The organism is uncultured Endozoicomonas sp., from assembly GCF_947495845.1.
Taxonomy (GTDB): Bacteria; Pseudomonadota; Gammaproteobacteria; order Pseudomonadales; family Endozoicomonadaceae; genus Endozoicomonas.
The window spans coordinates 1-113,765 of sequence record NZ_CANMAO010000014.1 but is presented as its reverse complement, the minus strand read 5'-3'; the positions used below and the strand labels follow the sequence as shown (position 1 = coordinate 113,765).

Annotated in this window: 106 protein-coding genes and 1 tRNA gene; 48 read left to right on the top strand and 59 right to left on the bottom strand. The window is 47.1% G+C overall.

The features are described 5' to 3' along the window. Window positions 1-231 (top strand): hypothetical protein (locus Q1B11_RS11295; RefSeq protein WP_299732359.1); only part of this gene is annotated, 231 nt, incomplete at its 5' end. A 260-nt stretch (window positions 232-491) separates the two neighbouring features. Here the strand turns inward: Q1B11_RS11295 and Q1B11_RS11290 are convergent. The 5 genes from Q1B11_RS11290 to Q1B11_RS11270 form a co-directional block, all read right to left on the bottom strand. Further along, entirely contained in the window at window positions 492-794 is a 303-nt protein-coding gene (locus tag Q1B11_RS11290; protein WP_299732372.1) for a type II toxin-antitoxin system VapC family toxin, read from the bottom strand. Window positions 795-896: 102 nt separating this feature from the next. Next, a complete protein-coding gene (locus Q1B11_RS11285; RefSeq protein WP_299732356.1) occupies window positions 897-1,133 on the bottom strand; it encodes a DNA-binding protein in 237 nt (78 codons plus the stop codon). Window positions 1,134-1,313: 180 nt separating this feature from the next. Continuing rightward, window positions 1,314-1,637, bottom strand: a complete 324-nt coding sequence (locus Q1B11_RS11280; protein ID WP_299732353.1) for a nucleotidyltransferase domain-containing protein — start codon at window positions 1,635-1,637, stop codon at window positions 1,314-1,316. Beyond that, window positions 1,630-2,064: a nucleotidyltransferase substrate binding protein gene (locus tag Q1B11_RS11275; protein WP_299732350.1), complete on the bottom strand. Its 435-nt coding sequence runs from the start codon at window positions 2,062-2,064 to the stop codon at window positions 1,630-1,632. The genes Q1B11_RS11280 and Q1B11_RS11275 overlap by 8 nt, the downstream gene beginning before the upstream one ends. Before the next feature lie 212 nt (window positions 2,065-2,276). Then, window positions 2,277-3,326 (bottom strand): zinc-ribbon domain-containing protein, encoded by a 1,050-nt coding sequence (locus Q1B11_RS11270; RefSeq protein ID WP_299732347.1) that lies wholly within the window; start codon window positions 3,324-3,326, stop codon window positions 2,277-2,279. A gap of 177 nt (window positions 3,327-3,503) precedes the next feature. Here Q1B11_RS11270 and Q1B11_RS11265 point away from each other — a divergent pair, with 177 nt between their 5' ends. The 3 genes from Q1B11_RS11265 (at window position 3,504) to Q1B11_RS11255 (ending at window position 5,752) form a co-directional block, all read left to right on the top strand. Then, window positions 3,504-3,725: a helix-turn-helix transcriptional regulator gene (locus Q1B11_RS11265; RefSeq protein WP_299732344.1), complete on the top strand. Its 222-nt coding sequence runs from the start codon at window positions 3,504-3,506 to the stop codon at window positions 3,723-3,725. 415 nt (window positions 3,726-4,140) lie between these two features. Further along, a complete protein-coding gene (locus Q1B11_RS11260) occupies window positions 4,141-4,455 on the top strand; it encodes a hypothetical protein (RefSeq protein ID WP_299732341.1) in 315 nt (104 codons plus the stop codon). Next, on the top strand, window positions 4,445-5,752 hold the full coding sequence (locus tag Q1B11_RS11255; RefSeq protein ID WP_299732338.1) for a relaxase/mobilization nuclease domain-containing protein: 1,308 nt from the start codon (window positions 4,445-4,447) through the stop codon (window positions 5,750-5,752). Before Q1B11_RS11260 ends, Q1B11_RS11255 begins: the two co-directional genes overlap by 11 nt. Window positions 5,753-5,790: 38 nt before the next feature. Here the strand turns inward: Q1B11_RS11255 and Q1B11_RS11250 are convergent, their stop codons facing one another. Next, a complete protein-coding gene (locus Q1B11_RS11250; RefSeq protein WP_299732335.1) occupies window positions 5,791-6,741 on the bottom strand; it encodes a hypothetical protein in 951 nt (316 codons plus the stop codon). A 178-nt stretch (window positions 6,742-6,919) separates the two neighbouring features. Between Q1B11_RS11250 and Q1B11_RS11245 the strand changes: the two genes are divergently transcribed. Then, a complete protein-coding gene (locus Q1B11_RS11245; protein WP_299732332.1) occupies window positions 6,920-7,282 on the top strand; it encodes a MerR family DNA-binding transcriptional regulator in 363 nt (120 codons plus the stop codon). A 768-nt stretch (window positions 7,283-8,050) separates the two neighbouring features. On the opposite strand, the gene Q1B11_RS11240 is transcribed toward Q1B11_RS11245, so the two are convergent. Continuing rightward, window positions 8,051-8,126 (bottom strand) — tRNA-Phe (locus Q1B11_RS11240). A 361-nt stretch (window positions 8,127-8,487) separates the two neighbouring features. Between Q1B11_RS11240 and Q1B11_RS11235 the strand changes: the two genes are divergently transcribed. Then, on the top strand, window positions 8,488-9,273 hold the full coding sequence (locus Q1B11_RS11235; RefSeq protein WP_299732329.1) for an ABC transporter substrate-binding protein: 786 nt from the start codon (window positions 8,488-8,490) through the stop codon (window positions 9,271-9,273). A 54-nt stretch (window positions 9,274-9,327) separates the two neighbouring features. Here Q1B11_RS11235 and Q1B11_RS11230 read toward each other — a convergent pair whose 3' ends face one another. From Q1B11_RS11230 to Q1B11_RS11220, 3 genes are read right to left on the bottom strand one after another with little or no spacing between them, the layout of a single operon-like run. Beyond that, window positions 9,328-9,900, bottom strand: coding sequence for a DUF4136 domain-containing protein (locus Q1B11_RS11230; RefSeq protein ID WP_299732326.1), 573 nt, complete (start codon window positions 9,898-9,900; stop codon window positions 9,328-9,330). Window positions 9,901-9,914: 14 nt separating this feature from the next. Next, window positions 9,915-10,130, bottom strand: coding sequence for a hypothetical protein (locus tag Q1B11_RS11225; protein WP_299732323.1), 216 nt, complete (start codon window positions 10,128-10,130; stop codon window positions 9,915-9,917). Between the two features lie 11 nt (window positions 10,131-10,141). Then, on the bottom strand, window positions 10,142-10,576 hold the full coding sequence (locus tag Q1B11_RS11220; RefSeq protein WP_299732320.1) for a host attachment protein: 435 nt from the start codon (window positions 10,574-10,576) through the stop codon (window positions 10,142-10,144). 198 nt (window positions 10,577-10,774) lie between these two features. Here Q1B11_RS11220 and Q1B11_RS11215 point away from each other — a divergent pair, with 198 nt between their 5' ends. Further along, entirely contained in the window at window positions 10,775-11,176 is a 402-nt protein-coding gene (locus Q1B11_RS11215; protein ID WP_067517536.1) for a hotdog domain-containing protein, read from the top strand. On the opposite strand, the gene Q1B11_RS11210 is transcribed toward Q1B11_RS11215, so the two are convergent. Both Q1B11_RS11210 and Q1B11_RS11205 read right to left on the bottom strand, forming a co-directional pair. Continuing rightward, entirely contained in the window at window positions 11,160-11,567 is a 408-nt protein-coding gene (locus Q1B11_RS11210) for a response regulator (RefSeq protein ID WP_299732315.1), read from the bottom strand. The genes Q1B11_RS11215 and Q1B11_RS11210 overlap by 17 nt on opposite strands. Window positions 11,568-11,641: 74 nt before the next feature. Then, window positions 11,642-12,304, bottom strand: coding sequence for a fumarylacetoacetate hydrolase family protein (locus Q1B11_RS11205; protein WP_299732312.1), 663 nt, complete (start codon window positions 12,302-12,304; stop codon window positions 11,642-11,644). Window positions 12,305-12,736: 432 nt separating this feature from the next. On the opposite strand from Q1B11_RS11205, the gene Q1B11_RS11200 reads away from it, so the two are divergent. The 5 genes from Q1B11_RS11200 (at window position 12,737) to Q1B11_RS11180 (ending at window position 20,383) form a co-directional block, all read left to right on the top strand. Then, window positions 12,737-12,997: a DUF4404 family protein gene (locus Q1B11_RS11200; protein WP_067517530.1), complete on the top strand. Its 261-nt coding sequence runs from the start codon at window positions 12,737-12,739 to the stop codon at window positions 12,995-12,997. A 313-nt stretch (window positions 12,998-13,310) separates the two neighbouring features. Further along, a complete protein-coding gene (gene serA / locus Q1B11_RS11195; RefSeq protein ID WP_067517529.1) occupies window positions 13,311-14,540 on the top strand; it encodes a phosphoglycerate dehydrogenase in 1,230 nt (409 codons plus the stop codon). Window positions 14,541-14,602: 62 nt separating this feature from the next. Next, entirely contained in the window at window positions 14,603-14,974 is a 372-nt protein-coding gene (locus Q1B11_RS11190; RefSeq protein WP_299732297.1) for a RidA family protein, read from the top strand. A 499-nt stretch (window positions 14,975-15,473) separates the two neighbouring features. After that, window positions 15,474-16,709, top strand: a complete 1,236-nt coding sequence (gene sbcD, locus Q1B11_RS11185) for an exonuclease subunit SbcD (protein WP_299732295.1) — start codon at window positions 15,474-15,476, stop codon at window positions 16,707-16,709. Next, window positions 16,709-20,383 (top strand): AAA family ATPase, encoded by a 3,675-nt coding sequence (locus Q1B11_RS11180; RefSeq protein WP_299732291.1) that lies wholly within the window; start codon window positions 16,709-16,711, stop codon window positions 20,381-20,383. The genes sbcD and Q1B11_RS11180 overlap by 1 nt, the downstream gene beginning before the upstream one ends. A gap of 163 nt (window positions 20,384-20,546) precedes the next feature. Here the strand turns inward: Q1B11_RS11180 and Q1B11_RS11175 are convergent, their stop codons facing one another. Then, a complete protein-coding gene (locus Q1B11_RS11175) occupies window positions 20,547-20,882 on the bottom strand; it encodes a hypothetical protein (RefSeq protein WP_299732288.1) in 336 nt (111 codons plus the stop codon). A 166-nt stretch (window positions 20,883-21,048) separates the two neighbouring features. Between Q1B11_RS11175 and Q1B11_RS11170 the strand changes: the two genes are divergently transcribed. The 3 genes from Q1B11_RS11170 to gltS all read left to right on the top strand — a co-directional run bounded on the left by Q1B11_RS11170 (window position 21,049) and on the right by gltS (window position 23,404). Further along, window positions 21,049-21,309, top strand: a complete 261-nt coding sequence (locus Q1B11_RS11170; protein WP_067517523.1) for a type B 50S ribosomal protein L31 — start codon at window positions 21,049-21,051, stop codon at window positions 21,307-21,309. Next, window positions 21,309-21,455 (top strand): type B 50S ribosomal protein L36, encoded by a 147-nt coding sequence (gene ykgO / locus Q1B11_RS11165; RefSeq protein WP_095210336.1) that lies wholly within the window; start codon window positions 21,309-21,311, stop codon window positions 21,453-21,455. Before Q1B11_RS11170 ends, ykgO begins: the two co-directional genes overlap by 1 nt. A gap of 722 nt (window positions 21,456-22,177) precedes the next feature. Further along, the gene (gltS, locus tag Q1B11_RS11160) at window positions 22,178-23,404 is read left to right on the top strand and encodes a sodium/glutamate symporter (RefSeq protein WP_299732278.1); all 1,227 of its coding nucleotides are present in this window, start codon (window positions 22,178-22,180) and stop codon (window positions 23,402-23,404) included. On the opposite strand, the gene urtE is transcribed toward gltS, so the two are convergent. The 5 genes from urtE to urtA all read right to left on the bottom strand — a co-directional run bounded on the left by urtE (window position 23,405) and on the right by urtA (window position 29,143). After that, window positions 23,405-24,109 carry an urea ABC transporter ATP-binding subunit UrtE gene (gene urtE / locus Q1B11_RS11155; RefSeq protein WP_299732275.1) on the bottom strand — a complete coding sequence of 235 codons (705 nt, stop codon included), beginning with the start codon at window positions 24,107-24,109 and terminating at the stop codon, window positions 23,405-23,407. A gap of 2 nt (window positions 24,110-24,111) precedes the next feature. Further along, window positions 24,112-24,867, bottom strand: a complete 756-nt coding sequence (gene urtD / locus Q1B11_RS11150; RefSeq protein WP_299732272.1) for an urea ABC transporter ATP-binding protein UrtD — start codon at window positions 24,865-24,867, stop codon at window positions 24,112-24,114. Beyond that, window positions 24,860-26,017 (bottom strand): urea ABC transporter permease subunit UrtC, encoded by a 1,158-nt coding sequence (gene urtC, locus Q1B11_RS11145; RefSeq protein WP_299732269.1) that lies wholly within the window; start codon window positions 26,015-26,017, stop codon window positions 24,860-24,862. The genes urtD and urtC overlap by 8 nt, the downstream gene beginning before the upstream one ends. 3 nt (window positions 26,018-26,020) lie before the next feature. After that, window positions 26,021-27,643 (bottom strand): urea ABC transporter permease subunit UrtB, encoded by a 1,623-nt coding sequence (gene urtB / locus Q1B11_RS11140; protein ID WP_299732266.1) that lies wholly within the window; start codon window positions 27,641-27,643, stop codon window positions 26,021-26,023. A gap of 192 nt (window positions 27,644-27,835) precedes the next feature. Beyond that, on the bottom strand, window positions 27,836-29,143 hold the full coding sequence (urtA, locus tag Q1B11_RS11135; protein ID WP_299732263.1) for an urea ABC transporter substrate-binding protein: 1,308 nt from the start codon (window positions 29,141-29,143) through the stop codon (window positions 27,836-27,838). A 491-nt stretch (window positions 29,144-29,634) separates the two neighbouring features. Here urtA and Q1B11_RS11130 point away from each other — a divergent pair, with 491 nt between their 5' ends. From Q1B11_RS11130 to Q1B11_RS11095, 8 genes are read left to right on the top strand one after another with little or no spacing between them, the layout of a single operon-like run. Beyond that, window positions 29,635-30,525 carry an urease accessory protein UreD gene (locus Q1B11_RS11130; RefSeq protein ID WP_299732260.1) on the top strand — a complete coding sequence of 297 codons (891 nt, stop codon included), beginning with the start codon at window positions 29,635-29,637 and terminating at the stop codon, window positions 30,523-30,525. A gap of 28 nt (window positions 30,526-30,553) precedes the next feature. Beyond that, window positions 30,554-30,856, top strand: a complete 303-nt coding sequence (locus tag Q1B11_RS11125; RefSeq protein ID WP_067515394.1) for an urease subunit gamma — start codon at window positions 30,554-30,556, stop codon at window positions 30,854-30,856. Window positions 30,857-30,865: 9 nt separating this feature from the next. Continuing rightward, window positions 30,866-31,186, top strand: a complete 321-nt coding sequence (locus tag Q1B11_RS11120; protein ID WP_299732253.1) for an urease subunit beta — start codon at window positions 30,866-30,868, stop codon at window positions 31,184-31,186. Next, the gene (ureC, locus tag Q1B11_RS11115) at window positions 31,183-32,916 is read left to right on the top strand and encodes an urease subunit alpha (RefSeq protein ID WP_299732250.1); all 1,734 of its coding nucleotides are present in this window, start codon (window positions 31,183-31,185) and stop codon (window positions 32,914-32,916) included. Before Q1B11_RS11120 ends, ureC begins: the two co-directional genes overlap by 4 nt. 24 nt (window positions 32,917-32,940) lie before the next feature. Next, window positions 32,941-33,423 (top strand): urease accessory protein UreE, encoded by a 483-nt coding sequence (ureE, locus tag Q1B11_RS11110; protein ID WP_299732247.1) that lies wholly within the window; start codon window positions 32,941-32,943, stop codon window positions 33,421-33,423. Next, window positions 33,407-34,081 carry an urease accessory UreF family protein gene (locus Q1B11_RS11105; RefSeq protein WP_299732244.1) on the top strand — a complete coding sequence of 225 codons (675 nt, stop codon included), beginning with the start codon at window positions 33,407-33,409 and terminating at the stop codon, window positions 34,079-34,081. The genes ureE and Q1B11_RS11105 overlap by 17 nt, the downstream gene beginning before the upstream one ends. 24 nt (window positions 34,082-34,105) lie before the next feature. Next, window positions 34,106-34,765, top strand: coding sequence for an urease accessory protein UreG (ureG, locus tag Q1B11_RS11100; RefSeq protein ID WP_299732241.1), 660 nt, complete (start codon window positions 34,106-34,108; stop codon window positions 34,763-34,765). Between the two features lie 35 nt (window positions 34,766-34,800). Next, window positions 34,801-35,004 carry a hypothetical protein gene (locus Q1B11_RS11095; RefSeq protein ID WP_299732238.1) on the top strand — a complete coding sequence of 68 codons (204 nt, stop codon included), beginning with the start codon at window positions 34,801-34,803 and terminating at the stop codon, window positions 35,002-35,004. Between the two features lie 58 nt (window positions 35,005-35,062). Here Q1B11_RS11095 and Q1B11_RS11090 read toward each other — a convergent pair whose 3' ends face one another. The 5 genes from Q1B11_RS11090 to Q1B11_RS11070 all read right to left on the bottom strand — a co-directional run bounded on the left by Q1B11_RS11090 (window position 35,063) and on the right by Q1B11_RS11070 (window position 39,734). Then, window positions 35,063-36,292 (bottom strand): hypothetical protein, encoded by a 1,230-nt coding sequence (locus tag Q1B11_RS11090; protein WP_299732235.1) that lies wholly within the window; start codon window positions 36,290-36,292, stop codon window positions 35,063-35,065. 218 nt (window positions 36,293-36,510) lie between these two features. Then, window positions 36,511-36,813: a metalloregulator ArsR/SmtB family transcription factor gene (locus Q1B11_RS11085; protein ID WP_299732232.1), complete on the bottom strand. Its 303-nt coding sequence runs from the start codon at window positions 36,811-36,813 to the stop codon at window positions 36,511-36,513. 66 nt (window positions 36,814-36,879) lie between these two features. Further along, window positions 36,880-37,974, bottom strand: a complete 1,095-nt coding sequence (locus Q1B11_RS11080) for a permease (protein ID WP_299732229.1) — start codon at window positions 37,972-37,974, stop codon at window positions 36,880-36,882. A gap of 275 nt (window positions 37,975-38,249) precedes the next feature. Continuing rightward, entirely contained in the window at window positions 38,250-39,281 is a 1,032-nt protein-coding gene (gene arsB, locus Q1B11_RS11075; RefSeq protein WP_299732226.1) for an ACR3 family arsenite efflux transporter, read from the bottom strand. Window positions 39,282-39,416: 135 nt separating this feature from the next. Then, a complete protein-coding gene (locus Q1B11_RS11070; RefSeq protein ID WP_299732223.1) occupies window positions 39,417-39,734 on the bottom strand; it encodes a winged helix-turn-helix domain-containing protein in 318 nt (105 codons plus the stop codon). Between the two features lie 343 nt (window positions 39,735-40,077). Here Q1B11_RS11070 and Q1B11_RS11065 point away from each other — a divergent pair, with 343 nt between their 5' ends. Both Q1B11_RS11065 and Q1B11_RS11060 read left to right on the top strand, forming a co-directional pair. Further along, complete coding sequence (locus Q1B11_RS11065) at window positions 40,078-40,575, top strand: tyrosine-protein phosphatase (RefSeq protein ID WP_299732220.1); 498 nt, start codon at window positions 40,078-40,080, stop codon at window positions 40,573-40,575. Window positions 40,576-40,714: 139 nt separating this feature from the next. Then, entirely contained in the window at window positions 40,715-41,200 is a 486-nt protein-coding gene (locus Q1B11_RS11060; RefSeq protein ID WP_299732217.1) for a DUF4442 domain-containing protein, read from the top strand. A 276-nt stretch (window positions 41,201-41,476) separates the two neighbouring features. On the opposite strand, the gene Q1B11_RS11055 is transcribed toward Q1B11_RS11060, so the two are convergent. Continuing rightward, a complete protein-coding gene (locus Q1B11_RS11055) occupies window positions 41,477-41,773 on the bottom strand; it encodes a helix-turn-helix domain-containing protein (protein ID WP_299732214.1) in 297 nt (98 codons plus the stop codon). A gap of 175 nt (window positions 41,774-41,948) precedes the next feature. Between Q1B11_RS11055 and Q1B11_RS11050 the strand changes: the two genes are divergently transcribed. From Q1B11_RS11050 to Q1B11_RS11030, 5 genes are all read left to right on the top strand, one after another. Then, a complete protein-coding gene (locus tag Q1B11_RS11050) occupies window positions 41,949-42,377 on the top strand; it encodes a DNA starvation/stationary phase protection protein (protein ID WP_299732211.1) in 429 nt (142 codons plus the stop codon). Window positions 42,378-42,698: 321 nt separating this feature from the next. Continuing rightward, entirely contained in the window at window positions 42,699-44,051 is a 1,353-nt protein-coding gene (locus tag Q1B11_RS11045; RefSeq protein WP_299732208.1) for a hypothetical protein, read from the top strand. After that, window positions 44,044-44,802, top strand: a complete 759-nt coding sequence (locus Q1B11_RS11040) for a chromosome partition protein MukE (protein WP_299732205.1) — start codon at window positions 44,044-44,046, stop codon at window positions 44,800-44,802. Before Q1B11_RS11045 ends, Q1B11_RS11040 begins: the two co-directional genes overlap by 8 nt. After that, window positions 44,799-49,211: a chromosome partition protein MukB gene (mukB, locus tag Q1B11_RS11035; RefSeq protein WP_299732202.1), complete on the top strand. Its 4,413-nt coding sequence runs from the start codon at window positions 44,799-44,801 to the stop codon at window positions 49,209-49,211. Before Q1B11_RS11040 ends, mukB begins: the two co-directional genes overlap by 4 nt. Continuing rightward, a complete protein-coding gene (locus Q1B11_RS11030; RefSeq protein WP_299732199.1) occupies window positions 49,208-50,179 on the top strand; it encodes a Wadjet anti-phage system protein JetD domain-containing protein in 972 nt (323 codons plus the stop codon). Before mukB ends, Q1B11_RS11030 begins: the two co-directional genes overlap by 4 nt. A gap of 15 nt (window positions 50,180-50,194) precedes the next feature. On the opposite strand, the gene Q1B11_RS11025 is transcribed toward Q1B11_RS11030, so the two are convergent. The 3 genes from Q1B11_RS11025 to Q1B11_RS11015 all read right to left on the bottom strand — a co-directional run bounded on the left by Q1B11_RS11025 (window position 50,195) and on the right by Q1B11_RS11015 (window position 52,352). Next, window positions 50,195-50,491: a SemiSWEET transporter gene (locus Q1B11_RS11025; RefSeq protein ID WP_299732196.1), complete on the bottom strand. Its 297-nt coding sequence runs from the start codon at window positions 50,489-50,491 to the stop codon at window positions 50,195-50,197. A 149-nt stretch (window positions 50,492-50,640) separates the two neighbouring features. Next, window positions 50,641-51,825, bottom strand: coding sequence for an iron-containing alcohol dehydrogenase (locus Q1B11_RS11020; protein ID WP_299732192.1), 1,185 nt, complete (start codon window positions 51,823-51,825; stop codon window positions 50,641-50,643). Then, entirely contained in the window at window positions 51,822-52,352 is a 531-nt protein-coding gene (locus Q1B11_RS11015; RefSeq protein WP_299732189.1) for a hypothetical protein, read from the bottom strand. Before Q1B11_RS11015 ends, Q1B11_RS11020 begins: the two co-directional genes overlap by 4 nt. 315 nt (window positions 52,353-52,667) lie before the next feature. Between Q1B11_RS11015 and Q1B11_RS11010 the strand changes: the two genes are divergently transcribed. Then, the gene (locus Q1B11_RS11010) at window positions 52,668-53,273 is read left to right on the top strand and encodes a glutathione S-transferase family protein (RefSeq protein ID WP_299732186.1); all 606 of its coding nucleotides are present in this window, start codon (window positions 52,668-52,670) and stop codon (window positions 53,271-53,273) included. A gap of 52 nt (window positions 53,274-53,325) precedes the next feature. Here the strand turns inward: Q1B11_RS11010 and Q1B11_RS11005 are convergent, their stop codons facing one another. The 3 genes from Q1B11_RS11005 to glmU form a co-directional block, all read right to left on the bottom strand. Beyond that, complete coding sequence (locus Q1B11_RS11005) at window positions 53,326-53,595, bottom strand: SemiSWEET transporter (protein WP_299732183.1); 270 nt, start codon at window positions 53,593-53,595, stop codon at window positions 53,326-53,328. 149 nt (window positions 53,596-53,744) lie between these two features. Continuing rightward, the gene (glmS, locus tag Q1B11_RS11000) at window positions 53,745-55,577 is read right to left on the bottom strand and encodes a glutamine--fructose-6-phosphate transaminase (isomerizing) (RefSeq protein WP_299732180.1); all 1,833 of its coding nucleotides are present in this window, start codon (window positions 55,575-55,577) and stop codon (window positions 53,745-53,747) included. Between the two features lie 31 nt (window positions 55,578-55,608). Continuing rightward, complete coding sequence (gene glmU, locus Q1B11_RS10995; protein ID WP_299732369.1) at window positions 55,609-56,985, bottom strand: bifunctional UDP-N-acetylglucosamine diphosphorylase/glucosamine-1-phosphate N-acetyltransferase GlmU; 1,377 nt, start codon at window positions 56,983-56,985, stop codon at window positions 55,609-55,611. 371 nt (window positions 56,986-57,356) lie between these two features. Between glmU and Q1B11_RS10990 the strand changes: the two genes are divergently transcribed. The 3 genes from Q1B11_RS10990 (at window position 57,357) to Q1B11_RS10980 (ending at window position 60,689) form a co-directional block, all read left to right on the top strand. After that, window positions 57,357-58,097 (top strand): helix-turn-helix domain-containing protein, encoded by a 741-nt coding sequence (locus tag Q1B11_RS10990; protein WP_067518429.1) that lies wholly within the window; start codon window positions 57,357-57,359, stop codon window positions 58,095-58,097. A gap of 65 nt (window positions 58,098-58,162) precedes the next feature. Next, window positions 58,163-59,092, top strand: a complete 930-nt coding sequence (locus tag Q1B11_RS10985; protein WP_299732171.1) for an outer membrane protein OmpK — start codon at window positions 58,163-58,165, stop codon at window positions 59,090-59,092. Window positions 59,093-59,345: 253 nt separating this feature from the next. After that, complete coding sequence (locus tag Q1B11_RS10980; protein WP_299732169.1) at window positions 59,346-60,689, top strand: OprD family outer membrane porin; 1,344 nt, start codon at window positions 59,346-59,348, stop codon at window positions 60,687-60,689. Window positions 60,690-60,734: 45 nt separating this feature from the next. Here the strand turns inward: Q1B11_RS10980 and Q1B11_RS10975 are convergent, their stop codons facing one another. Continuing rightward, a complete protein-coding gene (locus Q1B11_RS10975; protein ID WP_299732165.1) occupies window positions 60,735-61,055 on the bottom strand; it encodes a high-potential iron-sulfur protein in 321 nt (106 codons plus the stop codon). A 292-nt stretch (window positions 61,056-61,347) separates the two neighbouring features. Here Q1B11_RS10975 and Q1B11_RS10970 point away from each other — a divergent pair, with 292 nt between their 5' ends. Beyond that, window positions 61,348-61,986, top strand: coding sequence for an META and DUF4377 domain-containing protein (locus tag Q1B11_RS10970; protein ID WP_299732162.1), 639 nt, complete (start codon window positions 61,348-61,350; stop codon window positions 61,984-61,986). 48 nt (window positions 61,987-62,034) lie between these two features. Here the strand turns inward: Q1B11_RS10970 and deoD are convergent, their stop codons facing one another. From deoD to Q1B11_RS10940, 6 genes are all read right to left on the bottom strand, one after another. Beyond that, window positions 62,035-62,739 (bottom strand): purine-nucleoside phosphorylase, encoded by a 705-nt coding sequence (gene deoD, locus Q1B11_RS10965; RefSeq protein ID WP_067517476.1) that lies wholly within the window; start codon window positions 62,737-62,739, stop codon window positions 62,035-62,037. Between the two features lie 74 nt (window positions 62,740-62,813). Then, window positions 62,814-64,046, bottom strand: coding sequence for a phosphopentomutase (locus Q1B11_RS10960; protein WP_299732159.1), 1,233 nt, complete (start codon window positions 64,044-64,046; stop codon window positions 62,814-62,816). Between the two features lie 30 nt (window positions 64,047-64,076). Further along, window positions 64,077-64,730, bottom strand: a complete 654-nt coding sequence (locus Q1B11_RS10955) for a lipopolysaccharide kinase InaA family protein (protein WP_299732156.1) — start codon at window positions 64,728-64,730, stop codon at window positions 64,077-64,079. A 124-nt stretch (window positions 64,731-64,854) separates the two neighbouring features. Further along, the gene (locus Q1B11_RS10950) at window positions 64,855-65,151 is read right to left on the bottom strand and encodes a hypothetical protein (RefSeq protein ID WP_299732152.1); all 297 of its coding nucleotides are present in this window, start codon (window positions 65,149-65,151) and stop codon (window positions 64,855-64,857) included. Between the two features lie 3 nt (window positions 65,152-65,154). Continuing rightward, window positions 65,155-65,943 carry a deoxyribose-phosphate aldolase gene (gene deoC, locus Q1B11_RS10945; protein WP_299732149.1) on the bottom strand — a complete coding sequence of 263 codons (789 nt, stop codon included), beginning with the start codon at window positions 65,941-65,943 and terminating at the stop codon, window positions 65,155-65,157. 131 nt (window positions 65,944-66,074) lie between these two features. Beyond that, window positions 66,075-66,221, bottom strand: coding sequence for a hypothetical protein (locus Q1B11_RS10940; RefSeq protein WP_157674121.1), 147 nt, complete (start codon window positions 66,219-66,221; stop codon window positions 66,075-66,077). Between the two features lie 229 nt (window positions 66,222-66,450). Between Q1B11_RS10940 and Q1B11_RS10935 the strand changes: the two genes are divergently transcribed. Both Q1B11_RS10935 and Q1B11_RS10930 read left to right on the top strand, forming a co-directional pair. Next, window positions 66,451-67,854, top strand: a complete 1,404-nt coding sequence (locus tag Q1B11_RS10935) for a glutamate decarboxylase (protein ID WP_299732132.1) — start codon at window positions 66,451-66,453, stop codon at window positions 67,852-67,854. Between the two features lie 101 nt (window positions 67,855-67,955). After that, window positions 67,956-68,906 (top strand): LysR substrate-binding domain-containing protein, encoded by a 951-nt coding sequence (locus tag Q1B11_RS10930; protein WP_299732129.1) that lies wholly within the window; start codon window positions 67,956-67,958, stop codon window positions 68,904-68,906. Between the two features lie 447 nt (window positions 68,907-69,353). Here Q1B11_RS10930 and Q1B11_RS10925 read toward each other — a convergent pair whose 3' ends face one another. The 5 genes from Q1B11_RS10925 to Q1B11_RS10905 form a co-directional block, all read right to left on the bottom strand. Then, window positions 69,354-70,310: an oligopeptide/dipeptide ABC transporter ATP-binding protein gene (locus Q1B11_RS10925; RefSeq protein ID WP_299732126.1), complete on the bottom strand. Its 957-nt coding sequence runs from the start codon at window positions 70,308-70,310 to the stop codon at window positions 69,354-69,356. A gap of 4 nt (window positions 70,311-70,314) precedes the next feature. After that, on the bottom strand, window positions 70,315-71,352 hold the full coding sequence (locus Q1B11_RS10920; RefSeq protein WP_299732123.1) for an ABC transporter ATP-binding protein: 1,038 nt from the start codon (window positions 71,350-71,352) through the stop codon (window positions 70,315-70,317). A 27-nt stretch (window positions 71,353-71,379) separates the two neighbouring features. Continuing rightward, window positions 71,380-72,315 carry a nickel transporter permease gene (gene nikC / locus Q1B11_RS10915; RefSeq protein WP_299732120.1) on the bottom strand — a complete coding sequence of 312 codons (936 nt, stop codon included), beginning with the start codon at window positions 72,313-72,315 and terminating at the stop codon, window positions 71,380-71,382. Window positions 72,316-72,327: 12 nt separating this feature from the next. Continuing rightward, window positions 72,328-73,254 carry a nickel ABC transporter permease gene (nikB, locus tag Q1B11_RS10910; protein ID WP_299732117.1) on the bottom strand — a complete coding sequence of 309 codons (927 nt, stop codon included), beginning with the start codon at window positions 73,252-73,254 and terminating at the stop codon, window positions 72,328-72,330. A 133-nt stretch (window positions 73,255-73,387) separates the two neighbouring features. Next, window positions 73,388-74,905, bottom strand: coding sequence for a glutathione ABC transporter substrate-binding protein (locus Q1B11_RS10905; protein WP_299732114.1), 1,518 nt, complete (start codon window positions 74,903-74,905; stop codon window positions 73,388-73,390). Between the two features lie 768 nt (window positions 74,906-75,673). On the opposite strand from Q1B11_RS10905, the gene Q1B11_RS10900 reads away from it, so the two are divergent. Then, window positions 75,674-75,898, top strand: coding sequence for a thioredoxin family protein (locus Q1B11_RS10900; protein ID WP_299732362.1), 225 nt, complete (start codon window positions 75,674-75,676; stop codon window positions 75,896-75,898). A 133-nt stretch (window positions 75,899-76,031) separates the two neighbouring features. Here Q1B11_RS10900 and Q1B11_RS10895 read toward each other — a convergent pair whose 3' ends face one another. From Q1B11_RS10895 to betB, 3 genes are all read right to left on the bottom strand, one after another. Continuing rightward, on the bottom strand, window positions 76,032-77,243 hold the full coding sequence (locus Q1B11_RS10895; RefSeq protein ID WP_299732111.1) for a BCCT family transporter: 1,212 nt from the start codon (window positions 77,241-77,243) through the stop codon (window positions 76,032-76,034). Between the two features lie 133 nt (window positions 77,244-77,376). Continuing rightward, a complete protein-coding gene (gene betA, locus Q1B11_RS10890) occupies window positions 77,377-79,080 on the bottom strand; it encodes a choline dehydrogenase (protein WP_299732108.1) in 1,704 nt (567 codons plus the stop codon). 18 nt (window positions 79,081-79,098) lie between these two features. Further along, entirely contained in the window at window positions 79,099-80,553 is a 1,455-nt protein-coding gene (gene betB / locus Q1B11_RS10885; protein WP_299732105.1) for a betaine-aldehyde dehydrogenase, read from the bottom strand. A 511-nt stretch (window positions 80,554-81,064) separates the two neighbouring features. On the opposite strand from betB, the gene Q1B11_RS10880 reads away from it, so the two are divergent. Continuing rightward, window positions 81,065-81,529, top strand: coding sequence for a hypothetical protein (locus Q1B11_RS10880; protein WP_299732102.1), 465 nt, complete (start codon window positions 81,065-81,067; stop codon window positions 81,527-81,529). 180 nt (window positions 81,530-81,709) lie between these two features. Here the strand turns inward: Q1B11_RS10880 and Q1B11_RS10875 are convergent, their stop codons facing one another. The 4 genes from Q1B11_RS10875 to Q1B11_RS10860 form a co-directional block, all read right to left on the bottom strand. Then, entirely contained in the window at window positions 81,710-83,053 is a 1,344-nt protein-coding gene (locus Q1B11_RS10875; RefSeq protein ID WP_299732099.1) for a TolC family outer membrane protein, read from the bottom strand. 52 nt (window positions 83,054-83,105) lie between these two features. After that, window positions 83,106-89,801 (bottom strand): VCBS domain-containing protein, encoded by a 6,696-nt coding sequence (locus tag Q1B11_RS10870; RefSeq protein WP_299732096.1) that lies wholly within the window; start codon window positions 89,799-89,801, stop codon window positions 83,106-83,108. 71 nt (window positions 89,802-89,872) lie between these two features. Beyond that, window positions 89,873-91,195, bottom strand: coding sequence for an HlyD family type I secretion periplasmic adaptor subunit (locus Q1B11_RS10865; protein WP_299732093.1), 1,323 nt, complete (start codon window positions 91,193-91,195; stop codon window positions 89,873-89,875). Beyond that, window positions 91,195-92,949, bottom strand: a complete 1,755-nt coding sequence (locus tag Q1B11_RS10860; protein ID WP_299732090.1) for a type I secretion system permease/ATPase — start codon at window positions 92,947-92,949, stop codon at window positions 91,195-91,197. The genes Q1B11_RS10865 and Q1B11_RS10860 overlap by 1 nt, the downstream gene beginning before the upstream one ends. 412 nt (window positions 92,950-93,361) lie before the next feature. Between Q1B11_RS10860 and Q1B11_RS10855 the strand changes: the two genes are divergently transcribed. Then, entirely contained in the window at window positions 93,362-94,186 is an 825-nt protein-coding gene (locus tag Q1B11_RS10855) for a hypothetical protein (protein WP_299732087.1), read from the top strand. A gap of 35 nt (window positions 94,187-94,221) precedes the next feature. On the opposite strand, the gene Q1B11_RS10850 is transcribed toward Q1B11_RS10855, so the two are convergent. From Q1B11_RS10850 to mrcB, 3 genes are read right to left on the bottom strand one after another with little or no spacing between them, the layout of a single operon-like run. Then, on the bottom strand, window positions 94,222-94,533 hold the full coding sequence (locus Q1B11_RS10850; RefSeq protein ID WP_299732084.1) for a YqcC family protein: 312 nt from the start codon (window positions 94,531-94,533) through the stop codon (window positions 94,222-94,224). 10 nt (window positions 94,534-94,543) lie between these two features. After that, complete coding sequence (locus Q1B11_RS10845) at window positions 94,544-94,951, bottom strand: tetratricopeptide repeat protein (RefSeq protein WP_299732081.1); 408 nt, start codon at window positions 94,949-94,951, stop codon at window positions 94,544-94,546. Between the two features lie 3 nt (window positions 94,952-94,954). Next, window positions 94,955-97,279 carry a penicillin-binding protein 1B gene (gene mrcB / locus Q1B11_RS10840; RefSeq protein ID WP_299732078.1) on the bottom strand — a complete coding sequence of 775 codons (2,325 nt, stop codon included), beginning with the start codon at window positions 97,277-97,279 and terminating at the stop codon, window positions 94,955-94,957. Window positions 97,280-97,701: 422 nt separating this feature from the next. Here mrcB and Q1B11_RS10835 point away from each other — a divergent pair, with 422 nt between their 5' ends. Continuing rightward, window positions 97,702-97,962 (top strand): TfoX/Sxy family protein, encoded by a 261-nt coding sequence (locus tag Q1B11_RS10835; RefSeq protein ID WP_299732076.1) that lies wholly within the window; start codon window positions 97,702-97,704, stop codon window positions 97,960-97,962. Window positions 97,963-98,068: 106 nt separating this feature from the next. On the opposite strand, the gene moeB is transcribed toward Q1B11_RS10835, so the two are convergent. Then, on the bottom strand, window positions 98,069-98,827 hold the full coding sequence (moeB, locus tag Q1B11_RS10830) for a molybdopterin-synthase adenylyltransferase MoeB (RefSeq protein ID WP_299732073.1): 759 nt from the start codon (window positions 98,825-98,827) through the stop codon (window positions 98,069-98,071). A 118-nt stretch (window positions 98,828-98,945) separates the two neighbouring features. Further along, window positions 98,946-99,338 carry a glycine cleavage system protein GcvH gene (gcvH, locus tag Q1B11_RS10825; RefSeq protein ID WP_299732070.1) on the bottom strand — a complete coding sequence of 131 codons (393 nt, stop codon included), beginning with the start codon at window positions 99,336-99,338 and terminating at the stop codon, window positions 98,946-98,948. A gap of 354 nt (window positions 99,339-99,692) precedes the next feature. On the opposite strand from gcvH, the gene Q1B11_RS10820 reads away from it, so the two are divergent. Further along, entirely contained in the window at window positions 99,693-100,220 is a 528-nt protein-coding gene (locus Q1B11_RS10820; protein ID WP_299732067.1) for a DinB family protein, read from the top strand. Here Q1B11_RS10820 and Q1B11_RS10815 read toward each other — a convergent pair. Further along, on the bottom strand, window positions 100,217-101,983 hold the full coding sequence (locus Q1B11_RS10815; protein WP_299732064.1) for a GNAT family N-acyltransferase: 1,767 nt from the start codon (window positions 101,981-101,983) through the stop codon (window positions 100,217-100,219). The genes Q1B11_RS10820 and Q1B11_RS10815 overlap by 4 nt on opposite strands. Before the next feature lie 294 nt (window positions 101,984-102,277). On the opposite strand from Q1B11_RS10815, the gene rlmJ reads away from it, so the two are divergent. Then, on the top strand, window positions 102,278-103,102 hold the full coding sequence (rlmJ, locus tag Q1B11_RS10810; RefSeq protein WP_299732061.1) for a 23S rRNA (adenine(2030)-N(6))-methyltransferase RlmJ: 825 nt from the start codon (window positions 102,278-102,280) through the stop codon (window positions 103,100-103,102). Between the two features lie 61 nt (window positions 103,103-103,163). Here rlmJ and Q1B11_RS10805 read toward each other — a convergent pair whose 3' ends face one another. The 4 genes from Q1B11_RS10805 to Q1B11_RS10790 form a co-directional block, all read right to left on the bottom strand. Continuing rightward, window positions 103,164-103,628 (bottom strand): hypothetical protein, encoded by a 465-nt coding sequence (locus tag Q1B11_RS10805; RefSeq protein WP_299732058.1) that lies wholly within the window; start codon window positions 103,626-103,628, stop codon window positions 103,164-103,166. Window positions 103,629-103,830: 202 nt separating this feature from the next. After that, on the bottom strand, window positions 103,831-104,274 hold the full coding sequence (locus Q1B11_RS10800) for a YHS domain-containing (seleno)protein (RefSeq protein ID WP_299732055.1): 444 nt from the start codon (window positions 104,272-104,274) through the stop codon (window positions 103,831-103,833). A gap of 20 nt (window positions 104,275-104,294) precedes the next feature. Then, complete coding sequence (locus Q1B11_RS10795) at window positions 104,295-105,455, bottom strand: ATP-grasp domain-containing protein (RefSeq protein WP_299732052.1); 1,161 nt, start codon at window positions 105,453-105,455, stop codon at window positions 104,295-104,297. A gap of 78 nt (window positions 105,456-105,533) precedes the next feature. After that, window positions 105,534-106,097, bottom strand: coding sequence for a VTT domain-containing protein (locus Q1B11_RS10790; protein ID WP_299732049.1), 564 nt, complete (start codon window positions 106,095-106,097; stop codon window positions 105,534-105,536). Between the two features lie 156 nt (window positions 106,098-106,253). On the opposite strand from Q1B11_RS10790, the gene Q1B11_RS10785 reads away from it, so the two are divergent. The 5 genes from Q1B11_RS10785 to Q1B11_RS10765 all read left to right on the top strand — a co-directional run bounded on the left by Q1B11_RS10785 (window position 106,254) and on the right by Q1B11_RS10765 (window position 113,658). Further along, the gene (locus tag Q1B11_RS10785) at window positions 106,254-107,624 is read left to right on the top strand and encodes a S8 family peptidase (protein ID WP_299732046.1); all 1,371 of its coding nucleotides are present in this window, start codon (window positions 106,254-106,256) and stop codon (window positions 107,622-107,624) included. An 86-nt stretch (window positions 107,625-107,710) separates the two neighbouring features. Then, the gene (locus Q1B11_RS10780; protein ID WP_299732043.1) at window positions 107,711-109,852 is read left to right on the top strand and encodes a TonB-dependent receptor; all 2,142 of its coding nucleotides are present in this window, start codon (window positions 107,711-107,713) and stop codon (window positions 109,850-109,852) included. 22 nt (window positions 109,853-109,874) lie between these two features. Then, window positions 109,875-110,414 (top strand): YfiR family protein, encoded by a 540-nt coding sequence (locus tag Q1B11_RS10775; RefSeq protein ID WP_299732040.1) that lies wholly within the window; start codon window positions 109,875-109,877, stop codon window positions 110,412-110,414. 5 nt (window positions 110,415-110,419) lie between these two features. Then, window positions 110,420-113,233: a response regulator gene (locus tag Q1B11_RS10770; RefSeq protein ID WP_299732037.1), complete on the top strand. Its 2,814-nt coding sequence runs from the start codon at window positions 110,420-110,422 to the stop codon at window positions 113,231-113,233. Between the two features lie 65 nt (window positions 113,234-113,298). Further along, on the top strand, window positions 113,299-113,658 hold the full coding sequence (locus tag Q1B11_RS10765; RefSeq protein WP_299732034.1) for a phage holin family protein: 360 nt from the start codon (window positions 113,299-113,301) through the stop codon (window positions 113,656-113,658). Window positions 113,659-113,765 lie beyond the last annotated feature (107 nt).

Genomic DNA, 113,765 nt, shown 5'->3' with positions numbered 1-113,765 from the left:
TTGCCGTTTGCCGTTTGCCGTTTGCCGTTTGCCGTTTGCCGTTTGCCGTTTGCCGTTTGCCGTTTGCCGTTTGCCGTTTGCCGTGATTTTGTTGTGTTTTATCTAGAATGCGAGCATTTTTTCAAAAAAAAGCACGCTACCGCCCATCAATTTAAGCTTTTTATTGAAACAGCTTTGTGGATAACTTTACCGGTTTTGCACTCCTGCCCTTGCAGCGCGGCTTGCCGGTAAATTCAAATTTTCTGGGCGCGTAGTTTACACGACACTATAAAAGTAGTCACTTGTGTAAATTTTTCATCTTCTTGCGGTAAATACTTTTTGTGGTGGCATTTGCCAGCGGTTTTCACAGATGTGGCGGGTTATGCAGCACTCCATTTCTTTCACGCTATCTCCTTATATCGGTTTCATGTGCCAGTTCCAACTGCTGTATTGTCGAATCGATCTCTTTACCGGCCGTTGTTTTCTTCTGTCTTGAAGGATCAGGCATTTCATCATGCACTGAATGGGTTATAGAGCTTTACTCCGGCTCCCTTAAAATCGTCGATATTTCTGGTGACAACGGTTAAATCGTATACTAATGCTGTCGCTGCAATCTGTTTGTCAATGGCATTTTCGTAATTTGGCACTCGTAATCTGCCCCAAACCTGCGCTTCCGTCGAGCCAAATGGGAGAATTCGATGTTCGTATTCACCGACTAACTTCATCAGCCATACTTCCAGCTGTTCTGCCTGCTGATGATCACTTCGATGCCTGATTTTTTCGACGCCGCGCCGAAGTTCTCCGAGGGTAATCACGCTCAAAAATAGTTGAGCTGCCTGCCGCTCTGCATTCTCAAAAAAAGAGGTTATACCAGGGTTTGCGTTGTTTTTTTTCTCGGTTCACTAATGACATTGGTATCAATTAAATACATCACGATCGCCCCGGTCATCATTGATACGCTGAAAGTCGCTATCTTCTCCTACTTCCGGAATGCTTTTTAAAATGTCGATCAAGGATCTTTTCGTCGGTTTCGACAGGGCCGCCTCGAGAATTCGACGGTGCTCAGCTTCAGCACTGCGACCATGCTTTCCGGCACGGGCTTTCAAGGCATCGACAATGCTTTCATCTATATTGCGGACAATGAGGTTTGCCATAGCTCTTCCTGAATTCTTAAGTATTTTGATTAGATGGTAGTGTTGATATTAAAAAGAAGAAAACCGGGTTTGGCGGCTTGTTCTTTTAGTGATCGTTTTCCGTTTTCCGTTTTCCGTTTTCCGTTTTCCGTAAAGCGTTTATGTTTGGGCTTTTACGGTCAACGGATTACGGATTACTGATTACTGATTACGGTATTTCCAAAGCACCTGATAATTCGACAATATATTGGTTCGGAATTGCTCTGGGATACTGTGCCAGGCCTGAGCCTGAACAATGATTGGGATATTGGAATCCCGCAGCGCTTCTAGAAATAAAGACAGTTGCTCGTAATCATCGCCTTTATCCTGTGCCGGTGGGAAGTGCACCACTAAATCCAGATCACTGGTGTCGTGATTGGCTCCTTTCACCCGGCTGCCGTATGCCCAAATTTCGGCACCTTCTGTAAATACCTTTTCTGCAATCTCACAAATGGCTTCACGGTCTTTTTCTCTCAGGTCAATCATCTGCCAACCTCCGGGTATGTTGACTGATTGACTGCTCTAAAGCGGTTGCGTCTTTTATAAAGTCGGGCATTAACTGCAAGGTGTATTCAGCAAATTTTTTGCCGTAGTCGTTAGCGGTGTTGTCACGATTGTCGCGATACTGAAGCCAGCGTTCTGCCTGCTCCAGAGTTAATAGATCGTGTTGTGCGGCCTGGCGGAATGCTTCTTTAAATACCATGCGGTCAACGGCTTTAGGGCTGTGCGCAAAGTCTTTCAGGCATTTGCGCAATAGTTTGCCGGCCTGTTCCAGTATGATTTCAAACTCTTTAATACAGGCTGAACGGTACATTTCATACTCAATACTGTTCTCTTCAACCTGAGTGACCATGGAAGAGGCTCTAGCCAGTATCTCGATACAGCGCTTGAAAAAACTGGTGTCTATTATCATGCCTGCTTGCCTACCAATGTTCTTTGTATTCGCTGCTTTATGGTATCAGAAAATCTGAGGCTGTCTGCATGTCGCTGTTAGGGAAGTGGAAGGGAGGATCATGCCATCGTCATCTCCGCGAAGGCGGAGATCCACTGCTGTTGTGGATTCCCGCCTTCGAGGCTGTTGCGAAACCACATAGGTCGGTAATTCTGCGTGTTACCGACCTGCGATCATTTCATCCTATTTCTCAACGCCTTGGGTAACGTAGCCCCACCTCTGGGCTTGAGAATCCACGCCCGGATTTCATCAGCATTGGCTGCGTAGCGGATTTTTTGACAGCATTCACGATGGGTTAACCGTGGTAGCCCAGTTCGATTATCAACCTTTACTCTCTGGGCGATTTGCTGAGGATAGTCATCACCGCACAGCGGGCACAACCAGTTTGCCATCATATTGCTCGCGGGGTAAAAATGCTCTGGCCCTAGTGAATTGAAAGGTGACCAGTACCGTGCAAGGTTTGGGTGTTTGTCAGCAAGGCTATTTCCTGCTGGCGGAGAAGGCTGAGTGTAATAAAACTGAGCCAGTTCACCTTCAGCAAAGCCCTTCTTGGTGATGCTTTCTAAGAGCTCGTTAAGTCGCTGGTCGTTTATCTCCAGCCCTTTTTGCATAGCTCTTATGACACTCAGGCAACATGATTCAAGGTTGTTGATTTCTACTCGATCGACACAAACGATGTCGTGGGGCGATGCGTCAGACTGCAGCCTGTCATCCCGGAGCCTGATGACGCGATACTGATCATACCAGGCGTTACTTTTTGTTAAGTCTTTTTCAATTTTGTCGGCTCGATCATGAAATGGGTGGCCATCCACTTCAATGATGCAGCATAAATCAGGTATGTAGATATCAGCCTCGTGACCCATGACTTTTTCTCGAGAAAGCACTGTATATCGATGCACTCTCAGCAAATATCTCAAGCATTCTGTGATAGATGCCTGAATAGGAGAATACGAAATAGCGGCGCACAATGGGCAGCGCGAACCGGCGCAATCACCTTTAGACCTTCGGTCTTTCGTCGGGGCAGGAAATGGCTCATGTTGAGGAATAGGGCACTTCCAGTAAATTTTGTCTTTCATTCTTACCCTGAGATCATTAAGCTGCCCGTTTAACTTATCGCAATATTCTTTTGAGAGAATAGGGTCAGATTTGATGACTGAGCGAGCATGCTCAAGCGATGCAGGGGCTTTTATAACGCTCTTATGAGTACTTCTTTCCTGGGCCATATTACATTCCTTGTATGATGCTTTTAACGTCGAAACCCATTAAATTGTATTAATTAAATAATTGGTTTATAAATATTGATCATATATTTTCAATTTAGCGCTCCATTCACAGTTGTCAAATCAACTCACATCTCTTTATGATAAATAATGACAAATGGTTAAGGATAACGATGATTAATGATCAGAATACGATTTCGTCAGTTTCTGGATGACAAGGCGTTTAAAGAGAAAAGAAAGATCAATTTGGATCTTGTTGCCCAGGAAACCGGTATTGGCCGGGCAACGGTGAATCGCTTGGCAAATTCGCCAGGCGCAAACTTTTCGTTAAATGTGGTTGACGCTCTCTGTAAGTATTTTGGCTGCGATCCCGGCGAATTGTTGCAACACATCGACGATTAATTGAACTTGATTCTGCTGACATGTTTAAAATCGGGGGTGCAAGCAAGGGCAAAGTAATGTCATGACATTACTTTGCGGCTAACTGAGAGTGCACTCGCACTCTGGGAGAGCGGCGTCGTTTCACTCCGCCGCAGGTAAAAGCGCTTTTATTCTTTCTTTATCGCAACCATTATCCAAAGAAATCTCCATAAGTGCTTACTTACAGTTAAAAGCAGATCACCACTATGGCTCGTCGTATAGAGCGAGGCACTTGTCGCAAAGTACAACGCCACTGCCCCATTCGACGAATTCTCTGTGCTAAGCACCCAACCATATAAAATCATATTGCCGTTAGACGAATTTCAGAAAAAAATTTCTTTTAACGTTTTCCCCATTTCTATTCCTGTACCCTTTTTTTATTAACCGGAATATTGATATGGAAAGCATCAAACAGACTCAAATTCAAATAAGAGTCAGTCTAGAAAAGAAAGCCGAAATAAAGGCAACAGCAGAAGCACTCAACTCATCGATGTCGGAGTTTATTTTAGCGAAAGTCGATCATACAGAACTACCTCCCCCCGTTTCCGAATTTGAGCGGGAGCAGTTGAAGCTTATTTCAGAAATTGGCAATCGGCTCAATTTACTCGTGAAAAAGGTGAATAATAACTCCAGACCTGATGACGTATATTTGCAAATCGTCATAGAAGCAGTAGACGAATTTATACGGTACGTTATAAACCGTGATCAGTGATGCGAAGCTAACCGGAAGCTTATCAAAAGGCGTGGCTGTAGTCCGTTACATGCTAGACCCTGATGCGAAAGTGACTGACATTGACGTGAAGAAACTGAAAAAGTCGTCTGATCACGAGCGAATTCTGCACATCGAGACGGATCATGCGTTGCCAGTTCGCTTTAGCGACGCGCCAAAATCGGCTGCAAAACATTTTCTTAACCAAGTAAAAGCGTGGAACCTCAGGAACCGCCCGGGGCAAGCGCCTCCGCAATTTAACTGGGAGCACCGTGTCGTGAGTTTTCACCCACGGGATAAACAGAAGGTGAATGCGCACACAGCATGCAAAATTGCGAGAGAAGCACTCAGAGCTGTTGCCACCGGTGACAGGCCAACATTGTTTGTAGTCCATGGCGATAAAGAGCACCTGCATGTGCATCTTTTATACGCAACCGTGAATGAGAGAGGCCGAATTTTTAATCTACACCAGGACTTTAGAGCCTGGGAACACGCAATGGAGGCATTGGAGCTAAAGTATGATTTAGTCAGGGTAGAAAAGAGAAAAGCCTGTGCAGACAGTGACCCTGACCGATTACCTGACGGCACCAACCCAACAAAACCTGAGTCTCGTATGTGTGAACGTACAGGAGAACCGTCGTGTAAAGAGCGACTAAGAAAACTGATCAACGAAGCGATCGCTGAGTGTCAGTCTTCTCCAAATGGCAAGAAATTCTCACAGTTTCTTACCTCTTTAAGAAAGAAGAAAATTGGCTTCAGCGCCAACATTCAGTCCGGCGGTCGCGTTCTTGGCTTACGGTTCCATTATGGGATTTTTGTAAAAGGCGGGATTAAAGCGTCCGCTTTGGGGCGCCAATATTCTTGGGCTCAGCTGGCAGCAAAAACCGGGTATAGTCACGATACCAAACTGCACCGGGGCCTGTTAAAAATTGCTGATTTCAGAGTCAACGAATGGGCTGCATCCAAAGGCGCCCAGTTTGTGGAGCAGCTGGCTAAGCCTGCATCTAAGGTGCACTTATCAGAATTCACTTCTGCAGCGCCTATGGCATCCCCAGAATTTCCCGTTGAATATCCAGAGTGGCTGAAAAAGTATTTAACCGCTCTGGCTCAGTCGGTAAACGCGGAAATAGCCGATCAACAAAGGCTGCATCAGGGTCTTAGCATGACAATTAATGAAATTTCGCAGCGTTTCCTCAATACTCAAACAAATCACTTCAATGCCTTCCGCCAATTCAAAGGCAAGTCAGCGACTAAGAAGGAGCCGGAGGCTAATCCTAAGCCGCCGGTTCAGGAGAAGTGACTGCTCCGCCTGCGCTCTCAAGCCCGGCTGTCTTATAGTCAGAGCAAGACCTCAAGGAAGTTCGAGATAGTGCTATCATCAATTTCATTGGGAGCGACTCCTTTTCGAGCACAATAGTCGTATATATGTTTATACACACGCCACCGCTCTTCAAACTGCATCAGATCGCCACTCATGTTCCTGTGCAGCTCAAGACGTTTAGCAACATCCGTCATCAAATCTATAGAGCCGCCTTGGTTGTAAACCATTTCTTTGACAACTACCCGCTGGTGCAACGTTTCCCTCAATGGCTGCAGCTCTACTTCTATATCCGTGACAGGTACAATACTGGCTTTTGGGGGCTGTTTTTTCCCGTCTCCGAATTGCACAACTGGTCCATATTCACCGGAGATCATTGAACCCATTGCATCTTGAGGCATCGCCGATACAAACCACTCGACACTTTTCATAGACTTCGTCAGTGAGAACTGATCAGCAATAAGACGAAAAAGCGCTTCGCTGAAAGGGCCATGAATTAACGCCCATTTTGTATACTTGACCTCTGTCTCATTTTTTCTGGTTCTATGGATGTAGGTCGCATTGGGTTTAGCGATTGCGATAAGCAATCTTTTTTTATCATGACAGAGGTAAATTTTTCGTGCCCAGGTGTCAGCTTTGGGGTCATACCCATCTGGTCTAGCCATTGCCTTGGAAAACAGGTCGAGAAAGGCTTGTTCCGTATCAACTCGGTCGATAATAAAAGGCTTTCCTTCCCCTGACAGCAGCCAGCTGATATTAACGCGCTCCTGCCGATGAATTCCCAATAGAATGCCAGGACCGGGTATCACATCGGCCCTTATTGAGTCGGCAGCGCCTTTGGACAAACCCAGCGTCGCACACCAAGGGTGCAGTTTTCTATTGCCAAGAACATAGAAAACTCGCTTTGAGAAGGTGCTAAAGTCAGGCTCTCCACTATAGAAGTCACCGTAATAATAATAATAGTAATACATGGCTCGTCACCCTCACTTAAAAATAAATTGTATATTTATGCGAAAATACCCTTTTAATCTGTAAAGCACAGTGTTAAGTTAGCATTTACGGCTTGAGATGTACTTTAATACTACGATAATTAACCATCCGAATACTAAAGACAAGCTACATCCATCCAACAAACTCAAGGACATGAGCATGAAGAACAAGAACGACAAGCTGGTAAAAAACAACCTGCTAACAGAAGCCGTAAAGACAAACGACACAGTTCAGGCAGTGAAGCCTCCTTCCAATTTTCTATACAGCCCTCCTTTACAGATGTGCAATAAGAAGGAAGAAATGCCCAGGGAGGAAATAATGAATCAAGCTTTACTGGGCGTTGGCTACATCAAGATCAAGGAGTTTGCGACTCTGGCCGGCATTTCTGAATCGACTCTGCGACGTTACGAAAGGAAGGGTTTTATCCCTGAACGGGAAAACTACTCAGTTAAAATGAGAGGGTGGCCAGCTAACAGTGTGCTCCCCATGATTGAAGGCCTGGGTAGCCAGTTTAATGGATAGGGGAGAACCGAATGCAGTTCTAATATAATCATGCTCGGGTACTTCTGTATCACCCGAGCACTGATTCTAGAACACACTCACTCTTTCCGGCTCAGTGCCACAATTGGTTTGGCAGGTCTTGCTGATGCAAATTACGTTTTCAAAAAGCCGTCCATAATTTTGCTTCAGCAACCCCCTACTGCTAGATGTTTTGCTCTCGAAGAGTGGCCCATCCACGCCTGATCATCACCGTCGCCACTCCCGTTGGGATTAACGACCTAATACCAATTCTGTTTTTAAATTATGGGCTGCGCAGCTATTTCGACCGACTGGATCTGCGTTGAAGTTCCTCGGCATAGCTACCACCCACTGGGCGTAAAGGCTATGACTCGTCGCTTCGCCTTTATGCCCTGTGGGTATTGCCCAGTCGTCCAAAATATCTTGCTCGCTCTAAAATTTAAAAACGCCATTGGTATAATTGGCTGAAAAAAATAGCTAAGTAGACGACACTAAACACTTTCCAACCAAGACCGATTTTCACGCTGATTGTGATTTCTTATATTTGCTGGTTTTTTGATGGCGGAGTTCTGGAGGGAGGTTGTTTCGATAATTATTTTGCACACTAGGCTGAGAAATTCGAGCAAATTGACACAAAAGTACCCTGAAAAATAAAATTATTTTTTCCCCGCTCTACTGAAAAAAATCGTTGTCCCGAAAATGAAACTGACCCCAGAACTGACCCCAGAGCAAAAAAAAGGGTTACGATTTCTCGTAACCCTTTGATTTTATTGGTGCCTAGGGGCGGAATCGAACCACCGACACGCGGATTTTCAATCCGCTGCTCTACCAACTGAGCTACCCAGGCAATGCACAACTTGTTGTGCGAGGCGTATTAAACGGATTTCCCTCTGATGAGTCAAGCCCTATATTATTTTTTTCAACACGGCGTGGATAAACCGACTGTCGACCCAAGTAACAAGCGCAGTGATTTAGCACGCATTGACCAGTAAATCGGGCATTGTCGATTTGATTAGCATCATTACCCTTCAAAGCCGTTAATCCGTTCAACGCTACTAACATCAAAGAAATGTTGAATTATTACCCAAGAAACTGAATAAACTGCTTATTCGTATTGCACGACAGTTTTTATTTAAGTATATATCGTTGCTGACAATGACGATCACCTCACTCGCCATAACAATAAAGCCCCACGGAGCTTCAGTAGTATGTTTAAGCGACTCACCGGCCTTGCCCGGCCTCTATGCCTTTCTGCTCTGGCTTTTATGGCCAGCTTTTCTTCAACCGCTATGGCTGCATCTGCGACCTCGCTCGATAATTTCAAGCTGACCATTCTCACCGAGAACTATCCACCATTTAACATGAGTGTGGCGGACAAGAACTTTGCGCGCGACAACCAGATTGATGGCATCTCCACCGACATCGTGCGGGAAATGATGAGCCGGGCAAAGATTGACTACACCATGACGCTGCGCTTCCCATGGAGCAAAGTGTACGACCTGGCAGTGAATAGCAAAGATTTTGCCGTATTCTCAACCGCCCGTTTGCCAGAGCGTGAAAGCAAATTCAAATGGGTTGGTCCACTGATCGTCAACAAATACAAAGTATTTGCCATGTCCGATAAGAAAGTGAATATCAAGACGTTGAAGGATCTGAACAAGTACAAAGTGGTCAGTGTTAAAGGCCACGCTGTCACTAACCTGCTGAAGAAAAGCAATATTCAGTTTGAAGAAAACCTGAAAGAAGATGCCAATGCTCATAAACTGAGCCGTGGTCAGGCAGATCTTTGGGTGACTGGCGAATTCAGCGGCTATTACTATGCTCAGAAGGAAGGCATTCCCACCATCAAGCCTGTATTTGAAGTGGGCTCTACCAACGACTATCTGGCACTGAATCCCTCTGTTCCCGATGACGTCGTTAATCGTCTGCAAGCTGCCCTGAATAGCATGAACAGCGATGGTACTGTTGAGAGGATTTTCAGCAATTATCGTTAAGTATCGATTCGGTAGTCTTGGAAGTGCTTTCGATAAAGCACCTCCAAGATACGATTACTGCTGGGAAGGTATGTAGTTTTCTGGTGGCGGGAATTTAGCCAGCAAACTATCCACTGACTTACTGATGTATTCTTTCTGCTCTTCTGGTGACATATCTGACGTCAGCCTCTGACTGGCAATCCCCTGCCATATCACCCTTCGATTTGTGGGATCAATGACGTTTAAAGTCAGCCTGCCCACTTCGTAACTGTTCACCACCACTTCCGACGGCCAGTTGCTCATGTACCAAGGGTAGGGCGCATAGTAAAACCCTCCGCCATAGGATTGGCTCTGAAGTTTCGATTTTTCGGTGAAGCCCCAGCTAAGCCACAACTGAGCTTTGTCTGCTGGCACCTGCTTTAACCCTTTTCCTGCAAGATCCTGCGACACCTGATCGTGAACTCTCTGCGCCATCAGACTCAAAATACGATTGTTCTTTTCGTCTCCAGAAGCGCTAAACCATGCCCAGCTATTCAGCGCAGACCAATCAACCTGATGGTTGTAATCCCAACTGACATCCGGCTTAACAGCGCATCCACTGACAAACAGGATCAAGGCAGCGATAGCGACAGTGTGAAGGTACTTCATGTCTTAACTCCTGATCAGTCGACTATTAAACGCCCATTGTCGTAATATGCCGGATCATGCCAATGCTTTGTGATATGCGCCTTTCTCTTTTCAAGGCAAGTATGTAATTTACTCAAAAATGACTGTCTATCCTGTTCAGACAATTCATCATCATCTTTAGCTTCCAGCCAGGCACTCTCGGCCTCCTGAAACTCGATATCCAGCTCTTCAAGTTCTCTGTAACGATTCATGACAGCACCTCTTAATGTAATTCAGTTAATCGCTTGAGTAGCTCATCAGGGCTCTCATGAATCAGATCTTTATTAATGTGCTCTCCCAACGGGACGTGGCTGCTGATCAGAGGTAATAACTCACCAAGCAATCCTGGTGGTGCACAGACCCTCAATGTCTCAAACTGATGCAAATCGTGGGCATGGTTGACCGATTTAGCCAGCAAGTGGGCAAAGTTAATAGATTCATGTTCTTTGGGTGAGTGATCGGTACCCACTTGGCGAACATTGCCACCCACAGAAGAGCCTACGGACATACCGGGGCTTGCGGTAACAAACTCGCTGTTCTTCCAACGGCCTTCTTCGTGGTCGATATGATCCACCAATATGAGTTCATGCTTGTGACGATCAAAACGATAGACGCTGGCTTGACTGTTATCAGCCACCAGTACCCAGGAAAATGACATGAGAATTCACCTCTATATACGTCTGATGAAGTACGATATCTGTCCAAAGATAGTTCAATGATCATTGCCTTTCCTGTTTCTATCTAAAATTTGAAAACATCGTTTATATTTTTTAATCGGAGATCAGCTGAAATTTGCCGCTGATACCGTTAAAATCTCGCTGTCGTTTATAGAAAAATAATAACGCTGGAGTACCTAATGAGCGCAGGCAGCAATCATCTGGACAATGCGCCCACTCCTCAGGGCGAAATGACACTGAAATTACTGGCGGATCATCGTTCACTGAACAGCAGTGGCGATGTATTTGCAGGCTGGGTTGCCATGCAGCTGGATCAGGCCGGAGAGGTCTGCGCCAGAAAGGCCTCCAATGGTTCCCGGGTGGTCACGGTCAGTATCGGCAGTATGAGTTTTATGCGCCCGGTTCAGGCTGGGGATTTAGTGGGCTTTTTCACCCGGGTTACCGAGATTGGTAAAACATCCATTAAGGTCGTGGTCGAAGGCTGGATCGAAAATCACGAAGGCTGGGAAAAACTGACTGAAGCCACTATGGTGTTTGTGGCAATTGATCGCGGAGGCCGGACGATCAGGATTCGGGGTTAATTCTTTGAGCCCATTCAGTTAACAGTGTTTTCATTCTGCCCATATCGATCGGTTTATCCGCATAATCATCCATGCCTGCATTCATGCAGGTTTGACGATCAGATTCCATGGCACTGGCGGTCAGGGCAATAATGGGAATATTGGCACAATGACTGCTGGAAGCCCGAATACGGCGGGTGGCTTCCAGACCATCCATCTCTGGCATCACACAATCCATGAGAATCAGATCAAACTGATCGTCTTTCAACCGTTCCAAACATTCAAGACCGTTATTGGCTACCACATGATGACAGCCCAGTTTTTCCAATAGCTTGCCGGTGACCATCTGATTCACCGGATTATCTTCCGCCAACAGAATAGTGAGCCCTAAATTTGTGTCTGGTGTTGCCACGTTATCGAATCCTGAGAAAATTTCGTACCTTATTGATATCTGAATTATTTCTCAGGACTTGAGCATGACGCACGTTAGATACAGCGAGCCTGTGCAGTGAATGTACCGTGTAAGCTCAACTCAAGTTCATCACCGGCAACTAATGGCCCAACACCCGCCGGTGTGCCCGTCAAGATAATATCGCCTGGCATCAAGGTAAAATGCCGGCTGATATAACTCAACAACCCAGGAATGGAAGTCATCATATGCTCAGTCGTGCCCTGCTGGCGAAGCTCATCATTCACTTTCAGGGAGAACTCAAGATTGGCTGGATCTTTCACATGCTCAACAGCAACGAACCCTGATAATGGGCAGCTGTTATCAAACGCTTTAGCGACTTCCCAAGGCAGCCCTTTGGATTTTTGCTGCTTTTGAAGATCACGAAGTGTTAAATCCAAAGCCAGACCAATGGCCATGATGGCGTCTGTTGCTTCTTTCTCACTGGCATCTTTCAGTGTTTCTTTGATCAGCAAGCTGATTTCTAATTCATGGTGAACCTCGCCACGATTTTTAGGCAGAAGAAGTGGCTGATCCATATTGATCATAGACGTCCCGGGTTTAATAAAAAGCACCGGATCATCTGGAAGAGGATTATTTAATTCCTGAATATGCGCCGCATAATTACGACCTACACAAACCACCTTGCCTGATGGAAGATCAATACGATCACCACTGATCCAGCGATGCCTGTACTTCATAGTAAATCCTTTGTTAGGTCCAATAATGAGCACTTAAACGTTTATGAGTACCCAACTATACGAAACCATATTTTCTGGCTTAGTGGTCGGATACTTAACGCTTGATATAGTCACTTGGACGATCATTATTTGCCTTGCTGTATTTACTTTATTATCAAACCAAAGGCACTATTTTAGCCTCTGCTAGCTTAAACAAAAGCGCACTGAATCCCTGTTCTGAAAAAGATTTTCCCATGCATTCCAAAGTAATTAAAGCGTCGAATAGTTTCTCTGCATAACATACGACTGCGAAAGCATTACCGGAATAAACGTCAGGACAGGTTTTGGCGACCAACCCTTGCCAACACAGCCCAGTACACTGTAGTAATATATGTATGCCTGATGCAGAATTTTTTATTCCTCGCAGCCACTGCTCAGGTGAAGGAGCATCTTATGTCAGATGAACTGCGTATTAATATCCAGAGCCTGCACGATGCGCTGGCAGACGCCCCGGTAGATGAGTGTACTGCCGGCACCCTGAAACAAATTACTGAAGACATTCATATTGCTGTTGCTCAGGCCGAGGGTAAAATTCCGGTGCAGAGCTTTAATGATCAGCTGGAGCAGGAAGCCATCCGGTTCAGCGAAGACCATCCCTCCTTAACTCAGGCCATCCGGCAAGTCATGGTTACTTTATCCAGCATGGGTATTTAGGAACTGTCACAAAATAACTTCCATATTTAGCCGGAACCGTTATCCGTTATCCGCAAAAGCCTTGCTGCTTGTGCTTTTAAGGATAACAGGCAACGGACTACGGATAACGGATAACGGACAACGGGAAGTTATTACGATTCCCCCATCCGAGCCATTCCAACCCATACTGCCTATGCTATGATGTGCCGCCGGTAAGCGCCAAACAGCACTTATCGGCATAGGTTGGAGACTTGGTCGATAATAGCGGTTCTTCCTGGCTCAGCCTGGCATACATAAAAAGTAAAACTGGTTTCACTGCAATACAGAGACTGATATGCCCGAAATATCACTGGATAAGAGCAAGATTCGTTTTCTCCTTCTTGAGGGAGTCCATCCGTCCGCTGTCGATCTTCTCAAAGCGTCGGGCTATTCCAATATCGACTACGTAACCACCTCTCTCCCACCGGAAGAGTTGAAAGAGCGTATTGCTGATGCCCGTTTTGTAGGTGTCCGTTCCCGTACACAACTCACCGATGAAATTTTTGACGCCGCGAAAAAGCTTTGTGCGGTCGGTTGCTTCTGCATCGGCACGAATCAGGTTGAACTGCCTGCGGCTACTCGTCGGGGTATTCCGGTCTTTAATGCCCCCTATTCCAATACCCGTTCTGTGGCAGAGCTGGTGCTGGCAGAAGCGATCATGCTGTTCCGGGGTATTCCAGAAAAAAGCACTCTGGCTCATCAGGGTGGTTGGAAGAAAACGGCAACCAATTCCCACGAAGTGCGCGGCAAAAAGCTGGGCATCATCGGTTACGGCAACATCGGTAGCCAGCTCAGCATTATGGCTGAAGCTTTGGGTATGGAAGTCTACTTCTACGATGTCGTCACCAAACTTTCCATGGGTAATGCCACTCAGATAAGTGATTTGAATACGCTGCTGGGAATGTGCGACATTGTGAGCCTACATGTACCTGAAACTCAGGCCACTCAATGGATGTTTGGCGAAGAGCAATTTGAAGCCATGAAGGATAATAGCATCCTGATCAATGCTTCCCGGGGCACGGTGGTGGTAATTGATGCGCTGGCAGAATACGTTAAAAACGGTAAATTGCTGGGTGCTGCCATTGATGTATTCCCGGAAGAACCAAGAGGCAATGATGATGAGTTCCTGAGCCCTCTTCGAGGTTTGAACAATGTCATCCTGACGCCTCATATTGGCGGAAGTACCCAGGAAGCCCAGGAAAACATTGGCCGGGAAGTGGCTGAGAAATTTATCATGTACAGCGATATTGGTACCACGTTATCTTCAGTGAATTTCCCGGAAGTTGCGTTACCGGCTCACCCGGGTAAACACCGTTTGCTGCACATTCACCGAAATATTCCCGGTGTGCTGGGTAAAATTAACCAGATTTTATCGGACAACAACATCAATATCAGCGCTCAGTATCTGCAAACTAATGATGCGGTTGGTTATGTAGTCATTGATGTGGATGCAGATCACAGTGAGTTGGCCATGCAGGAAATACGACAGATTGAAGGGACTATTCGCTGTCGCGTTCTGTATTAATCAAGAAAAATTCCCCGACCTGAAAACAGCTCGGGGATTACCGCTCTACTCGAGTATTTCAAATGAAAATCCATCGCATTAACCCTTGCAAACGCTGGTCTGACATTACGATTTTTAATGGCATTGCCCATTTCGTTGAAGTAGCGGATTCGGATACCAGTGCAGATATCACCGGGCAGACCCATCAGATTCTGGCCCAGGCGGAAGAGGCATTGCACAAAATAGGTAGCGATCGTACCAAAGTATTATCCGTCACCATTTATGTTACCGATTTTGCTAATCTGCCGGCACTGAATGCTGTTTGGGATGAGTGGTTCCCGGAGGGCTCAGCCCCCAGCAGAGCCTGTGTTAAGGCGGAGCTGGCTGATCCGGATTATCTGGTTGAAATGGCTTTTGTGGCAGCGGCTGAAGAAGTATTTCTCGAACAATACTAACTCTAACGTCTAATATACGATTCAAGCCTCTTTTTGAATAATATTCTGGATAACATTTTTTAACCATTGAGAGGTTTTTAATATGAATGTAACGTCAATCAATCAAGCGCTTAATGGCCAACTACCGCAAGACGTTAAAGCACCGAAATTGGCCGCGGTTAAAGTAACATTTGACGGTAAATACTATTCAGTAACCACCAATAGCAAGCCAACTCCTGCACTGCGCAAGTCAAAAGCTACCAAGCCAGCCTTACCTCCGAAACCTCTCCCACGCTACTTTGCAACCATAAAGTCTGCGTGTGAAAGGATGTATATCAAGCACGCTCCATTAGGCCTAACTCAGAAGACTTCTGGCAGCGATGGAAAGCAGCACTCCTTCACTCGCGTATAAATCAAAGGCCTGAGTATTCGGGCCGTTTCCTTTCCCTTTCTTAGTCATTGGACATCTTTAGAATCTGGTGTAGCTTTGCAGTTCCTGATTATTTTATAAAAGCTGACCATGCGCATCTTACACACCTCTGACTGGCACCTTGGCCAACACTTTATGGGTAAAAGCCGGGAGGCGGAACACCAGGCTTTTCTGGACTGGCTAACTACGCTGGCAAACGAAAAGCAGGTGGATGCGCTGATCATTGCCGGTGATATCTTTGATACCGGCACTCCACCGAGCTATGCCAGAGGTTTATACAGCCGCTTTATTGTGAATCTGCAGAACACCTGCTGCCGGCAGCTGGTTGTTATTGGTGGCAACCACGATTCCGTTGCCACACTGAATGAATCGAAAGAGCTTCTGGCCTGTCTGAATACCTTTGTTGTGGGCGGTGTCACCGCAAGCCCGGAAGATCAGGTCAGAATTCTGAACAACAGTGACGACGAACCCGGCGCCGTTATCTGTGCCATTCCATTTGTACGACCACGGGATGTACTGGAAAGCCAGGCTGGAGAATCCGGTGAGGGTAAGCAACAGGCGCTGCAACAAGCCATTGCTGATCATTACCAAACCATCTACCGCGAAGCCGAGAAACTGGCCGGGCAATCATTACCTATCATTGCCACTGGCCATTTAACGACAGTGGGCGGGCAACTTACAGAGTCGGTTCGTGAGATTTACATTGGTACGCTTTCCGCCTTTCCCGCTTCCGCCTTTCCCTCAGCCGATTACATCGCCCTTGGGCATCTGCACCGCCCTCAAGTCGTTGCCGGGCAAGAACACATTCGCTATTCCGGTTCCCCGATTCCTTTAAGCTTTGATGAAGCCGGTGCTGATAAACAAGTGACGCTTGTGGATTTTAAGGATGGCAAGTTGAGCAGTATTGAACCGATCGTCATTCCAGAATTCCGCAAGCTCATCAGTATCAAAGGCTCTCTGGACGATATTGATCATCAGCTGGATGAACTCACCATTGATCAAAATGCTTTAAATCCCTGGCTGGAAATTGAAGTGACCGCCGACGTGTATTTCCACGACCTGCAAAGTCGAGTGGAACAACTGGTCATGGAGAAAGAATCGCTGAGCACCTGCGAACTATTAAGAGTTCGTAAGAAGCGGGAAAAAGCACCCGCGGCGCTCACCACCATCGAGCAGGAAACACTGGCTGAACTAAAAGTCGAAGAGGTTTTTCAACAGCGACTGGAGCATGAAGAAATAGCGGAAGATCAGGTAAAAAAACTGACCTCTGCCTTCTATTCCGTTATTGATACTCTGCACGATGAACAGCAGAAGGAGAAAGTCTGATGAAAATTCTCAGTCTGCGCCTGAAAAACCTAAACTCCCTGAAAGGTGAATGGAAAATCGATTTCCAAAAGTCTCCTTTTACGGATAACGGTTTGTTTGCCATCACCGGTCCTACCGGTGCCGGAAAAACCACACTGCTGGATACCATCTGCCTTGCCCTCTATCACCAGACGCCTCGCCTGAACACCATCTCAGCTTCCGATAATGAGCTAATGACTCGACATACGTCAGAGTCTCTGGCAGAGGTGGAGTTTGAAGTAAAAGGTCAAGCGTACCGGGCATTCTGGTCGCAACGCCGTGCCCGTAGCAAAGCCGATGGCAAACTGCAGGCGCCTCAGGTTGAGCTAGCTAAAGGTGATGGCACCATCATCACCACCCGAATAAACGACAAACTAAAAATAATCAGCGAGCTTACTGGTTTGGATTTTGACCGATTCACCAAATCCATGATGTTGGCACAGGGTGGATTTGCGGCGTTTCTCGAAGCTAACGCCAATGATCGGGCAGAACTGCTGGAGGAGCTCACCGGCACCGAAATCTACGGCGAAATCTCCCGTCGTGTTTATGAGCGCATGAAGTCAGAAGAGCAACAGCTCAGTCTGCTGAAGGCAAAGGCAGATGGCGTCTCATTATTAAACGATGATCGCCTGAATGAACTCAAAGAAGAAAGTGATCAACTCTCAGAGCAATTGCAACAGGCTGGCGAAAACCGCCATAAACTTGCAGAACAAAAGCAGTGGCTCGAGCAATTAACTCGAAAAGAAAAAGAATTAGAAAGTGCAAGAGATGCCGTTAGTCAGGCGCTGAAACAGCAAACAGAACAACAAGAGCAGCTCGATCGCCTGGCTCAGGCGATGCCTGCCATCGAACTGCAATCGGACTGGGAACGTCTGACCAGCTTGCAGGAAAAACAAAAGCAACTCAGCGATGCACTGAGTCGAAACCAGAGTGAGCTTGCCAAAAAACAGGAAGAAGTCGCTGTATTGCGCGAACAGCGCCAGCAGCAATTTACGACACTGGAAAACCATCGAAAAACGCAATCCGATACGGAAACTTTAATCAGTGAACAAATTAATCCGCTGGATTCTGATATTCGTCGGCTGACCGAAGAGCTGCAAAACCTTGAGTCAAAACTTGCCACTAATAAGAATGAGCAAACATCAATTCAACAGGCGATCACCCAACAAGAAAACAGTCGGGCAAAAATAACCGATCGATTAAACCAAATCACCGCGTATCTGCAGCAAAATAGCCATCATGAAAAACTGAGTGAACTCATACCGGTACTCAGAACCTGGTTTGAACAACGGGAAGACATCAGCAAAGAGTCGCAGGCCAGCCAGCAAAATATTCTTTCCATTGAAAACGACGCAAAAAACCTTGCTGACAGTCATGGACAATTAAACGACAAACTGCAAACGCTGATCGAAACCCAACAGCAGCAAAGCTCAAACTACGAATCATTACTGAGTGAAAAACAGTTATTGCTGGAGGGGCAGAATGAAGAGCAATTACAAGCTGAGCACAAGGTCTGGAATGATCACTATCCACACTACCTGAACCTGAATACGCTGAGTCAGCAGTTCGCGAAACTCTCCAGCGAACAAACACACTCTCAGGAACAACACGCCAAGCTGAGCGTTGCATTCACAGAAAAAAATGCACAGGTAGAAACGTTACGGAATCAATATCGCGACACCAATCAACACTGCAATGACTTAAAGGCGCTGTTAGAGCAGGAAAAGCAGATAACCAAACTGTCGGACTATCGGGACAAACTTCAGCCCGGCGACGCCTGTCCTTTATGTGGTGCCAAAGAGCACCCGGCTATTGAGCATTATCAGCAACTCAATATTTCTGAGACTGAGCGGCGCTTGCAAGCCAAACTGACTGAGTTGGAATCACTGAAAAATCGTGGCGAAACCGCCAGTAAAGAGGCAACCCGGCTGCAGACGCAGTCGGAAAATTATGAGCAATCAATTCAGAAGCTTCAGGAAAACACAGCGCACCTGCATACAGAGTGGCAAAAAGGCTGTTTATCCACCGGGATCTCGGTACCGTTAGAAGATACTTTCGCCTATCAGGCTCTGTATTCAGAATTTATAACGGCAGGAGAAGCCCGAAAACAACGGCTCGAACAACTCACATTGCATAATCAAACAGTACAGCAACAGCAGCAGACGCTGGATAAAATAAGCCAGGATATCAACAATCTGAATCATCAGCGTGATGTCGCGACGCAACAACATCAGCAATGGCAGGATAAATTAATAGACTGGCAACAAAGGTTTGAGCAGCAATCTGCAGGGCTAAAAGCGCTGGAAGCAAAAATCACATCCACACTGAGCAGTGAACTGAACGAACAACTGCCAACAGCGGTTGATCAATGGGCGTGGTTGTCCCAACAGGAGCATAACAAGCAACAATGGCAGTCTATTTCAGCCGAACAGAAGACGCTGAATGAGCAATTCCAAACGCTGAATCAAGCAATGACACTGAGCAATCAGGATGCACTGAAAATCACTCAATTAATTCAGGAACAGCAACAGTCAACTGAACAGACACGACGCCAGATACAGAGCAAACAGCAACAGCGTCAGATGTTGTTTGGTGAAAAGACCGTAGCTGATGAACGACAGCGACTCAAAGATCTGATTGCTAATGCCGAGCTTGCCAACCAACGTTCTCAACAACAGCTGGATGAACTTCAACAGAACCTGAGCCAGTTATCCGGCAGTATTCATCAGCAAAGCCTGGAGTTGTCTGATCTGGATACCAGCCTGGACACAGCAACTACCAACTGGAAAAACAAGCTGGAAGACAGCCCTTTCACAGATAGCCAGCAGTTTTTACAGGCGCTCATTGAGCGTGAAGAGCGTCAAACGCTGCAAAACCTGAAACAACAGTTGGAGCAGCAACTGCATGAAGCCAATGGTCGTTTATCCGCCTCTGAAGCAAGTCTAAAAGCACATCAGGATGTCGCGAATACCGACACGCCAATGGAGGATGTTTCTAAACAGTTGACTGAACAGGAAAATAGCATTCGGCTGATCAACCAGCGGCAAGGCGAGATTTCTCAGGCGTTAAAAGATAATGAAGCCAAACGGCTCAACCAGAGTGAACTGTTCAAAACCATTATTTCTCAGGAAGAAGCATTTCAGGTGTGGGCTCAACTCAGCGGCCTGATTGGGTCGAGCAAAGGCGACAAGTTCCGTAAATTTGCCCAGGGGCTAACACTGGATCATCTTATTCTGTTGGCTAACCGGCAGCTGGAACAGCTTCATGCCCGCTACCTGCTGAATCGCAAGGGTAATGATGAGCTGAGTATTGAAGTTCTGGATACCTGGCAGGGTGAAACGGCAAGAGACATCAAAACCTTATCCGGCGGAGAAAGCTTTCTGGTAAGCCTCGCTCTTGCACTTGGGCTTTCTGATCTGGTCAGCCACAAAACCCGGATTGACTCTTTGTTTCTGGATGAGGGCTTCGGCACACTGGATCAGGAAACATTAGAAACAGCCCTTAACGCTCTGGATAGCCTGAATGCCAGTGGCAAGATGGTGGGGGTTATCTCTCATATTGAGTCTCTGAAGGAGCGGATTCCGACTCGAATTGAAGTAAGAAAGGAAGCTGGGCTTGGCCACAGCAGGCTGGACAGCCAGTTTGCTGTCAGCTGATTCTGCCATGGTGATTATGGAATCTTTGTCGGGAAATTGTCCTAGTGCAGGGGAGTGATACTACCCATACCGTTCACACTGAGCGGAGTCGAAGTGTGGTGCTTTGATCCTTCGACTCCGCTCAGGATTAACGAGGGTGTATGCCTTATAACGCTTGGCTGCACTAGACTCCACCATTGAAAACATTCGTCACAACAGAGCCCAATGGTTTGGTGGCTTCATCTGAGTTGTCAGGATCTGCAGCATTGGCTGATGAGGAGACCTGTGCAAGCTTATCTTCCAACTCCCTGAGCGCCTTAGCCAACTGTGAATCTTCCACAGCCTGCATCCTTAGTTCTTTTAACAGGTCGTTAAACTCCTCCTTGCTCAAGGCCACCCCCGTGGTTGGATCGGTTGCATTGCCCTGATCGTCCAGCTCTGGCACCTGAGCACGAGAGCCTTGAGCTTGGTTCGTAAACGAAGCGGGAGAGCTTCCTGCTGAGCCTATTGAATCTGACATCCTTATCACCTCTTCTGCGTCTAACTTCTTAGAAATCACCAACAAATCACATAAAGCTGCCGTTGAAACTTACATAAAGATTAGTACATGTTCTTGATCTGTTTGACATCACAAACGCCAATGCTATGTTATAACGTAACATTTATCGATTACAGTGTTTTACATCATGAAGAAAAATATACATCCCAATTATCGTACCGTTGCTTTTCACGACCTGGGGGCAGACAAACTGATTTTGGTTCGATCAACGGCAGAGACCGATCGCACCATGGAAATTGATGGGACGACTTATCCCTACATGACGCTGGATGTCTCTTCATACTCTCACCCGTTTTATACTGGCAAACAGAAAACCAGCACCTCTGATGGACGGGTTGCCCAATTTAATAAACGTTTTGGTAGATCTAGTCTCAAGAGAGGTAAATAATGCAGGTTTTATGCTCTCTGAAAAGTGCCAAAAATCGTAGCAGTGATTGTCAGGTAGTAAAGCGCCGTGGTCGTGTATATGTTATCTGTAAATCAAACCCAAAATTTAAAGCAGTACAGGGCAGAGCTAAAATGAAAAGGAAATAGTCTATATACTATTTGGATTGAATCGCAGCGCCTTTTTCATTAAAAACTCTGAAAAAGATTGCTGCCATTTCAACTGCTTTTGCCAATCGTACTTTATTAGCATCTGGATACTTCCAGTCATTTTTTGGCCATTTCCATCGTTTGACTTGGAACAGAAAGATCAAGAATTTCTGGCTCTAAAGGGAGCACAATCTACTTCTTTAGCATTTATAGCTTCTGTAGTGAGGCTGACTATTCCCGCCTTCAACCGCCTTTGGTCTTGTATTTATCAATTCTAAAACCCTTCACCAATTAAACTTTAATAAATCCTTTGATGCACCTGAAAATCCCAACGAAGAGCTGCTCTCTGAATATAATTCTATCCTGAGTTTGATATGCAATATCTCATATTTCCTGCTATAAACAATCATTCCCTATTGAACAATAAAAAATATAAATAGTTATTTTTCAATTACCAGCCTTTGATAAGCATCAGATTTTCGAATTAACTCGTCAATCAAATCACTCTTTATTACATAAAGGAATAAATATTCCCAAAACAAAACATTTATTCATTAAGTGTTGTGCTGGTAAGACGAAATATGAGATAAGATCACCCTTCGATTTTCACCGTAAATTATGACAAAGGGTAAATTTACTGAAAGCCATCAATTTTCAGTTTCTTTGTTAGATAAAATTATTTTTATTCAATTACGGAAGATACTGGGATAATAGAGGTTTTAATGACTCAACTGATTTCGGTAGGCGCTCTGGAGTCGTTCCTGATCGCTATTTTTGTTTTATTTCTTGGCCATAGCATTAACTCAAGGGTTCAAACGTTAAAGCAATTTAATATTCCTGAACCTATTGTAGGTGGCCTTCTGGTCGGCATTGTCATTGCCATCCTGCATGTGAATGGCATTAATCTGGAGTTTTACCTGCCACTTCAGGACACCTTCATGCTGATGTTTTTCGCAACGGTCGGGCTTGCCGCCAATTACACCCAAATGATCAAAGGCGGGAGAAAGGTATTTATCTTTCTGGTTTTTGCCTCCATTTATATCGTTCTGCAAAATGGCCTTGGCTTGACCCTGGCGACTCTGCTGGGCCTGGACCCTTTAATGGGACTAATTGCAGGCTCTATTACCCTCTCTGGCGGACACGGCACCGGCGCAGCATGGTCTCAGACCTTTCACACGATGTATGGCATGGAAAATGTTCTGGAGATTGCGATTGCCTCAGCAACGTTTGGTTTGGTAATGGGCGGGATTATTGGCAGCCCTGTTGCCCAGCGACTGGTTGAAAAAAACAACCTTAAATCGATCTATGGCAATACACCGACCATTCATGAACAGTTTCCGGAGCTGGTGACTTACAGCGAATATGAGCAAGAGAGCGTGACGTCCAAAAAAGTCATTGAAACCCTGTTTGTGCTGTTAATCTGCGTTGCTGGTGCCAAGTATCTCGAGATCTGGGTGAACTCCTTTAACATTACCTGGCTAACCATCCCGGATTTTGTTTACGCCCTGTTCATTGGTGTGATTATTACCAATACGCTTGAAGTAACCAAACTCAAGACGCTGGATGTAGAAACTGTGGACGTTCTTGGCACCGTCTCTTTGTCTTTGTTTCTGGCTATGGCACTGATGAGTCTGAAACTCTGGAATATTCTGGATTTAGCCGTGCCACTGCTGATCATTCTGGCAGCACAGACGGTGATGATGGCTATTTTCGCCTATGTCATTACCTTTCGTGTGATGGGAAAAGACTACGATGCCGCAGTCATCTCCAGTGGCCACTGTGGTTTTGGCCTCGGTGCTACGCCTACAGCGGTGATGAATATGGGTACTGTAGTTAACCGCTTTGGCCCATCGCCTCAAGGCTTTATGGTGGTGCCCATTGTCGGCGCGTTCTTTATCGATATTGTGAACCTGATTATTTTGCAAACCACTCTGGCAATTATTGGGTAATTATACTGTCATCAACCTTCTTACCGCGGCTTCATCCATGGAGTCGCCGGTTCCTGCCAAAGCCACTTCACCACGATCCAGCACCACGTAAGAATCAGCCAAATCCCGGGCAAATTCAAAGAACTGTTCCACCAGCAAAATCGCCATTTCGCCACGATCTCTCAACATACCAATCACCGACTGAATATCCTTGATAATCGATGGCTGGATGCCTTCTGTCGGTTCGTCCAGAATTAACAGCTCTGGCTTGGTGATCAGCGCTCTGGCAATGGCCAACTGCTGTTGCTGACCGCCAGACAAATCGCCGCCCCGGCGATGGCGCATCTGCAGCAACACAGGGAATAGGTCGAAGATTTCAGCATCAATCCGACGCCGAGAACGGGGTAAACAGGCAAAGCCGGTTTCCAAATTCTCCTGCACCGTCAACAATGGAAATATCTGTCGCCCCTGGGGAACATAGGCAATGCCCTGCCGTGCACGAGTGTGAGCGGCTGTGGACGCAATATCTTTTCCCTGCCAGAGAATTTTCCCATTGGATGGGCTAACTCTACCGGCAACGGTATTCATAAGCGTCGTTTTACCAACGCCGTTTCGCCCCATCACACTGGTGACCTGACCTTTCCGGGCATTCACCGACACAGACTTCAGCGCCTGACTGGCGCCATAGAACACATCAACGCCCTGTACTTCCAATGCTCCGTCCATGTTTACCTCCCTAAATACACGTCGATGACTTTCTGATTTTGCTGCACATGATCCAGAGAACCTGTCGCCAGAACACTGCCCTCATGCAGCACCATGACCGGACATTCCAAGGCACGAATAAACGCCATATCATGCTCAACCACCACAACGCTGCGCTCTTTTGCTAACGCTTTCAGCAAGTCTGCCGTTCTGAATGTCTCTTCATCCGTCATGCCCGCAGCGGGTTCATCCACCAGCAACAGTTCCGGCTCCTGAAGCAATAACATGCCGATTTCCAGCCATTGTTTCTGGCCGTGCGACAGTGATTCGCCAGCCCACTCTCTTCGATCAGACAGGCGAATCAGTTCCATCACTTCATCAATTCTGGCAGCACCTTGTGAGCTCAATTTGCCAAACATGGAAGCAAAAGGCGAACGCCTTCCAGACAGCGCCAACTCGAGGTTCTCCCATACTGACAGGCTTTCAATCACCGACGGCTTCTGAAACTTCCGCCCAATGCCCATATTGGCTACCTGGGTTTCATCGTAACGGGTAAGATCCACATCTCCGCGAAAAAACACATCGCCGGAATCCGGACGCGTCTTTCCGGTCACCACGTCCATCATGGTGCTTTTACCGGCACCATTAGGGCCAATAATGGCGCTCAACTCTTTCTCTCGCACCATAAACGACAACTCATTGAGAGCACGAAAACCATCAAAGCTTACGGTCACATTGTTGAGATAAAGCAGAGTGTCGTTGGGTATATGTTTATCCATGGTCAACTAACTCCCTGTTACTCATTAATTGCCTGCGCGTTTTAATGAAATCCACCACCTGCTGATACAAACCCACCAAACCTTTGGGCAGCCAGAGGGTGGTCACCACAAACAACGCCCCAAGGGCAAACAGCCATGCATCGGGCATTACGCCGGTAAACCAGGTTTTGGCATAGTTGACCACCACGGCACCAATCACCGCACCGTAAAGCGTGCCACGGCCACCTACGGCTACCCAGACCACAAGCTCAATGGAATTAACAGGAGAAAACTCGCCGGGATTTATGATGCCCACCTGTGGCACATAAAGTGCACCGGCAATACCCGCCAGCATGGCTGAAACGGTAAAGGCCACCAATTTGAAATGCTCAACCCGGTAACCCATAAAACGTACCCGGCTTTCCGCATCTCTGACCGCAACCAGTACTCGTCCATAACGACTGCTCACCAGCCAGCGGCATAAAACATATCCCAGCATCAGTGCCAGAGCAGAACTGATAAGCAGCACCACTCGGGTGCCATCACTTTGCAAGCTGAATCCCAGCAGGTCTTTAAAGTCCGTCAGACCGTTATTACCACCAAAGCCAAAATCATTCTGGAAAAACAGCAGCATTAATGCATACGTCAGCGCCTGAGTAATAATCGAGAGATATACTCCCGTTACCCGAGAGCGGAACGCCAACCAACCAAATAGAAAAGCCAGAATCCCAGGCACCAAAGCCATCATCACCATGGCAAAACCAAAGGAATCAAACCCTTGCCAGTACCAAGGGAGTTCCTGCCAATTCAGGAACACCATGAAATCCGGCAGCTCCGGATTCCCGTAGACGCCTCGATCACCAATCTGGCGCATCAGATACATGCCCATGGCATAACCGCCCAGGGCAAAAAAAGCACCGTGGCCAAGGCTGAGAATACCGCAATAGCCCCAAACCAGATCCAATGCCAACGCCAAGAGCCCATAGCAAAGATATTTGCCCAGCAGCGTTACCGTGTAATTACTGACGTGCAGCGCCGAACTTTCCGGCATCAAGGTATTCAACAAAACAACCACTGTCGTGACAACAAACACAAACGACATCAGAAGTTTTCCAGCACGGTCTTCCAATAGCAGTCGGGTAAGCCAACCTTTGCTCCATTTATTCTCCATTTCTTACCCCTCAACCGCCCGACCTTTAAGAGCAAACAGCCCCCTCGGCCTTTTCTGAATAAACAGAATAATAAATACCAGCACCAGAATTTTAGCGACCACAGCGCCCGCCCAGGGCTCAAGGAATTTATTCACAACCCCCAGCCCCATGGCTGCCACCAATGTGCCCCACAAGCTACCAACGCCACCAAAAACCACCACCATGAACGAATCAATAATGTAGTTCTGACCAAGGTTTGGCCCCACATTGGTTAACTGGGAAAGGGCTACACCGGCAACGCCGGCAATCCCGGAACCAAGGCCAAATGTCAGCGCATCCATCTTTCCCGTAGGAATACCCATGGAGCTAGCCATGGCACGGTTCTGGGTCACTGCTCGAATATTCAGACCAAAGCGGGTGTAACGCATAACAAACAACAAGGCGAAGAAGATCAGAAGGCTAAAACCAACGATATAAAGACGGTTCCAGGTTAACGACAGTGCTTCATTAATAATCCATGAGCCACTCATCCAGGAAGGTGTTGCTACCTCTTGGTTCAGGGGAGAAAAAATCGTTCTTACGGCCTGCTGCAAAATCAAGCTGATACCAAACGTCGCCAGCAGCGTTTCCAGCGGTCGGCCGTAAAGGTGTCGTATTACCAACCGTTCAATCAGCACGCCAGCAGCACCGGCCACCAAAAATGCCATGGGAATGGCAATAAACAATGATTGATCAATTAAGTTCGGAAACACAGATTGAATAACAAATGTCGTATATGCCCCCAGCATCATCATCTCACCATGAGCCATATTGATAACGCCCATGACACCGAAAGTAATCGCTAAACCAATCGCAGAAAGCAATAGAACGGAACCAAGGCTCAAACCAAAAAAGACACTTTCTGCCATGCCATAGTATTGCTGTCGTTGATCGATTTCTGCCAGCGCGACACGGATAGACTGCGCCAGTTCGGTACTACTGGTATCCGCCAACGAGGCCGCCAGCTCAGACCGAACATAGGGATGATTGAAATCCGTCAGTACATGAATAGCCTCAAGTTGAGCAGCCCCCTTCGCAGTCTGAAAAGTATGGAGGGATAAAGCAACGTCGAGCGCTGACAGCACCTTCTTGTTTTTTTCGTTAGCTCTCATGACGTGGAAAGCATTCAGTGTTTTATTATCAAGGGTTTTCAGGCTGGCATAAATAGCCTTCTTTCGCGTATCAGGATTTTTTGACTTCAGATCCCACGACGCCAGCGCTGTCTTCAAAACAGAACGAAGTTGGTTATTGATGCGCACTTTTTTTAAGGCTCTTTTCTTTACCGTTCCCAATTCATCAGAAGACAATAAATCGTAAATTCGGTATTTCTTTTCCGGTGTTTTCTCTGCATACACCAATTGCTTTTGCTTTTTTACAACAAACAGACGGCCATTTAGCCAATGCTCCAAAACTGTCTGGCTCGCGTCACTGCCTTCGTTGGTCAGGGAAATTACTACCTGCTCTAACTGTGACCAGGTGCTTTTTTTAAGCAACGGTTCGAGTTTATCTGTGGTTAATGAAAAGCCCGGTTGGGATACTAGTAACAGCAATAACAACAGCATGCTGCCAAGTAATCGTTGAATGAGTTGAGAGACACTCTGATTCATATAACATCCTTAGAGTATTTAGTCACACCCCCACGGGGACAATGGGAGTGCAACTATACCCGTCGTCTTTCAAGCTGCTACTTTGTTGGCAACGCTCACTCACCCCAATCACCTACTACTCGTAGGCTCATGGGGACTCACTCGGTTGCCGCCGCGTAGCAACTTAAAATACTTTGGGTATTCACTGTTGAATCAGTAGTTCTGGCCGGAGCAGACGCCGGTTTCCAAGTTGTAGTTACCGCACTGCACTGGCGCTGACCAGTCGGCAACAATCTTTGAGCTTTCTGGCAGGAAATCCGTCCATGCATCGCCAATCACGCCGCCTTTGGTTTCCCAAACAATTTCAAACTGACCATCGTCTTGTATCTCACCAATCAGTACAGGTTTGGTCAGGTGATGGTTGGTATTCATAACCGCAGTTCCACCCGTCAGGTTAGGAACAGAAATTCCATACATGGCAGAGCGAACGTCATCGACATCGGTGGTTCCCGCTTTTTCAACGGCTTCAGCCCACATGTTGAAACCAATGTATGTGGCTTCCATTGGGTCGTTAGACACTCGATCTTCATCCTTGATAAATGCCTGCCACGCGTCGATAAATTCATCATTGGCATCACTTTCAGCACTCATAAAGTAGTTCCAGGCCGCCAGATGACCAACCAGTGGACCGGTATCAATACCAGACAATTCTTCTTCACCCACGGAGAATGCAATCACCGGAATGTCTTCAGCGGATACGCCCTGATTACCCAGCTCTTTATAAAACGGTACATTGGCATCGCCGTTTATTGTGGAGATAACCGCAGTCTTCTTACCGGCATTACCAAATTTTTTGATGTCTGAAACAATGGTCTGCCAGTCAGAGTGACCAAACGGCGTGTAGTTAATCATGATGTCTGCGTCTTTGATGCCTTTGGCTTTCAGATAAGACTCAAGAATCTTGTTGGTGGTTCTTGGGTAAACGTAATCAGTGCCCGCCAGTACAAAACGATCAACACTGCCGCCTTCTTCGCTCATCAGGTAATCAACCGCAGGGATCGCCTGCTGATTGGGTGCTGCCCCGGTATAAAAAACGTTTTTGGATGACTCTTCACCTTCATATTGAACCGGATAGAACATCAGACCGTTCAACTCTTCAACTACTGGCAGTACTGACTTTCTGGACACGGAAGTCCAGCCGCCAAAAATCACATCCACTTTTTCTTTTACCAAAAGCTCCCGGGCTTTTTCTGCAAACAAAGGCCAATCTGATGCAGGATCAACAACCACAGCTTCCAGTTTCTTTCCAAGAATACCGCCGTTCTTATTTTGTTCTTCCACCATCATAAGAACAGTGTCTTTTAATGTGGTTTCACTGATCGCCATGGTGCCGGACAGTGAGTGAAGCACTCCCACCTTGATGGTATCTGCAGCCTGCGTCATAGCAGAGAACGACAAAGAAGCGGTCGCAACGGACGCCCATATCAGACTTCTGGAAATTTTTTTTATTTTCGTTTTCATGTTTCCCTCTCTTTCTGTTTGTTGTTCTGATTAATTCCTGAACAAAAATAGCAAGAGGTATGCCAGTACCCGCCCCCATACAATAAAGGAGCAAATTCCATCGAAACAAAGCATTTATATGGAGCAATCACGCCCTCGCCTTATTTTAGGGCGCCCAACGCGGGTATAAATTATCGGCGCACCAAATCAAGGCAAAGCAGTTGCACCATTATTGACAACCCCAGGGGCTGTTGACGTTTCGTTGCGAGACTCAGTGACTCAGAAAAACGTCAAGCGCGCGAAAGGGTTGCGCCGTGCGTAGCATTCTACGCCAAGCAAGCCTGACAAAGCGGGTGGCGTTTTTCTGTGTCACCCGAAGGGCGGACCATACCCGTGGGTATGATCCGCTGAGGACGCAACGAAACGTCAACAGACCCTGTGCACCACGCCGCATTGCAGGGCATGGCATTGGTTTTGCTTTGCTTTCAGTACAAGCACACCAAGGCGAATAAATGCACTTACTCACCGAAGCTCATAACAACGACCATGTTGGTCTGAGTGAACATCAGCCTGTTACGTCAATCGGGTGGAAGGCCGGCATTTCCGCTGAACTAAAACAAATTAATGAATACACACGTCTGGGGAAAACCAGCCATTACGGTCCTTTGCGAATTCAACGCCCTTTTTGGCCGGAGGGCAAAGATCTCGCTCACCTGTACATCCTTCATCCACCAGGAGGTTTGGTGGCTGGTGATGAGCTTGTGCAACAGTTTTCGGTTTGCAAAGGCGCCAAAGGGTTAGTCACAACGCCAGCTGCGGGCAAAGTGTATTTCAACGGCAATGGTCAACTACAAAAGCAAATCACTGAAATTTCTGTGAGCGAAAACGGTTCTATGGAGTGGCTGCCTCAGGAAACCATTTTGTTTAATGGTGCCATTGCTGAGCTGAATACCCAGATCGAGCTCTCTGGTAATGGGCTCTATGCCGGCTGGGACATTGTCTGTCTGGGCCGAACTGCCAGTGGTGAACAGTTTATTCAAGGACAGTTGACGCAGAATCTCCGAATCACCCGTGATCAAAAACCTATTTACCTTGAAAGGCTTCATTTTGATGCAGCCTCGTCGTTTACCAATTCTTTGTTGGGGCTTCACGGGCACACCGTGTTTGGCACATTGTTAATGACCCGGGATAAGTCGCCAGACTTATCCACACTCCACAGCCTGCTCGAAGAAAAAGAATGGCATCACGTCACGGCGATCACCTGGCGTGCAGGCGTATTTATCGCCCGATATCTTGGCGACTCATCAGAACAGGCACGAAATATCTTCACTTGGCTATGGGAGCAGGAAAGGGAACGGTTCAACGGTCGTTCCGGCTGTCGCCCCCGAATCTGGAACACTTGATTAATACAAAAAGAAACAGGATGCACTGATGGAACTGACTCCAAGAGAAAAAGACAAACTGCTGTTATATACCGCTGCACTAGTTGCCGAACGTCGTTTACATCGAGGCGTGAAACTGAACTATCCGGAATCCATTGCTCTGATCTCCATGCACATTATGGAAGGAGCAAGGGATGGAAAAACCGTTGCCCAGTTAATGAATGAGGGTAGAGAAGTCATTTGTCGTGAACAGGTGATGGAAGGCATTCCCGAAATGGTGCCTGAGGTTCAGGTGGAAGCCACCTTTCCTGACGGTACCAAATTGGTCACTGTCCATAATCCAATTGCTTGAGGAATCAACATGATACCCGGAGAACTGATTGCCTCTTCAGAGCCAATTGAAATCAATGTCGGTCGTGAAACCTTCATGCTGTCTGTCGCGAACACTGGTGATCGCCCGGTTCAGGTAGGTTCGCACTATCATTTTTACGAAACCAACCCTGCACTCTCATTTGAGCGTGAGCAGACTTTGGGATTTCGACTGAATATTCCAGCAGGTACCGCTGTTCGATTTGAACCGGGACAGGATCGACAAGTTGAGCTGGTTCGCTATGCCGGTAAACAGCAGATTTATGGTTTTCGTGGTGACGTTATGGGCAAGCTTCGGGGAGAGCAGAAATGAAAAACGACCATGACATCACGACAAAAACCCTGATGGATCGGCAAACCTATGTGGATATGTTTGGTCCAACCATAAACGACAAAGTTCGCCTTGGTGATACAGAGTTATTTATCAGCCCTGAGAAAGATTTCACCGTGTATGGCGATGAAGTGAAATTTGGCGGCGGAAAAGTGATTCGCGATGGTATGGGACAGAGCCAGCAACCAGAAGCGTTTGTCGTGGATACTGTCATCACCAATGCCTTGATTCTTGACCATTGGGGCATTGTAAAAGCCGACATTGGCATCAAAGGCGGACGCATCGAGCGCATTGGTAAAGCCGGTAATCCGGATGTGCAGGAAGGTGTGGATATCATTATCGGTCCTGGCACCGAGGTGATTGCAGGGGAAGGGCAGATCGTGACTGCTGGCGGTGTTGATGCTCACATACATTTTATTTGCCCTCAACAAATTGACGAAGCGCTGACGTCTGGCGTCACCACCATGCTCGGCGGTGGCACAGGCCCAGCGACGGGTACCAACGCCACGACTTGTACTCCGGGCAGCTGGCATATCAGCACAATGTTGAAAGCGGTTGACAATTTGCCAATGAACATTGGCTTTCTGGGTAAGGGCAACGGTAGTTTGCCGGAAGCACTGGAAGAGCAAGTGCAAGCCGGCGCTATGGGGTTAAAACTTCATGAAGACTGGGGCACAACGCCGGCCTCCATCGACTGTTGTCTAACCGTTGCCGAGAAATACGACATTCAGGTAGCAATTCATACCGATACATTGAATGAATCAGGCTTTGTGGAAGACACTCTGGCCGCTTTCAAAGGACGGGTTATCCATACCTATCACACCGAAGGCGCTGGCGGTGGCCATGCTCCGGACATTATCAAGGCCTGCGGTGAAAGCTATGTACTGCCATCGTCTACTAATCCCACAAGACCTTACACCATCAATACCGTTGATGAACATCTGGATATGCTGATGGTCTGCCATCATCTTGATCCAAATATTCCTGAAGACGTCGCTTTTGCAGACTCACGAATTCGCCGTGAAACCATTGCCGCAGAAGACATTCTTCATGACCTTGGTGCATTCAGCATGATCGCTTCCGACTCCCAGGCCATGGGCCGAGTCGGCGAAGTGATCAGCAGAACCTGGCAGACCGCCCACAAAATGAAAGTCCAGCGTGGTTTATTGCCTGAAGATGCAATGGCGGAAGTGGATAACTTTCGTGCCCGTCGTTACGTCGCTAAATACACAATCAATCCTGCACTGACTCACGGTATCGCCCATGAGGTGGGCTCTATTGAACCGGGCAAACTGGCGGATCTGGTGTTATGGAAACCCGCTTTCTTTGGCGCCAAACCCTCTCTGGTTCTGAAAGGTGGTGCGATTGCAACAGCACCGATGGGAGATCCAAACGCATCTATTCCAACACCGCAACCCGTTCACTACCGGCCGATGTTTGCGGCCATGGGACAGGCTGCAGCCGCTACTTCACTGTCGTTTGTTTCCAAGGCCGCTCTGGATGCCGAGATTGGTGAAAAGCTGGGTTTGAAGAAAACGCTCTCCGCAGTGAAAGGCACTCGCACAGTAAAAAAGAAAGACATGGTACTGAATACATGGCAGCCAGAGATGGAAGTGGATCCGGAAACCTATGAAGTGCGAGCTAATGGTGAGCTGCTCACCTGTGAACCGCTTGAGGTTGTGCCCCTTGCTCAGCGCTATTTCCTTTTCTAAACAATTATTCAAACAGGATCGTTTATGTTGAAGTTTACCGAACGCCTTTCGGAAGCGAGCAGCCATTACAGTGATGAACTTCTGCTCCCTTTCGATGAACGTAAGCGTGGACGCTTGAAGGCAATCACCCGAAATGGTCAGCAAGCTGGTATTTTCATTGAACGTGGCGAAGTCATGCGTGACGGCACTCTGCTACAAGCCGAAACCGGAGAGGTGATCAGAGTCACCGCAGCGAATGAAGCCGTTACTACTGCTCGCTGCAACGACCCGTTGCTATTTGCCAGAGCCTGTTATCACTTAGGTAATCGTCACGTACCTCTGCAAATAGGCGACAATTGGCTTCGTTTTCAAATTGATCATGTGCTGGATGAAATGGTGGTGCTTCTGGGGTTGGAAGTCAGTCACGCAGAAGCGCCTTTTGAGCCAGAAAATGGCGCCTATACCAAAGGTCATACCCATCAGCACGGACACGACCCTCAAGAGCATCACCATGAGCATCACCACTGAGTCACTGTTGGGGTTGCTGCACCTCTCCAGCCCGGCATTGCCGGTGGGTGCATTCGCCTATTCTCAGGGGCTGGAAACAGCCATTGACCGACAGTGGTGCCATAACCGGCAAACCACTGGTGACTGGATCAGTGAATTGATGCTACAGGGCATGGCAAAACTCGACGTGCCGGTTTTTCTGCGCCTTTATCGTGCCTTGAAAAACCATGATCAAGAGCAGGTTATTTTCTGGAATGACACGCTACTGGCCTTTCGTGAGACTAAAGAGTTATACGACGAAGATTGTCAGGTTGGCAGAGCATTCTGTACCTGGGTGAAATCCATGTACCCCGATGAGCCAAGAGCCGACTGGCTGATCACACCCACCCAATGCTCGATGTTTTCACTGTCCAGTCTATTGGGAAGTATTGATGAGCAAAGTGCCGTCATTGGTTTGCTGTGGTCCTGGTGTGAAAATCAGGTAACAGCCGCGACAAAAGCAGTGCCCCTTGGGCAAACCGATGCCCAGCATATTCTGAAAAGACTGACCCATGAAATGGATGGCGCACTGAATGCGGCTCATTCCCTGAACGATCATGAGATTGGCAACAACATGATGCACTACACCATGGCCAGCAGCTGGCACGAGCATCAGTATTCCCGGTTGTTCCGATCGTAACCTGATAGAAAAAGGATAAGAATAATGACTCTTAACAGAACAACTCGAACCCCGCAAACGCTGCGAGTAGGCGTCGGTGGCCCTGTAGGTTCTGGCAAAACAGCATTGCTGACCAAGCTCTGTGCCGCCATGCGGGACTATTACAATCTGGCGGTTGTCACCAACGATATTTATACGAAAGAAGACGCTCAGTTTTTAATGCGCAACGAAGCACTGGATGAAGATCGCATCATTGGTGTTGAGACCGGCGGCTGCCCACACACTGCCATCCGTGAAGATGCATCCATGAACCTTGCTGCCGTGGATGAACTTTGCCAACGCCATTCAGGGCTGGAACTGGTTCTGGTGGAATCTGGCGGTGATAACTTAAGCGCTACTTTCAGCCCTGAGCTCTCTGATTTGACGATTTATGTGATCGATGTGTCTGCCGGCGACAAAATACCCCGTAAAGGTGGTCCGGGCATCACTCGCTCCGATTTGCTGATTATTAATAAAACCGATCTGGCTCCCATTGTAGGCGCATCACTTGAGGTTATGGATCGGGATGCAAAAAAAATGCGTGGTGAACGACCTTTCTTTTTTACCAATCTAAAAGCGGAAAAAGGGGTTAAAGAGATTATCGATTTCATCATTGATCAAGGCATGCTGGAAGCAAAGATGCCTGAAACGGCAGAAGCCGTATAACTTTCATTCATACAAGCACTAACTGGAGAATCATAATGAAAATAAAACTGCTTTCTACGAGCCTTGCTGCTTCACTGCTTTCCAGCCATGTTATGGCCCATCAGGGAGATCATTCCAGTGGTTCTGTGATGTCATCTATCTGGCATCAAGTGACAGAACCTGACCACTTGTTGCTGGCTGGTTTAATTGCTGCGGCTATTTTTGGGGGTGTCAGAACGTATATGAAGAAGAAAAGCTGAGCCCGAAAAGAGTAATTGCATTCTTATGCAATTACTCTTGGCGTTTAAATCTATTCAGTCATGATGGTTTAGCCCCCGTTAAGGATTGCAAAGCGTTCTTAAAATCACTGAAAAGCTTTGCTGTCTGAGTATTTGTATCTTTACCCTTTAACAAACTTAGCCGCTCAATAAGGATTTTATACAACTCTCCCTCTTTATAGCCTGCCTCTGTACAGTACTGCATCAATGATCTATAAATAAACTTGTACTGCCATGATGAACCGATATCCATATCCGCAATTTCTTGATCTCTTTGAGCTTTCATGCCCGCAGTATCGCGAAAATCAACTTCCAATTTTTTTCCTTTTATTGTGTCGTCCTGCGCTTTAATCCACTTTGTCTTGCCTTCTTCCTCTACCCGAACAAAGTTACTCTCCTTTTGATCATTTTCCCTGGTTTCGAACAATGCCTCTGGGAAAATTTGGTTATGCACATAGTCAAACGCTTTAGCTGATTTTTTCAACCAGCGATCTCCAGCATTACGTAAAATTTCATTGGAATTGCTTGATAGTGATTTAGCCAAGACTTCATAACGTCGTACTGAACCATAGTCGCTCACCCATCGGCGCAACATAAATTCCTTGAACTTTGGATCACTCTCTTTCTGAAACTCTTCGATTTTTTGACGATTGATGAACGAGCGCATCTGCTTAATAGCTCTACCGGGATTACATAGGTCGACAAGGTCATGTAATTTTTGAGAGTTGATAGCGGCCTTCTTCCCTGAATAACCAAAAGACAATGCATTAATCTGGTTTACCACTTTCTCGGTTGCCTTTACCAGATTACCGCGCAATATTTCAGCAACCTGAAGACCGGTATAGCGATCATGAATATCTTGCATATCCCATACTTCATTCTCGAATTGCACAGTCAAAAGATTGAATAATTGCAGCCGCTGAACAACCTTATTCAAGCTTAGTTTTCCACCCTCCAACTCTTTTGAAAAGGCATTGATAAATTGCTTGAGCAAAGTGGTGCTTTCCCAAGGGAAATTGCCGTCTACTATTTTCCATTTATCAAAACTTATCTCAGACAGATGAATCTTAAGGCTGGGTCTGACAACCATACTCTGTAATTTTTTGGTTAGCCTAGTCTTGGGATGCTTCTCGATATAACTCTCAACCTGAGTGAGGTTTAAGTAGATTTTTCGGTGTTTCCACAAGTTTTTTGGGATTGACAGAGGCTTATACCGGAAGCGGTCAAATCCAGTGAGGATGACTGTATCATTCTGCAAAGTAATACTCATCGCTTAACATCCTGTTATTGCGGCTATTCCATTTATCGCTTAGCCTTTAGTCTAACTTTGTCTTAAAAATCATAATGTTAGAAAAGATAGCATTAAAACTAGCACTCTTTTGCTTCTGAACACCTAACCAACCGGTCAGCACTGCTAACAATTGACTCAGATGATGCTATCTATTCAGAAAAAACACTTTAATAACTATAGGCTATAAATAACTGAATTCAGGCTGCATCAGAGCAACACTCTTCATACAGAAAGCCAAGCAGCTGCTGAAACAATTCAATCTGCGGGATACAAAATAGCGTTCTTCCAGCCCGCACCTGACGGACAAGCCCAGCTGAGATAAGTGCCGAGAGGTGATGAGATAGTGTAGATCCAGGGATGTTCAGCTCTTTCTGCAAATCCCCCACAGAAAGCCCTGCTTCGCCAGTTTTAACCAATCTTTTATAAATAGCTAAACGCGCTGGGTGACCAAGTTCTTTAAGTATTCTTGCATACATTTCAAGCTCGTTTACCGACGACATTCTGCATACTCCTAACAAAAAAGGCTGACCTTTCAGGGTCAGCCTTTTCCTTACACATCAATAAAATCAGATAAAGGTCATCACAAAGCCAGCAGAGATCGCCATCGCAAAGATCACCACCAGGAAAGCAATAATCATTGGGTTACGGAACAAGCTTCTCAACAAGATAACCTCAGTCAAACTCGCACCGGCACTACCGATAATCAGAGCCATCAAAGCTCCCATCCCCATCCCTTTGGCTGCCAAGGCAGACGCCAGAGGAATCACAGCTTCAGCACGGATATACAATGGCACACCAATGATTGCAGCAAATGGGATCGCCATTGGATTATCTGGTCCTGCGTACTGAGCAATAAAGTCCGCAGGGATAAAGCCATAAGTAAAGGCGCCAATACCCACACCCAACATCAGAATCGGGAAAATCTTCTTGAACTGGCTCCAGGTTTCATCCCAGATACGAGCCCAGCGATCATCACTCTTAGGCTTGCTATCACCACAGGCCGTTGCACATCCGGATGCAGCAGGCGCTGGAGTGCTGTCGCAACAGCTGCTTTTAGTCTCTACCGCAGGTTTGCTATCGCAACAGCTAGTTTTAGGCGCTGGTTTGCTATCACAACAACTGGCTGCTGCAGCTTCACCGTAAACCACTTCTTTACGCACATAACGCTCAAAGCCCATTTTCTCCAGAATAAAGCCACCAGCCACAGAGACGGTCAGCGCAATCGCGAAGTAGATTACGGTAACCTTCATGCCGAAGGTAGCTAGCAACAACCCCATAATGATTGGGTTCATCAGTGGCGAGGTAAACAGGAAGGTAATGGTTGGACCAAAACCTGCCCGAGCCTTCAGAAGACCCGTCAGCATAGGAATGGTTGAGCAACTGCAGAACGGCGTAAGAGCGCCCAGTAAACCCGCTGAAACGTAGCCTTTACCCCCTTTGGAACCAAGGATCTTTTGAATCTTCTCCGCCGGCATGTACTCAAGAATAACGCCAATGATAAAGCTGACGACCAAGAACAAAATGGTCAACTCACCCGCCAGGAAGATAAACGTTCCCAGGGCATTTACCAGATTCTGTGCCATGTCAGCACCGATACTGGATTCCAGAGCCGGTTTAATCACCGGCCCGATAAAATCGGTTATCTGCTGTTGTATACTCATATCAATAATTCCAGAAAAATAGAAATATAAACTTAAAAAAATCCTTTGCTGATAACCCTATGCCACATAACGTCGAATCCGTGGTCATCAGCTCTAATATATGTCGATGAGCGCATAATAGATTCATCAAAAACAAAACTCAACTACTATTCTAAAAATATAGAAATATCTAGCCAGAAACCACCACTTCAGAAAAACTTGAGCTCAGGACGTTATAAGTTTGGGAGTGAAGGCTCTTTAAGCGATAAAGAGCCTTTGATTCAGCAAAATCTTAATCAATCTGCGTGAGTAACCGGAAACAGGTTACGAGTACGATTAGCGTAAGTCACCAACGCCAGCATGATAGGCACTTCCACCAGAACACCCACCACTGTCGCCAGTGCTGCACCAGAGTTCAGACCAAACAGGCTGATGGCAACCGCTACTGCCAGTTCAAAGAAGTTGGACGCACCAATCATGCCGCCAGGCGCCGCAACACTGTGCGGTTCTTTCCACTTATACATCCAGAAGTAGGCAATGGCGAAAATCAGCACAGTTTGAATAATCAGGGGGATCGCGATCGGTACGATGTCCACAGGGTTCGCCAGAATGCGTGGCGCCTGAAAACCAAACAGCAGAACCACGGTCAGAATCAAACCGAAGATGGAAAGCGGTTTAATCTTTCCACCAAAACTCTGCAGCGCCTGCTTAGAGCGCAATGCTTTTCGGGTCAGCAATCCTGCAATCAATGGAATGACGATAAACAGAATCACGGACAGAAACAGAGTTTCCCAAGGTACGATCACATCAGTCACACCCAGCAGGAAAGCAGCAATTGGTGCAAAAGCAACGACCATGACCAGGTCATTCACTGCCACCTGAACCAGTGTGTAGTTTGCATCACCACGGGTCAGCTGACTCCAGACGAAGACCATCGCCGTACAAGGCGCAACACCCAGTAAAATCATACCGGCAATGTATTCGTTACCCAGTTCTGGCGAAATCAGCCCGGTGAAATCACCAAAAATATAACGCATAAAGACAATAGCCAGCAGCGCCATAGTAAATGGCTTAATCAACCAGTTAACCGTCAGAGTCACGATCAACCCTTTTGGACGACGATGGATGTTTTTTACCGCCGTAAAATCAATCTGCATCATCATTGGATAGATCATCAGCCAGATCAACACGGCGATCACAAAGTTGATGTTGGCATACTCCAAGCCACCCAGAGTCGTAAATACACTCGGGAACAGCGAACCACCAGCCAACCCTGCCAGCATGGCAAGTGCCACCCAGACACTTAAATAACGTTCAAATATACCCATGACAGATTACCTTCTACTCTGCTTCGAAAATCTTTCATCGAATATCGTCGAAAGACGATTAAAGATTTTAAAAAATAACCCGGTATTGTCATTACAAGCAACGCCGGGCTGTTGTCGTGCAATTACAGCGTACAATTACAAAGAGTATAGATCCCCAAGTAACTGTCGAATTCTCTCCAATGCTTCAGGACGAAGACTGAAGCAGGTTCTGGGATGGGTCACTTTCGCATCCACCAGCCCGGCTTCCCGCAATATACGCAAATGCTCTGACACTGTGGATTGCGCCAGTCCAAGTTGATCAACCAGATCAGAACCAAGACATACACGCCCAGCTAATATCTTCAGCAATCTGACTCTTGCCGGGTGCCCAAGCGCTTTGGCAAAACTGGCCAATTCTTTCTCTTCGGCTTCGTTAAACTGAATGCCGTCGAGTGTTGTAAGGCATTCAGTCATCGCTAAAACCTATTGATCGTCAATTGACGATGGACGATACTCCCGATTAAAACCTAAGGCAATAAGTGTTTGTGTTTTCTCGGCAGGTGGCTAGGAGGCTGACCGAGAATAGCGCCCGTAGCGAGGATGGTAGAAAATTGAGGATGATGATTCTGTTTTGTGAAGTGAATAGTGGTGCTATTTGCTGAACAAAACAGAATTTTCAGACCAATTTACTACCACCGCACGACTGCATGGATTCAGGAGCTAGAGCAACGCAGGAGCAGTTGCCGCGTAGGGCAACCTATTCTCGGTCAGCCTCCTAGAAGTTATCCTGCTTATGTTGTTTATCTGGAGTTATAAAATGTCCTCCCACCCTTTTGATCGCCTGGCTCTCCCAAATGGCGCTACATTACTTTTCACGCCTTGCCCCGGCACAACATCTGAACCGCTGGAAAGCTCCTTGCAAACTCTGAAAAGTGCGGGTGCGGATGCAATCGTAACCACGCTGCCTGATGCCGAAATCGCAGATTTGACCGTTGATATGCTTGGTGATTCCACAACTGCTTTAGGCATGCAGTGGTTCCAGCTGCCTATTGAAGATGACCGCTCACCAGAAGCAGCCTTTGACTCGGCTTTTGCCAAAGCAAAAATCGATCTTTTAGACCTGCTTGATAAAAAAGCGACTATTGTCATTCATTGTAAAGGCGGTTCAGGCCGTACAGGCCTGATGGCAGCCATTTTGCTTCTGGAAAGTGGTATGCCGTGGGCAGAAGTAAAAACAATGGTACAAGGTCTTCGCCCTAACGCCCTGACTCTGCCGCCACATATTGAGTACCTGCAAAAGCACTATGTCATCTAAGTTGCTTTTTCTGTGTCACTCCCTTTTCTGAACTGCCACATCGTAACGGCATACGCTTTTTCATGTGTCGTTGCCGTTTTCAGTAACAAAATGTAATCTCCACTCCATCAAGAATAATCACAAAAAGCAGGAGTCACCCATGGCAAACCGTATGAGCCGGGGAATCAGCATGTTTAGCAAGGTTCCCGAGAGTCTTCGGCCATGGCTGATCAGCAAGTTTCTGGGAAGAACAATTAAACTTGTTGGCACCACTAGAACTCGCATCGAAAAGCTGACCGAGCGCGACAGCGTCATCATTGTTAAAAACCTGAAACGCAATCAGAACCATATAGGCAGTGTTCACGCCTGTGGTATGGTATTAGCTGCTGAAACTGCAACCGGCTTGATTGTGGGAATGAACGTGCCCGATGCAGCAGTGCCTGTCATTAAATCCATGCACGTAGATTTTGTGAAACGCTCATCCGGTAACATTACTGCAAAAGCACACCTGACAGATGAACAGATGAACAGCATAAGAACGATTGAAAAAGGTGAAATTACTGTTCCTTGCACAGTCACGGACGATGCCGGCAATGAGCCCATTAAAGTAGAAATGATCTGGGCCTGGACACCAAAAAGACGTTGATACGATTAGCATTGTCGCTTGTTTTCTGATCAGACATGTATACCCAAAGGGTTTCAAATTGCTGCGCGGTAGCAAGTAAGCAAAAAGTAGCAACCTGAAAGGCAACGGGTATAAACAGGGAAGAATGATGTTTTAGCGATCATTCTTCCGGCACTCTTTTTCCTTCTAAGTAGTTGTGCTCAGATGGCAATCCGTAAATCGGATTTTGGCCGGGAGCAGCAGGATAGAACATAACCTTGCTCAATTTCTGTCGGAGTGAGTACAGCATCACCTGTGCTATCCATTTTTTTCATCTACACAACACTCGTCGCACAAGAAGGCCAACACATCATCAAATACATGAAATTGCGGGATACAGTGCAAAATTCGCCCTTCACGACGCTGTTTCACCAGCCCTACAGACACTAATCCAGAGATATGATGAGAAAGAGTAGAACCCGGTATCCCAAACTCCTGCTGTAAATCTCCCACCGGCAAACCATCATGCCCGGCTTTCACCAACCGCTTATAGATCCGCAGCCGGGAAGGGTGCCCGAGTTCTTTCAAGGCTTTGGCGTAATCTTCAAGATCCATAGGGTTACCACTACCGGCAAATGTTTCGACAATCGTGAAAACATAAATGGATTATGGGCAGGTTGCAATATTCCCGTTGGATTCAGAGTAAACATTGACCTTTATCAATGACACCTAGCCACGCACTCTCCGAAAATAGATAAGTAAAGAACGCAACATTTCCTTAAGGATTACCATGTCCAGCACTATTGAAAGACTGAACGTCGTGATGGCTAATGCCAACGTCCTGTTCACCAAACTGCATAACTATCACTGGAACGTAAAAGGCCCAGCCTTCTTCCAACTGCACGCCAAAACGGAAGAGTATTACACCCTGTTCGCCACTATGTACGACGATGTTGCAGAACGTATTCTGCAATTAGACGGCATGCCACTGGTCACTCTGAAAACCATTCTGGGTACTGCCACGATTGAAGAAGAAGTGAAAACGGAATTCAGTGTTGAGTATATCCTGAAGTCCATCATCAGCGATTTTCAGGAAATGCAGATGCACTTCAAGGCAATCTCGGCTGATGAGCACACCGATGACATTACCCGTGCGTATTCTGATGAGCAGATTGGTTTCATCGAAAAAGAGTTGTGGATGTTGAAGTCCAGCTTGTAACTCAACATTTGTCGAAATAGGAAAGGCCTTGGTCATAAATATGACTAAGACCTTTTTGCGATACTATAGTCTCAATTTCAGCATAGAGTATGCATTCCACAAGCTTGTTTGCTTCTCCCTGTCTCCCACCACAAAATATGCACAAAAAAAGTAGAACTTTCGTTAGGTATTCATTGTCATACAAATGACCTGTGTTTTGCTTTACGCTAACCATGGTTTTTTTCATAATGAATTTGGCACTTATATGCAGAGTCTGTTTAATGATGCAGACATCCTCCAACGCCATCCCTGTTTAATGCCCTGATAACTATTGGAGCAAGCTTGCCAGCATCGAAGAGCATCCCGTCATTAGTCAGCACCATTCTGACCCAGGGCATCAGTTTGAAACTGCAGCCGGCTGATCTCGCGTATCTCACAGCTTTGCGTTACTGGAGAGCCACAGAATCACGGCCAGAGTTTAGCGAAGAAGAACTCCACGTCGTCTTTCAGAGCGTTGAGAAAGCACGACTGGATGACAATTGTAACGATGCCTCAAAGCGCTGTAATGATGTGATTCGTCGTCTGTTGCAGCAGCACTTGCTCATTTGCCTGGAAGGTGGCGAACAGAGAAATCACGCCTACCTGATCACGCCACTCTCCGAACAAATCGTGGATTCCATTTGTGTTGGTATGGAGGCGTCTAAAGAAGCCTTGAGCACACTGTTCATGACAGTAGCCAGCCATCTCCAGGAGATTCGTGACTCTGCTGAACAGGGTGGTAATGAGCCTTTCTGGAAGCTACAAATTGAAGCCCCGCTGGATATTACTGTTAATCAGCTGGTCACCTCCATCGACCATCGCCAGCGACAGCTGGATCAGGAAGCCATTCAAACCCGTCGGGAAGTGGTTGAACTGCTGAAGCAGGATTGGCAAAACTCTATCAGCCAGTGTGAGCAGTTGCTCACCAGTACACAGTCCCATCTGCAGGACTTGCAGCGATTGCTATTAGCCTCCTGCCACCAACTGCGATCGCTTCTTGAGACCATTGCCCGTTATTGCGAAAAGGCTCAACGGATGAATGCCATCAACAGCATCATCCGTCTGGAACAGCATCTCGACCGCATAGAGCACTGGAGCGGTGAGCGGATGAATCACTGGGAAGGATTCCATCATCGGGTACACCAATACCTTCGCCAATTTGTCACCATGGATGAACGAAAAGCACTGATGGAGCGAGTGCGTGAAGGCATTCGGAACTACAGAGAACAACGCTGGTATCTTCGCTACACCCACGAAGAGCCCTTGATGCGCCTGCGGGATATTGAACCGCCGCAGCCAAAAGAGAACTTGGCGCAGGTAATTCATGAAGAAGGCGACCCAAGCTCCATTGAAGATTTTGATGCCCTAAAACAGCAGGTAAAAGCCTGGCTGGTTAAACAACAGGAACAAACCGGTGAGCTACCAGCCTATGAGCAGGCACTGGAAGTACTCGCCAGCCAATGGCCAATGGAAAAACTGCACATGGTCGCGGGCTGGCTATTCAGTGCGCTGACGGAAATGGGCCACCAGCAACATCAGCAGCACATTGCTGATCATCAGTGGCAGGAAATTGTGCCCGACTTTTCGGTGGAACGCCTGCGCCTTAACCCTAACTCACCACAGCCCACACGAGAAAAACACCTTGTCGATGGATAACCCTTACCAGCAGATCGCCGATCTGATCAATGATGAATGCTTTCCGGAACTGGATGCCCGGCTGCGTCGGGGTGAACACATCGATGCCCGCCAACATCGGTTATTCAATGTGATTCACGATGGCCTCCCGTTACTGGTGGAATATTACCTCCGATTTGGCTGCGACCTGATTCACGCGCCAGAATCCTACTATTACCTGCGCCCGGGTACCGGGGGGAAAAGCCTGATACGCTCCCGAAAACTCGATGAGCTAACCATGGTCGTTGGCCAGGTTCTGGCGATGTTTCATCTGGACCCAGAGCAACTGGAAGGCAGTGGCTGGATATCAGCCGATGCGGTGTATGAACGACTTCGCTTGCTTTTGGAAAACGATCACCTTTGCCAATTACTGGCACGCAAAAAAATTGAAACCCAGGCAGACCGTGATAAAGCTATGGATACTCTGCGCAGTTCTATACGACAGTTGGCAAGGCTTGGCATGATCAGGCTTGAAGGCAATCAGGCAAATCGGCTGCAAACTCAGGCACCGTTAATGCGATTTATCGATCCGGTGCGCTCTACCACTTCTTCCGCAGAAGCCACCAGAGAAGTAATGGAACAGCTGGTCCGGGATGGCTATATCAGTTTTGATGTGGATGAGGAAAGTTCGACTTCTGAAGAAGTTGACCCGTTAGCAGCCTCAGTTGGAGAAACATTGGTAAAAGAGACTGTGGTAATAGCGCCTGCGGTAGAGGAGGATCAGGAAGCATGAGCCAGAAAAGAACCCAGATTCGCAGCCTGACCATGGTCAACTTCCGGGGCATCTTCTTCAAAACCCTGGATATGCACCCATTAATGAGTAACCTCATTGGTCATAACGGTGCCGGAAAAACCACCATTATGGGTGCACTGCTCATTAACCGTGTGCCTGATAATCGCCTGATTCGTTTACGCAACAATTCCGACAGCGGCAAAGACAGCAGTGACAACGGTATCTGGGGCCGTATCGGTGCCGGTACCTGCTACAGTCTGGTGGATTACGAACTGCACGACGGTAGTCGGGCAATTACCGTAGTGCGACTACGTCGCCTGACGCAACCCAAAGTCGAATTAAAACTTTATGCCATCACCGGCATAGACGCCGATATTGCAGTGCGGGACGTAGTAATGAAACCGCTGCCCGGCGAACAAAATCGTTATGAGCCTCTTGATGGCAAAGCCCTGAAAAATCAGGTCACTATGTTAAATGGAGAGCTCCACCGTTTCGATACTACAGCCCAATACATGAGCTGGCAGTTTGAACAGCGGATCATTCCCCGCCGTATGGAGAACAGTCAGGATCGCCAGCGTTACTACCGAATGCTCGAAACCAGTCTTTATGGTGGGTTATCTGCCGAGCTACAGAAAGGTCTGCGGGATTATCTATTACCGGCAGATAATAAAGTGCGCGAGTCCATTAGCTCCATGCAAAACGCGCTGCAGGAAACCCAGCGCACCCGCCACCAGATCGCAAAAACCCGCAATGATCGCAAGGTGATCCGCGATATTCTCGAATCCAGCTACGCTCTGGGTGAACATGTGCTGGCCTGGTCCGATAAGCAACAGCAGACGTTACAGGCCGAACTGAAAGAGAAACAACAGCAGGAAAGGCTGGCGCAACAACAGCTGGAGACTTATAGACAACAATTGTTAGCTATTGATGCCCGTCTGCTGACACTGGAAAGCCAGAAAGAAGAGCTGTCCAGCCAGCAAGACGATGCTGACGAACGTGTCGATCAGTCGAAAGATCTTGAACGACTGCATACGGACCTGGGCAGACTCTCTAACGAACAAAGCAACCACCTGCAACAGCGAGAAGAAGAAACCGGGAAAAAGGTACTGCTGGATTGTCAGTACGAGGAACAAGCTGCTGAGCTTGAACGCCTGAATGATGATATTTCCCAGTTGGTGGATCAGTTAACCAGTGCCGAGAAAGCTTACTCAGAAGAAGCCCGCAAAGCCGGTCTTTATCTGGCAGCTATTCGAGCGCTTACCGATGTTCAGGAAAGCTTCGATCAGGTAGAAGTGACTGCGGATAAACTCGGTCCGCTGATGGGTGAGCTGCTGAACAACCTTGGCACCACTTCCGAACAGTATTATCGTCAACTGCCACTGCTGGAGCAGGCTGAAAAAATCCGCAGCCACTTCGATGCAACACTATCCTTACTGGCTTCTCTTGGTGATAACGATGTAACAATGAGTCAGGCGGCGGCACGTACCGATTTCTGGCGTCAGCACCACCAGCAACAAACGACATTAGCCCTGCAAATAACTACCCTGGTCAAGCAGCAGCAGCAACGCCAGCAAGAAAAAATGCAGCTAAAGAAGGTTCAGCAAGCACTGGCCGCACTGCCGGACAACTGGCAACAGGTTGTAAAAGATGAAGCCAGCTGGAATGAACAGCTACACCATGCTAACCATGAGCAGCAGCAAACCTTCGAGAACATTGAGCGACTAAAAGATCAGGCGCAGCAAACTGTCAGACAACAGGATCAGGTTCAATCCACACTGGATCAGGCTCGCAAAGATCATATTCACTGGTTTGATGCCCGCAAACTCAGCCAGGAGATTCTTGCCAACCGTTCTGATACTGCGCTGAACAATCATAATGACTTCGTTGCGTTACGTCAGCAAATCAGTCAGGAACAACAGGAGAATCTGGAAGCCAGCGTGCAATTGGCAAAGGAACTGGAAACCTTGCGGGTACGCATGGCACAGCTTGAAATCAAAGCCTCCAGAGAGCTGCAACAACTGCAGAAGCTGGCTGAAATGACCGGCGGTGTGGTCATCAGCGATTACTTTGATAACGACGATATCTCTCTGGAAGAAGCAGCCTGGCTGGAAGCAAAATTTGGCCCGCTGCGTCATGCTATTCAGGTTCGGGACATCGCCAAAGCGGCCAACATTATCCGGGAAGAAAATGACCGGCCAGATCACGTCTGGCTGCTCAGTGGTGAGCCGGGGCAATCCTTTGCAGATGAAGACTATCTTAACGCCCCCATTGGCCAGAAAGAAGACGGCAATGTACTGGTAGAAATGACCAGTAATATGGCGCGGTTAAGCCGAGAACCCGAGTTCCCGACCATTGGCCGACTGGCCCGTGAAAAAGAGCAGGCCCGTCTTCGTGAACAGGAAGAGCAACTGCTCGATACGCTTCAGGAGCAGGCGATCAATAAAAGACAGCTTGAAAAGCTTCAGCAACGTCTTGATCAGCTCTCTGCCAAAAGCCAATGGCTTGGTACTCAAGAACCGCCTGTGGAAGAGTGTACAGCCCAGCTGGATGCTTTGGCAGAGCAGGCAGAATCTCTGGCACTGTCACTCACTAGCTCGCAGCAGCAGTATAAGGTAGTGAACGATGTGGTTCGCTGTCTTGAGCAATGGCAATCCAATGCCTGGTTGCTGAACGATGACCCGAAGCGGGAATCTCTGGAAGCCATCGCTGAACAGTTACAACTGGCCAATGATGCAAAAGCCTGGCTAAGCAGCCATGAGCAAACCATTCATCAATTAAACGACCATCGGCTCTACATTGATCAACCGCCGGTGGAAAACCTGGATGCTCTGCGTGCCGAGCTGGACGCCTTGAAAAAACAAATAAGCCAGTACAACCGACAGAAAGACCTGCTGAATACCGCCATCGAGCAGTCTCCTAACCTGCGCTTTGCTGGTTCAGTGACTCGACAGGAAGAAAAAGAGAACCTGCAGAATCAGTTGCAGGAAGAGTTCGAGGCGAAAAAACAATCGCAGAAACGACAAAGTCAGGATGTGGAGCAGTTGAGAAAACAGTGCAACGCCCTTGATCTCAACATCAATACCATCAATACCCGTATTGAGCAGAATCAGCATCAGCAATCGGAGTTTAACCGACAGATCGCTGATATCCCGCTGACTTATACGCCAGGCCTTAAAGAAGAGTGCGAAGCTCAGCTTGCCCGTATCAAGTCGGACAAGAACGCGCTATATCAGGAACTCAATCAGCACAAAGAAACGCAGATTACCACAAAGTCTGAACGCGAGAAGCTTGAAGAGCGCCTGAGCGATACCATTGCTGACATCCATAATCTGGAACCCAAAGCACAACTGGCTACCAGCAATTATCAAGAAATCCTGAAACTGGCGGAGCAGTCCGGACAACAGCAGCGACTGAATACCCATCACCTGCTGAATCAAGAAGATGATTTCCTGCGGGGTGGGCTGGCCGATGCCCGAGCAGCCTTGATCAAAGTGCTGGAAAGCGAGAACAGCGGCCTGTTGGAACAGCTTGAGAAGACCAGCAGTACGCATTTGCCCGGACTTTTCCAATGCTTTATTGATGCCCAGAATCATCTGGCTCAGCGCATAGACAAAACGCTCTACCAGTCCGATGACCCAAGGAAAAATCTGGAGTTATTGGAAGAACGACTGACACGCCTGGAAACCTTATTGAAAGATGCTGAGCAGCGTTTCCTCGCCGAATCCGACAGCCTTGGTCAGAACATTCAGCGCAAGATCAACAAAGAGCGAAAGCAAATTCACCAACTTAACGCCGCCTTGTCCAGTGTGCATTTTGGTACGATCCGCGCCATCAAAATTGAGTTGGAAGTCATCGACAGTTTCCAGAAAATTCTCGACGCTCTGCAGCAGGAGTTTTACGCAGACCTGTTCCGCAAACCGGATATGACGGTTGAAGCAGCCCTTGAATATCTGTTCAAAAAAGAAACCGGCGGCACAATTGTTGGTGACAAACTGCTGGATTACAGAGAATACATTCGTCTGAACATTCTGATTCAACGTGCTGGCAGCCAGCATTATGAACCGGCTAACCCCACCAATCTCTCTACTGGTGAGGCCATTGGTACAGGTCTGGCGATTCTCACCATGGTGCTGCACTCCTGGGAAGTCGCTACAGATAACCGGGATGGCAAAGGACACGCCGCAAGTCGTTTATTATTCCTGGATGAGGCCGCTCGCCTCGATGCCAAAGCTCTGGCAACGCTGGAGGAGCTTTGTCTGCACCAGTCCCTGCAGCTAATGGTTGGAGCTCCAGACAATGTGCTACCCAAAAATGGCGTGACTTATCGCATGGTTCGCCTGATGGAACCCTATGAACATGTGATTTTCTCTGGTGTGAAAGGGCGTTTACCGCAGGCCAGTGAGTCGTGAAATTTCCACCAGAAGACGCCATTACAATTGCATTGGCATTACTTGATGATTGTTACTGTCAGAAAGGGCGGCAAAAGCCGTCTTTTCTGGGCTTTCTGATCGAAGCCGAGTGGGTAGAACAACGCACTCAGCGGCAGAGTAATAACCAGTTTGCTCTGAGATCAAAAGCTGATCGTAATAGCCTGTTGTCGTATATGCATTCGCACTACGGCGAACAATGGCAGACTGCTTTTGAGCCCGACGAAACCAGAGAAGAATTCCTCAAAAAACATCTGGTCTCACCGCTGCCAGTAACACTGCACAGTCGGGTAAAAAATGCCGTTTGGGGTGAGCATTCCAAAAAGACAACCTCAATCGACACTCATCTGGAAACACTGGATAGTGAAATAATCCAGTTACGCACCAGAACCTCATGCCAGTTACACTTTTCCTCGAGAGTGATCGATTGCCTGGAAGAAATGGATTTTGCGGATGCGATTATTCTTAATGAAAAAGCACTAAGCCAACTGACGTCTATTCAGTGCGATGAACCCGTCCAGATAATCACTGTGGAGAATGCTGGAGCCTGGCAACATCTACCTTTGCCCAAGCCAGTGATGGCCATTTTTGTTCCGGGTAACAATTACAAACTTACTTTACGGTTTTTATCTGCGTTGCAAAATTTTCAGTGGTGCCATTTTGGCGATCTGGATCAAAAAGGGCTGGATATTGCAGCACAGCTGGCTCGTTCCCTTGATAAACCGATCAAGCTCTTGATTCCTGAGTGGTGGAGTGACTACCAGACTCACTTTGCTCAGAAAATAAAAGCCGGCAAGACTTTGTGGCGAACTGACATTTGCCCATACAGCAAGCATTACCGAAATCATCCCTTATTAAATAGCCTGGTCGAGCAAGAAATCTGGCTTGAGCAGGAAGCAATTATGCTTGATACCCGCCTCGAAGAAGACATACGCAATCTATTAAAATGACTGGAGAAGAAAACTTTAAAACGTCCACCCCACCCGGATAAAAATACCCACGACAACCACTAAATAGGCAAGAAACCCAAACCCGTTACCAACCCAGATGGTAGGGTTTTGATGATACAGTCCGTAAATCGTCCAGAGTAGGGCAATCATTGTATACATACCCCAAGTCGTGATAGATAAACCGCCGGCATGTTCACTGTGGGTAAAGTACAATTTGACGATTTGCGGGATAGTGGCAACAGGGCTAACAAGCCCCATAACCAGCATAAGTGGCTCAAGCGCTTTGCCTATTCGATTCAACCATTGCTTCAAGCGAATACTCCCACCGGGAATCTGGATGGTCTAAAGAAAGCACAGGCCAGCTAATCCCGCAAAAGTTTAAGGGAAGATTTCAGTATGTTGGTTGAGATAATGTAATGAGAGTCAGGGCTTAATGTTAAGCCCTGTGATTTTGTAATGGTTTACCAGGCAGATTTCAACAACTCCAGCACCTGTTCATAACTGGCATCTACCCGATTATAAAGAAGCGCGCCGTCATCAATACTCATACGGGCAATGTCTTCCAGCTGGGTTTGCTCAACCTTTCCAGACTCTGAAAGCGTACGAGGCAAGCCAGTCTTATCAAAAAGCTCATCCCGTAATGCCCTGATGACTTCAATGGCTTTGGATGCACGCTGGCCAGCTGCAGTTTGGCTATAAACCTCAGCACCTGCCAGTGGCAACAGTAGTTCGGCAATTTCATCATTGCACTCTGCCAGATTGTACTCCAGCACATAGGGCAACATGATGCTCATGCACACACCATGAGGCAGATGTGTAATTGCACCAATGGAATGCCCAATTGCGTGAACAAGACCAACCATTGAATTTGAAAATGCAACACCCGCCATACAGGCCGCTTCTGCCAGTTTTAGCCTTGCATTACTGTTGTTTGGTTCAGCCAACACCAATGGCAGGTTTCCTCTAATCATTTTAATGGCTGAAACCGCATAGGCATCACTGATAGGATTTTTGGCAGTGCCAAGGAATGACTCAACGCTATGAGTTAATGCATCCATAGCGGTTGCAGCTGTAATGTGTGGGGGCAATGTCAGAGTCATTCTTGGGTCAAGAACCGCAACATCTGGCATCAAAAATGCCGATGCATAAGGTGTTTTTCGACCGGTCTCATCATCTCTGATAACAGCGACTCGGGTAACTTCCGAGCCGGTTCCAGCGGTAGTAGGCAGAATAAATAAAGGCTTCAGTCGTTTGGTCAATGCCCCTGCGCCGCTGTAGGCCAACAAGTCATCGCCACCTTCTGACACCAGAATATTAACGGCCTTGGAAGTATCGATTACCGAACCCCCACCAATCGCAATAATGCCATCAGCGCCACTTTCCCGGTACGTTCTGGCAATACTGGTCACTACGGTCGTAGAAGAGTCTGGTGGCACATCACTGTAGACACCTGCAACCGGAAAATCACTGACCATCAATGCCCGCGTCACAGGCTCTACCAGCCCAACTTTTACGACACCAGCATCAGTAATGATCAACGGCCTTTTAACACCAAGGCTAGCCAGTTCAAAGGGTATATGTTCAAGTGCTTCTGTGCCCGAAACGATTTTCACCGGATTCATGAATTCATAGAAACTGCGGCTCATTTTTTATTCCCCGTAACAAATCCAGCCATGACACCCAGATAAATCTGAGCTGCGCCGACAAGCTTTTCAGTTATTTTTATTGATGGATAATGACGCATAATTCGACAGGCAATCAGTTTCGGCAGCGTCAGAATTTCTATTCGTTCAAAACAACGTACCAGTTTCATAGACGCTGGTATGTCGCCATCAACGACCATACGCTCACGAGCAAATGCCTCTGCAGTACCTTCCTGAAAAGATAATGTGCCAAAGGCATGGCCAAGGTGTTTGAACTGAATATCAAGATCTGGCTTCCCTGCTGGTTTAGCAACCTTTACTAAACCACGATTATCTTTCCGCATATGCAGCTCAGGGCCATTTGGCATAACTCCCATAGAGAAAGTGAAGCCATCTCTTAGTGATGCTGTTTCTTTACTGATAATTTTGTCCGACCTTGAAGCCTTGGCTAAGCCATGACCAAGGAAGGCCAACATAAAACGCACATAAAGTCGTTTCATGCGCCAGGAAATAGGAAGGGAGGGTGACACTGGATACTCCTGCCAGCGGATCGCCGTGCGGTGGTTGTTATTGTTATTGTTATGTGGGCACATCTTATCTTATTTTTCCGTCGATGCACCATGTCTGTGCTCCTTGTTTCTTTAAGGTGACCAGGCTACCTGTGATCGGAACAGGCTGTATCGAATATAACAAGCGATATATCCCGACACTACCTTACCCATACCTGGCTATTATGCGTTTCTGGCCAAACCATACTACGGCGTCGTGCTACCATGACTCACCATTTCATAAGCTCATTGTTTCCATAAACAGAACATCCACATTCACCTATCGAAGGTACTCTTATGATTAAAGTTCACCATCTGGAACAATCTCGATCAACCCGCGTGCTGTGGCTTCTGGAAGAGATCGGTGTTGAATATCAGCGAATAGATTATCAGCGAGACCCACAAACTCGACTGGCGCCACATTCCATGAGAGAAGTTCATCCTCTGGGTAAGGCACCGATTGTAGAAGACAACGGATTAGTACTGGTGGAATCTGCCGCAATACTTGAATACTTGCTGGATCAGTATGCACCCGATCAACTTCGTCCAGCGAAAGGTTCACCAGAATATTATGTCTACCAACAGTGGATGCACTTTGTAGAAGGTTCGGCCATGCTGCCGGTGCTATTGAAACTCTTTCTTGGGGAGATGGAGGATCAGTCTGCACCTGTCTTTGGTTATGCACAGAAAGAGTTTGAACTGGACTTTGGATACATCAACAGCACCCTGCAATCTTCCTCTTACCTTGCTGGCGAAGATTTCACTGCGGCGGATATCATGATGGTGAATACTCTACTCTTTGCCAAAAACCTTGGCATGTTGGAAAACTACCCTGCAATTCAGGCGTATATACAGAAAATTTCTGAGCGAAAGGCATTTCAAGCGGCTTTGTCATTTGGCTAAATGTTAGTTTTAACCAGCTCTAAGAAGGAGCTGGTCATTCTCTAATTACACATTATTGCCTTGCCCGCATAACATCTCTGACCTTCAAAATCAGAATTATACTCGACAGAATCAAAGTAATCAGATTAGCAATGATAATCGGGGTTTCATCCAGCGTAATGCCGTAGATCAGCCAAAAGAAAACACCGGTAACAAAAATGGAATACATCCCCAAAGAAATGGATCGAGTGTCTTTTGTTTTCAGAATATACAATACCTGAGGTACAAAAGAATAGGTTGTGCAGAAGGCTGCTATGTAACCCAGGTAAGCTAAATTATCCATAATGAACTCTCTTTTTTAACCCCAGTCCGTGGCGTCTAATGCAAGTTATGCGTTCATCAATGTATCCTCCAATGATCACTGATGGCCAATACAATCCATCGCTTATACTCTATGAATACCTTTCCATTATCAGCTCGCAGCCTTCGAAATTATTCGACAGTCACCGATTTCGCCAGATTTCGCGGCTGATCCACATCTGTCCCTTTAATCACTGCCACATAATACGACAACAGTTGTAGAGGAACTGTATAAACAATCGGCGCAATAATTTCTGGTGATGCTTCTACTGGTAGAACCTGAACACCTTCGCCATTTTTCAGGCTGGCATTGCGATCGGCAAACACAAACAGCTGACCACCTCTTGCACGAACTTCTTCCATATTGGATTTCAGTTTTTCCAGCAGATCATTGTTGGGGGCAACCACGATGACAGGCATGTCATTGTCGATCAGCGCCAACGGGCCATGCTTCAGTTCACCGGCGGCATAGGCTTCTGCGTGAATGTAGGATATTTCCTTGAGCTTTAGCGCACCTTCCATGGCAATGGGGTACTGAGAGCCACGGCCAAGGAACAGACTGTGATGTTTGTCTGCAAACGCTTCCGCCATCTTCTCAATATCATCACTCATGGATAGCGTGCTTTTCAGAATCTGTGGCAGTGCCTTTAGTGCTGATACGACAGATGCCTCTTGTTCTGCCGTCATGCCCGTATGGCGACCTACGGCGGTCACCAGTAGCAGCAGATTTGCCAACTGAGTGGTAAATGCTTTGGTGGAAGCCACACCAATCTCTGCGCCGGCATGGGTCATCAACGCCATGTCAGATTCACGCACCATAGATGAACCGGGTACGTTACAAATCGCCAGGGTAGCCATGTAGCCCAGCTCTTTGGCCAGTTTAAGCGCCGCCAGGGTATCGGCGGTTTCACCGGATTGAGACAGCGTGATAAACAAGCAGTCTTCCGGCACAAAGAATTTCCGATAACGGAATTCAGAGGCAATTTCTACACGACAAGGGATGCCTGCCAACTCTTCAAACCAGTACCGTGCAACCATTGCTGAGTTATAGCTGGTGCCACAGGCAACAATTTGAACGGCACGGGTACGATTCAGCAGTTCCCGCCCTTCTTTACCCAGAACACTCAGATTCACCTGATGTTCACCCAGACGACCTTCCAGCGTATTTGTGAGCGCCTCTGGCTGCTCATGAATCTCTTTGAGCATGTAGTGGCGATATTGACCTTTATCACCAGCATCGTGCTCAATATCACTGTCTCTGGCCTCACGCTCTACCGGATGACCGTTGCTATCAAGAACCGTAACATCGGTACGAGTCACTTCTGCAACATCACCTTCTTCCAGATACATAAAACGACGGGTGACCGGGAACAGTGCCAGTTGATCAGAGGCGATGAAGTTTTCACCCAGACCCAGGCCAATCACCAGCGGGCTGCCAGAGCGGGCAACAATCAGTCGGTCTGAATCCGTTCGATCCATCACCACCATGCCATAGGCGCCTTCCAGTTGTGTCACTGTGCGCTGAACGGCTTCCAGCAATGTGCCGCCTTTCTGTTGTTCGTGGTTTACTAAGTGAACAATGACTTCTGTATCCGTACCCGAAGTGAACTCAAAGCCTTCATTCTGCAATAAAACTCTCAGGGTTTCGTGATTTTCGATGATGCCATTGTGCACCACAACGAAACGATCACCGGAAACGTGTGGGTGTGCATTGCGTTCACTGGGCTCACCGTGAGTCGCCCAGCGGGTATGAGCAATGCCAGTGCCGCCATGAACAGGGCTCTGGGAAACGGCATCTGTCAATTCTGCAACCTTGCCAATACGGCGTACACGATGCAGCTCATCACTGTTATCAACCACCGCAAGGCCGGCAGAGTCATAACCTCGATATTCAAGACGACGAAGGCCTTCTAATAATATTTCAGCCACATCCCTTTGCGCTACGGCACCGATAATCCCACACATAGTGTTAACCTTTTACTAATTCAATAATCAATTAATGCTTTTTAACCGGACGCTGCCAGCCATCGAGATTGCGCTGGCGCCCACGAGCAACGCCAAGCTGCTCATCCGGAATATCACGGGTGATGGTAGAACCTGCGCCACTGGTGGCACCGCGGCCGATGGTGACCGGCGCGACCAAGGCACTGTTACTGCCAATAAAGGCGCCATCACCGATCACTGTTTTGAATTTATTGACACCGTCGTAGTTACAGGTGATGGTGCCAGCACCTACATTCACGTTGTCGCCTAATTCAGCATCACCAACATAGCTCAGGTGGTTTACCTTGCTGCCTTTACCAATAATGGATTTTTTGATTTCAACAAAGTTACCCACACGGGCCTTTTCCTGCAGCTCTGCACCCGGGCGAAGGCGAGCAAATGGCCCCACTTCACACTGTGCAGCAACCACCGCATCTTCCAGAATGGAGTTTGCTTTGATAATGGCGCCAGCACCTACCACTGAGTTTCGGATGATGCAGCCCGGTTCGATAATGACGTTATCACCCAGTACAACATTGCCTTCCAGCACAACGTTGATATCCAGAGTAATATCATGACCGGCTGTTACTTCACCACGAATGTCCAGACGCTTTGAATCTACGACAGTGACACCATTAATCATTAGATCTGTCGCCAGTTTTTCCTGAAGAGCGCGTTCTAATTCCATTTGCTGAATACGACTATTGACGCCTTCAACTTCAATCCGACTCTGGGGTTGAGTATTAATAACAGAAACGTTCTGCTCAACAGCCATTGCCACAACATCGGTCAGGTAAAACTCACCCTGAGCATTGTTATTCTTCAGGCTGCTTATCCAATTGCTAACCTTGTTGCCAGGAATAGCCATAATGCCGGTGTTAATTTCACTGACTGCCTGCTGCTCAGGCGTTGCATCTTTTTCTTCAACAATGGCCTGAATATGGTTGGACTCATCGCGAATAATACGACCATAGCCTGACGGATTAGCCAGATTAATAGTTAGTAAACCAAGGCTGCCTATATTGCTGGTGTTAAGCAGAGAAATCAGGGAGGCAGGCTCGATTAAAGGCACATCACCATAAAGCACCAACACCACATCAGCACCTTCACAACCGGGTAGCGCCTGCTGAACCGCATGACCTGTACCCAACTGTTGATCCTGATGCACCCAGTTCAGGTCGTAATGACCCAGCGCTGCCTTTACCTGATCCGCACCGTGGCCAACCACCACATGAATTTTACCTTCACCAACCATGCTCTGGGTGTTCTGGGCCGCCAGAATGACATGTTCCAGCATGGGTTTGCCGGCAATGGTATGCAGCACTTTAGGCAGATTAGACTTCATGCGGCTGCCTTGACCGGCCGCCAGAATGACGATATCAGCTCTCATCGTAGCCTCTTTATAAAGTGCCAGATTGAGCACTTTCTTCGGTATGTTGCGCTTCTGGTAACTCAATGAATAGCCATTCTGACCAGTCAGTTGCCGAGGAATGAGTATCCGATGGGAGTTACCAAAACCAGTATTGGTTATCCGGCATAATGGAGGCATCAAGCGACCACTGTTGATTGTCAGTACACTGAGCCTGTTGTGTATTGCTCACAGGGGTAAGCAATGACCGGAGTATATTTATAAGGGTATCGTCAGCACACTAAAAGACAACCCTATTTGTCATAAAATAATTGACAAACAATCACAAAAAGCCAATTTTATAGGATTAGCCTTCTGATTTAATAGGCTTTATAGATAATGGCAATGTGCTTATGAATCTTGATGTTCTGGAAAACCTGGGGCTCGATCAGCGGGAAATCAGCATTTATCTGGCGCTTTTGAAGCTGGGTTCAGCTTCTATTCGTGATATCGCCAGTCAGGCAAACATCAATCGCGGCACCACCTACGACACATTGAAAGGCCTGGCGGATAAAGGTGTCGTCAGTTACTTCCCGAAGGGAAAACGTCGTATCTTTTCGGCAGAGCCCCCGGAGAAACTACTCGATCTGGCAGAAGATAAACGTCAGGCACTGGATGCCACCATTGAAGAAATGAAGCATCGGTTGATTCCTCAGTTGAACCACCTGAAGCCGGATTTTAATGCCGGTAATGTTCGCTTTTATGAAGGCGACAGTGGCATTGAGTTTGTTCTCAAGGATATTCTCAATACCGTCGCCCAACAGCCAGAAAAAACCTATTGTGTATTTTCTTCAAAGTTGATCCGGCAACATCTCTATCGCCCTTTTCCTAACTACACTCAACAGCGTATTCGCAAGAACATCAATGTTCGGGTAATTGCTATTGGTGACGGCGGTGAAGATGCGCAACTTTCTGAACGCAAGTGGATAGATGCAAAAGGTCGTATGGATGCCAGTTATATTGCGATCTATCCGCCCAAGGTAGCGATGATTTCTCTTGGCTCGAGAGACTACCCTGTCGCTGTCGTGTTGGAATCACCAGAGATTGCAGCCGCTCAGCAGATTATTTTTGAAACGTTATGGGGAACGCTGTAATTCCCCAGCGTTTGCCTCTATCTTTTCTATACTTATGATCCTTCCTTAAAATATGGAGGCTGATCATGAGAGCCACCGCCCACTCTGTTTTTTATACGACGTTGCTCGCTTTTATTCTATCGCTTGCTCCCGGCTTGGCATTAGCCACTGATTACGACGATGGTAGTCCACCCAATAATGATTTTATGTGGATGAACCTTAACTTGATGTATGCCTATAAGGAGCTTCCACGCGCAGATAGTGCAGCCCATGATGGTCATGATTATTTTGAGTTAGAGTTTGGTGGGCGCTCAGGATTCCTCCAATTATACGGATATGTTGATGTTTTCAACCTCGCCAACCGTGAAAGCAGTGACAAGCATGGCAGCTCAAAGATGTTTATGAAGCTTAACCCCAGATTCTCAGTGGCAGGGCTTTTTGACAGTCTGCCTTGGGGACCAGTGAAGGATGTTTATTTTTCAACATTGTTTAATTGGGGTGGGGGTGGGGGAACAAATACATACGAGTACACGGACAACGCTACGCAGAAAGTTAAGTATCTTGATGTCCCAAGCGAAGATACCAACACCTCATTCTGGGGCATTGGTGCAGACATGCAGGTTCCCTGGTTTGGCCTGATGGGTTTCAATCTCTACGCTATGTACGACCTCAATAATAAGGATTGGAACGGCTATCAGGTAACTACCAATTGGTTTACTCCGTTTGTTCACTTTGACAATGGCTCTTTCATTGCTTACCAAGGCTATCTTGACTATCAATTTGGCGGCAAAACCAGTTCCAATGATAAATCCATTCATTATGATAAAAAGTTCACAAGTAATGGCGGGCAAATGTTCAATGGCATTTATTGGCACTTTGATAAATTTGCACTTGGCTATGGACTTAAACTCTACTCAAACACCTACCTGATTAAAGATGATGGCAATTTATTTGGCACTAAAAATACCAAATCCAGTGGTGCAAGCCATTACTTTGCTGTGAGTTATAAGTTTTAAACTCGGATAGGATTCACATTTAGTTGGGCATGGACGCATAAAACCATTATTAAAATAATTACATCAAAAATATTTTAGAATAAGTAAGTATTGAGTCATATTTATACTCAGCGTCTTAAATCCCTTCACTTTTTAAATCTGCATCTATACTTGCTTATCTCATTCACTTTCATTGATGTAGCAGGTGCATGTTTTGTCCATATTTAAACCTTCAATTTTATCATATGCCGTAGCAGTTTTAAGTCTTCCGGCTATGGCGAATCATAATAATGACTCAATGGACGATATTGGAAAAATTGATGGTAAGATTCAATCCGTTTATTTTGATCAAGAAAACAAAGATGCAGATAGTGTGACTGAGCATTCCGGTGCATGGTCTGGTGCGCTTTGGCTGAATGCAGAAACTGCTCATTTTGCAGATGTGGTTGGCTTTGGTGCGTCCTTCTATCAAGTAGCCAAAATAGATATGAAGGATCGTAATGAAACAACTAACAACGGCGGTGGTTCCGGTGGTTTGCTGAACTCTGATAACGATGGTTTTGGTAACCTTGGTCAACTCTGGGTTGACTTTAAACTGCCTGACATGAATGACGGTGTTTCCGCAAATCTTAAAGTCGGTCGTCAGCTGGTTGAAACCGGATTGATTACCATCTCGGGTTCACGCTCCGTACCCAGCGCCTGGCAGGGTGTGGATGCTGCCGTAGATTTGGATGGTCTGACCGGTAAAATCGCGTGGGTTGATAAAGTATCCATGAGAACACAATCCGGCTTTCATGATATTCAAAACGCTAAAGGACAAAAGATTGATGGCATCATAGGCATGGAGCTTAGTTATACCGTTGACTTGGGAAATAGCAGCAGTTTGGAGTTTCAGTACCGAAATGGTCTCGCTGACAAATATGTGAAATCCCACAATGGAAATATTACGTACAAACTACCCTTAAACAATGATTCAACACTAACCTTGGCAGGTATGTATTACCATGCCAAAGAAGACGGTAAACGTTGGGTGTGGGATGACGCTGTTACTCCAGGCAAGGAAAGTGAATTTTCTCCAGCCCCCTTCAAAGATAAAGCAGAATCCATGGGTCTGAGTGCGACTTTCGATTTTGATTCACTATCTGTTATGGCTGCATTTACCTATAGCAAAGCGAGCACTGCAACCAGTGTTCACACTGCTGAAGGCTATGAATATATAGGAAACTACAATTATTACTTCGGTGATAACACCCAAGGTGCCTATGGTATGCCAACCTCAAGCATCTACTCTGACTTCAATTTTGATAAAGAAAAAGCATGGCTGATTGGTGGCGAATATGACTTCAGTGAAAGTGGCCTGAAAGGTCTTTCACTAGGATATAACTTCATTTACGGCTCTGGCATGAAAGCGGAAAAGGTTGGAGGAAAATCCAAAGACGTCTCCGAATACGAGCATGATGTGACCGTGAAGTACAACTTTGTTAACGTAGGCTTAAAAGATCTGAACCTGAAAGCCCAATACGCCTACAACCACAACGATAAAGAGTTCCGTATGGCTACGGGTCAGGCTAACGCCAAATATCTCAGAGCGTGGTTGAGCTATTCATTTGAAATTTAAGCACAGGTAAAAAAAATGGCAGAGTTCTTCCTCTGCCATTTTTTTTCATGCAGGCTTCGGCGCCCAAACCTTACACCAACCTTCCGCTTCCACCGCCTTACCCGGGAAGAGTGCGCAGCCACTGTTACTGGCAACATAAAGTGCGCAGTTCGAACACTTTCTACCTTCCTCGAAACCATCAACCGATTTGGCTTCTTCCTGCGTTTTTCGATAGTTCAGGGCAATGGCATTTTTATCGGTAGTTTCCAGTGGCGGCAAAGCGTCAGCTCTGGCCGGTCGGCTCGATATATTGAGCAGTGGAATAAGCGCTGTCGCTGCAGCCATTTGCAAAAAGCGTCGCCGGGTGGATCCGCGTTTATCAGACATGGAGAAACCTCATCTTATCCCGTTTTTATTCGTCTGGAGCTGAATCAACCGTTAATGAAGTGAATGACCGTTTATATTCCCCAATACAAACAAAATCATTCGTTTATACTTCAAATGAGAATCAACTACAGCAAATGAAATAATCGGGTTATTATTTCATTTACGAGTATATTAATAACTTTCAACGAATAATCTGCATACGCTGATTACATTGCTCCAGATCAATATTATTCCAAAAAAATACCTTGCTGATTTGGCCTATATCTTCAGTGTTTGATGAAGGAGTTTTTCAATGAAGTGCCTCCAATCCGGGGTTATCGCCATGTCGGCTTTTATTATTGGCTGTACCACCTTGCCAGAAGGTAACTGGCAGGAATCTGCTCCCATGCAAAATCCGCCAATGACGCTGGATATCCAGAAAGATCGTATCTCAGCCTATGCTGGCTGTAACCGGATGTTTGGCTCTGCAAAAATGTCCGGAGAGCATTTAGTGGTGGGTCAATTAGCCAGCACTATGATGGCATGCTTTGGCGAGGGCGCAGACCGAGAAGAGCAACTCAAGCAGCTTTTGTCCAGTGAACCACAGGTTCAATTATCAGATACGCATTTGGTGCTCAGCAGCGGTGAAATCAGTTACGTGTTTGAAAAAATGCCTGATATGAGTAAAGGCTTGACCCGTTTTATCTACGTTGCACCAGAAAAAGCGGAATGCATGGGCGTGGCGCCGATGGAGTGCCTGCAAATTCGAGAGTCAGAAGAAGAACCCTGGGCACTGCACTTCGGTAACATTGAAGGCTTTGATTTTCAGGAAGGTAACGCTTATCGCCTGCGAATTAAAGAGTTTGATGTGCCCAATCCACCAGCGGATGCTTCCAGCAAGCGCTGGATTTTGGATCTGATTGTAGAAACAGAATGGGTTGGTAACGAATAGGGATTCGGACAGGCCGGTAATCCTGAAGGGATTGCCGACCTTGTACGTTTACAGCAGAGAATTCAGCGCCACTTCAACCATTTCGTTAAAGGTGCTCTGACGATCTTCCGGAGGCAGGGCAACACCTGTACGGATATGATCACTGACGGTACAGATCGCAAGACCTTTTGCACCAAACTCAGCACAAACACCGTAAAGGCCCGCGGCTTCCATCTCCACACCCAGAATGCCGTATTTTTCCATGACATCAAACATGGTTGGATCCGGGTTGTAGAATAGGTCTGCAGAGAACAGGTTACCGACCTTAACCGGCAAGTTCATTTTACGAGCCGCATTGACTGCATTTTCCAACATCACATAGTCAGCAATTGCTGCAAAGTCCTGATCTTTAAAACGGATACGGTTCACTTTGGAATCGGTGCAGGCACCCATACCAATCACGATGTCGCGTACTTCAACGTCTTTAGAGATCGCACCAGCGGAGCCAACGCGGATCAAGTTCTTAACACCGTACTCGGTGATCAGTTCCTTGTAGTAAATGGATGCAGAAGGGATACCCATCCCTGAACCCATCACCGATACACGTTCGCCTTTGTATGTACCGGTGAAGCCCAGCATGTTGCGAACATCGGTCACCTGCTCAGCACCTTCCAGAAAGGTGTCGGCAATATGTTTAGCGCGCAGTGGATCGCCGGGCATTAAACAGGTTTCAGCGAAGGCTCCAGCTTTAGCATTAATATGGGGAGTCACAATTCCGTCCTCACAGGTTTAAAATATTACATACTATCTTTGTCGTATTCAGGATAGTTCACAAGGCCACAGGTCAATCAATCGTGCAAAATTTGCGGCAAAAAAGACGTGCCGTATTCCATTGGCTCAAGATCAAAATAGCTCGCCAATGTCTGACCAATATCCGCAAATGTTTCGCGCTGCCCCAGTGAACCGGGTTTCAGATTTTTGCTAAATGCCAACACTGGAATGTGCTCACGGGTATGATCGGTGCCCGGCCAGGTAGGGTCACAACCATGGTCCGCAGTGATGATCAGAAGATCATCGTCTTTCATGTAATAGAACAGATCTGGCAACATGGCATCCAGCTGTTCCAGCGCTAAAGCGTAGCCAGCTGTATCTCGGCGATGACCAAAAGAAGAGTCAAAATCCACAAAATTGGTGAATACAATGCTTCTGTCGCCAGCTTCCAGAAGGGCTTCACGGGTGGCTTCAAACAGCGCCGGAATACCCGTTGCTTTTACTTTTTTGGTAATTCCCTGATGGGCAAAAATATCCGCAATTTTACCAACGCTGACGACTTCACCACCGCTGGCTACCAGTTTATCCAACACTGTTGGTGCCGGTGGTAACACGGAGAAATCACGACGATTGCCTGTGCGTTGGAAATCACCCGCATCATCGCCGGTAAATGGTCGGGCAATCACACGTCCAATGTTGTATGGCTCAAGAATTTCACGGGCGATTTTGCAAACGTCCATCAAACGATCCAAGCCAAAAGTTTCTTCGTGGCAAGCAATCTGGAAAACACTGTCTGCCGAGGTATAAACAATCGGCTTGCCGGTTTTCATGTGTTCTTCACCAAGATCTTCAAGGATACTGGTGCCGGAAGCGTGGCAGTTACCGAGCACACCAGGCAGTCTGGCTTTATCGATCAGCTCATCCAACAGTTCTTGCGGAAAGCTGTTCTGTTCATCCCGGAAATAACCCCATTCAAAGAGAACAGGTACACCGGCCATTTCCCAATGACCGCTGGGCGTATCTTTACCGCTGGAGAGCTCTTTAGCATAACCATAAGCACCCACAATCGGCATATCGTTTTGCATGCCCATTGGGAATTCACCGCTGGACTCTTTAGCTGCATGAATCAAGCCCAGACTCCCCAACTCAGGAAGTTTCAAAGGTCCTTCACGACCAATGTCGGCTTTTCCTTCAGCACAGCTCTGAGCAATGTGACCAATGGTGTTAGAGCCTACATCGCCAAATTTATCAGCGTCTGCGGTGGCTCCAATGCCAAATGAGTCCATTACCAGGATAATTGCACGCTTCATTCGCTACTCCTGCATCCTATGAAAATGGTATTAACTGTTCATCTGCTCTTGATAGGCGCTTATGACAATGGCTTCCATGCCATTATTAAATTTCTTGAACTCCCGTCGTGTACGACGGAAACCATCCCTGAGGGAGCGCTGAGCTCGTTTTTTAGAAAGCATATGTGGGTATGGATTTCTAATTTCCCGGTCAATCATCACCAGCTCACATTCTTCAAGATTGGTGATGATCAAATCTTTCACTCGCAGTGGTGCGTAAAAGCCCTGCTGATGCAATCTGGCTATCAGCTTACCGTAAGCTGTCAGCAACTTATCAGTGATAACCTCATCATCTGTATCCATTAAATATCGATCCAGCTGATACCCAGATACTTCATTAACAAGTATAAAACCTTCCACAGGAAAGCCTTTTCTCCGACGCTCACCAACAGCCATGACATCCATTACTGGGAAGCCTCTGGCTTTTAGTTGCTTAATGTAGATGTCTTCATTAACCGCTGGTGTATGAGCCCGCTTCAATAACAGATTACTTTCAAGGCACAATCTCTTCGGGACAGAGAATTGCCTTTTCAGGTATGCAACCTTACCGTTGATATTGATACGCCGGCTTTCTCTGCTTGGCTCTTTTTCCAGAATATCGCCAACCACGACCGACATAGCCTGATCAAAATTGGTGATATTCATTTGTTCTAGTCGAGAACGATAGTGCTCATTTTTATGAAAGTACATATTTGAAAACAACAGGCTATCTCCTTGGGCATCTGATTAATCAGATTAGGAGATCAGCCATATTCAACCAGTTTGAGTGTTAATGAAGTGAGTAGACCAGTGGATTCGCCTTAGGCGCTTGATCTATAACCCCAATGGCTACACGTAATATTGCTGCCGCCTGTTCCCATGAAGCTGTTGAATCAGCATGCAACATGGCAATCGCCCGTGATGGGTCTATACAATCGCCAAGTCGACAAATCTCTGTAATACCAACGCTGTAATCCAATCTATCAGTGGTGAGCTTTCGACCACCGCCCAACTGCACAACAATAAGACCAACTTCACGGGTATTCATCGTAGAAACATAACCTTCTGCTTCCTGCGGCAGAAACATAACTCAGTATCCTTCGCTTACCGTATCACCGGCGTTACCTTTCTTAATACCCAGTGCAATCATCAGATTGCCAAGTAAGCTACTGGCACCAAAGCGATAGTGGTTACGGTTGATCCAGTCTTCACCCAGAATTTCAGCAGCCATATCCAAATGCAGCGCTGCATCCTCCGCGGTTTTAATGCCACCGGCAGGTTTGAAACCGACCTTGGTATTGCCGCTGTCACGAATGGTTTCCAGCATAATGCGAGCCGACTCAGGCGTTGCATTCACGGCCACTTTACCGGTAGAGGTTTTGATAAAATCAGCACCGGCCTCAATGGAGATTTCACTGGCTTTGCGGATCAGAGAAGGGTCATTCAACTCACCGGTTTCAATGATCACCTTTAGCAAAATACCTTTTTGTGCACAGACTTCTTTGCAACGGCGAACCAGTTCAGCACCGACCTCTTCATTACCGGCCATAAATGCGTGATATGGGAACACCACATCAACTTCATCAGCACCATAGGCGATAGCTGCATTGGTTTCTGCGACTGCGATATCGATATCATCACCGCCTGCAGGAAAGTTAGTGACAGTAGCAATTGTCACGTTATACAAACCGAGTGAGTCCAGCGTTCTTCTGGCAATTGGAATAAAACGTGGGTAAATACAGACAGCTGCCGTGTTTCCAACTTCAGTATGAGCCTGATGGCAGAGCTCGATGATTTTTTCAGGCGTATCATCGTCGTTCAGGGAGGTCAGATCCATTAATTGCAGTGCCTGACGGCTACGGGCATTCAGGTCAGTCATGGGAAGGTCCACTGGATTGATTAAGGAGCTATCGCTGGTTAAAGCGACTTCCTCTTAAGCACCAGACAAGTGCATCAGACCCACGTGTCTGGCATGAAATAAGTTACTGTTCCAATAATATAAGGGAGATTCTACGACAACGCATTTTTGCCGAGTACAAAAAAACCCCGTAAGAGTACAGGGTTCTTTCGCTGATCATCCACCTGAGCCTGCAGAGCGATCTGCAAACCCATTCGTCCATTGCTGAGGCTTAATCTATTGGAACAGGCAATGGTCATAGTCTAAGCCTTTCTCAGCTAGCGCTACTGGTTCCCGCCAGTAATGCAAATGGAACGAAGAAAGCATCATATAGATCAATTATCCGCATCGTAAATTAAGAATATCCGGATGATCATTCTGATTTTTTGAACACGGAATGATCAACAGAGTCTATAATTTTGCCAGTCTTGGACGTTGTCCACTGTCGCTCAATTTCATAACCCTGTTTATGCAGCGGGAATATCTATTATGCCTCTCCACTTTCTGCACAAAAAAAAATCGACTGACACTCAAAAGACTGATGACGTTTATGCGTCATCGGATTTATCCATCAGTATGCCTAAATACAAAATGCCAGAGAATTCGCAAGATCCCAGGCATGCCTATCAGATCGTCCATGACGAGTTAATGCTGGATGGCAACTCACGCCAAAACCTGGCAACCTTCTGCCAGACATGGGTTGATCCTGAAATCCATAAAATCATGGATGAATGCGTCGACAAAAACATGATCGACAAAGATGAGTACCCACAAACTGCCGAGCTGGAAAACCGATGCGTGCATATGCTGGCAGATCTCTGGAACTCCCCCGATGCGGTGAATACGCTGGGCTGTTCGACCACCGGCTCCAGCGAAGCTGCGATGCTCGGCGGTATGGCGTTGAAGTGGCGCTGGCGTGAGCGCATGCAACAGAAAGGTAAACCCACCGATAAACCCAATCTGATCTGCGGCCCGGTGCAAATTTGCTGGCATAAATTTGCCCGCTACTGGGATGTAGAGCTTCGAGAAATCCCCATGGAAGGTGATCGTCTCATAATGACGCCAGAGGAAGTAATTAAGCGCTGCGATGAAAATACGATCGGTGTCGTGCCAACATTGGGCGTCACATTTACCTGCCAGTACGAGCCGGTCGAAGCGGTCTGCAAAGCGCTTGATAAACTCCAGAAAGATACCGGGCTTGATATTCCCGTTCATGTGGATGCTGCCAGTGGTGGCTTTCTGGCGCCGTTCTGTGAACCCGACCTTAAGTGGGATTTCCGGCTCTCAAGAGTTAAATCCATCAACGCATCAGGTCACAAGTTTGGTTTGGCGCCGTTAGGAGCAGGCTGGGTGGTTTGGCGTGATAAAGAAGATCTCCCAGAAGATCTGATCTTCAACGTTAACTATCTGGGCGGCAACATGCCCACTTTTGCCCTGAACTTCTCCCGCCCCGGCGGGCAGATTGCCGCTCAATACTACATTTTTCTAAGGCTCGGAAAAGAAGGCTATCGACGTATACAGCAAGCCTGTTATGACACGGCCCAATACCTCAGCAAACAGATCGAAAACTTAGGCGTATTTGATATTATCTATGATGGCAAGGGTGGTATCCCCGCCATGAGCTGGTCATTAAAGAAAGGATTAAAACCCGGCTTTAATCTATACGACCTGTCGGATCGAATCCGTAGCCGAGGCTGGCAAATCGCCGCTTACTCTATGCCTGCTAACCGTGAAGATCTGGTGATTATGCGAATTATGGTGCGTCATGGCTTTACCAGAGATCTAGCTGACTTGCTGATTGATGACCTTAAGCGTTGCCTTGATTACTTTGAAAAGCATCCTGTTCAACAGGCAGGTATAGAAGAAGATTCTGCCGGCTACAATCACAACTGATCAACCAAACCTTGCCCCAGATCAAAAAATACACGCAAAACAACGGCAGTGATCATGTATGATGGCTGCCCTTTCCAGAAATAGCTGAACACCACAATCTTATGATTCCAACGGAAACGCTACAGATTGTCCGGGCCGTGGCCCACTTTCGAAACTTTACCGCAGCGGCAAAGCACCTGCACAAGGTTCCTTCGGCAATCAGTTATACCGTTCGGAAGCTGGAAGACCGACTCGGTGTTCAGTTATTTCTCAGAGACAGTAAACGGGTAGAACTCACCCCCGCTGGTGAGCACTTTATCGAAAATACCGATAAATTACTGGCCGCTCTGGAAGATCTTGAAAATACCACACGACAACTGGCGACCGGATGGGAGCAGGAGTTGCGTATTGCTGTGGACAATGTGGTTAACCAGGGAAAAATTTATGATCTGGTTCAGGATTTTCAGGCTGTTCGCCCGGAAACCGAACTGGTCATTAACTCTGAAGTGTACAATGGCTCATGGGATTCTTTGTTCCACGGCCGCTGTCAGCTAGCCATTGGCGCCCCTCAAACCATTCCGGACGCTATTCTCAATCAAGACCGTTTTGGCTGGCGCTCAATGGGTAAGATGAGCTGGGACTTTGTGGTGTCGCCGGACCACCCGTTAGCCAAGCACAAAGAACCCATGTCGATGGAAGATCTGCAGTCTCACCGATCTATCTGCATTCAGGATACTTCCCGCTTTTTCCGACAGGGCTACAATCTTCTGTTGGAAAATCAGCAGGTACTTCTGGTACCCAGTTTCCGAGCGGCGATTGAGTGCCTTCTGAGAGGACTCGGAGCAACCATTCTACCCAGCCATTTTGCCAAACCTTATATTCAGGAAGGCATGCTGGTGAAGAAAGATGTGCCTGATCTGCAATTTAACGACGGATGCCTTTTAGCCTGGAATCGGGAAAATATGGGCCAGGGCTTAAAGTGGATTCTCGAGTGGCTGGGCTCTGAAGAGTGGCTGAATAAAATCTGGCTACAGTACGATGACCAGAAGCCAATGGGCTATCACGTTCCCTGATTGATCGTTGCAGACGGTATCGGCACAATAAATTGCTTGATGAACGCATGGACCGACAATGAAAAAGCCTCCATGGCTGGTTGCTGAAACAAACGGGTGAGCCCGATTTAAGTAGGGACTTGCTTCAGGATGTTTTTCTGAAATCTCTAGGAGCCTGACCGAGAATAGCGCCCGTAGCGAGGACGGTAGAAAATGGTCAATGCCTGCAAAATTCAGTTTGATGAAACCGGCGTGAGTGATTTCACACCACGCCAGTAGGTTATACCAATTCTGTTTTTAAATTATGGGCTGCGCAGCTATTTCGACCGGCTGGATCTGCGTTGAAGTTCCTCGCCATAGCTACCACCCACAGGGCGTAAAGGCTATGACCCGTCTCTTCGCCTTGCCCAGTCGCCCAAAATAACTTGCTCGTTCCAAAATTTAAAAACGCCATTGGTATTAGTCATCCTAACCTTTCTCCACCATGGCACAGGCAACAAAGTGCCCTTCATTAATCTCTTTAAGGTCAATCTCTCTGGCCGTACATTCTGCCACTGCGTATTGACAGCGTGGGGCAAAACGACAGCCCGGCGCAGGATTAACCGGAGACGTAATTTCTCCCTTTAATGCCTCACGTTCCATTTTATGATCCAGATGGATGGATGGAATCGCTGATAACAATGCCTTGGTATACGGATGTGAAGGGTTCTTAAACAGCTCTTTTGCTGGCGCTTTCTCGATGAGCTGCCCCAAATACATGACGGCAATTTCATCGGAGAAATGCTTTACCACCGACAAATCATGGGTAATGAAAATATAGGTTAGCCCGAGTTGCTCCTGAAGGTCCTGCATCAGGTTCAGAATCTGCGCCTGAATGGATACATCGAGGGCAGAAACCGGCTCATCACAAATAATGAACTTAGGGTTTAGGGCCAGCGCCCTCGCAATACCAATACGTTGTCGTCTGCCACCGTCCAGCTCATGAGGATAAGTGTTCACCAGGCGAGGACTAAGACCCACCAGCGCCATCAGCTCGGCAACTCGCTCACTGAGTTCCTGCTTGCTCTTCACCTTGTTGTGAATAATCAGAGGTTCACCAATGATTTCACTGGCGGTCATCCGTGGATTCAGTGAAGCAAAGGGATCCTGAAAGATAATCTGCATATCTTCCCGGAGTCGTATCATCTGCTCCTTACTGAACTCACGGATGTTCTTCCCTTCAAACAGAATTTCACCATCGGTGGCATCCAATAGGCGGAGAATCACACGACCGGTGGTGGATTTACCACACCCGGACTCACCCACGATTCCCAGGGTTTTGCCTTTCTCAATGACAAAATTCATACCGTCCACCGCATGCAGCAGACCTTTTGGCGTATCAAAGTACTTCTTGAGGTTTCTGACTTCCAGAATAGTGTCTGACATAGCTTTATCCCTGCACCCGATTGAGTTCTGTTAAAGGCTTTTGTGCAGCTAATGGCTCTGCCATTGCCTGCAACATAAAACAGCGGGCTGTATGACCGGATTCCGTCAACACGGGTTCTGGCTCAGAAAGGGAACACATTGCAGTGGCATCCGGACAACGTGGGTGGAATTTACAACCTGACGGAGGGTCTGTCGGGTCCGGCATCATGCCTTTAATAGGCTTCAGTCGTCCAACCGTGAGATCAAGATCCGGAATCGAGCCAAACAACCCTTTGGTGTATGGGTGTTTGGTGTTTTCATACACGTCGCGAATATCACCGCTTTCTACCACTTCACCGGCGTACATGATGGCGACTTTGTCGCATACTTGGGCAACCACACCCAGATCGTGAGTGATCAGCAGCATGGCGGTGTTATAACGGGTTTTCAGGTCTTTCATCAGATCTAACACCTGCGCCTGAATGGTAACATCCAGCGCAGTGGTGGGTTCATCCGCAATAAGAAGATCCGGGTTGCAGGCAAGGGAAATGGCAATGACCACCCGCTGTTTCATACCACCGGAAAACTGATGCGGGTAATCGCCAGAGCGTGCCGCCGGAATGCCAACCATTTCCAGCATTTCTTTCGCTTTCTGGAAAGACGACTGCTTACTCACACCTTCGTGAATTTGGATTACCTCGGCAATTTGCTCACCCACGGTCATCACCGGATTCAACGAGGTCATTGGATCCTGAAAGATCATGGAGATTCGGTTGCCCCGAACACTGCGCATTTTCTCTTTGGGCAATTGCAGTAAATCTTCACCATCAAAGATCACCTTGCCGTTCACAATACGCCCTGGTGGATTAGGCACCAGCCCCATAATCCCCAACGCGGTCGTGGTTTTACCGGCACCGGTTTCACCAATCAGCCCAAGGGTTTCGCCTCGTTTAAGGCTGATATTCAGGTTATTCACCGCGTAGGTGGTTTCACCATCCACTTCGTACACGATGCTGAGGTCTTCAATAGACAACAGATCCTGTGTATTCATTTGTTCTGTCATAGCTGCTCTCGAATAGTCAGGTATCTGTTAATGTTTCAATCGTGGATCAAGGGCATCACGCAAGCCATCGCCCAGCAGGTTCAGGGCAAGAATGGTGATCATAATGGTCAAACCCGGGAACGTAGTGACGTGCCATGCATGGCGCAAATATTGACGACCACCGGCAAGCATTGCTCCCCATTCAGGCTCTGGCGGCTGAATGCCCAGACCGATAAAGCTCAAACCCGCAGTGGACAAAATCGCACCAGCAACCCCTAACGCGCCCTGAACAATCACAGGCGACAGGCAATTGGGAATGATATGGCGAAAAATGATCCGAAAATCACTGGCACCAATAGCGCGCGCCGCTTCAATGAACTCTTGATCCCGAATCGTCAGTACTGATGCACGTACGACACGGGCATAAGTCGGTACACTGGAAATGGCAATGGCGAACATCAGGTTCATCAGGTTTGCCCCCAATGCGGAAACAATGGCAATCGCCAGCAGAATACTGGGCACAGCAAGAAAGATATCCATCACCCGCATGATGACGTTATCCAACTTTCCGCCGTAATAACCTGCGACAGCACCAAGGCCGCCGCCCAACACAATGGCAATGGCTACGGACAACACACCCACCATCAGGGAAACCCGGGTGCCGTGGATGATTCGAGCAAAAATATCACGGCCAAACTCATCGGTTCCCAACCAGTACTGGGCACTGGGGCCCTGAAGACGGTCAGAAAGATTTTGAGCAATCACGACGGTTTCGTAATCAGCAATGAAATCCGCAAAAATGGCAGCCAACACCACGATAGTAATAATGACCAGACCCAGCATAGCCATCTTGTCGCGCTTTAAACGACTCCAAACTTCTAACCACTGACTGCGCTTTTTTGGAGCCGCTTTTGCCACAATCTCTGGTGCAGGTTCTTTTTCCAGCTGACCCTGTATCGGATCCAGCGTCATTTCCTGAGACATGATTCTTGCTCCTTAGGCGTACTGGGATTTGATACGTGGATCAACAAAACCGTAGAGCAAATCTACGAACAGGTTCACCAGGCTGAATGTGGTGGCCAGAAACACCACTGCACCTAAGACAGTGGGCGTATCTTTCTGGCGAATCGCATCCACCATCATCCGGCCAACACCAGGCCAGGAGAACACGGTTTCCGTTAATACCGCTCCACCCAAGAGCATACCGAACTGCAAACCAATCACTGTGATCACAGGAATCAGGGCGTTCTTCAGGGCATGGCGGTTAATGACCACATTCTCGGCCACACCTTTGGCTCGTGCGGTACGAATGTAATCCTGACGAATCACTTCCAGCATGGAAGAACGGGTCATCCGGGTGATAATGGCGGCGGAGCCAGTGCCTAAGGTGATGGCTGGCATGATCAAAGAGCTCCAGCTTGAATAACCACCAGAGGGTACCCAGCCGAGGTTAACGGCGAACAACAGGATCATCATCAAACCAAGCCAGAAGTTCGGCATGGAAACGCCCAGTAGTGCAAAAATCATCGAGCCACTGTCGATCATTGAATATTGTCGTGTAGCGGAAATGATGCCAATGGGAATACCAATAACCACCGCAATAAGAACACCCAGCGCTGCTAGAATCAGCGTATTGGGGAAACGGGAAAAAATTTCATCGAACACATCACGCCCACTGGTGTAGGACTGGCCCAGGTCACCAGTGACCGCATTACCCACAAAGTGGGCATAACGAAGCACAAACGGATCATTAAGCCCCATTTCTTCACGCAGTTCGGCGACGGCTTCAGCGGGGGCATTTTCCCCTAAAATTAACTGAGCCGGATCACCGGGAGTGAAGGACATGATGGCAAATACCAGCAGTGAGACACCCAGCAGTACGGGTATCAGCAGCAATAGCCTTTTGAGAATAAATCTATGCATGGTTCACCTGATAAGGGGCTGAACCCACCGGAGCATAAATAAACGACGATACCCCGATGGGCAGAAAGCACGCGCACCTTCTGAAACAAACTGTGAAGCGAACTGCGCGACTATCGCTAAGTCAAATGAAAAATCAGCCTGCGAAGCTCACGCCTCTGAGTTTATGGTGGCCAGCAGGTGCCATACTGAAGCCCAGTACATTCTTCTGAATGCCAATATTCTGGTATTGGTCATAAATAGAGAATGTAGGTACTTCATTTTGCAGAATTACCTGAACTTTGCCGTACAGCTCTTTACGCTCAGCCGCATCGATAGAGGTACGTGCCTGGTTCAACAACTGATCCACTTCAGCATTGCTGTAGAAAGAACGATTACCAGCACCACCGTGAGTAGCGGAGTTGAACAGTGCATAGAGGCCGTAGTCCGCATCACCGGTCACGGTTACCCAACCAAGGATGAACATGTCGTGATTACCGCGGGAAGTGCCATCTAAAAATGCGCCCCACTCAACCACTTCGATTGACATATCAATGCCGATTTGACGCAACTGAGCCTGCAAAACCTGAGCAATCTGTACACGCGTTGGATTGTCGTTGGTCCAAATAGTGGTTTTAAAGCCATCTGGCAGACCCGCTTCAGCCAAAAGCTCGCGGGCTTTGTCAAAGTTCTGCTGGTATCGATCGATCTCAGGATTGTAACCAAATACCTTTGGACCAATCGGAGAGCTGGAAGGCGCACCGGCACCCATCAAAACCGCTTCAACGATGTCGTCTGCATTGATAGCGTAAGAAATAGCCTGACGGACTTTCACGTTATCAAACGGTGCTTTTTGTGTGTTAAAACCTAAATATGCGACAGAGAAAGACTCTTCTTCCACCAGCGCCAGGTTTTCCTTATTACGCACGGTATCTTTGTCGATAGGCTCAAGGTCGTAACCGATATCAATTTCGCCGGTTTCCAGGGCGATCGCACGGTTAGTACCTTCAGGAATATTGCGGAAAACGACATTAGGAATGGCCTGTTTGCCACCGTAGTAGTCGTCAAACGCTTTCAGGGTGATACGGTCACCAACAGCCCAATCAACGAATTGGTAAGGACCAGTTCCCACTGGCTGTTGACCATAGGCGTCACCAGCAGCCTTTACGGCTTTTTCGTTGAGAATGGACGCGGCGGTGTGAGTCAGGTGATACAACAGAGGGCCAAACGGCTCTTTGGTGATGACATTCACGGTGTATTCGTCAACGATGTCGACAGAGTCAATGGCGCTAACAATGTGCGCAACCGTTGGCGATGCAATCATTGCTTCAAGAGTGAATTTAACGTCAGATGCCTTTAGCTCTTCACCATTGTGGAACTTCACACCTTTTCTCAGAACAAATTGAGTAGTTTTGTCGTCCAGACTTTTCCAGGACTCTGCCAGACCCGGAACGATGTTCATGTCCTTGTCGGTCTCAACCAGCTGGCTGTAGATCTGCACTGCCACCCGGGATGACGGCTGATCATTGGTTGCATGAGGATCCAGTGTCTTGGCATCCGCACCCTGGCCAACCACCAGTGTATCTTTAACCTTGACCGCTTCTTCCGCTCCCCCACAAGCGGAAAGGACTACTGCCATGCCTACAGCCATGGCAACCTTTACAGCTTTTATCATCACTAAGCCCATCAATATTTGTAATTTATGATATGGAACTACTTAATACCCAATGCGTTACTTATACGTCGGTAGTTTGCTAAGTGGCATACAAGGCATGAGTAGTTTTTCAAGAAGCGCGATGTATCTACACGCTTTACTTATAAGTACCCGGCCATATGGAATCGAATATTTCTGGCTTGTTGATCAGGTTCTCTGCAAGGCCCAACGGCGGGAGCATAGCGAGCTATGTGACCAGAGTTGCAACGCAGTCAGAGGGTCTGATCAATAAGTCAGAAAATATGACTTCATATGGTTGGGTACTTAAAGAGATCTTTAAAAAGAAAACCCGCTCGGCGAGTGTAAACGAGCATTTTTTTTGTCATATTGATTTAGATCAGTAATAACACCTACTCGGAACATTCTCCGGCATTCACTTTTTGACCATAAAAATCACCTGAAAATACAGTGCGTCTTTTTGTCTTCTGGATCGTGTTTGTAACAAACAGGATTTCTTTGGAGGCTCAAGTAGACTCAAAATGTTGAGCATATTTATACCAATTCTGTTTTTAAATTATGGGCTGCGCAGCTATTTTGACTGTCTGGATCAGCGTTGAAGTTCCTCGCCATAGCTACGGCTATGACTCGTCTCTTCGCCTTGCCCAGTCGCTCAAAATAACTTGCTCGTTCCAAAATTTAAAAGCAACATTGGTAATACTCATCTGGCAGACTGGCTCACCTATTCTCTGTTGCAGTTAATGCCTGAAAAATCGCTGGTGAAAGGCATTCATTTCTTTATATGGTCCGGGCTGCAAAAACTGCACGACAACTGCCGAATTGATAGCAAAGATTGCAGAGGAAGCCAATGTTGAAATTGAGCTTAAGAAAGTGACAGACCTGGAAACAATGATGCATGCTGGCGTAGTCAGCACACTAGCAATTTCTATTGATGGTGTGCTGGTACACAACGGCTCAGCGCCTGCTGTAGAGAAAGTCAGAGAGTTTCTGAGTTAATAGTTGATTGTCGACAACCCTTTGGGTTGCCGACCTACGATATCTGCTTTTAATGATCTTCTACGACAACCTCACTCCGCAGGGGAACGAGGCTTATAGGTTTTGAATAACCTAAGTTTCGGAACCAGCAGACTCAGTTAGACAATTCGAACTTCCTAAAGTCCACTTCTTTATCTTCCGCTTTAATTGCCATCACCGGCTTGAGCTTGGTCAACAGGATATAACCAAAGCAGCTGAAGAACAGACCAATCACCAGGGCACCGACCCACTGAATCTGCAGGAAGTTCAATTTAAACAACAGAGTCAATACACTCATGGCAACGATATTGCCGAGAATGTATTTCCACTTACCAAGGCGAGCAACGGTGAGGTTCAGGTTATCGGTGTACAGACGGATCAGAGAATCCAGTGAGTTGATCACAAAGGTGACACCCACAAACACCATGGCCAGATTATAAAAACCAGCGGTTTCCAGACCATTAGCATGGTAGTAGTACAGTACGGAGAACCAGATACCCAGTGGAATAGACGGCACAATCAGCATAGCTGCCAGCAGCTGCCACGTAGTCAAACCACCTACGAAACGGGAAGTAAACTGACCAATCATAATGCTCCAGGAGAACCACCAGAAAAGATAGAACTCGTGGTAATCGTTCATCGGCAACACAAACTGATGGATATTGCCGAAGTAATCTCCAAGCAGCGCTACATTTTTGATGATACCTACAGCGCCATCATCGGTGGACATGGCTGCACCGGCCCACATTACAGCAATCAGCCCCAGGAATAATGCACTGGTAGCAAGGCTGATAAAACGAACGTATTTCAGGCTACTGCTGGAGTAAGCAGCAACGGCAATGGCCAGAAGAACAATCAGATAGAAAGACGCTACTACTGTTTCACCGTCGCCTACTTCCGGCAGATACCAAGGCAGGTTTGAGAGCAACAGATATGCGGTAAATGCACAGGTACCAATAATAACGATGTTATTAATGAGTTTAACCAGCGGTATCTCGAAGAACTTCACTTTTGGTTCAATGACACAAAAGTAAAAGCAGGTCAGAAAGTAAAAGGCCCAGATCAGGAATCCCCAGAAGCCAAATTCAATGGCCAGTGGGTTGGCAAAGCTGTATTCGGGGCTGGTTGCAAGGTCAGCGTAACCGGCAAACTCTGTCAGCGGGAACATGATCAAACCCACATCCAATCCGGAGGTGAACAGGATTGCAATAAACGTCAATGTTCTTACAGGGGTTGTGCCAACACATTGAACATTACCCCAGCGGATCAAAATAAATGCCACTGCGATAAATGTGAAAATAAGGCCAGCTGATAGCCAGGCTGTCATACGCTTCTCCAGTTTGAGTAGTTATTTGTAATTATTCGAAGGATGCGAGCTGCCAATATTGTTAATCGTTATCAGGCAACTCACTGGGTCAGTCATTTTTTCAAAAGAGCCTCCATTACTGGCCACATGATCGTTACATCGTTACACGTTCAGGTTCTCCTGACCGCTGTCGCTCTCTCCAACGTTCATCCATCCCAACCTTCACAGCTGAAGGTGCCAATGGCGCCTTGCCACGAATCACATCCGCTGCTTTTTCCGCCACCATGATCGTCGGTGAGTTCAAGTTGCCATTGGGGATGGTTGGGAAGATGGAAGAGTCCACCACTCGAAGGCCGGCAATACCCCGGACACGAGCCTGTGGATCAACAACGGCTTTTTCATCCGTTCCCATGGGGCAAGTGCACGATGGGTGATATGCACTCTCCACAGCGCCACGAACAAATGCATCGATTTCTTCGTTCGTTTGAACCGCATTACCGGGTTGAATCTCATCACCCCGATAGTCATCAAACGCCGGTTGATTGATCACCTCACGGGTCAATCGCACGCAGGCTCTGAATCCTTCCCGATCCTCTTCATGCTCCATATAGTTGAACTGGATTTGAGGATGGTCTTTAGGATTCGCACTAACGGCACGAACCCAGCCGCGACTTTTTGGTTTATTGTGACCAATATGCACCTGAAAGCCATGGCCATCGAATGCACTTCGACCGTCGTATCGCATGGCGGCTGGCAGGAAGTGGTATTGCAGATCTGGCCATTCCACACCGGCTTTGGAACGGATAAAACCACAAGATTCAAAGTGATTGGTCGCACCAAGGCCTTTGCGATCCAGAATCCACCGGGCACCGATCAAGCCTTTATTGAGCCAGTCCAGCTTGCCATTCAGGGTGATGGGTTCTTTGCATTTGAACTGGAAATAGAACTCCAGATGATCCTGAAGATTTTCGCCAACACCGGGTAGATCGTGAACTACATCGATTCCGGCCTGATCCAACACCGGCTTTGGTCCAATACCCGACAGTTGCAATATATGTGGTGAACCGACGGAGCCTGCTGAAAGAATCACTTCTTTATTGGTGCGGACTTCCTGAATCTTGCCATTTCGTTCATAACGAACGCCAACAGCGGTTTTATCTTCCAGAATTAATTTATGCACCAGAGCATGAGTGATAACTGTGAGGTTAGGTCTCTTCATGGCTGGGCGAAGATAGGCATTAGCAGTTGACCAGCGACGTCCATTTTTCACGGTCATATGCATTGGGCCAAAGCCTTCCTGTTGCTCACCGTTGTAATCTTTGGTTTCGAAATAACCTGCCTCTACACCGGCATCAACAAATGCCTGATAAAGCGGGTTTTTCATCTCATTGCCGTTATTCACACCCAGCGGACCTGAGTCACCACGATATTCATCGCCACCAAACGCCCAAGTTTCAGCTTTTTTAAAGTAAGGCAGGCAATGGGCATAATCCCATCCTTCTGCACCGTGTTGTTGCCATTCATCAAAATCACGGGCATGACCACGAACGTAAACCATGCCATTTATGGATGAAGAACCGCCCAGCACTTTACCTCTTGGGCAGTGCATACGACGGTTGTCGAGAAAAGGTTCTGGCTCGGTTTCAAACTGCCAGGCGAACTTCTCTGTATTCATTGGAATGGAAAGCGCCGTCGGCATTTGGATAAAAATGCTGCGGTCGCTGCCGCCGTTTTCCAACAAAAGCACATTAACGTTGGCATCTTCGGTTAAGCGGTTGGCTAATACACAACCGGCTGAACCGGCGCCAACAATGATGTAATCGTATTGACGGTTATTTTTTGATATATCTGTCGACATAAAAACTCGATTTATCTATTAAAAAGGGCTTTCCAGTGGTGTCATGCCCACATAGACAGACTTCAATTGTGTGTAGTGCTGTAAGGTTTCCATGCCATTTTCCCGGCCAATTCCGGATTGTTTGTAACCACCCACCGGCATTTCTACAGGAGAGAGCCCGTAGCTGTTGATCCAGCAAATACCTGCCTGCAGTCGTTCAATAACACGATGTGCTCGGCGAATGTCACGGGTATACACACCGGCGGCCAGTCCGTACTCGGTATCATTGGCTCGTTCGATCACTTCCTGCTCATCGTCAAACACCAGAATCGACATCACTGGGCCAAAAATCTCATTTTGGACGATGTTCATATCATCCCGGCAGTCGGTAAAAATGGTGGGTTCGACAAAGAAGCCGTTGGGTGCAGAATCAGGCGACAATGGATTACCGCCATGAAGCAGTGTTGCGCCGTCATCAAGACCGGATTGAATAAAATCCAGAACCAGCTTGTGATGTTTTGCAGAAATCAGAGCACCGAAGTTGGTTTCCGAGTCCATTGGGTCACCGGCAATAATGTTGTTGCGGGTGCGAGTCAGTAATTTTTCGACAAAAGATTCATAAATATCGCGCTGTAAAAACACTCGGGTGCCGTTGGTGCAAATCTCGCCCTGGGTGTAGAAATTCCCCAGCATGGCTGCAGAGACTGCTTCATCAATATCTGCATCATCAAAGATGATCAAAGGCGATTTGCCGCCCAGCTCCATAGTGACTTCTTTTAAGGACGCCGCCGACGCCGCCATCACTTTACGGCCGGTATTCACTTCGCCGGTAAAGGAGACTTTGGCAATATCCGGATTACCGGTCAGCCATTGACCGACATCGGCATCGCCTTGCACGACGTTGAAAACACCTGCTGGCACACCGGCTTCCATAAAGATTTCTGCCAGCTTCAAGGCGCCATGGGGCGTTTCTTCGGAGGGTTTGAAAATCATGCTATTGCCACAGGCCAGCGCTGGAGCGGATTTCCAGCAGGCAATCTGCAACGGATAATTCCAGGCGCCAATACCGGCACAAATACCCAGAGGTTCGCGGCGGGTGTAATAGAAATCCTGACCAATGCTTTGATGATTGCCTTCAATGGAGGGAGCAAGGCCGGCAAAGAACTCAATGGAGTCTGCACCAGAGAGCACATCCACTACGGATGCTTCCTGCCAGGGTTTGCCAGTATCTTCTACTTCTATGGCTGCCAGTTCATCATTCCGCTCCCGCAACAGTGCAACAGCTTTGTTCAGAATGCGGCTACGCTCCATGCCCGTCATGGAAGACCATTGTTCAAACCCTTTGCGGGCACTGGTGATGGCTTGTTGGCGGATCAGTTCGTCCGCCACTTCCACTTCATAGGCCACTTTGCCTGTTGCGGGGTTGATGACCTCAAAGGTTTCACCGCTTTGGTTGCTGAGGTAATCACCATCAACAAAGTTTCTAAGTCGCATCAAAGTTCTCCATACTGCTTTTCATGTTGTTCTAAGTGCTTGCTCAGAGGTCCTTTCAAAACTCATAGCACGACCAACCATGGTCATGCCCGGCATTCAATTTGCCATGTTCATTAATTTGGATGGGGGCACATGCTCGGCAGGACGATGCGTTAAGTAACCAGAAAGAGAGGTTCGCAGGCTTATCACCAAGACTTTAGTCTTATGTTTTGAGCTGAATAAGGGAGTGTTCCCAGAAATAGGCATAAAAGTCTGTTAGCGATTATTTGGTTTGAAGTCTAACCAATTTTCATCATTCCAGCAAACCAGCATGATTAGTAAAACCGGATAATCATGGCAAAAGCACATAATGCATCCAGAAAACAAATTAGAGCACTAACCAAAACCGCTCTAATAGCGTTAAACACCCTCCGTCATGAAGTCAGTAATACTGGCAGCCTTGTTAGACCATTCCCCATGGAATCAGTGGTATAAAAGCAATAAATAATCATTCAGATGAGGGGAGCATGATATGGAGTACATCGCACCGGCCTTTGATTATCAGGAATTGACCGTAAAAGGCCTGACTCAGGATATGGCAGCTCTGGGTACTATGGACAGCTCGGTCAATCCACTCGGCGTGCATGATAAAGCGATCGTTCAGATAGAAATGTACTGCCGGATGATCTGTTATGGCATCAACACGCCCTTTCCTCATGCTCGTCAGCACCTTGCCTTTGCTTTGCTGGGCATCAAAGGGGCTCTGCGTCAGATCAGCCTGGCTGAACTGGTCACCGCTAATGGGGATATCACCGGGATTGAGATTAAACGGTCACAGCGTGATCTGAAAATAATGGATAAGTTGGAAACACTGCTGGATAACTCCATTATCACGGAAGCGATCCCGACATTGAGAGAAGCCATCCGTTTCGTGCACAGCAGGGATCAAAAAGAAATTTATGACATCCTGAGCCTGAAGCTGAAAGCCCGGAAGTAAAGAAGAAGCTGTTCTCCTATAGGTGAACAGCTTTTTGGCTATACCCATTGGATTTCAAGTTGCTACTAGGCGACAAGTGAGCGAAGCCCCGTGAGCCTACAAGTAGTAGGTGATCGGGGTGAGCGAACGCTGACAACAACGTAGCAACTTGAAAGGCGATGGGTATATATGGCTATGGCGTTATCTGACCGCAACCACTTTTACACCACAGTCATTGTCCACTGGTAGACTGGCATCCATGCTCTGCAACAGAGTACCGGTGCTATTCAACAGACGGAAACGGTTAAACAGTAGATCGTAACGGGCATTGATAGCGCTTTGGCGGGCAGAAGTGTACTCATTCTGGCTATCCAGCAAATCCATCAATGTCCGGCTGCCCATCAGAAATTGCTTGTTATACAACTCCCGCGAACGATCGGATTGCTTCACGTGCTCTTCAAGGGGAAGTAAGCGCTGCGAGCCATAATCAATGGCTACCCAGGCAAGGCGAATTTCTTCTTCCACCTGGCGACGAGCACGATTCCGAATCTCTATAGCTTCATTGATCAGCTTACTGGTCTGGCTGCGGCGGGCTTTATCGCCACCACCGTTATACAGGTTGTAGGTCATGTTGACTTTAGCGACATGGTTATACGTGTCGTCTTTGCCACCGTTGGCATCGGTATCCCAATTTGCGCCGACTTCCATTTCGAAGCGTGGCATAAACGCACTCTTACTGGCTTCGTACTGAGCTTCTGCCGCCTGTACATCCGCAGTAGCCAGCTTCATGACTGGATGTGCTTCTACACCCAGAGTTAACGCTGCTTCCAATGATGCCGGAGATTGCTCAGGTATCGCTGGCACTGAATAGGCTTCTGGAAGATTACCCGCAAGGCGTTGATATTGCGTTTTCACATCCCGAAGGACGGACTCAGCACTGATCTCATTGGCTTTTGCCAACACCAGGCGACTCTGAGCCTGGGCGACATCCGCATCATTGCTTCGGCCTTTTCTACCCTGGGTTTCGATGAGCTTGACCAGTCGCTCATGTTCTTCAGCATTCGCCTTCATCAGCTCAACAACAGACTGCTGACGCATAATATTCACATAAGCTTGAGTCACCTGCAGTGCCGTATTGCTGGCCGCATAACAAACATCCTGAGCTGCCGATGCCTGACGAGCCTTCTGGCGATCGACTTCACTGGAGACTGCAAAACCATCAAACAACATTTGACGTGCAATTAAGGAGGCATCGCGGCGGGTTCTAACTTGATCATCTCGATCAGGATCACCCGCCAAACCAATCGTACTGCTATTCCGACTGTTCTCATAACCAACTCCAGCAGTCAGATCAAGGCTGGGTAAATAGCCAGACTTTGCCTGCCTGATTTCATCCATTCGAGCATCGGCTTCAATGGTTCGAATAAGAACTTCAGGGTTGGTCGCCAGCGTCTGATTGACAGCATCAAGCAGAGTATCCGCTTGAGCATTGGCTGTAAGAACGGCTGAAGCCAGTATCGACACTGTTAAAAATTTTGGAAACATCCTTTTCTCGCTCCTTTTTATCATACTCATAATCATGAATTCTTGGTGTTATTTATACGACTAATTGGCCATTGCTTATCAGCTGCAATAAAACATCCTGGCCATTTATTTCCTGATCAAAATTTACATCTCTCCAATTCGTTTCGCCCTGCAATTCAATCTGAAGAACATCCCGACTACTGTCAGCTGTCGTTTTAGTGATACTGATAACCGTTTTACCATTGACGATTTCTGCAGTGACTCCACTCAGGTTCAATTCTGCAAGCAGGTCCTCCGGGTTGAGAGTGTCGCTGCTCAGATCCACAAGTGTACTGATATCGAGCATATCAGCAGTAGAATCGGTCGCGGTATCGCCGACAGAAAAGTCAGTAATGGTATCTATTTGTACGGTTTTGCCATCCAGAAGGTCTTCAAAGTTGAAGGTGAAGGTGTCTCGCGTGAAGGTTATGCCATCATCACCGGTCAACACATCGTTGCCTTTGCCACCATAAATAGCATCAGCACCTTCGCCACCGATGATCGTGTCATTTCCGGCATCGCCAAAGAGCTGATCAGCACCGTCACCGCCATTCAGAGTGTCACCACCATCGCCACCATACAGTTTGTCCTGACCGTGCTCACCATGAAGGACGTCATCACCCGCATCGCCTCGAATGATGTCGTTGCCGATTCCACCGACTAGCTGGTCATTGCCAGTACCTCCGGAAATATTGTCATTACCCTCTTCCCCATCAATGGTGTCCGCTCCGGCACCACCCATCAGGATGTCATGACCAGCTCCTGCACGAATATCATCACTTCCGGCCTGACCATCGATATAATCATTCACCTCCGTGCCCTGAAGAGATGAGTCATCGTTTGCAGTGCCGGAGGCAAAATTCTGAATCGTATTTAAGGTAAGCGTGGCAGTGTCGGATTGGCCATCACTGTCTGTCAGGGTGTAGGTAATCTCATGCTGTTCCGCAGCTACAGTGCCATCTTCAATTCCCGGCAGCACTTTATCAAAAGCAATACCGGTGAACTGACCACTGGCCCTGTCTTTAATATCACTGCCTGCACTGATGATAATACGACCTATATTGGTGTACTCCGAAGGAATCTGGAATGGCTGATTGTTTACGCCCCCCGTATAGAGCTGACCAATCTCGGTACCATCAACACGATAAAGCGTGACGGTCATCGCCCTTCGATCGTTGGCAGTCGTCAAATCAAGGCTCACGTTGGTAACACCATCGGGATATTCGCTGGCTGCGAAATCAATGATCAGATCTTCATGCCCTTCAATCGAGTTTTTCTGATTTACGCCAGCCTTATTATCTGACTCAACCCCCACCTTGACGGTACTAGTGCCGTTATCAACACCTAGTGCTTCATCACTGCTAATAACAACATCACCATCTGGCGAACTGAAAGAAACACCGGGTATATCAGTAGTCACTGTAAAGTCGACATCTATACGTGCATTCGGGTCAGTATGGGTAGCGGGGGGGGTGACCGGTGTGAATTCATAGTAGCCCGTCTCGGAGACTCTCAGAGATCCGACGACGGTAATACCGTCAGCACCCAGGAGGTCAATGGTCTTCTCACCATTCACCTCATACTCGACGCCCTCATAAGTGACTTTGGTTAGCTTCGCATCATCGACCGCACTATCAACACCTCCGGCCTGAACAGCAAAAGGGGTCGCTTTATCACCAACAGCAATACCACCATCAGTGCCAACGCCAGTAATCACATTACCTTCTATGGACTGAGCGCCAGGCATAATGGTGTCCATGTCATCGTTGGCTTCTGGGACACCATCAACAATATTGATCGTAGCGTTTGCAGAAGGGCTTACATCGCCATCACTGTCTGCGACAATAAAGTCAAAGCCAAACGAATCCCCTTCCGTCAATGAACTGTTGGCGAAATACGTGTATTCACCAGTTTCGAAGTTGAATATCAACTTACCCCATTTAGCAAAACCATTAGATGAATCCAGAGTCAAAATAGACCCATTCAATATGGATAAAGAGCTTGTGCCAGAGGGTGTTATCGTCTTTGTATCAGGGTCATAGGTAAAGGTGACCGGCTTAACACTGCCATCAACATTCAGATCAAAAGAGACTGACTGAATATTGCCTCCATCAGCCCCAAAATCAATGGTGTTCACCCGACCATTGGATACCAGGTTACCGCCATAACTATTCGGAATGGTATTCAATAGCTCATCTTCGAGCTTAACCGGATCAGCAACCACGATTGGCTTTTGCTCCTCGCCACTGCCAAGTACGTCTGCATTGTGGATACTTTCCATATAGGAAAGATCGTCAACACTTGAGCCGACAGCTACTGAGTATGAGGTGATGTCTTTTTCTTCTGCATACGCTTCCCAGTTTTTACTTTTTTCAGCAGCGATATCGTCCACCGTCTGACCATCTACATTCCCTGTTTTATCATCCGTAGGCGCACCATCCGATACAAAATAACTGATATATTCAACATCACTGCTATTCAACCCTGCATCTGCATCGCTTTGGAACATGTTTTCAAACGCATTTTCCCCCTGATCCAGCGCATTGCCATAACCAGTACCACTTTTGGTCACCAACCCATTCAAGCGTGCCAATGCATCATCAAGCGTGGTTGCAGGCCCAGTTCCATTTGGATCAACAATACGACTACTGCCATCAAAAGTAACAAGGTTGAACTGAACATTAGAGGACTGCTGATAGTACTTTTCCAAAAGTGAAGAAATACCATCAATAGCCAGGGCAAGCCGCGAAGTAATGGTTTCATTGTCAGGCAACTCAACCTCACCGTTATAGTCTGCAAAGTCCATACTGTCAGACGTATCCAGCATAATGACTATTCGATAGATCGGTTCATCGCCGGCAGGGATATCAACCTGCTGATCTCTTGATAAAGAGGTATCATCAACAATATTGACTTCAAGTCGGGAAGGCGTGTCAGGTGTCGCGCTGGTGTTATAGGAAAACACCTCACTCACATCACCCGCGCTATGATCTGCGGCACTGGTTAAGGTATACGTATAATCGCCAGTTTCCGTATTCAGCGTGAGCTCACCATGCTGGCCTTTGATGGTGACAATGCCAGTCCCTGGGTTCTCGTCGTTTATTTGTGTGATGGTGGTACCGTCTGGCAAGCCATCATTATCAAGAAGATTACCTGTCGCAGTGGTTACACCGCTCCCTTCTTCCTGCCCCGACTCAGGTTGATCATCAAATGCAGTTTCAGGTTTGCCAGAGCCACCTTTTAATGCACTCTCATGGACAACAGCACTATCCACCGCACCATCAACTACGTCAACCTCAAACGTTGACGACTCGGAGGAGCCATCACTACTGGTGGCTGTGATCGTGACATCATGGCTCTGCTCAACATTCAGGCTGACATCATCACGAACCGACACCCGACCTGTCACAGGATCTATGACGAACAGTTTTTTGGCTTCATCGTCAATGGAATAAGTGACTTTATCTTCAGGATCAGGGTCCGATGCAGCTCCAGTTAAACCTGTATATTGGCCAGCATTGTTGCCTTTTTGCAGCTGATTATTCTTTGCGTCTGTATCAATGGGAGGCGTGACCGGCCCATCAGATGCAGGATCAACAGAAATGGTGACCGTTGCAGGTGTTGGGTCAAGAGCACCATTATTATCCCTTGAACTGTACGTAAAAGAATCAGCCCCGTCGGGAGCCCCATTGTTATCGGTATCCCAGTTATTATTCCAATTTTCATCAGGAGCAAAATAAAGCGTCAGCTCATTTCCAGTAGCAGAGTACTCCAGCCCCTTAAATACCTGCTGTGTTCTCGCTTCATCCAGATACAGCGTGCCATTTTCCGGTAATGAATTAATAAGGAAAAAACTGACTTCTCCATCTTCGTCACTGCCAGATAATGTCACCGGAATGAAGGCAGCATCTTCAATACCATCCACAGTTTTATCATCTGTTTCTGGGGTTTCATTTGTACCATTAATTACAATCGTGATGTCATAGGTGCTGCCATCGACGCCCTGGACTGTGTACACCTCGGTGACAGTTTCACCGTCATCCAGATATTGCACCGCGTCGTTGTTGACTTCGTAACTCCAGGCACCATTGGCCGTAATGCTCAAGTTGCCCAGCGCTGTACCGTTGGTGGAGCCCGATGCCTTGAACACGGTCTGGGACGGGTCAAATGCGGCGGTATCACTGTTGTCTGCATCTGTGATCGTCAGGGTGCCTGACTGAGTCAGCTGTACGCCAGGTGTCGTACTATCAGTGTCTTCATCTTCTGTCACTGCACCGGTGTCACTGTCGCTGATACCCGCTGGCTGTCCCGGGCCTCCCCGTTCCACCACCTCGATCTGGCTCAAGTCATCCTTGCCATTGATGGTAATGGTGACGGTTTCTGTGTCGCTGCCATCTTCCGTCGATACCGTGTACTCCTGAGTGATGCTTTCACCCTCATCCAAGTATTGTACCGCCGCGTTGTCGACCTTGAATTCCCAGCCGCCCTGCGCGTTGATCACCAGGCTACCCAGTCCGCTCTGGCTGCCATCACTGGTGGTTTGCCCGTTCTCGTCGGTGACGCTGCTCAGGGTGACGGTTGGGCTGAAGCGACCATCTCCATCCGCATCGATCACGGTCAGTTTGCCGTCGGTGACCAGTTGACCACTGCCGTTCAGATCATCGGCCTTGTCTTCTGTGACTGATCCCACGTCACTGTCACCATTCGTGCCATCCACCAGGATGTTTGACGGGTCTTCCGCTCCGTTGATGGTAATGGTGATGGTTTCTGTGTCGCTGCCATCTTCCGTCGATACCGTGTACTCCTGAGTGATGCTTTCACCCTCATCCAGGTATTGTACCGCCGCGTTGTCGACCTTGAATTCCCAGCCGCCCTGCGCGTTGATCACCAGGCTACCCAGTCCGCTCTGGCTGCCATCACTGGTGGTTTGCCCGTTCTCGTCGGTGACGCTGCTCAGGGTGACGGTTGGGCTGAAGCGACCATCTCCATCCGCATCGATCACGGTCAGTTTGCCGTCGGTGACCAGTTGACCACTGCCGTTCAGATCATCGGCCTTGTCTTCTGTGACTGATCCCACGTCACTGTCACCGTTCGTGCCATCCACCAGGATGTTTGACGGCTCTTCCGCTCCATTGATGGTAATGGTGATGGTTTCTGTGTCGCTGCCATCTTCCGTCGATACCGTGTACTCCTGAGTGACGCTTTCACCCTCATCCAGGTATTGTACCGCCGCGTTGTCGACCTTGAATTCCCAGCCGCCCTGCGCGTTGATCACCAGGCTACCCAGTCCGCTCTGGCTGCCATCACTGGTGGTTTGCCCGTTCTCGTCGGTGACGCTGCTCAGGGTGACGGTTGGGCTGAAGCGACCATCTCCATCCGCATCGATCACGGTCAGTTTGCCGTCGGTGACCAGTTGACCACTGCCGTTCAGATCATCGGCCTTGTCTTCTGTGACTGATCCCACGTCACTGTCACCGTTCGTGCCATCCACCAGGATGTTTGACGGGTCTTCCGCTCCGTTGATGGTAATGGTGATGGTTTCTGTGTCGTTGCCATCTTCCGTGGTAACTTCATAGATTTCTACCAGGGTTTCATTTTTATCCAACCCTTGAATTACCGGACTTGTGTTGTCTACTGCATAACTCCATGTGCCATCTGCATTCATGGTCAGAAGCCCCAGCTGGGCACCGCCGTTGCCTGTGCTGCTGACAAAACCTACTGTGGTACTGAAGGCACCATCACCATCCGCATCCTTTACCGTCAGGCTGCCCCCTGTAACCAGCTCATTACTGTCGCTCAGGTCTTCAGCCCTGTCTTCGGTAACGGCTTCCGCTGCACTGTCCGTGCCCACAAGGCTTATGTTGGAAGGATCTGACGCACCATTAATAGTGATGGTTATTTCTTGCCGGGTGCCATCGGAAGTTTCTACTACATAAACTTCCGTTACACTTTCACCGTCTTTTAGGTACTGAACAAGACTGTTATCAACCTCATAACGCCATTGTCCGCTCTCATCAATATCAAGTTGCCCGAGAGCACTCGAACTTGTTGATGAGTCAGGCTGAAAACGGGTTTTATCCGGATCGAATACAGTACGGTCATTAATATCAGGCTCAAAAATCGTCAGAGAACCAGACTGCTGTAATTGAATGCCTGTGACCGTACTATTGGTGTCCTGATCTTCTGTCACAGCACCACGATCTGTGTTCCCATTTGAGCCGTCTAATAGAATCTCAGATTGATTATTTTCGTCTATACCAACCAAGTCTTCAGATACGAAACTGACACTGTTTTCAATTCCTGAACCTTGTGCTGTTGTTTCAAACCCAGCGGCAGGTTCCACCTGAATACCACTAAGCTCCAAAATCGACTGATTACCAAAGCCATTGCTTGTCTGATTAGTGGCGTTCTCTGGCTGGGCATTGTCAGGAGTAACTTCAAGCTGTTCCGCTTCTATTTCTAACTCAGATTCCGACTCTTCTGTATCTGAGAGAGAAATAGGGAAGCTATATTCTGAATTACCGGTTAATTCCAGAACCTCGCCATCTGGCAGATCTATATGAACTGCTCCATCATCGGCAGTTACTATCGTTTCATACTCATATACAACATCAGCCGTCTGTAGAGACCGACGATTACCCTCTAAGTCAGTCGCTTCTACTTTTCCTGTTATAAAATGGATTGTACCTGCAGGTTTATTATTAGCTGCAATTGCCTGACTAGCGTCCATAAATAGCTCCGTTACGTTTTTCCTGGGCGACTCCGGCCCTTCGTTAGTTTTTATACTGAAATCTTTGTCGTTCAACGCTCACTGAACGCCAGCTGTTTAGCTCTCAACACTGGTTTCAAAAGGTACTCAAGCAATGTTTTCTTACCCGTTAAAATATCCACAGTCGCCACCATGCCGGCAATCACCGGGCGACTGCTGTCCCCTTCATAACCAAGATGACTTTTGTTGGTTTTGATTCTCGCCAGATAAAAGCTTTCGCCCTGTTCATCCAAAATTGTGTCAGCACTGATATGGGTTACAGCGCCTTCAAGACCACCATGAATAGTGAAATCGTAAGCCGTAAAACGAACCGTCGCTTTTTGACCCGGGTGTAGGTATCCAATATCCTGTGGACGAATACGCGCTTCTACTTCGAGTGTGTCGTCTACCGGGATAAGCTCCATCATCACCATACCTGGCTGAACAACACCGCCTTCGGTGTTCACCAGAATCTGTTTAACGACACCTTTCATGGGTGCCCGCACTTTGGTTCGCTCCACTTGATCACTGGTAGCCGTTGCTTTAGCAGACAACTCATGAAGGAGTGCCAGAGTCTCGTTCAGCTCCACTCTGGCCTTGTTGGTAAAGTTAAGCCGGGTTTCATTAATCCGTTGCTTGATTTCATCCTGCTGGGCAGTAATGCGCTCAAGATTCTTCTCTGCGATCAGTTTTTCACCACGGGTATCGCTAACCTGCCTTTCCAGCCTAAGCACTTCGACGCGGGAAACCGCACCTTCTGCTGCCAAATCACGGGCTAACTGAAACTCTTCATCCAGCAGTGAAAAACGTCGGGCCAGCATGTCTCGCTGAGCTTTTGTTTCCAGCATTTGTTTTTGCTGCTGGGTTAATTGCTGCTGGTACACACCGATGCTGCTGCCCAATTCAAGCTGCCGATTCTTGAACAGCTCTGTTTCTCTGGCTGCCAGCTCGGGCACCTCTGACACCAGAGAATCAGGCATCAACGGCTCACCACCTTCAACCTCGGCCAGAAGCCTCGATTTTCGGGCTAATAAGGCATTGCGATTCGCCAATTGACCTTTCCGGGTTGACGTAAATCGGGTGTCGTCCATGACCATCAACACTTGCCCCCGATCCACCAAATCACCCTCAGAGACCATAATGCCCTCAACAATGCCACCTTCCATGTTCTGAACGTTCTGCACTTGGCTGGAAGGAATCACCTTACCTTCACCTCGGGTGATTTCATCCAGCTCACACCAGCCCGCCCAGAGGACAAAAGTGATAATGGTCAGGGCCACTGTCAGCAATAGCGGACGACTGCCCTTTGATATACTACTGATCTCCTCTTCCGTAGCACCATGCCAGTTATTATCTGTCAACTGTTGCTTATCCATCAGGCGACGGCCTCCTGATGCTTACTGGCTGAAGGACTTCTCTGAGCTTCAAGAATTTGACTGGCGCTGCCATTAACGCTGATTTTGCCTTGATCCAGCACCACAATCTGATCCATCGCATTCAGCAGGTTCAACTTGTGGGTCACCAGAATAATGGTTGTATCTTTAAGTGCTTTGAGTAACTGCAAAAATTGCGCTTCAGCTTGAGAATCCATCGCACTGGAAGGCTCATCAAGAATCAGTACTTTGGGCGATGCGACCAATGCTCGAGCCAAAGTCAACGCCTGAGCCTGACCACCGGACAAGTTACGTCCGCCTTCACCAATCATATAGTCGAGACCGGCACTGCCAGCCCGAACGATATCCTGCAAACCTGCCTGTTCAAGCACACACAGAATATCGCTGTCGCTGATGCCAGTACGCTGCATGGTGATGTTGTCACGCAGAGAAGTGTTGAACAGTTCAGGTTTCTGCCCAACATAACCGATATGGCTGCGATACCAGCGTGGATCGATCTGCCTGAGATTCATGCCATCAACGCCAATTAGCCCTTGCCCGGGCTCGATAAGACCCGCCAGCAATTGCAATAACGTGCTTTTTCCGGAACCCATTCGCCCTAGAATGGCCAACTTGGTGCCTGCCGGTATAGTCAAGTTGATATCCTGCAGCTGATCCTGCGATTCCGGATAAGCAAACGACATATGGCTGATATAAAAGTGGCCATGAAACGTTTCGGGTTTTAACAACTTTCTTTCGGGCGGGTATTCCTGAGGCAAATTCATGATTTGCCCTGCATGATCCAACGCATGAATGGTTTTTTCGTATTGATTCATCAACCCGATGATTTGTGAAACTGGTGCAGCGCAGCGGCCAGAAATCATCATAATGGCAATTAAACCACCCATTGAAAGTTCGCCAGCACTGATCAGGTAAACACCGGCAATGACCAGAACGACGGTATTTAGCTGGAGCATCAGAGTGGTGGTCTGGCTGGTAATTGTCTGCAGTTGACGCACTTTTAAAGATGCATCAGCAACTTCCCGGTTAAGACTGCTCCACTGTCGTTCATTCTGCCCTTCTACATTGGAAGACTTGATCGAAACCAGCCCCAGTAACAGCTCCATCATAAAATTTTGGCGTTTTGAGGAAGCATTCTGCTGGGTGTGAATAATCTGTTGTAAGGGCTTGTTTAAAATCCAGGCAACTAACAGGGCAGTGCCTATACAAAAAAGAGGAATCAGTACCAACCATCCACCCAACCAAATCACCAACCCCAGAAATAGGATGACAAAAGGAAGGTCAACAAACGCTAGAATCGTTGTCGATGTAATAAAGGAACGGACACTGTCAAACTCTGATAATTGATTGAGAAAACTGCCCGCACTTGCCGGCCGGCTGGATAATTTCAAACCAAGCAAGCGGTCCAAAAGCCTGGAAGAAAGCGTCAGATCAATCTGTCGCCCAGCCAAATCGATAGAGCGAGAACGAATCAATCGAATCGCCATTTCGAAAAAGAATGCTAAAACGACACCGGTTGCTAGCATCCAGAGCGTTTCGAATGCCTGATTTGGCACAACCCTGTCGTACACATTCATAACGAACAAGGGTGAGACAAGCGCGAAAATATTAACCAGCAAGCTTGCCAGCAATACATCGCGGTAAACTCGCCAGTAAGGTGATAGCGCATGCCAAAACCAATTGTACCCAGATGCATTGTTTGTATTCTGGGTGGAATTTTCATCCTTAGGGGTCACGGTTTTATTCTTCTATGTATTTACCAAAGCTCAACTCACAACGGCTGATGCCTATAAAAAAATCTGCAAATCAGGCCACAAAAACACGACAGGCGTCACATTTTTACATGACTCGATTTTGATTTCTACTTAAATGACGAGGATGAACACTTATCGATCAGTATCTATTGGTAGTTTGACACAGGGTTGAATGAGAATGTTTATAATTCAATCATTAAAATCTACACGTGTCGTATTTATTGTCTGAGAACTAACCATCTATTAAGAAGAACTCAGCATTGTTATAACCAGTTCTCTATTTTAAAAATAATCTATTCCAAAGAGCTCTTTGGATTTGTTATCCGCAGAGAAACTTTCTTTTTAATCTTATTGTCTACACATGAACTCAAATCGAATTAATTGAGGTAATCAAGTGAATATCGGATCGCAACCAGATATCAGCATTAATAAGGCGCTTTTGGATGCAAATAAAACGCAACAAACTGATGATAAGGAACAAGTAATAAAGGCAAATTTACCATCGGTTCAATCCACTGATGAGGGCTTTAATGCGTGCATTACAACGATGGGGAGTTCTCTAAAATCACTAGACGAGATGAGTATATCTATTCCTACAGATGAGAATGTCATGACAACTCCGGATATAGAGGCTGGTAGTGTGCAAGAGCCAAACACTCCACAAGGAGGAGCCAATAGTATTGTTTCAGAAATATCTCCCTCAACTATACAAGAGCCCAAAGCTTCTGAAGACGACACGGCCGCTCTTAGTCTATCAAGACATACTTCTCAAGGCTCTCTTCCTACTGAAGGCAACAATACATTAAAGGCTCCAGTAACTCATAATATTGACAGAGCCCCTGAAAGATTAGCTGATACCAGAACTCGACGTCCATCCGAAGAAAAGATACCAGGCTCATCGGACAATTATGCAGAAGCAAAACCAATGGGTTCAAATGTCAATTCGGAAACGACCGTAGTAACTACCGCCAATTCTTCAGAAGTAAAGCTTGAAGAATCCCCTGACACAAATGACACATCAGCTGATCCAACAAGCAATGACAACCTCCAACCAGGGCAAACTCCGGTTATAAAAGCCAACGAAGAAAAGGTACCCAGCAGGTCAGAAGCCGCAGCTCACGAAGAAAAACCAAAAAAAGGCTGTTTCACTTCACTTCTCTGCTCTATCGGTAGCCGAAAAGCTGAAAAAGTGGAACAAGAAACAAGAACAGATCTATAGCACTATATAAACTTTATTGGGCTGATTTCCTTTGATCAGTTCATTAACTGATCAAATTTTTCAATAAGATTAAGCAATTTCTGCGAAGAGAGGCGTTCCATTGGCAACGCTTCTTCTGCATAGGATTTCATATCCGACCCGGTTGGCAGGGAGCCGCCCGCGTCCAGAATGGCTCGAACCCTTGGAATAAAAATCCACTGCAGCCACTGGCTGAAATGCATGGTGTCCATACAAAATGGTGTGGTGCTGGAGAGTGCTTCGATAGAAGGCGGCATCTGAGCCCACACATTCTGGTTTCGAAGTTCATCTTCAATCGCTTCCAGCAGATTGATAATTTCCTGAGACATATTAACTCTTCTACTCTTGAAACAATTCTTGAAACAAATGGTTAATCTTCCGTACCAATGCCGGGTCTGGCTGAAGGCTTAATGCTCTTTCGGCCAATTGCTTTGATTGTTCGTGCTTACCCTGATCCTGACGCAGCAATGCCAGCTGATAATAAACGTCGGGCGTCGTTGGGCTAATTCGTACGGCACGGTTCAAATAACTTTCGGCCGCATCCAACTGGCCTTGTTTTCGGGCGTTCCACGCCAGATTCAGCAACGAGCCCACGGCATCGTCTCTTTCCACATAAGGCGACGTTTGAACGGATGCATTCTCGGGCATTTTCATAGAGGTAGAACAACCCGCCAGCAAAGCGGTCAGCAGGATAATTAGTAGACCAGCTTTTGGCATTACTTTTTCAACAACGGGCATCAGTGCCATTTATTAAAACCACGCTTTAATTCTGTCAAAGAGAGAGTCGTCACTGTCTTTTCCGCAACCAGCATAAGCCTTAGGTTCAGAGCCGGTAATATAAGGCAATTCCATTGCCCCTTCACAGTATTGATGACTTCGACCATTGGCTGCAGGATTCACCCATAGACTGGTCAAATTATTCGCCTGCAGTGGTGCCACAGGTTGCACTGGCACATTGGCTAAGAAGTTACCCCAGATTTTCAGGGCGCCGCTGCTGCCCGTCAGCTTTGTTGGGCTGTTATCATCATGGCCAATCCAACTGACAGCAACCAAATCACCAGAGTAGCCAGCAAACCAGCTGTCTCTCAAATCATTGGTGGTACCCGTTTTGCCACCCAGAGCAATATCTGGCTCGATATATTGGTAAATCCTGCGCCCCGTGCCCTCTGACATCACAACACCCAATGCAGTTCGCAATAACTCCATCGGTCCGGGATTAAATGCTCGCTCTACCGAAATGCTGTACCGGGAAAGAGGCCGCCCCTGGCTGTCCACCACCGCATCAATAGCGCGAATAGGCATACGGAAACCGCCGCTGGCAATGGTTTGATACATGGTGGCAACTTCTATGGGCGTCATGGATAGAGCACCCAGCAGCACCGACGGATAAGGCGGCACACGTTGTTCAACACCCAAGCGTTTCAATGTGTCCTGTACCGATGACAAACCAACCGCCATGCCGGTATTCGCTGCCGCCTGGTTATAGGATTTTGCCAGCGCAAGGTATAAGGGGACTTGTCCGTGAGATTCACGACTGTAGTTTTTGGGCTCCCAGTAACCACCTTTGCCGTCGTTAATTTTTACCGAGGTATCATTAACCATGGTCGTTAATGTGTACTGCTCTGGTCGTTCAAGGGCTGTGAGGTAAATAGCTGGCTTCAATAACGAACCAACCGGGCGGCGCGCTTCTACGGCACGGTTAAAGCCTGCATAGCCGGCATTTTTGTCGCCAACCACTGCGAGCAAATCACCCGTTTGGGCAGAACTAATCACCATGGCACCTTGCAACTGATTCCCTTTGCCCAGGCTTTTAACCGTGGCGCTGACACTCTTCTGGGCTTCCCGCTGAATAATCGGATCAAGGTTGGTAAAAATCCGTAGCCCTTCACTGGTCAGATCTTTTTCATCGTAATCTTTTCGCAGCTGTTCTTTGACCAGATCAATATAGGCTGGAAAGTCATTGGTGCTCACCAACTCACGACTTACGACGCCTAATGGTAATTTTTTAGAACGATCCACTTCGGCCTGTGGCACGATGCCACGTTCAGCCATGACATCCAGCACTAAGTTTCGACGTTCCAACGCACGCTCTGAATAACGGCGAGGATCAAAGTACGATGGACCTTTCACAATCGCCACCAGCAAAGCAGTGCGTGCGAGGTTCAGTTCCTGAATGGGTTGGGCAAAGTAAAACTGGCTGGCCAAACCAAAACCGTGGATTGCTCTGCGACCATGCTGGCCGAGATACACTTCGTTCAGATAGGTTTCAAGAATCTCTTCTTTGCTGTAATGCAATTCCAGTAGCAGAGCCATAATCGCTTCTTTGGCTTTACGCACCAGCGTTCGATCATTGGTCAGAAAGAAGTTCTTTACCAGCTGCTGGGTGATGGTGCTGCCGCCCTGAACCACACCACCAGCCCGCACGTTTGCCACCATGGCTCGAGCAATAGACGTCGGTGATAAACCAAAATGGTCATAATAATCGCGGTCTTCAATAGCTAATAACGAAGGAATAAGGTAGCGGGGCGTTTGTGTAGAACGAATCAGCAAACGATCTTCATAACTGGCCGGATAAATACCGCCAATGGGTTGTGGATCTAACCGCAGCAGTGGCAGCGTTGTGCCACCATTGCTTCTTAGCTGCACAACTTCATTGTTCTGCAGCTGAACGGATGCGTATCGTGAAGGCTCTGCACCATCCGGGAAATGAAACCCTCGGCTATAGATAACAAACCGATTACCAGCGCGAGCGAAGGTGCCGGGACGACTGACCTGCTGGACAGCCTGATAACCTTGACGCTTAAGCTGCGATTGCAAATCCGCCGGCGTGATTCGTTTACCCGAATACAATTCCAGAGGGCGAGCAAACACCTTGGCAGGAATTGCCCACTTTTTTCCTTCAAATTGTCGGGTCACCACCGCATCAAGATACGCTGCATAGGCAATCACAATGGCCGTCAGCGTAAAGCCTGCCTTGAACAGAATTGAGCGCCATGATGTACGTGATGGCGTACGTGTTCCCTGACGTTTTTTCCTGGGCGATCCGGTTTTTTTGGTCGTCGTTTTCTTGGCCATGGGTGCGATTATACGTCAGAGTGACAGTGTGGGTCTTTTCTCAAAGGGATCGAGCAGAAAATTCGACTTTCCCTCTCATTTTTCATCAGTTCTAAAATGTTCTCAATCTTATGATGTTGCGTTTTCATAATAAAAATAATCGATCAAATAATGCATCGTTTGATACTCGTTGACTAAAGTGTCAAAACACAATCATTTTGGTAATAACCGAAAACGCTATGTGATGAGCTCAAAAGACTCGTCTATTCTTAAGGAAAATTACTAAGGCTGTCGACGCTTCGTTGCAAAACTCAGTGACTCAGAATGACTCAGAAAAGTTATGCTCACGAAGGCTTGCGTGCAACAAAGCATCAACAACCTACTGACCTTTAAAAAATGCTGTCTCTGACACGGACGCCAGAGTTGAGTTAGGGATCCCGTAAATGGCAACAGATTTGATTGAATTAAAAAACCTGGGCAAGACATCCGTGCAATGGTTAAACGCCGTCGGCATCAGAACCCTTGAGCAGCTCCACGACGTTGGCTCTGTCGCTGCTTACTGCAAAGTCCGCAGTCGCGGGTTTAAAGTTTCAAAGGTACTGCTTTATGCGCTTGAGGGAGCACTGATTGGCAGTCACTGGAATGATCTGGACTCCGATCACAAAGCTCGTCTTCTTCGGGCGGTTAAAGAGTGCGCTTTATAACCCTGTTTCTCAATTGACACCCTAAGAAGCTGTTCACAATCTTTCTGCGACTTGCAAAAGATCATGAACAGCTTCTAAGTCACCAACTGTGTAGAATCCATTGCTTCTATGTAATTGGTGCCTGATGCCTACAAACTGGGCAGTCCGGGTCAGCCTCCAACCCCATTGTCTGCCAATCCATTGTCATCGCATCTAAAATCATCAACCGACCATTTAATGTTTTACCAATGCCCGCAATAATTTTGATGGCTTCCAGTGCCTGCATAACACCGATAGTACCAACCACAGGCCCAAGCACTCCGGACTGCGAGCACGTCAGGTTTTCATTGCTCTGTTCATCGTATAGACATCGATAACAAGGTGAGTTGTTCTGACGACGGTCGTACACGGTAAGCTGGCCGGAAAAACCTATCGCAGCACCACTGACCAATGGTGTCTTGTGTTTTACACAGGCAGCGTTGATGGCAAACCGGCTGCTGAAGTTATCTGTACAATCCAATACCACGTCAGCCTTGCTGACCTGTTCGTCAAGCTCACGCTCACTCAAACAACCGTGTATTGAATCAAATTTAACATCGTTATTAATCGCGGATAAACGCCGTTGTGCTGCGATCACTTTGGGCGTGCCGCAATCTTCTGTGGAGTAGAGCAGTTGTCGTTGAAGATTAGTAGCATCAACGGTGTCAGGATCCACCAGCACGATATGACCAACACCTGCTGTTGCCAAATACTGAGCAGCCGGGCAACCCAACCCTCCGACTCCCAGAATAAGCACTCGGGATGCCAGTAGTTTTTCCTGGCCAGCAATATCCATTGGTTGAAGCATGATCTGACGGCTGTAACGCAGCAACTGCTCATCATTCATGGATGATAAAATCCTGCAAGGGTTCGAAATAATGGTGGGAAAGGATACAACAAAGGCACACCCGTTGTGGATAACTTGATGTGCCTGTTTTGCTACTGACGGTAATTGCAGCGTGGAATCAGGATTCAGATTCTACAAACTCGGCGTAAGCTTCTGCGTCCATCAGCTCGCCCAATTCACCTTCATCCTTCAGCTTCATTTTGAAGAACCAGCCTTCGACATAAGGGTCAGTGTTGACGGTTTCTGGCGCTTCTTCCAGAGCAGGGTTGGCTTCCAGAATTTCACCGGTCAGAGGCGCATAAATTTCTGAAGCCGCTTTTACCGATTCAACCGCGCCGGCTTCTTCACCAGCTGCCAGAACAGTACCAGTCTCTGGCAGCTCAACAAAGACCACGTCACCCAGCGCTTCCTGAGCGTGATCGGTAATACCGATAGTGACAACACCATCGCCTTCAACCCGAACCCACTCGTGAGACGTCAGGTATCGTAAATCAGTCGGTATATTGCTCATTTATGTATCCTCTGTTGAGTTGCTCTTTGTCCAAAGATGCTTTTCATTATTATTGGCTCCCTCACAGTTAGCAATGAGATGAATCAATATCACTCTTCAATATGCATTCTGATTAGCCGACTATACCCAAAGGATTTCAAGGTGCTACGCGGCGGCAAGTAAGCGAAGCTCGTGAGCCTACATATAGTAAGGCGGGTGAGCGCGCGTAGCCAACAAAATAGCAACTGGAAAGTCGACGGGTATAAAGCATTCTATCGAGTTTGATTAAAAATTCACATAGTGCAAGACTTAAGTGGATCACTCAATTCCCATATGGGTTCGCTCTTCAGGAAGAAGGCAAAGGTTCAGGATCGAATGTCACTACAGAATGTTTGTTATTGTAATGAGCAATTACTGTCTGAGTTAATTGCCGCCATTAACTCATCGCCCGATGAGCTATATCCTGCAGCCATTACGGGTGATGCCCGGCAAACTATCGGCATGCATACTCGGCATATCGTTGAGTTCTATCAATGTTTTTTTTCAGGCCTGAACAGTCGCCATATTAATTATGACAACCGCACAAGAGAACAGCGCATTGAACGTCAATCGTCTGTTGGAATTGGCGCGCTAAAGCAAATTATTGACCAGTTAGCAGAACTGAGCGCATCAGAGCTGAAGCATCAAAAGTTGATGCTAACCTCAGTGACAGACACCCAAGGCACATCGGTGGCAATAGAAACCTCTCCAGAAAGGGAATTGCTCTTCCTGCACAGCCACACAACCCATCATATGGCGATTATAAACCTGCTGTTACAACAGGCAGGCCAGACCTTGGATAATGAATTAGGTGTGGCTACGTCCACCCAGATATATCGTAACAGCGGACTGGTCTCCAGTTAGGCTGCTCTGGTGTGGTGCTGTAAAAACAAACGACTGCGCTCGCTGCCCATGTATTTGGCCAGTGTCTTTTCATCAACCTTCAGCAAATCAACAATAATCAGCCCATCCAGTGCATTGTTAAAGTCCGGGTCAACATTAAAAGCAGCCAGCTCTCCTCTCAATTTCAGGTATTGTTTCAACAGAACGGGTATACCTTTTTGATCCTTTTCGATCTGTTGAATGAGAGACGACAGGTGCTCAATTTTATCGATACCTTTCAAATCATCCGTCAGCCAGATCTGCTGAGTATTTTTAATCGGCGTGGTGGGTTTGACCAGTGATGACAGAGCCTGATCTGAGTTATTCACGCCGAGGCAACCTGCCATCAACTCACGAGACACTTCACTGTAATCACTGCTGATGCTGACTGGACCGAACAGCACTTTATATTGAGGGTTTGCTGCAACGTAGGCGCCAATACCTTTCCACAACATGAGTAAAGCACTCAGGCTTTTTTGATATTCTGCGCGGACGAAAGAGCGTCCCATCTCCAGGCTGCTGCCCAGTTTATGAATAAAACCAGCGTGGTAGCTGAACAGGCTGCGGGAATAGAGGCCATGAATACCCTGCTCCCTGAGAATCTTATCCACTCGGCCTATTCGATAAGCGCCAACAACTTCGGATTTTTCATGGTTCCACAGGAATAGATGCAGGTAGTACTGATCGTAATGATCCAAATCCAATGAACGACCACTGCCTTCTCCCACTTCCCGGAAGGTAATCTCTCTCAAGCGGCCAATTTCTTTAAGAATAAAAGGAATCTCTCTGGACTCTACGCAATAAACGGCCATTTCGCCTTTTTCAAGCACCAGCGCCTGCTTAGACAACTGGTCAATCTCAGTTTGCATGGCGATGGTGGACACACTGTCAGCAATCGGTTCTTCCGTTCTCAGGGGTTTGTTCATCTGAGGCCTTTCGGCATCATTTTGGTAAGGAGAAAGAAGGTACGTGCATAACCGCAAGTATTGCGTCAACGCAGCGTTGGTGGAAAAAGTGGTTAACTCTTTATTCTCAATGGTTCGACCAATTCGAAAGCTGAGCGTACTTCCCTGTTTATTGATGAGCTCTTTCACCAGCCTCAGTGTTCTCAGGCGGGGATGAATACGACCAAACCAATGAAATAATTTACTATTGGAACCATCAATAAACACCGGAGAAACTTGTGCCTTTGTAGCCAGAGCCAGTGTTGCAGCAGTATTTCGCCACTGGGGATCACATACGCTGCCCAGATCACTGTTATAGCTTGATACCTCACCCGCAGGAAAAATCAACAATTGATGACCATCTGCAACCCACTGCCTTGCTTCTTCTATGGCCGCTTTGTTTTTTTCCCGAGCATTGGTGCTGAGCACATCAACGCCAATAAAGACGTCTTTAAATTCAGGTATACGACAGAGGAGCTCATTGGTAAGCACTTTGACATCATCACGCTGCTCTAACAACAAGTCAGCCAGTGCCACTCCCTCAATGCCTCCAAAGGGGTGATTAGCGACAACAATGGATGGCCCTTGATCAGGTACAGAATCGATCTGACCTTTAGCAACCTCATAATCCACTTCAAATATTTGCAGAGCCCGTTTTAGGAATTGCTTACCGGAGTAATTGCATCCGCGCTCTTCTTCGTAAAGTTGTTCCAGCACTGTCAGCCCGGTCAATTTCTCCAGAACCGACTCTACAATGCCAGAGCGAGTGTATCTTGGCAGTCGAAAAGGTGAATTCAGCATCTTGCCCTCTATCCTTGAGTTGTTGCAGTACCTGTACTGTACTTCTGCCGGGTACACACCTTTCTTTCTATAATGTCTAACGTATCGCCCGTTCACAACTAAAATAAGGGTCAAAAATGACAGGCTCGTTAATAATCCATGACACATTGATGAATGAGTGGTCAGCCTGCGTTAAATGTCACTGGTATGGATAGATCGCCGTATGCCCCTTGAACCACAAACCTGCTAGATTTCACCGATCCTTCATTGCCCTTTCACCGGCTTACTCTTCCTTCCCATCAGAGCGTCATAGACATGTTGAGTTACCAGCACCATTATCATGCAGGCAATCATGCAGATGTACTAAAGCATTGGACGCTTCTGGCCTGTGTGCGTCATATGCAGAAAAAGGATAAACCCTTTGATTACATTGACACCCATGCCGGCGCAGGCTTTTATCGGCTGGATTCCGCCATGGCCAAAAAAACCAATGAAGCCGATGAGGGCGTGCTTAAAATTAGTTGGAAGAAACAGCCCGGCTTGAAAGACTATCATGGTCAAATAGCTGCCGACATTAAGGCGCGCAGCTACCCTGGCTCGCCTTTGCTGGTGAAACGCTTGCTCAGGCCTGGCGATAAAACATGGCTCTTTGAGATGCATCCGAAAACACTCAGAGAACTGAAAAACCATTGTGAGCACCGCAGGCTGTGTCATGTAAGACAGGAAGATGGTTTTCAGGGTTTGCTGAGTTTACTGCCCGTTGCCAGCCGCAGGGCGCTGGTGCTGATTGATCCTTCCTACGAGATCAAATCCGATTATCAGACCGTTGTTACCGTGATGGAAAAAGCCTGGCAGAAGATGCCACAGGCAACCATATTGCTTTGGTACCCTGTCGTTGATGCTGGTCAGATTCAGCAAATGGAAAAAGCCTTCGCTAAAAGCCGTATGCGTAATGTGCACCTTATGGAAATGGGCATAGAAGACAGTGAACAACCAGGAATGACAGCGTCAGGCATGATTGTTGTTAATCCACCGTGGACACTGGCTGACGAATTCAAGGCAACAATGCCAGCGGTATCTGAAATGTTATCCCAAGATAAGAAATCACGATGCAGGCATCAGGTTCTTGTTGCAGAGTAGTAGTCATATAGGAGAAGGGAAGAGCAGGATTCAAACGACTGAACCCTGCTTTTAAAGCGCATTAACTTTTACGACACAAACGACAAAGCAGAGATTTAATCCTGTTATCTGTCTTGAAGAATTCCATGGCGGCTAAAACAATCGCAGAAACCAAAAGGCCGCAGGCATTATAAAAGAGTAAGCCGCCATCATCGCCAATAACGACACCAGCGTCGTTAAACTCTGGCATGGCAATGCCCAAAGGCGTAAACAAATGGAAGAAGACAGCGCCAGACATTACCCCAGCAGAAATAATGGCGCCATATAAACGCCAGCAGGAAATCATCAATAGAATAGAGGCCACCAGCTCCACAGAGCCAACACCATAAGCACCGTATTCAGCGAACCACTGAAATCCGGACCAATCACCCAGAACACCGAAGATGTGTTGAGTTTCATAGGCACCAGTGAATTTGAAAAACAGTGATTGAACAAACACGATGGCGATATAAAGGCTTAACGCCCAGCTAAATCCTTTGTAAACCATCTTTGCCTCCTTGCAAATGCGATGATCCGTATTTAAGTGGCTAAGTACCCAACCATACGAAACCATATTTTCTGGCTCAGTGGCCAGCCACTCTGCGGCGTTACATCTACGATCACATAGCTACAGCTATGCTCACTTCGATGTGCCTTGCGCAGTAACTAACCACTAAGCCAGAAATATTCGATTTCATATGATCGGGTACTTATTTCATCAAAGGCCAGTTTTTATCCCCGGATTTAATAAAACCTGGAATATCCTTCAGCCATTTGTTCTGAACGCTTCTGTCGTAGTTTAGATACAATTTATTATCGACTATTTTCCAATACTTAGGATCGCCAGGTGCTCGATATTTTTTCGCAGCCACCGCCCAGGCGCAAAAACCACCGTATTGAGGCATATATTTCTGCGGGTTTTGTTTAAAGAGATTTAAATGCTTTTCAGAAGCGAAATACCATTCCACATCAAGATAAGAGTACTTAAATTTGGGATTGCCTTTTACTGGCTGTCCTTCTGTAAAAAAGGCCACGGTATCGTAGCCACTGACCGCTTTTTTACTCAGCCAGCCGGTGTAAATCTGATCATTTGCCGCCAGATTGGTTGCAACAGCAAAGACCCATAGAGATATGATTTTCAACCACTTATTCATGAGATCCTTCTCCTTATTAGCTATTCTGTGCTCGGATATCGCTTTACCAATGCCTTCTCACGCCACCAGGATTGAACCAGCTGACGAAGTGGCTGGGCAGAGAAGCCGCGCTTACGATTAATAGCACCCAGCTTGAACAAGGTGCGATACTGGAAAAACAGAGTTCTAAATGCTTCTGTTAAAGAGCCTCGACAATCCCAGATATGTGCTGCTTCACTGCTCGCTCCATTTACTTCCAGTATAAAGTAGTCTTTGCCTTTCATCAGAGACTCTATATCTTTGAATCGTATATCAAACCGCCCGTAGTGAAATTCCGTGAGACCATCGCAGACGCTGTCAAACGATTGGGTCATTTCTGAAGAAATATACTGTCGCCCATCTCTGAAGATACAGCCTCTGCTGTGACTACCGGTAAAAGCCAGACGAAATGGCTGCCCTGCAGGCAATACATCCTGCAACCGGTCGGCATGCCTTGGCAGATAAAGATGCTTGAGCTGCCCTGCTCTGGGATCATTCTCGATGAGTTCTTCCAGAGTCTGCTTACCGTTACCAATGACATAAGGTGAATATTTCAGCGTAATTGAGATAATTCTGCCTTTCTTCTCGCCGGGGTAGCGAATATAGAAGACACCGGCTTCTGCCTCGTAGGGCACCAGTTGTTGAAAGACTATGCGGCCGTTTTTCGGGAAAGACGCAATATAAGCGCGTAGTTCATCCTGACTTCGGATCAGCTGAACTCCAGCGCCTCTGCAACCAATGTCCGGCTTTGCCACTAATGGATAGTCGAGACCGTTTTCTAATATTAAATCGCTGGCTCGCTCTGCACCTTCTTTTGCGTTTTGCCAGTTTTCCAGTAGCACCCAGTTGGCTATCTTTTCTTTTGCCTCACCAGTGGCTTGCGAGAAAATATCGGCTTTCGATTCTCCCACCATTCCACTTAAGGGAATGGATGGATTCGCGATCAATGGCAAGCCAACCCCTCGATATCGAATAGCCAACCAAAGCCATTGAATAGCAACTGGAATATAAAACAGATACCCAGGCCAGAATTCAAAAAATGAGATCGTTTTTTTAACAGGCTCCAGCTTTGGCATACCCGGGTGAACTGGTTTTCCCTGAGCAGTTCTTTCTATGAACAGCGCCTGATCTGAGGGCTGATGACTGTGAAATGACGTATCCATATCAAATTCCAGTGATTATTCCATTATTATCAAGCTACCGCATTCAGCCGAAAAAATCTTTATTGGAATTCAATCACTTTATCGAGATACCTGAACCCGTTTATGAAGAAAAACAATACCCAAAACAAACAAAGGCAATAAAAACCATTTGTAAGCAGATAGTTCAGACCAGAACATGGAGCCAAACCAGTAAAGTGCAAAGAATAAAATCCCGGTCCACACCAATGATGCCATCAACACTAAACCGGCAAACAACTGAAATGAATAGCTGAAATATCCACAGGCTAAATAGGAAGGCAACCTTAATCCGGGAATGACCCGAACAGTCAGCACGGTATAAACCATACGCTGACGCAGCCATTCATTCGCATTACTTATTTTCTCTTCTGAAAACCAGCGGTTCAGTTGACGACTTAACAGAGGCCATTTTGCCAGCATACGACCAAGACCATATAAACCAAGATCCCCAGAGAAAATACCAATAAACAGCGCCAGAAATGCCAACAGAGGCCCGATAAAGCCATCAATACTCAATAACGCTGCCGAAATAATGGCAGCATCTTCCAGCACCCATGTCGCAACAACAATTAATACGGCTATAAGTAACGGGTGACTGGTGATATTTAGAATCTGATCAATCATTTTCTGTCCATTTTTTGAAGCACTCCCTGAATTCAACCATACTTTTTAAACATCGACTTTCCAAACAAATCGCTAATCACGAAATATGAAACGACTGAAATGAAAGCTTTTGGCTCACCCTGTTTTTCTATTTTTCTCCTGATAAGCCAGTTGCTTATGGATATCTCTGTTGCTCAGGCCGATAGCGGCAGCTTTCGCTTAAATATCAAAAAAACCGATCGAATCATTATTCATTTTAAAGAAAATCCTACCAGAGCCAATGCTATCGCTTTTATCAAACAGGGCACCACTGAAGGTGGGTTTGGTGTTGCTTCGGGCAAGCGACGGGAAATTTTTGATATCGGTGCCAACCTTGATATTGAAGACGTGCAAATTCTGGCTGACTCTCTTGAAAAAGATCCTCAGGTGGCCTTTGCTGAACCAGACTTGTTGATGCACTCCATGATGGTTCCAGACGACCCACTTTTTAATGAGCAGTGGCATTTTTTTGAGCAGCAAGCAGGCATCAATCTCCTGGCAGCCTGGGATATATCCACAGGCAACAAAGACATTACCATTGGCGTACCGGATACAGGGTTCACCGAGCACGATGATATTAATGACCAGTTACTGCCAGGCTATGACTTTATTTCAGACCCATGGATGGCCAATGACGGTGACGGCTGGGATAACTCTCCACTAGACACCGGCGACTCTCTTCAGCCCGGTGCCTGCGGCACTAACAACGGTAATCCAGTCCCCACTAATACTCGCAAAAGCAGCTGGCATGGAACCCATGTGATGGGCACGATTGGTGCTTCTGGAAACAACAGCGATGGTGTTGCCGGCGTACTCTGGCAATCCTCCATTCTGCCATTGAGGGTACTCGGGCGCTGTGGTGGTTATTCTTCAGATATCACTGCGGCCATGCGGTGGGCAGCTGGGCTGCCGGTATTTGGCATGCCAATCAATAAACACCCTGTGAGCGTTTTAAACCTTAGTCTTGGCAGCTCATCCTTAACCTGCTCACAAACTTATCAGAATGCTATTAATGAGATTGTGGCAACCGGTGTCACCATTGTTGTGGCGGCAGGCAACAGTCAACGTAACGCTGAATTAACGACACCCGCCAACTGTGATAATGTCATTGTCGTTGGTGCCATAAATCGTTTGGCTCAGCGAGCCTGGTACTCAAACTACGGCAATAACGTGGATATTATGGCACCCGGTGGTGAAACCAAGATTCAAGGCAATGGTGTTCTATCGCTGTTCAATTCCGGCTTAAATAGCACGGAAGAATCTTCTTACAAAGAATTGCAGGGCACCAGCATGGCAACACCACAAGTCGCTGGTCTTATTGGTTTAAGCGTCGGTATCAACCCGGATCTAACGCCTGCAGAACGAGAAACGTTACTCAAAGCGTCAGCACGTGCTTTTCCTGTCGATAGCAACTGCACACTATCCCGTTGTGGCGCAGGCATCGTCGATGCTGCCGATTTTTTACAGCTTGTGCAGGAAAGTCTGCAAAAAGATCCACTGCAACGTTGATTATCAGCTAGTTTTTAAGAAGAACCTTAATCGAAAGAACGATTCAGCAGTACGTATCCTTTCAGGAATTCCAATGGAGTGGAGCCTTGAAAAGAACTTACCTTTCCTTACTGCTGAGCGGCGCTATTTTCGTAGCACCTTTTGCCATCTCTGCTGACACGCCATCGGATGACTCATTATTAGACCTCAGCCTTCAAGAGCTGATCTCTCTGGATGTGCCCGATGTCACTTCGGTATCCAAAAGAAAGCAACGCCTGACAGACTCGCCTGCTGCAGTTTATGTCATCTCCGATGAAGACATTAGAAGAACCGGAGTCACCTCCATTCCAGAAGCTTTGCGAATGGTTCCCGGAATGCAGGTAGCTCGATTGAACAACAACACCTGGTCGATCAGTACCCGGGGTTTCAACTACATCTTTGCTAACAAGCTGCTGGTTTTGATTGATGGCAGAACAGTGTATTCGCCTCTTTTCTCCGGCGTAAACTGGGACGTTCAAGACACCATGCTGGAAGACATTGCCCGCATCGAAGTGATTCGAGGGCCGGGTGCTGCGCTATGGGGAGCCAATGCCGTAAATGGTGTGATCAACATCATCACCAAGCATGCTGCTGATACTCAGGGTGGGTTGTTATCCACAGGGTTTGGTTCAGACGAAAGATTTTTTGGCGCATACCGTTACGGCGGACAATTTGGTAACGATGGTTACTACAGAGCCTATTACAAGCAGTTTGAACGTAATAGCTTACTTAATTCAAGTGAGTCGAGGGAAAAACATTCTCTTGGCAAAAATGCTGACGACAGCTGGCACATGCGTCGCTCAGGTTTCAAAGCCAGCTGGCAGCCTACCGGGAGTTCAGAGTGGACGGTTCAGGGAGATATTTATGAAGGTTCAACACAACCATCGCTGAAAATTTTTGATGCCGATGAACCAGCACAAGGTGAACAGTTACTAACGGATAAAAGCCGAGATCAAAAAGGCGGCAACCTGATGGTTCATTGGAAAGACAACCATCATTCTGTGCGAGCTGTTTATGATAACTATCAAAACTTTGATTACCGAATTACTGAAAAACGTGATGACTTTGCTATCGATTACCAAAACAGTTTTGTTCCCGCCAAAGATCTTTTTTTAATCTGGGGACTTGGCTATCGCTCAACCTGGTATAGCGTCGAAGGCACTGATTACATGTACCTGTTGGATGGCAGTGACCGAAAAGTGAACGAGCTCTATAGTGCCTTCATTCAATACGATGTAACCATGGCAAATAATACAGTATTCACATTTGGTTCTCGTTTCGAGCATAACGACTTTACCGGTTTCGAGTATCAGCCAAATATACGGTTGACGTGGAAGCCGACTGAGAATAGAACCTTTTGGTCTGCGATTTCCAGAGCAGTAAAAACACCCTCTCTTAGTGAGACAGAATTGCAGACTGTTGGTGTTACATTCAATTTTGAGCCTACAGAGGATATAAACTATCTCATTCCTATTGCAGGCAACCCTGAGTTAGACTCTGAAAAACTACTTTCTTTCGAGATTGGTTACCGTGAAACATTTACGGATCATTTTAGAATCGACTCCACATTATTTGTTAATCACTATGATGATATTCTGGCCTATGTAAGTGCTCCAAATTGCTTAGATGGAACTTCCAATTATGGAGCCGGCTGCTCAATAAATGGCTTAACAACATCTACCGACCCTCGTCACGCTGGGCGGCTTGTTTACGCCACAGACAAAGACTACTTCGTTAGTCAGGCTCCAACCATTCTTTCCAACGGCATTGATGCAACGTCTTACGGCCTTGAAGTAACTGCTGACTGGCAGGCAACTTCATGGTGGAAGCTGCAGTTCAATTACAGTTTTATCCAGACTGATGCTCACCATCATAAAGAAGGGGACCTATTTCTCGACAGAAATGAACAAACAATAGAAGACCTCCCCGCCCAACATAGCGCCAATATTCGCTCCAGCATGAATTTGCCAAATCACTGGGAATTAGATACCTGGATTCGATATATGGACAACATGACCAACGCAAAAGTCGGTGCCTACACGGCCTTAGATGTAAAGGCGACCAGAACCTTTGAGGACAACCTTGAATTCTCAATCGTAGGACAGAACCTATTCGAAACTCAGCGCAAAGAGTTCGATGAAATTTTCAGTGGTCTTGGGGCAACGGAGGTCGAAGCATCATGGTACCTTCAGTTGCGCTGGAAACACTAAACAGGATTGGGAGATATACGACATGTTGATATTCAAACGCCCCATCCTGCTTCGCCCACTATTGGCATTGGCCTTCGCCTCGGTTTTTTGGGCACCAATATCTGCAGCGAATGAGGCAACGAAAGAAGACAAGGTGAAAGCTGCCATTGTTTTCAAACTGACCAAGTTTATTACCTGGCCTGCTAAGAAGCAGACACTTGCCTTATGCGTTATTGGCAGTGGCGGCATTAACAGCGAACTTGCCAAAATTAATCATAAGTTCAGTATGGGCAGGCGCATCTCAGTGACTCATAAAGCGCCGGCAGCTCCTCTGGATAAGCTTTGCGATATGGTTTATGTCCACAACATAAATAATATCGATGTTGCTACTGTACTGAAAAAACTTCAGAAAAAGCCGGTACTGACCATCAGTGACAATGATGACTTCGCCTTTCAGGGTGGCATCATTGAACTGTTCAGAACTGGCAGCAAAATCCGTTTTGCCATCAGTAAAGGCTCGACTCGTAATGCAGGGCTATCCATTAGCCCGCAACTGATGAAACTGGCAAAAATTGTTGATTAACCACTATGGTGACTTTCAAGAACCTGCCCATCAAAAAGAAACTTCGTTATGCGATGCTGATGACGACGTATTCTGTCTTGCTGGTCACCTTAAGTGTACAGAGCATCAGCGAGTACCTGCACTCGCGCACGATTATGACCAACAAAATGGAGACATTGATCAACGTCGTTGGCGCCAACGCTCAGGCGGCTTTGATGTTCGAGGACAGTGCCTCAGCTGAAGAACTATTAAATGGGTTTTCCACAACAGAGGAAATTGAAGCCGCTTACCTGTTAAGTGAAAACGGCCAGCAAATTGGTGCCTACTACAAAAATAAAAAGCAGCCATGGGCGTTTACACTTGAAGACCTCACCCAGCCAGTGACACTGTTTGATCAAGGCAAATTACACGTCTACCGACCTATTTCATTAGATGGCCAGTTTCTTGGGGCCATCTATATCCAGTCAAACCTGAGTGAGCTCTACCTCCACTTAACCCAGATTCTATTTCTGATTCTTATTGCCGCGCTGATTTCATTGGTTCTGGCTGCCTTTCTCAGTGGCCGTTTACAAAAACTTCTGGCCAACCCAATCACTGACTTGGCAGATACCATCAACGAGATCACTGAATACCAACAATATGATCGTCATGTTCAAAAGCTGGATAACGATGAAATCGGGCAGCTTTATGATTGCTTCAATGACATGCTGATGCAGATAAAAGAGCGGGATGACCGGCTGCAACAACATCGGGAAACCCTCGAAGCCACGGTTTCTGATCGAACCCATGAGCTGAAAAAAGCAAATAGAGAGCTGAAGGATAATATCTCTGAGCTTAACAACACCAAAGAATCAGCCCTTGATGCAGCCAAAGCCAAAAGCGCCTTTCTTGCCAACATGAGCCATGAAATCCGCACCCCGATGAATGGCGTTCTCGGCATGTTGGATCTGATGAAAGACACTTCTCTGGATAAGTCGCAAAGGGATTTTTTGAATACCGCCTACTCGTCAGCAAACTCACTGCTTTCCATCATTAATGACATTCTCGACTTTTCCAAAATTGAAGCAGGAAAGTTGGTTGTTGAGCATATTGATGTGAGCGTCAGTGAAGTGGTTGAAGATGTTTGCGCATTATTAGCAGGAACAGCAAGAGAGAAAGGGCTTGAACTCAGCTGTTATATCGACGTGGATATCCCGCCCATATTAAAAGGTGACCCGGTTCGATTACGGCAGATTTTAACCAATCTTATCGGGAATGCCGTTAAGTTCACAACGGAAGGTGGAATCAGTGTCAGAGTGAATCTGGTAGAGCGCACTCGATCTGTAGCACAAATAGACTTCTCAGTAGAAGACACTGGTATTGGTATAGCCGAGGACAAAATTTCGACCCTGTTTAATGAATTCACACAGGCGGATGGAAGCACAACCCGGAAGTTTGGAGGTACCGGACTGGGACTGACTATTTCAAAACAATTAGTTGAGTTAATGAGTGGAGAGATGAATGTAAGCAGCACCCAGGGTGAAGGCTCCACATTCAGTTTTTCATTGGATATGGATATATCCAAAACCCGCAAGGTTCAGAAGTCACAGGTGTATCATGTACTCGATGGCATGAAGGCTCTGGTTGTTGATGACAATAAGACCAACCGTGAAATCCTCAAACACTATCTTACGTCCTGGGGGCTTGATCACAGTGAAGCCAACAGCGCTACCTCAGCACTGGAACAATTAAAAGAAGCGGTAACCAATGAGCAACCATTTGAGTTACTCTTTCTCGACATGGATATGCCGGAAATGGATGGTCTGACATTGTCCAAGCTGATTGAAGATGACAGCCAGTTAAAATCAGTTCGTCGTATTATGTTGAGTTCTACAGGTTTGCTTTCTCAGGCTGAGCTTAAAGCTGTTGGTATTTCTGCCTGCCTGAGTAAACCCTTTCGTCAGGCACGACTATTAGATACCACCATGCAGGTGATGCACTATCATCAATCACCGGAGGACAGAAGCATTAAGCCTGTTGAAGAACGACCCATCTTTTCTGATGATATTAAGGTATTACTGGTCGAAGATAACGTGGTGAATCAAAAAGTCGCTATCAGCATGTTAAAGAAGCTGGGGCTGAATAATATCGCTCTGGCTGAGGACGGAAAAATCGCCGTTAACATGAGTGGTAGTTATGCATACGACATTATTCTTATGGACTGCCAAATGCCTGAGATGAGTGGTTATGAAGCCACCGGCGTCATCAGGCAACGTGAAAGAGATCAGCAACTCCCCCGTACACCCATTGTTGCGATGACGGCTAATGCAATGACCGAAGACCGGGAAAAGTGCATTGCTGCAGGCATGGATGATTACATAAGCAAGCCGGTTAAGATTGGACTTTTAAAATCCCAGCTCGAAAAGTGGTTAGTTCAAACTGCATCGGAAACTACAAATAATATGGAGTCATCCACTGACTCACTGGTAACCCGAAGTGCCTCTGAACAGGTCGGTGATGATGAGCAAGAGCCTGTCATTGATCAGGCGGTACTGACATCACTGAAAGAACTGATGGAAGATGACTTCTCAATGTTAGTTGACAGTTATAAGGAGGATGCCCCCAAGCTAGCATCGGATATTTTATCTTCATCAAAAGACGCTGATATCGATGTCTTGGTAAGAGCCGCTCACACATTAAAGTCGAGCAGTAGTAATCTTGGAGCAACGCGGTTGGCCACCATCGCAGCTGACATTGAAAAGGAAGGAAAAGCCAGTAATCTTGATAAAGCTGCTTCTCTTATACTTCCGTTACAATCCGCTCTTGATGAAACAATATCTGCGTTAAATCATTCAAAGTAGGTTTTCAGGCATATCATATATCGCTAGCTAAACTTTATCATGCTTTCAGCTGATAGAGTTTTCTGATGGACATCCTTTTGTTTATTATCCTCCAGTTATTCATTCTGGGTATTTCCGGTTTCATTATCTTTTTTTCTTCCAGAATGCTATCGGGAGTAGAGATTAGTAGCTATCAGGTTGCAATCTTGGTTGCTATGGTCGTGACTTGCCTGAATCTGATTGTAAAGCCTGTACTTCTTATCTTAACGTTACCCATTAACGTGTTAACACTGGGTTTGTTTACGTGGGTAATCAATGCTCTGATTCTGATTATGGCGAGCAAGCTTATTGATGGATTCGAAATTAAGAACTTTGGCTGGGGGATGTTACTGAGCTTGGCTATTGGGGTCTTCAGGCTATTTGCCGGCTTGGCTTTTCCAGTTTGAAACTGGTTTAAATTTAATAGGTCACATAGCAAAAACCCCGAACACGAAGTGCTCGGGGTTTTCACAGCCTTGAGCGAACTCAAGGGTAATTTAGTGCCTGGCGATGA

What these genes read in the sequence shown, in the direction of transcription:
- Q1B11_RS10775 (WP_299732040.1), top strand. Translation starts at nt 109,875, where the DNA reads ATGTTGATATTCAAACGCCCCATCCTGCTTCGCCCACTATTGGCATTG.
- betA (WP_299732108.1), bottom strand. Translation starts at nt 79,080, where the DNA reads ATGTCGACAGATATATCAAAAAATAACCGTCAATACGATTACATCATT.
- Q1B11_RS11080 (WP_299732229.1), bottom strand. Translation starts at nt 37,974, where the DNA reads ATGAGTATACAACAGCAGATAACCGATTTTATCGGGCCGGTGATTAAA.
- Q1B11_RS11220 (WP_299732320.1), bottom strand. Translation starts at nt 10,576, where the DNA reads ATGTCATTTTCCTGGGTACTGGTGGCTGATAACAGTCAAGCCAGCGTC.
- sbcD (WP_299732295.1), top strand. Translation starts at nt 15,474, where the DNA reads ATGCGCATCTTACACACCTCTGACTGGCACCTTGGCCAACACTTTATG.
- Q1B11_RS11235 (WP_299732329.1), top strand. Translation starts at nt 8,488, where the DNA reads ATGTTTAAGCGACTCACCGGCCTTGCCCGGCCTCTATGCCTTTCTGCT.
- Q1B11_RS10970 (WP_299732162.1), top strand. Translation starts at nt 61,348, where the DNA reads ATGAAGTGCCTCCAATCCGGGGTTATCGCCATGTCGGCTTTTATTATT.
- glmS (WP_299732180.1), bottom strand. Translation starts at nt 55,577, where the DNA reads ATGTGTGGGATTATCGGTGCCGTAGCGCAAAGGGATGTGGCTGAAATA.
- Q1B11_RS10765 (WP_299732034.1), top strand. Translation starts at nt 113,299, where the DNA reads ATGGACATCCTTTTGTTTATTATCCTCCAGTTATTCATTCTGGGTATT.
- Q1B11_RS11245 (WP_299732332.1), top strand. Translation starts at nt 6,920, where the DNA reads ATGAAGAACAAGAACGACAAGCTGGTAAAAAACAACCTGCTAACAGAA.
- Q1B11_RS10950 (WP_299732152.1), bottom strand. Translation starts at nt 65,151, where the DNA reads ATGTTTCTGCCGCAGGAAGCAGAAGGTTATGTTTCTACGATGAATACC.
- Q1B11_RS10835 (WP_299732076.1), top strand. Translation starts at nt 97,702, where the DNA reads ATGGCAACAGATTTGATTGAATTAAAAAACCTGGGCAAGACATCCGTG.
- Q1B11_RS11175 (WP_299732288.1), bottom strand. Translation starts at nt 20,882, where the DNA reads ATGTCAGATTCAATAGGCTCAGCAGGAAGCTCTCCCGCTTCGTTTACG.
- Q1B11_RS10985 (WP_299732171.1), top strand. Translation starts at nt 58,163, where the DNA reads ATGAGAGCCACCGCCCACTCTGTTTTTTATACGACGTTGCTCGCTTTT.
- ureE (WP_299732247.1), top strand. Translation starts at nt 32,941, where the DNA reads ATGTTGAAGTTTACCGAACGCCTTTCGGAAGCGAGCAGCCATTACAGT.
- ureC (WP_299732250.1), top strand. Translation starts at nt 31,183, where the DNA reads ATGAAAAACGACCATGACATCACGACAAAAACCCTGATGGATCGGCAA.
- Q1B11_RS10920 (WP_299732123.1), bottom strand. Translation starts at nt 71,352, where the DNA reads ATGACAGAACAAATGAATACACAGGATCTGTTGTCTATTGAAGACCTC.
- Q1B11_RS11250 (WP_299732335.1), bottom strand. Translation starts at nt 6,741, where the DNA reads ATGTATTACTATTATTATTATTACGGTGACTTCTATAGTGGAGAGCCT.
- Q1B11_RS11095 (WP_299732238.1), top strand. Translation starts at nt 34,801, where the DNA reads ATGAAAATAAAACTGCTTTCTACGAGCCTTGCTGCTTCACTGCTTTCC.
- Q1B11_RS10895 (WP_299732111.1), bottom strand. Translation starts at nt 77,243, where the DNA reads ATGACAGCCTGGCTATCAGCTGGCCTTATTTTCACATTTATCGCAGTG.
- Q1B11_RS10880 (WP_299732102.1), top strand. Translation starts at nt 81,065, where the DNA reads ATGGAGTACATCGCACCGGCCTTTGATTATCAGGAATTGACCGTAAAA.
- ykgO (WP_095210336.1), top strand. Translation starts at nt 21,309, where the DNA reads ATGCAGGTTTTATGCTCTCTGAAAAGTGCCAAAAATCGTAGCAGTGAT.
- Q1B11_RS11105 (WP_299732244.1), top strand. Translation starts at nt 33,407, where the DNA reads ATGAGCATCACCACTGAGTCACTGTTGGGGTTGCTGCACCTCTCCAGC.
- Q1B11_RS10930 (WP_299732129.1), top strand. Translation starts at nt 67,956, where the DNA reads ATGATTCCAACGGAAACGCTACAGATTGTCCGGGCCGTGGCCCACTTT.
- Q1B11_RS10790 (WP_299732049.1), bottom strand. Translation starts at nt 106,097, where the DNA reads ATGATTGATCAGATTCTAAATATCACCAGTCACCCGTTACTTATAGCC.
- deoC (WP_299732149.1), bottom strand. Translation starts at nt 65,943, where the DNA reads ATGACTGACCTGAATGCCCGTAGCCGTCAGGCACTGCAATTAATGGAT.
- Q1B11_RS10875 (WP_299732099.1), bottom strand. Translation starts at nt 83,053, where the DNA reads ATGTTTCCAAAATTTTTAACAGTGTCGATACTGGCTTCAGCCGTTCTT.
- Q1B11_RS10905 (WP_299732114.1), bottom strand. Translation starts at nt 74,905, where the DNA reads ATGATAAAAGCTGTAAAGGTTGCCATGGCTGTAGGCATGGCAGTAGTC.
- gltS (WP_299732278.1), top strand. Translation starts at nt 22,178, where the DNA reads ATGACTCAACTGATTTCGGTAGGCGCTCTGGAGTCGTTCCTGATCGCT.
- Q1B11_RS11260 (WP_299732341.1), top strand. Translation starts at nt 4,141, where the DNA reads ATGGAAAGCATCAAACAGACTCAAATTCAAATAAGAGTCAGTCTAGAA.
- Q1B11_RS10815 (WP_299732064.1), bottom strand. Translation starts at nt 101,983, where the DNA reads ATGCTGAATTCACCTTTTCGACTGCCAAGATACACTCGCTCTGGCATT.
- Q1B11_RS10805 (WP_299732058.1), bottom strand. Translation starts at nt 103,628, where the DNA reads ATGGTTTACAAAGGATTTAGCTGGGCGTTAAGCCTTTATATCGCCATC.
- Q1B11_RS11190 (WP_299732297.1), top strand. Translation starts at nt 14,603, where the DNA reads ATGAAAATCCATCGCATTAACCCTTGCAAACGCTGGTCTGACATTACG.
- mukB (WP_299732202.1), top strand. Translation starts at nt 44,799, where the DNA reads ATGAGCCAGAAAAGAACCCAGATTCGCAGCCTGACCATGGTCAACTTC.
- glmU (WP_299732369.1), bottom strand. Translation starts at nt 56,985, where the DNA reads ATGAGAGCTGATATCGTCATTCTGGCGGCCGGTCAAGGCAGCCGCATG.
- urtC (WP_299732269.1), bottom strand. Translation starts at nt 26,017, where the DNA reads ATGGAGAATAAATGGAGCAAAGGTTGGCTTACCCGACTGCTATTGGAA.
- Q1B11_RS11005 (WP_299732183.1), bottom strand. Translation starts at nt 53,595, where the DNA reads ATGGATAATTTAGCTTACCTGGGTTACATAGCAGCCTTCTGCACAACC.
- Q1B11_RS10850 (WP_299732084.1), bottom strand. Translation starts at nt 94,533, where the DNA reads ATGTCTCAGGAAATTATCAATCTGCTGGAAGCGATTGAAGATGAACTT.
- Q1B11_RS10960 (WP_299732159.1), bottom strand. Translation starts at nt 64,046, where the DNA reads ATGAAGCGTGCAATTATCCTGGTAATGGACTCATTTGGCATTGGAGCC.
- Q1B11_RS10800 (WP_299732055.1), bottom strand. Translation starts at nt 104,274, where the DNA reads ATGAATAAGTGGTTGAAAATCATATCTCTATGGGTCTTTGCTGTTGCA.
- Q1B11_RS11180 (WP_299732291.1), top strand. Translation starts at nt 16,709, where the DNA reads ATGAAAATTCTCAGTCTGCGCCTGAAAAACCTAAACTCCCTGAAAGGT.
- ureG (WP_299732241.1), top strand. Translation starts at nt 34,106, where the DNA reads ATGACTCTTAACAGAACAACTCGAACCCCGCAAACGCTGCGAGTAGGC.
- Q1B11_RS11055 (WP_299732214.1), bottom strand. Translation starts at nt 41,773, where the DNA reads ATGGATCTTGAAGATTACGCCAAAGCCTTGAAAGAACTCGGGCACCCT.
- Q1B11_RS10865 (WP_299732093.1), bottom strand. Translation starts at nt 91,195, where the DNA reads ATGGATAAGCAACAGTTGACAGATAATAACTGGCATGGTGCTACGGAA.
- Q1B11_RS11205 (WP_299732312.1), bottom strand. Translation starts at nt 12,304, where the DNA reads ATGAAGTACAGGCATCGCTGGATCAGTGGTGATCGTATTGATCTTCCA.
- Q1B11_RS11020 (WP_299732192.1), bottom strand. Translation starts at nt 51,825, where the DNA reads ATGAGCCGCAGTTTCTATGAATTCATGAATCCGGTGAAAATCGTTTCG.
- Q1B11_RS11010 (WP_299732186.1), top strand. Translation starts at nt 52,668, where the DNA reads ATGATTAAAGTTCACCATCTGGAACAATCTCGATCAACCCGCGTGCTG.
- rlmJ (WP_299732061.1), top strand. Translation starts at nt 102,278, where the DNA reads ATGTTGAGTTACCAGCACCATTATCATGCAGGCAATCATGCAGATGTA.
- gcvH (WP_299732070.1), bottom strand. Translation starts at nt 99,338, where the DNA reads ATGAGCAATATACCGACTGATTTACGATACCTGACGTCTCACGAGTGG.
- Q1B11_RS11130 (WP_299732260.1), top strand. Translation starts at nt 29,635, where the DNA reads ATGCACTTACTCACCGAAGCTCATAACAACGACCATGTTGGTCTGAGT.
- nikB (WP_299732117.1), bottom strand. Translation starts at nt 73,254, where the DNA reads ATGCATAGATTTATTCTCAAAAGGCTATTGCTGCTGATACCCGTACTG.
- Q1B11_RS11280 (WP_299732353.1), bottom strand. Translation starts at nt 1,637, where the DNA reads ATGATTGACCTGAGAGAAAAAGACCGTGAAGCCATTTGTGAGATTGCA.
- Q1B11_RS10845 (WP_299732081.1), bottom strand. Translation starts at nt 94,951, where the DNA reads ATGGCACTGATGCCCGTTGTTGAAAAAGTAATGCCAAAAGCTGGTCTA.
- Q1B11_RS11120 (WP_299732253.1), top strand. Translation starts at nt 30,866, where the DNA reads ATGATACCCGGAGAACTGATTGCCTCTTCAGAGCCAATTGAAATCAAT.
- Q1B11_RS10980 (WP_299732169.1), top strand. Translation starts at nt 59,346, where the DNA reads ATGGCGAATCATAATAATGACTCAATGGACGATATTGGAAAAATTGAT.
- Q1B11_RS11090 (WP_299732235.1), bottom strand. Translation starts at nt 36,292, where the DNA reads ATGAGTATTACTTTGCAGAATGATACAGTCATCCTCACTGGATTTGAC.
- Q1B11_RS11085 (WP_299732232.1), bottom strand. Translation starts at nt 36,813, where the DNA reads ATGTCGTCGGTAAACGAGCTTGAAATGTATGCAAGAATACTTAAAGAA.
- Q1B11_RS11265 (WP_299732344.1), top strand. Translation starts at nt 3,504, where the DNA reads ATGATCAGAATACGATTTCGTCAGTTTCTGGATGACAAGGCGTTTAAA.
- nikC (WP_299732120.1), bottom strand. Translation starts at nt 72,315, where the DNA reads ATGTCTCAGGAAATGACGCTGGATCCGATACAGGGTCAGCTGGAAAAA.
- Q1B11_RS11070 (WP_299732223.1), bottom strand. Translation starts at nt 39,734, where the DNA reads ATGACTGAATGCCTTACAACACTCGACGGCATTCAGTTTAACGAAGCC.
- Q1B11_RS10935 (WP_299732132.1), top strand. Translation starts at nt 66,451, where the DNA reads ATGCCTCTCCACTTTCTGCACAAAAAAAAATCGACTGACACTCAAAAG.
- Q1B11_RS11215 (WP_067517536.1), top strand. Translation starts at nt 10,775, where the DNA reads ATGAGCGCAGGCAGCAATCATCTGGACAATGCGCCCACTCCTCAGGGC.
- urtE (WP_299732275.1), bottom strand. Translation starts at nt 24,109, where the DNA reads ATGGACGGAGCATTGGAAGTACAGGGCGTTGATGTGTTCTATGGCGCC.
- Q1B11_RS10770 (WP_299732037.1), top strand. Translation starts at nt 110,420, where the DNA reads ATGGTGACTTTCAAGAACCTGCCCATCAAAAAGAAACTTCGTTATGCG.
- Q1B11_RS11225 (WP_299732323.1), bottom strand. Translation starts at nt 10,130, where the DNA reads ATGAATCGTTACAGAGAACTTGAAGAGCTGGATATCGAGTTTCAGGAG.
- Q1B11_RS10940 (WP_157674121.1), bottom strand. Translation starts at nt 66,221, where the DNA reads ATGACCATTGCCTGTTCCAATAGATTAAGCCTCAGCAATGGACGAATG.
- Q1B11_RS11230 (WP_299732326.1), bottom strand. Translation starts at nt 9,900, where the DNA reads ATGAAGTACCTTCACACTGTCGCTATCGCTGCCTTGATCCTGTTTGTC.
- urtD (WP_299732272.1), bottom strand. Translation starts at nt 24,867, where the DNA reads ATGGATAAACATATACCCAACGACACTCTGCTTTATCTCAACAATGTG.
- Q1B11_RS11065 (WP_299732220.1), top strand. Translation starts at nt 40,078, where the DNA reads ATGTCCTCCCACCCTTTTGATCGCCTGGCTCTCCCAAATGGCGCTACA.
- Q1B11_RS10820 (WP_299732067.1), top strand. Translation starts at nt 99,693, where the DNA reads ATGTCACTACAGAATGTTTGTTATTGTAATGAGCAATTACTGTCTGAG.
- Q1B11_RS11275 (WP_299732350.1), bottom strand. Translation starts at nt 2,064, where the DNA reads ATGATAATAGACACCAGTTTTTTCAAGCGCTGTATCGAGATACTGGCT.
- Q1B11_RS11285 (WP_299732356.1), bottom strand. Translation starts at nt 1,133, where the DNA reads ATGGCAAACCTCATTGTCCGCAATATAGATGAAAGCATTGTCGATGCC.
- Q1B11_RS10990 (WP_067518429.1), top strand. Translation starts at nt 57,357, where the DNA reads ATGAATCTTGATGTTCTGGAAAACCTGGGGCTCGATCAGCGGGAAATC.
- mrcB (WP_299732078.1), bottom strand. Translation starts at nt 97,279, where the DNA reads ATGGCCAAGAAAACGACGACCAAAAAAACCGGATCGCCCAGGAAAAAA.
- Q1B11_RS10955 (WP_299732156.1), bottom strand. Translation starts at nt 64,730, where the DNA reads ATGAATATCACCAATTTTGATCAGGCTATGTCGGTCGTGGTTGGCGAT.
- urtB (WP_299732266.1), bottom strand. Translation starts at nt 27,643, where the DNA reads ATGAATCAGAGTGTCTCTCAACTCATTCAACGATTACTTGGCAGCATG.
- Q1B11_RS10975 (WP_299732165.1), bottom strand. Translation starts at nt 61,055, where the DNA reads ATGTCTGATAAACGCGGATCCACCCGGCGACGCTTTTTGCAAATGGCT.
- arsB (WP_299732226.1), bottom strand. Translation starts at nt 39,281, where the DNA reads ATGGGTATATTTGAACGTTATTTAAGTGTCTGGGTGGCACTTGCCATG.
- urtA (WP_299732263.1), bottom strand. Translation starts at nt 29,143, where the DNA reads ATGAAAACGAAAATAAAAAAAATTTCCAGAAGTCTGATATGGGCGTCC.
- Q1B11_RS10925 (WP_299732126.1), bottom strand. Translation starts at nt 70,310, where the DNA reads ATGTCAGACACTATTCTGGAAGTCAGAAACCTCAAGAAGTACTTTGAT.
- Q1B11_RS10795 (WP_299732052.1), bottom strand. Translation starts at nt 105,455, where the DNA reads ATGGATACGTCATTTCACAGTCATCAGCCCTCAGATCAGGCGCTGTTC.
- betB (WP_299732105.1), bottom strand. Translation starts at nt 80,553, where the DNA reads ATGCGACTTAGAAACTTTGTTGATGGTGATTACCTCAGCAACCAAAGC.
- Q1B11_RS11200 (WP_067517530.1), top strand. Translation starts at nt 12,737, where the DNA reads ATGTCAGATGAACTGCGTATTAATATCCAGAGCCTGCACGATGCGCTG.
- Q1B11_RS11125 (WP_067515394.1), top strand. Translation starts at nt 30,554, where the DNA reads ATGGAACTGACTCCAAGAGAAAAAGACAAACTGCTGTTATATACCGCT.
- Q1B11_RS10870 (WP_299732096.1), bottom strand. Translation starts at nt 89,801, where the DNA reads ATGGACGCTAGTCAGGCAATTGCAGCTAATAATAAACCTGCAGGTACA.
- Q1B11_RS11270 (WP_299732347.1), bottom strand. Translation starts at nt 3,326, where the DNA reads ATGGCCCAGGAAAGAAGTACTCATAAGAGCGTTATAAAAGCCCCTGCA.
- Q1B11_RS10785 (WP_299732046.1), top strand. Translation starts at nt 106,254, where the DNA reads ATGGATATCTCTGTTGCTCAGGCCGATAGCGGCAGCTTTCGCTTAAAT.
- Q1B11_RS11050 (WP_299732211.1), top strand. Translation starts at nt 41,949, where the DNA reads ATGTCCAGCACTATTGAAAGACTGAACGTCGTGATGGCTAATGCCAAC.
- Q1B11_RS11040 (WP_299732205.1), top strand. Translation starts at nt 44,044, where the DNA reads ATGGATAACCCTTACCAGCAGATCGCCGATCTGATCAATGATGAATGC.
- serA (WP_067517529.1), top strand. Translation starts at nt 13,311, where the DNA reads ATGCCCGAAATATCACTGGATAAGAGCAAGATTCGTTTTCTCCTTCTT.
- Q1B11_RS11170 (WP_067517523.1), top strand. Translation starts at nt 21,049, where the DNA reads ATGAAGAAAAATATACATCCCAATTATCGTACCGTTGCTTTTCACGAC.
- Q1B11_RS11060 (WP_299732217.1), top strand. Translation starts at nt 40,715, where the DNA reads ATGGCAAACCGTATGAGCCGGGGAATCAGCATGTTTAGCAAGGTTCCC.
- moeB (WP_299732073.1), bottom strand. Translation starts at nt 98,827, where the DNA reads ATGAATGATGAGCAGTTGCTGCGTTACAGCCGTCAGATCATGCTTCAA.